This is a genomic window from Mammaliicoccus sp. JADD-157 (assembly GCF_049310805.1).
In the GTDB taxonomy this organism is placed as follows: Bacteria; Bacillota; Bacilli; order Staphylococcales; family Staphylococcaceae; genus Mammaliicoccus; species Mammaliicoccus lentus.
Window position 1 is genome coordinate 346,028 of sequence record NZ_JBMOVZ010000002.1, and the last position, 115,343, is coordinate 461,370.

Annotated in this window: 119 protein-coding genes, 10 tRNA genes and 2 riboswitches (1 of these 131 cut by a window edge); of the genes, 28 read left to right on the top strand and 101 right to left on the bottom strand. The window is 33.0% G+C overall.

The features are described from left to right. A protein-coding gene (locus ACO6VN_RS08190) for a transcriptional regulator, SarA/Rot family (protein ID WP_017000064.1) crosses the window boundary here: on the bottom strand, positions 1-4 show its beginning. 404 nt of this gene lie to the left of the window's left edge; 4 of the gene's 408 nt are visible here — the first part of the coding sequence; its start codon is at positions 2-4; its stop codon lies off the left edge, out of view. Positions 5-85: 81 nt separating this feature from the next. Further along, positions 86-901, bottom strand: coding sequence for an alpha/beta fold hydrolase (locus tag ACO6VN_RS08195; protein WP_064205230.1), 816 nt, complete (start codon positions 899-901; stop codon positions 86-88). An 84-nt stretch (positions 902-985) separates the two neighbouring features. On the opposite strand from ACO6VN_RS08195, the gene ACO6VN_RS08200 reads away from it, so the two are divergent. Beyond that, complete coding sequence (locus ACO6VN_RS08200; RefSeq protein ID WP_064205229.1) at positions 986-1,495, top strand: gamma carbonic anhydrase family protein; 510 nt, start codon at positions 986-988, stop codon at positions 1,493-1,495. Positions 1,496-1,764: 269 nt separating this feature from the next. Here the strand turns inward: ACO6VN_RS08200 and ACO6VN_RS08205 are convergent, their stop codons facing one another. After that, entirely contained in the window at positions 1,765-2,100 is a 336-nt protein-coding gene (locus ACO6VN_RS08205; protein ID WP_064205370.1) for a hypothetical protein, read from the bottom strand. Between the two features lie 480 nt (positions 2,101-2,580). Between ACO6VN_RS08205 and ACO6VN_RS08210 the strand changes: the two genes are divergently transcribed. Then, a complete protein-coding gene (locus tag ACO6VN_RS08210) occupies positions 2,581-3,588 on the top strand; it encodes a proline dehydrogenase family protein (protein ID WP_064205369.1) in 1,008 nt (335 codons plus the stop codon). A gap of 97 nt (positions 3,589-3,685) precedes the next feature. Here ACO6VN_RS08210 and ribE read toward each other — a convergent pair whose 3' ends face one another. From ribE to ACO6VN_RS08235, 5 genes are all read right to left on the bottom strand, one after another. Further along, positions 3,686-4,156 carry a 6,7-dimethyl-8-ribityllumazine synthase gene (gene ribE / locus ACO6VN_RS08215; RefSeq protein ID WP_017000835.1) on the bottom strand — a complete coding sequence of 157 codons (471 nt, stop codon included), beginning with the start codon at positions 4,154-4,156 and terminating at the stop codon, positions 3,686-3,688. Positions 4,157-4,176: 20 nt separating this feature from the next. Next, the gene (locus ACO6VN_RS08220; protein ID WP_017000836.1) at positions 4,177-5,349 is read right to left on the bottom strand and encodes a bifunctional 3,4-dihydroxy-2-butanone-4-phosphate synthase/GTP cyclohydrolase II; all 1,173 of its coding nucleotides are present in this window, start codon (positions 5,347-5,349) and stop codon (positions 4,177-4,179) included. Between the two features lie 10 nt (positions 5,350-5,359). Continuing rightward, positions 5,360-5,992 (bottom strand): riboflavin synthase, encoded by a 633-nt coding sequence (locus tag ACO6VN_RS08225; RefSeq protein WP_017000837.1) that lies wholly within the window; start codon positions 5,990-5,992, stop codon positions 5,360-5,362. Between the two features lie 7 nt (positions 5,993-5,999). Further along, positions 6,000-7,043 (bottom strand): bifunctional diaminohydroxyphosphoribosylaminopyrimidine deaminase/5-amino-6-(5-phosphoribosylamino)uracil reductase RibD, encoded by a 1,044-nt coding sequence (ribD, locus tag ACO6VN_RS08230; RefSeq protein ID WP_017000838.1) that lies wholly within the window; start codon positions 7,041-7,043, stop codon positions 6,000-6,002. A 149-nt stretch (positions 7,044-7,192) separates the two neighbouring features. Further along, positions 7,193-7,325: riboswitch (FMN riboswitch) on the bottom strand. Positions 7,326-7,414: 89 nt separating this feature from the next. Further along, complete coding sequence (locus ACO6VN_RS08235; RefSeq protein ID WP_422404458.1) at positions 7,415-8,947, bottom strand: FAD/NAD(P)-binding protein; 1,533 nt, start codon at positions 8,945-8,947, stop codon at positions 7,415-7,417. 384 nt (positions 8,948-9,331) lie between these two features. Between ACO6VN_RS08235 and ACO6VN_RS08240 the strand changes: the two genes are divergently transcribed. From ACO6VN_RS08240 to ACO6VN_RS08260, 5 genes are all read left to right on the top strand, one after another. Beyond that, positions 9,332-10,480, top strand: a complete 1,149-nt coding sequence (locus ACO6VN_RS08240; protein WP_017000840.1) for a betaine/proline/choline family ABC transporter ATP-binding protein — start codon at positions 9,332-9,334, stop codon at positions 10,478-10,480. 13 nt (positions 10,481-10,493) lie between these two features. After that, the gene (locus ACO6VN_RS08245) at positions 10,494-11,129 is read left to right on the top strand and encodes an ABC transporter permease (RefSeq protein ID WP_017000841.1); all 636 of its coding nucleotides are present in this window, start codon (positions 10,494-10,496) and stop codon (positions 11,127-11,129) included. Between the two features lie 15 nt (positions 11,130-11,144). Continuing rightward, positions 11,145-12,095 carry an osmoprotectant ABC transporter substrate-binding protein gene (locus ACO6VN_RS08250; RefSeq protein ID WP_017000842.1) on the top strand — a complete coding sequence of 317 codons (951 nt, stop codon included), beginning with the start codon at positions 11,145-11,147 and terminating at the stop codon, positions 12,093-12,095. Between the two features lies 1 nt (position 12,096). Continuing rightward, positions 12,097-12,786 carry an ABC transporter permease gene (locus tag ACO6VN_RS08255; protein WP_017000843.1) on the top strand — a complete coding sequence of 230 codons (690 nt, stop codon included), beginning with the start codon at positions 12,097-12,099 and terminating at the stop codon, positions 12,784-12,786. A 165-nt stretch (positions 12,787-12,951) separates the two neighbouring features. Beyond that, complete coding sequence (locus ACO6VN_RS08260; RefSeq protein ID WP_064205365.1) at positions 12,952-13,782, top strand: DUF6612 family protein; 831 nt, start codon at positions 12,952-12,954, stop codon at positions 13,780-13,782. A gap of 256 nt (positions 13,783-14,038) precedes the next feature. Here ACO6VN_RS08260 and ACO6VN_RS08265 read toward each other — a convergent pair whose 3' ends face one another. Both ACO6VN_RS08265 and ACO6VN_RS08270 read right to left on the bottom strand, forming a co-directional pair. Next, the gene (locus ACO6VN_RS08265) at positions 14,039-14,971 is read right to left on the bottom strand and encodes an N-acetylglucosaminidase (protein ID WP_017000845.1); all 933 of its coding nucleotides are present in this window, start codon (positions 14,969-14,971) and stop codon (positions 14,039-14,041) included. A gap of 184 nt (positions 14,972-15,155) precedes the next feature. Then, positions 15,156-15,377, bottom strand: coding sequence for a hypothetical protein (locus ACO6VN_RS08270; protein ID WP_017000846.1), 222 nt, complete (start codon positions 15,375-15,377; stop codon positions 15,156-15,158). A gap of 289 nt (positions 15,378-15,666) precedes the next feature. On the opposite strand from ACO6VN_RS08270, the gene ACO6VN_RS08275 reads away from it, so the two are divergent. Then, complete coding sequence (locus ACO6VN_RS08275; RefSeq protein ID WP_017000847.1) at positions 15,667-16,143, top strand: sigma-70 family RNA polymerase sigma factor; 477 nt, start codon at positions 15,667-15,669, stop codon at positions 16,141-16,143. Between the two features lie 92 nt (positions 16,144-16,235). After that, positions 16,236-16,664 (top strand): competence protein ComK, encoded by a 429-nt coding sequence (locus ACO6VN_RS08280; protein WP_422404459.1) that lies wholly within the window; start codon positions 16,236-16,238, stop codon positions 16,662-16,664. 70 nt (positions 16,665-16,734) lie between these two features. Here the strand turns inward: ACO6VN_RS08280 and ACO6VN_RS08285 are convergent, their stop codons facing one another. From ACO6VN_RS08285 to ACO6VN_RS08300, 4 genes are all read right to left on the bottom strand, one after another. Further along, positions 16,735-17,559 (bottom strand): DUF5996 family protein, encoded by an 825-nt coding sequence (locus ACO6VN_RS08285; RefSeq protein WP_017000849.1) that lies wholly within the window; start codon positions 17,557-17,559, stop codon positions 16,735-16,737. A 21-nt stretch (positions 17,560-17,580) separates the two neighbouring features. Further along, positions 17,581-18,030, bottom strand: coding sequence for a hypothetical protein (locus ACO6VN_RS08290; RefSeq protein WP_017000850.1), 450 nt, complete (start codon positions 18,028-18,030; stop codon positions 17,581-17,583). Positions 18,031-18,130: 100 nt separating this feature from the next. Beyond that, positions 18,131-18,772 (bottom strand): HAD family hydrolase, encoded by a 642-nt coding sequence (locus tag ACO6VN_RS08295; RefSeq protein WP_216683586.1) that lies wholly within the window; start codon positions 18,770-18,772, stop codon positions 18,131-18,133. A gap of 56 nt (positions 18,773-18,828) precedes the next feature. Beyond that, positions 18,829-19,218: a hypothetical protein gene (locus ACO6VN_RS08300; protein WP_017000852.1), complete on the bottom strand. Its 390-nt coding sequence runs from the start codon at positions 19,216-19,218 to the stop codon at positions 18,829-18,831. A 210-nt stretch (positions 19,219-19,428) separates the two neighbouring features. Here ACO6VN_RS08300 and ACO6VN_RS08305 point away from each other — a divergent pair, with 210 nt between their 5' ends. Then, the gene (locus ACO6VN_RS08305; protein ID WP_422404460.1) at positions 19,429-20,775 is read left to right on the top strand and encodes a PepSY-associated TM helix domain-containing protein; all 1,347 of its coding nucleotides are present in this window, start codon (positions 19,429-19,431) and stop codon (positions 20,773-20,775) included. 118 nt (positions 20,776-20,893) lie between these two features. Here the strand turns inward: ACO6VN_RS08305 and ACO6VN_RS08310 are convergent, their stop codons facing one another. The 4 genes from ACO6VN_RS08310 to ACO6VN_RS08325 form a co-directional block, all read right to left on the bottom strand. Further along, positions 20,894-21,055, bottom strand: a complete 162-nt coding sequence (locus ACO6VN_RS08310; RefSeq protein ID WP_017001124.1) for a hypothetical protein — start codon at positions 21,053-21,055, stop codon at positions 20,894-20,896. Positions 21,056-21,161: 106 nt separating this feature from the next. Further along, on the bottom strand, positions 21,162-21,716 hold the full coding sequence (locus ACO6VN_RS08315; protein WP_194201392.1) for a sugar O-acetyltransferase: 555 nt from the start codon (positions 21,714-21,716) through the stop codon (positions 21,162-21,164). A gap of 462 nt (positions 21,717-22,178) precedes the next feature. Beyond that, positions 22,179-23,036 (bottom strand): cation diffusion facilitator family transporter, encoded by an 858-nt coding sequence (locus ACO6VN_RS08320; RefSeq protein ID WP_017001143.1) that lies wholly within the window; start codon positions 23,034-23,036, stop codon positions 22,179-22,181. Between the two features lie 201 nt (positions 23,037-23,237). Beyond that, on the bottom strand, positions 23,238-23,948 hold the full coding sequence (locus ACO6VN_RS08325; protein WP_194201393.1) for a transaldolase: 711 nt from the start codon (positions 23,946-23,948) through the stop codon (positions 23,238-23,240). 202 nt (positions 23,949-24,150) lie between these two features. Here ACO6VN_RS08325 and ACO6VN_RS08330 point away from each other — a divergent pair, with 202 nt between their 5' ends. The 4 genes from ACO6VN_RS08330 to crcB (ACO6VN_RS08345) all read left to right on the top strand — a co-directional run bounded on the left by ACO6VN_RS08330 (position 24,151) and on the right by crcB (ACO6VN_RS08345) (position 26,237). Further along, entirely contained in the window at positions 24,151-24,999 is an 849-nt protein-coding gene (locus ACO6VN_RS08330) for a hypothetical protein (protein ID WP_422404461.1), read from the top strand. A gap of 46 nt (positions 25,000-25,045) precedes the next feature. Continuing rightward, positions 25,046-25,348 carry a hypothetical protein gene (locus tag ACO6VN_RS08335; RefSeq protein WP_017001140.1) on the top strand — a complete coding sequence of 101 codons (303 nt, stop codon included), beginning with the start codon at positions 25,046-25,048 and terminating at the stop codon, positions 25,346-25,348. Positions 25,349-25,527: 179 nt separating this feature from the next. Continuing rightward, positions 25,528-25,893, top strand: coding sequence for a fluoride efflux transporter CrcB (crcB, locus tag ACO6VN_RS08340; protein WP_422404462.1), 366 nt, complete (start codon positions 25,528-25,530; stop codon positions 25,891-25,893). Further along, positions 25,890-26,237, top strand: coding sequence for a fluoride efflux transporter CrcB (gene crcB / locus ACO6VN_RS08345; protein WP_422404463.1), 348 nt, complete (start codon positions 25,890-25,892; stop codon positions 26,235-26,237). The genes crcB (ACO6VN_RS08340) and crcB (ACO6VN_RS08345) overlap by 4 nt, the downstream gene beginning before the upstream one ends. Before the next feature lie 137 nt (positions 26,238-26,374). Here crcB (ACO6VN_RS08345) and ACO6VN_RS08350 read toward each other — a convergent pair whose 3' ends face one another. From ACO6VN_RS08350 to metK, 4 genes are all read right to left on the bottom strand, one after another. Beyond that, complete coding sequence (locus tag ACO6VN_RS08350) at positions 26,375-27,217, bottom strand: aldo/keto reductase (RefSeq protein WP_422404464.1); 843 nt, start codon at positions 27,215-27,217, stop codon at positions 26,375-26,377. Between the two features lie 23 nt (positions 27,218-27,240). Then, on the bottom strand, positions 27,241-28,623 hold the full coding sequence (locus ACO6VN_RS08355) for an NAD-dependent succinate-semialdehyde dehydrogenase (RefSeq protein ID WP_422404465.1): 1,383 nt from the start codon (positions 28,621-28,623) through the stop codon (positions 27,241-27,243). 68 nt (positions 28,624-28,691) lie between these two features. Next, positions 28,692-29,603, bottom strand: a complete 912-nt coding sequence (locus ACO6VN_RS08360; protein ID WP_422404466.1) for a nuclease-related domain-containing protein — start codon at positions 29,601-29,603, stop codon at positions 28,692-28,694. A gap of 265 nt (positions 29,604-29,868) precedes the next feature. After that, positions 29,869-31,065, bottom strand: a complete 1,197-nt coding sequence (gene metK, locus ACO6VN_RS08365) for a methionine adenosyltransferase (RefSeq protein WP_064205308.1) — start codon at positions 31,063-31,065, stop codon at positions 29,869-29,871. 105 nt (positions 31,066-31,170) lie between these two features. Continuing rightward, a riboswitch (SAM riboswitch) is annotated at positions 31,171-31,283 on the bottom strand. Positions 31,284-31,465: 182 nt separating this feature from the next. Here metK and pckA point away from each other — a divergent pair. Next, complete coding sequence (pckA, locus tag ACO6VN_RS08370) at positions 31,466-33,067, top strand: phosphoenolpyruvate carboxykinase (ATP) (protein ID WP_422404467.1); 1,602 nt, start codon at positions 31,466-31,468, stop codon at positions 33,065-33,067. Between the two features lie 41 nt (positions 33,068-33,108). Here the strand turns inward: pckA and ACO6VN_RS08375 are convergent, their stop codons facing one another. Both ACO6VN_RS08375 and ytkD read right to left on the bottom strand, forming a co-directional pair. Further along, the gene (locus tag ACO6VN_RS08375; protein ID WP_422404468.1) at positions 33,109-33,879 is read right to left on the bottom strand and encodes an alpha/beta hydrolase family protein; all 771 of its coding nucleotides are present in this window, start codon (positions 33,877-33,879) and stop codon (positions 33,109-33,111) included. Continuing rightward, the gene (gene ytkD, locus ACO6VN_RS08380) at positions 33,863-34,327 is read right to left on the bottom strand and encodes an RNA deprotection pyrophosphohydrolase (RefSeq protein WP_017001130.1); all 465 of its coding nucleotides are present in this window, start codon (positions 34,325-34,327) and stop codon (positions 33,863-33,865) included. Before ytkD ends, ACO6VN_RS08375 begins: the two co-directional genes overlap by 17 nt. Positions 34,328-34,393: 66 nt before the next feature. Between ytkD and ACO6VN_RS08385 the strand changes: the two genes are divergently transcribed. Beyond that, positions 34,394-35,179: a hypothetical protein gene (locus tag ACO6VN_RS08385; protein WP_422404469.1), complete on the top strand. Its 786-nt coding sequence runs from the start codon at positions 34,394-34,396 to the stop codon at positions 35,177-35,179. 10 nt (positions 35,180-35,189) lie between these two features. Beyond that, entirely contained in the window at positions 35,190-35,420 is a 231-nt protein-coding gene (gene yidD / locus ACO6VN_RS08390) for a membrane protein insertion efficiency factor YidD (RefSeq protein WP_422404470.1), read from the top strand. Between the two features lie 60 nt (positions 35,421-35,480). Here yidD and menC read toward each other — a convergent pair whose 3' ends face one another. The 20 genes from menC to hemE all read right to left on the bottom strand — a co-directional run bounded on the left by menC (position 35,481) and on the right by hemE (position 48,976). Beyond that, positions 35,481-36,494 carry an o-succinylbenzoate synthase gene (gene menC, locus ACO6VN_RS08395; RefSeq protein WP_422404471.1) on the bottom strand — a complete coding sequence of 338 codons (1,014 nt, stop codon included), beginning with the start codon at positions 36,492-36,494 and terminating at the stop codon, positions 35,481-35,483. Continuing rightward, a complete protein-coding gene (gene menE, locus ACO6VN_RS08400) occupies positions 36,481-37,884 on the bottom strand; it encodes an o-succinylbenzoate--CoA ligase (protein WP_422404472.1) in 1,404 nt (467 codons plus the stop codon). Before menE ends, menC begins: the two co-directional genes overlap by 14 nt. 201 nt (positions 37,885-38,085) lie before the next feature. Continuing rightward, positions 38,086-39,252 carry an MFS transporter gene (locus ACO6VN_RS08405; RefSeq protein WP_422404473.1) on the bottom strand — a complete coding sequence of 389 codons (1,167 nt, stop codon included), beginning with the start codon at positions 39,250-39,252 and terminating at the stop codon, positions 38,086-38,088. A 138-nt stretch (positions 39,253-39,390) separates the two neighbouring features. Then, a complete protein-coding gene (locus ACO6VN_RS08410) occupies positions 39,391-40,293 on the bottom strand; it encodes a DegV family protein (RefSeq protein WP_422404474.1) in 903 nt (300 codons plus the stop codon). Between the two features lie 644 nt (positions 40,294-40,937). Then, positions 40,938-41,852, bottom strand: coding sequence for an ABC transporter substrate-binding protein (locus ACO6VN_RS08415; RefSeq protein ID WP_422404475.1), 915 nt, complete (start codon positions 41,850-41,852; stop codon positions 40,938-40,940). A gap of 171 nt (positions 41,853-42,023) precedes the next feature. Beyond that, entirely contained in the window at positions 42,024-42,431 is a 408-nt protein-coding gene (locus ACO6VN_RS08420; RefSeq protein WP_422404476.1) for a VOC family protein, read from the bottom strand. After that, positions 42,428-42,916: a MarR family winged helix-turn-helix transcriptional regulator gene (locus ACO6VN_RS08425; protein ID WP_017001054.1), complete on the bottom strand. Its 489-nt coding sequence runs from the start codon at positions 42,914-42,916 to the stop codon at positions 42,428-42,430. Before ACO6VN_RS08425 ends, ACO6VN_RS08420 begins: the two co-directional genes overlap by 4 nt. Before the next feature lie 276 nt (positions 42,917-43,192). Beyond that, positions 43,193-43,933 (bottom strand): trypsin-like serine peptidase, encoded by a 741-nt coding sequence (locus ACO6VN_RS08430; protein WP_194201406.1) that lies wholly within the window; start codon positions 43,931-43,933, stop codon positions 43,193-43,195. A 500-nt stretch (positions 43,934-44,433) separates the two neighbouring features. Beyond that, positions 44,434-44,522 (bottom strand) — tRNA-Ser (locus tag ACO6VN_RS08435). 40 nt (positions 44,523-44,562) lie between these two features. Then, a tRNA-Glu gene (locus tag ACO6VN_RS08440) sits at positions 44,563-44,634 on the bottom strand. Positions 44,635-44,637: 3 nt separating this feature from the next. Beyond that, positions 44,638-44,712 (bottom strand) — tRNA-Asn (locus ACO6VN_RS08445). Between the two features lie 10 nt (positions 44,713-44,722). After that, positions 44,723-44,793: transfer RNA gene (locus ACO6VN_RS08450), tRNA-Gly, on the bottom strand. 16 nt (positions 44,794-44,809) lie between these two features. After that, positions 44,810-44,885, bottom strand: a tRNA-His gene (locus ACO6VN_RS08455). Between the two features lie 18 nt (positions 44,886-44,903). Continuing rightward, positions 44,904-44,976, bottom strand: a tRNA-Phe gene (locus ACO6VN_RS08460). An 11-nt stretch (positions 44,977-44,987) separates the two neighbouring features. Beyond that, a tRNA-Asp gene (locus ACO6VN_RS08465) sits at positions 44,988-45,063 on the bottom strand. 18 nt (positions 45,064-45,081) lie between these two features. After that, a tRNA-Met gene (locus ACO6VN_RS08470) sits at positions 45,082-45,155 on the bottom strand. Between the two features lie 87 nt (positions 45,156-45,242). After that, positions 45,243-45,317 (bottom strand) — tRNA-Glu (locus tag ACO6VN_RS08475). A gap of 220 nt (positions 45,318-45,537) precedes the next feature. Next, positions 45,538-46,932, bottom strand: coding sequence for a protoporphyrinogen oxidase (gene hemY, locus ACO6VN_RS08480; protein ID WP_194201407.1), 1,395 nt, complete (start codon positions 46,930-46,932; stop codon positions 45,538-45,540). 32 nt (positions 46,933-46,964) lie between these two features. Next, on the bottom strand, positions 46,965-47,885 hold the full coding sequence (hemH, locus tag ACO6VN_RS08485; RefSeq protein ID WP_017001051.1) for a ferrochelatase: 921 nt from the start codon (positions 47,883-47,885) through the stop codon (positions 46,965-46,967). Positions 47,886-47,926: 41 nt separating this feature from the next. Further along, positions 47,927-48,976: a uroporphyrinogen decarboxylase gene (gene hemE, locus ACO6VN_RS08490; RefSeq protein WP_422404477.1), complete on the bottom strand. Its 1,050-nt coding sequence runs from the start codon at positions 48,974-48,976 to the stop codon at positions 47,927-47,929. A gap of 164 nt (positions 48,977-49,140) precedes the next feature. Here hemE and ACO6VN_RS08495 point away from each other — a divergent pair, with 164 nt between their 5' ends. Beyond that, complete coding sequence (locus ACO6VN_RS08495) at positions 49,141-49,647, top strand: antibiotic biosynthesis monooxygenase family protein (RefSeq protein WP_017001049.1); 507 nt, start codon at positions 49,141-49,143, stop codon at positions 49,645-49,647. 128 nt (positions 49,648-49,775) lie between these two features. Here ACO6VN_RS08495 and ecsB read toward each other — a convergent pair whose 3' ends face one another. Together ecsB and ACO6VN_RS08505 are read right to left on the bottom strand one after the other, a co-directional pair. Next, the gene (gene ecsB, locus ACO6VN_RS08500) at positions 49,776-50,996 is read right to left on the bottom strand and encodes an ABC transporter permease EcsB (protein WP_064205123.1); all 1,221 of its coding nucleotides are present in this window, start codon (positions 50,994-50,996) and stop codon (positions 49,776-49,778) included. Further along, the gene (locus tag ACO6VN_RS08505; protein WP_017001047.1) at positions 50,989-51,726 is read right to left on the bottom strand and encodes an ABC transporter ATP-binding protein; all 738 of its coding nucleotides are present in this window, start codon (positions 51,724-51,726) and stop codon (positions 50,989-50,991) included. The genes ecsB and ACO6VN_RS08505 overlap by 8 nt, the downstream gene beginning before the upstream one ends. Before the next feature lie 129 nt (positions 51,727-51,855). On the opposite strand from ACO6VN_RS08505, the gene ACO6VN_RS08510 reads away from it, so the two are divergent. The 5 genes from ACO6VN_RS08510 (at position 51,856) to ACO6VN_RS08530 (ending at position 55,003) form a co-directional block, all read left to right on the top strand. Continuing rightward, entirely contained in the window at positions 51,856-52,278 is a 423-nt protein-coding gene (locus ACO6VN_RS08510; protein ID WP_017001046.1) for an HIT family protein, read from the top strand. A gap of 65 nt (positions 52,279-52,343) precedes the next feature. Next, entirely contained in the window at positions 52,344-52,721 is a 378-nt protein-coding gene (locus ACO6VN_RS08515) for a YtxH domain-containing protein (protein ID WP_017001045.1), read from the top strand. A gap of 95 nt (positions 52,722-52,816) precedes the next feature. Continuing rightward, entirely contained in the window at positions 52,817-53,362 is a 546-nt protein-coding gene (locus ACO6VN_RS08520; RefSeq protein WP_017001044.1) for an HTH-type transcriptional regulator Hpr, read from the top strand. Positions 53,363-53,398: 36 nt separating this feature from the next. Then, positions 53,399-53,962: a DUF3267 domain-containing protein gene (locus ACO6VN_RS08525; protein WP_017001043.1), complete on the top strand. Its 564-nt coding sequence runs from the start codon at positions 53,399-53,401 to the stop codon at positions 53,960-53,962. 72 nt (positions 53,963-54,034) lie between these two features. After that, on the top strand, positions 54,035-55,003 hold the full coding sequence (locus ACO6VN_RS08530; RefSeq protein WP_017001042.1) for a peptidylprolyl isomerase: 969 nt from the start codon (positions 54,035-54,037) through the stop codon (positions 55,001-55,003). A gap of 336 nt (positions 55,004-55,339) precedes the next feature. Here the strand turns inward: ACO6VN_RS08530 and yhaM are convergent, their stop codons facing one another. The 9 genes from yhaM to ACO6VN_RS08575 form a co-directional block, all read right to left on the bottom strand. After that, positions 55,340-56,281, bottom strand: coding sequence for a 3'-5' exoribonuclease YhaM (gene yhaM / locus ACO6VN_RS08535; protein ID WP_016999941.1), 942 nt, complete (start codon positions 56,279-56,281; stop codon positions 55,340-55,342). Beyond that, complete coding sequence (locus ACO6VN_RS08540; protein WP_016999942.1) at positions 56,281-59,211, bottom strand: ATP-binding protein; 2,931 nt, start codon at positions 59,209-59,211, stop codon at positions 56,281-56,283. The genes yhaM and ACO6VN_RS08540 overlap by 1 nt, the downstream gene beginning before the upstream one ends. A gap of 4 nt (positions 59,212-59,215) precedes the next feature. Then, complete coding sequence (locus tag ACO6VN_RS08545) at positions 59,216-60,400, bottom strand: metallophosphoesterase family protein (protein ID WP_016999943.1); 1,185 nt, start codon at positions 60,398-60,400, stop codon at positions 59,216-59,218. A 218-nt stretch (positions 60,401-60,618) separates the two neighbouring features. Then, the gene (locus tag ACO6VN_RS08550; protein WP_016999944.1) at positions 60,619-60,993 is read right to left on the bottom strand and encodes a YlbF family regulator; all 375 of its coding nucleotides are present in this window, start codon (positions 60,991-60,993) and stop codon (positions 60,619-60,621) included. A 74-nt stretch (positions 60,994-61,067) separates the two neighbouring features. Continuing rightward, entirely contained in the window at positions 61,068-62,198 is a 1,131-nt protein-coding gene (locus tag ACO6VN_RS08555; protein ID WP_422404478.1) for a DUF445 domain-containing protein, read from the bottom strand. A gap of 64 nt (positions 62,199-62,262) precedes the next feature. After that, a complete protein-coding gene (gene xdrA, locus ACO6VN_RS08560) occupies positions 62,263-62,721 on the bottom strand; it encodes an XRE family transcriptional regulator XdrA (RefSeq protein ID WP_016999946.1) in 459 nt (152 codons plus the stop codon). Positions 62,722-62,883: 162 nt separating this feature from the next. Further along, complete coding sequence (locus ACO6VN_RS08565) at positions 62,884-64,161, bottom strand: dicarboxylate/amino acid:cation symporter (RefSeq protein WP_064211358.1); 1,278 nt, start codon at positions 64,159-64,161, stop codon at positions 62,884-62,886. Between the two features lie 155 nt (positions 64,162-64,316). Next, positions 64,317-64,946: a response regulator gene (locus ACO6VN_RS08570; RefSeq protein ID WP_016999947.1), complete on the bottom strand. Its 630-nt coding sequence runs from the start codon at positions 64,944-64,946 to the stop codon at positions 64,317-64,319. A gap of 21 nt (positions 64,947-64,967) precedes the next feature. Beyond that, positions 64,968-66,077 (bottom strand): GAF domain-containing sensor histidine kinase, encoded by a 1,110-nt coding sequence (locus ACO6VN_RS08575; protein ID WP_016999948.1) that lies wholly within the window; start codon positions 66,075-66,077, stop codon positions 64,968-64,970. A 183-nt stretch (positions 66,078-66,260) separates the two neighbouring features. Here ACO6VN_RS08575 and ACO6VN_RS08580 point away from each other — a divergent pair, with 183 nt between their 5' ends. Further along, a complete protein-coding gene (locus ACO6VN_RS08580; protein WP_016999949.1) occupies positions 66,261-67,082 on the top strand; it encodes an RluA family pseudouridine synthase in 822 nt (273 codons plus the stop codon). Between the two features lie 217 nt (positions 67,083-67,299). Here the strand turns inward: ACO6VN_RS08580 and ACO6VN_RS08585 are convergent, their stop codons facing one another. The 6 genes from ACO6VN_RS08585 to nagA all read right to left on the bottom strand — a co-directional run bounded on the left by ACO6VN_RS08585 (position 67,300) and on the right by nagA (position 74,743). Next, entirely contained in the window at positions 67,300-69,465 is a 2,166-nt protein-coding gene (locus ACO6VN_RS08585) for an RNA degradosome polyphosphate kinase (RefSeq protein WP_016999963.1), read from the bottom strand. Between the two features lie 69 nt (positions 69,466-69,534). Next, positions 69,535-71,061 (bottom strand): Ppx/GppA family phosphatase, encoded by a 1,527-nt coding sequence (locus ACO6VN_RS08590; protein WP_103269529.1) that lies wholly within the window; start codon positions 71,059-71,061, stop codon positions 69,535-69,537. An 83-nt stretch (positions 71,062-71,144) separates the two neighbouring features. Further along, positions 71,145-72,533 (bottom strand): class II fumarate hydratase, encoded by a 1,389-nt coding sequence (fumC, locus tag ACO6VN_RS08595; RefSeq protein ID WP_194201409.1) that lies wholly within the window; start codon positions 72,531-72,533, stop codon positions 71,145-71,147. A gap of 260 nt (positions 72,534-72,793) precedes the next feature. Next, positions 72,794-72,931, bottom strand: a complete 138-nt coding sequence (locus ACO6VN_RS08600; protein WP_016999961.1) for an SAS053 family DNA gyrase inhibitor — start codon at positions 72,929-72,931, stop codon at positions 72,794-72,796. Between the two features lie 13 nt (positions 72,932-72,944). Continuing rightward, on the bottom strand, positions 72,945-73,544 hold the full coding sequence (locus tag ACO6VN_RS08605; RefSeq protein WP_016999960.1) for a 6-phosphogluconolactonase: 600 nt from the start codon (positions 73,542-73,544) through the stop codon (positions 72,945-72,947). A gap of 44 nt (positions 73,545-73,588) precedes the next feature. Then, a complete protein-coding gene (nagA, locus tag ACO6VN_RS08610) occupies positions 73,589-74,743 on the bottom strand; it encodes an N-acetylglucosamine-6-phosphate deacetylase (RefSeq protein ID WP_016999959.1) in 1,155 nt (384 codons plus the stop codon). A gap of 87 nt (positions 74,744-74,830) precedes the next feature. On the opposite strand from nagA, the gene ACO6VN_RS08615 reads away from it, so the two are divergent. Next, complete coding sequence (locus ACO6VN_RS08615) at positions 74,831-74,971, top strand: hypothetical protein (RefSeq protein WP_016999958.1); 141 nt, start codon at positions 74,831-74,833, stop codon at positions 74,969-74,971. A 26-nt stretch (positions 74,972-74,997) separates the two neighbouring features. Here the strand turns inward: ACO6VN_RS08615 and trmL are convergent, their stop codons facing one another. The 10 genes from trmL to ACO6VN_RS08665 all read right to left on the bottom strand — a co-directional run bounded on the left by trmL (position 74,998) and on the right by ACO6VN_RS08665 (position 84,639). Further along, positions 74,998-75,471, bottom strand: coding sequence for a tRNA (uridine(34)/cytosine(34)/5-carboxymethylaminomethyluridine(34)-2'-O)-methyltransferase TrmL (trmL, locus tag ACO6VN_RS08620; protein WP_016999957.1), 474 nt, complete (start codon positions 75,469-75,471; stop codon positions 74,998-75,000). 3 nt (positions 75,472-75,474) lie between these two features. Beyond that, positions 75,475-76,602 carry a tRNA epoxyqueuosine(34) reductase QueG gene (gene queG, locus ACO6VN_RS08625; RefSeq protein ID WP_016999956.1) on the bottom strand — a complete coding sequence of 376 codons (1,128 nt, stop codon included), beginning with the start codon at positions 76,600-76,602 and terminating at the stop codon, positions 75,475-75,477. 163 nt (positions 76,603-76,765) lie between these two features. Beyond that, on the bottom strand, positions 76,766-77,527 hold the full coding sequence (argB, locus tag ACO6VN_RS08630) for an acetylglutamate kinase (protein ID WP_016999955.1): 762 nt from the start codon (positions 77,525-77,527) through the stop codon (positions 76,766-76,768). Between the two features lie 15 nt (positions 77,528-77,542). Next, positions 77,543-78,781, bottom strand: a complete 1,239-nt coding sequence (argJ, locus tag ACO6VN_RS08635; RefSeq protein WP_064205110.1) for a bifunctional glutamate N-acetyltransferase/amino-acid acetyltransferase ArgJ — start codon at positions 78,779-78,781, stop codon at positions 77,543-77,545. A gap of 14 nt (positions 78,782-78,795) precedes the next feature. After that, positions 78,796-79,827: an N-acetyl-gamma-glutamyl-phosphate reductase gene (gene argC / locus ACO6VN_RS08640; protein ID WP_422404479.1), complete on the bottom strand. Its 1,032-nt coding sequence runs from the start codon at positions 79,825-79,827 to the stop codon at positions 78,796-78,798. 26 nt (positions 79,828-79,853) lie between these two features. Beyond that, a complete protein-coding gene (locus tag ACO6VN_RS08645; protein ID WP_194201413.1) occupies positions 79,854-80,579 on the bottom strand; it encodes an ATP-binding cassette domain-containing protein in 726 nt (241 codons plus the stop codon). After that, positions 80,572-82,035: an ABC transporter permease subunit gene (locus ACO6VN_RS08650; protein WP_016999952.1), complete on the bottom strand. Its 1,464-nt coding sequence runs from the start codon at positions 82,033-82,035 to the stop codon at positions 80,572-80,574. Before ACO6VN_RS08650 ends, ACO6VN_RS08645 begins: the two co-directional genes overlap by 8 nt. A gap of 114 nt (positions 82,036-82,149) precedes the next feature. Next, entirely contained in the window at positions 82,150-83,136 is a 987-nt protein-coding gene (locus ACO6VN_RS08655) for a D-2-hydroxyacid dehydrogenase (protein ID WP_228086205.1), read from the bottom strand. A 223-nt stretch (positions 83,137-83,359) separates the two neighbouring features. Beyond that, complete coding sequence (locus tag ACO6VN_RS08660; protein WP_064211366.1) at positions 83,360-84,412, bottom strand: PTS transporter subunit IIC; 1,053 nt, start codon at positions 84,410-84,412, stop codon at positions 83,360-83,362. Between the two features lie 142 nt (positions 84,413-84,554). Continuing rightward, positions 84,555-84,639 (bottom strand) — tRNA-Leu (locus ACO6VN_RS08665). A 226-nt stretch (positions 84,640-84,865) separates the two neighbouring features. Here ACO6VN_RS08665 and ACO6VN_RS08670 point away from each other — a divergent pair. Continuing rightward, complete coding sequence (locus tag ACO6VN_RS08670) at positions 84,866-85,234, top strand: hypothetical protein (protein ID WP_422404480.1); 369 nt, start codon at positions 84,866-84,868, stop codon at positions 85,232-85,234. A gap of 158 nt (positions 85,235-85,392) precedes the next feature. Here ACO6VN_RS08670 and ACO6VN_RS08675 read toward each other — a convergent pair whose 3' ends face one another. The 24 genes from ACO6VN_RS08675 to ACO6VN_RS08790 all read right to left on the bottom strand — a co-directional run bounded on the left by ACO6VN_RS08675 (position 85,393) and on the right by ACO6VN_RS08790 (position 108,043). Next, positions 85,393-86,775: an SH3 domain-containing protein gene (locus ACO6VN_RS08675; protein WP_422404481.1), complete on the bottom strand. Its 1,383-nt coding sequence runs from the start codon at positions 86,773-86,775 to the stop codon at positions 85,393-85,395. Positions 86,776-86,792: 17 nt separating this feature from the next. Further along, positions 86,793-87,113 carry a phage holin gene (locus tag ACO6VN_RS08680; protein ID WP_422404482.1) on the bottom strand — a complete coding sequence of 107 codons (321 nt, stop codon included), beginning with the start codon at positions 87,111-87,113 and terminating at the stop codon, positions 86,793-86,795. A gap of 16 nt (positions 87,114-87,129) precedes the next feature. Then, positions 87,130-87,561 (bottom strand): hypothetical protein, encoded by a 432-nt coding sequence (locus ACO6VN_RS08685; protein WP_422404483.1) that lies wholly within the window; start codon positions 87,559-87,561, stop codon positions 87,130-87,132. Positions 87,562-87,582: 21 nt separating this feature from the next. Then, entirely contained in the window at positions 87,583-87,828 is a 246-nt protein-coding gene (locus ACO6VN_RS08690) for a hypothetical protein (protein ID WP_422404484.1), read from the bottom strand. A gap of 38 nt (positions 87,829-87,866) precedes the next feature. After that, positions 87,867-88,034 (bottom strand): hypothetical protein, encoded by a 168-nt coding sequence (locus ACO6VN_RS08695; protein WP_422404485.1) that lies wholly within the window; start codon positions 88,032-88,034, stop codon positions 87,867-87,869. Then, entirely contained in the window at positions 88,021-90,510 is a 2,490-nt protein-coding gene (locus tag ACO6VN_RS08700; RefSeq protein ID WP_422404486.1) for a phage tail protein, read from the bottom strand. The genes ACO6VN_RS08695 and ACO6VN_RS08700 overlap by 14 nt, the downstream gene beginning before the upstream one ends. Before the next feature lie 41 nt (positions 90,511-90,551). After that, positions 90,552-92,018, bottom strand: a complete 1,467-nt coding sequence (locus ACO6VN_RS08705; protein WP_422404487.1) for a hypothetical protein — start codon at positions 92,016-92,018, stop codon at positions 90,552-90,554. Between the two features lie 8 nt (positions 92,019-92,026). Next, entirely contained in the window at positions 92,027-92,929 is a 903-nt protein-coding gene (locus tag ACO6VN_RS08710) for a phage tail domain-containing protein (RefSeq protein ID WP_422404488.1), read from the bottom strand. 14 nt (positions 92,930-92,943) lie between these two features. Further along, a complete protein-coding gene (locus ACO6VN_RS08715) occupies positions 92,944-97,950 on the bottom strand; it encodes a phage tail tape measure protein (RefSeq protein WP_422404489.1) in 5,007 nt (1,668 codons plus the stop codon). A gap of 26 nt (positions 97,951-97,976) precedes the next feature. Continuing rightward, on the bottom strand, positions 97,977-98,339 hold the full coding sequence (locus ACO6VN_RS08720) for a hypothetical protein (protein ID WP_422404490.1): 363 nt from the start codon (positions 98,337-98,339) through the stop codon (positions 97,977-97,979). A 20-nt stretch (positions 98,340-98,359) separates the two neighbouring features. Continuing rightward, entirely contained in the window at positions 98,360-98,734 is a 375-nt protein-coding gene (locus ACO6VN_RS08725) for a tail assembly chaperone (protein WP_422404491.1), read from the bottom strand. Positions 98,735-98,836: 102 nt separating this feature from the next. Next, complete coding sequence (locus ACO6VN_RS08730) at positions 98,837-99,355, bottom strand: phage major tail protein, TP901-1 family (protein ID WP_422404492.1); 519 nt, start codon at positions 99,353-99,355, stop codon at positions 98,837-98,839. A gap of 48 nt (positions 99,356-99,403) precedes the next feature. Then, on the bottom strand, positions 99,404-99,847 hold the full coding sequence (locus ACO6VN_RS08735; RefSeq protein WP_422404493.1) for a hypothetical protein: 444 nt from the start codon (positions 99,845-99,847) through the stop codon (positions 99,404-99,406). Next, positions 99,838-100,203, bottom strand: a complete 366-nt coding sequence (locus ACO6VN_RS08740) for a hypothetical protein (protein ID WP_422404494.1) — start codon at positions 100,201-100,203, stop codon at positions 99,838-99,840. Before ACO6VN_RS08740 ends, ACO6VN_RS08735 begins: the two co-directional genes overlap by 10 nt. Continuing rightward, positions 100,204-100,602: a hypothetical protein gene (locus ACO6VN_RS08745; protein ID WP_422404495.1), complete on the bottom strand. Its 399-nt coding sequence runs from the start codon at positions 100,600-100,602 to the stop codon at positions 100,204-100,206. Continuing rightward, positions 100,592-101,395: a hypothetical protein gene (locus ACO6VN_RS08750; protein WP_422404496.1), complete on the bottom strand. Its 804-nt coding sequence runs from the start codon at positions 101,393-101,395 to the stop codon at positions 100,592-100,594. The genes ACO6VN_RS08745 and ACO6VN_RS08750 overlap by 11 nt, the downstream gene beginning before the upstream one ends. After that, positions 101,388-101,747, bottom strand: a complete 360-nt coding sequence (locus tag ACO6VN_RS08755) for a hypothetical protein (RefSeq protein ID WP_422404497.1) — start codon at positions 101,745-101,747, stop codon at positions 101,388-101,390. The genes ACO6VN_RS08750 and ACO6VN_RS08755 overlap by 8 nt, the downstream gene beginning before the upstream one ends. A 21-nt stretch (positions 101,748-101,768) precedes the next feature. Then, on the bottom strand, positions 101,769-101,978 hold the full coding sequence (locus ACO6VN_RS08760) for a hypothetical protein (protein WP_422404498.1): 210 nt from the start codon (positions 101,976-101,978) through the stop codon (positions 101,769-101,771). A 2-nt stretch (positions 101,979-101,980) separates the two neighbouring features. Further along, complete coding sequence (locus ACO6VN_RS08765) at positions 101,981-103,003, bottom strand: major capsid protein (RefSeq protein WP_422404499.1); 1,023 nt, start codon at positions 103,001-103,003, stop codon at positions 101,981-101,983. Positions 103,004-103,048: 45 nt separating this feature from the next. Further along, on the bottom strand, positions 103,049-103,456 hold the full coding sequence (locus ACO6VN_RS08770; RefSeq protein WP_422404500.1) for a hypothetical protein: 408 nt from the start codon (positions 103,454-103,456) through the stop codon (positions 103,049-103,051). A gap of 22 nt (positions 103,457-103,478) precedes the next feature. Beyond that, the gene (locus tag ACO6VN_RS08775; protein WP_422404501.1) at positions 103,479-104,075 is read right to left on the bottom strand and encodes a hypothetical protein; all 597 of its coding nucleotides are present in this window, start codon (positions 104,073-104,075) and stop codon (positions 103,479-103,481) included. 90 nt (positions 104,076-104,165) lie between these two features. Then, entirely contained in the window at positions 104,166-105,752 is a 1,587-nt protein-coding gene (locus tag ACO6VN_RS08780; RefSeq protein WP_422404502.1) for a phage portal protein, read from the bottom strand. Between the two features lie 15 nt (positions 105,753-105,767). Further along, complete coding sequence (terL, locus tag ACO6VN_RS08785) at positions 105,768-107,570, bottom strand: phage terminase large subunit (RefSeq protein ID WP_422404503.1); 1,803 nt, start codon at positions 107,568-107,570, stop codon at positions 105,768-105,770. Next, on the bottom strand, positions 107,570-108,043 hold the full coding sequence (locus ACO6VN_RS08790; protein ID WP_422404504.1) for a phBC6A51 family helix-turn-helix protein: 474 nt from the start codon (positions 108,041-108,043) through the stop codon (positions 107,570-107,572). The genes terL and ACO6VN_RS08790 overlap by 1 nt, the downstream gene beginning before the upstream one ends. 1,276 nt (positions 108,044-109,319) lie before the next feature. Here ACO6VN_RS08790 and ACO6VN_RS08795 point away from each other — a divergent pair. Next, positions 109,320-110,066 carry a hypothetical protein gene (locus tag ACO6VN_RS08795; protein WP_422404505.1) on the top strand — a complete coding sequence of 249 codons (747 nt, stop codon included), beginning with the start codon at positions 109,320-109,322 and terminating at the stop codon, positions 110,064-110,066. Next, complete coding sequence (locus ACO6VN_RS08800) at positions 110,044-110,622, top strand: hypothetical protein (RefSeq protein WP_422404506.1); 579 nt, start codon at positions 110,044-110,046, stop codon at positions 110,620-110,622. The genes ACO6VN_RS08795 and ACO6VN_RS08800 overlap by 23 nt, the downstream gene beginning before the upstream one ends. A 1,702-nt stretch (positions 110,623-112,324) precedes the next feature. Here ACO6VN_RS08800 and ACO6VN_RS08805 read toward each other — a convergent pair. From ACO6VN_RS08805 to ACO6VN_RS08830, 6 genes are all read right to left on the bottom strand, one after another. Then, on the bottom strand, positions 112,325-112,768 hold the full coding sequence (locus ACO6VN_RS08805; RefSeq protein ID WP_422404507.1) for a hypothetical protein: 444 nt from the start codon (positions 112,766-112,768) through the stop codon (positions 112,325-112,327). A gap of 16 nt (positions 112,769-112,784) precedes the next feature. Next, positions 112,785-113,117: a hypothetical protein gene (locus ACO6VN_RS08810; RefSeq protein ID WP_422404508.1), complete on the bottom strand. Its 333-nt coding sequence runs from the start codon at positions 113,115-113,117 to the stop codon at positions 112,785-112,787. A gap of 23 nt (positions 113,118-113,140) precedes the next feature. Then, positions 113,141-113,461 (bottom strand): hypothetical protein, encoded by a 321-nt coding sequence (locus ACO6VN_RS08815; RefSeq protein ID WP_422404509.1) that lies wholly within the window; start codon positions 113,459-113,461, stop codon positions 113,141-113,143. Next, positions 113,458-113,610 carry a hypothetical protein gene (locus tag ACO6VN_RS08820; RefSeq protein ID WP_422404510.1) on the bottom strand — a complete coding sequence of 51 codons (153 nt, stop codon included), beginning with the start codon at positions 113,608-113,610 and terminating at the stop codon, positions 113,458-113,460. Before ACO6VN_RS08820 ends, ACO6VN_RS08815 begins: the two co-directional genes overlap by 4 nt. A 129-nt stretch (positions 113,611-113,739) precedes the next feature. Then, a complete protein-coding gene (locus ACO6VN_RS08825; protein WP_422404511.1) occupies positions 113,740-114,387 on the bottom strand; it encodes an antirestriction protein ArdA in 648 nt (215 codons plus the stop codon). Positions 114,388-114,568: 181 nt separating this feature from the next. Then, positions 114,569-114,775 carry a helix-turn-helix domain-containing protein gene (locus ACO6VN_RS08830; RefSeq protein WP_422404512.1) on the bottom strand — a complete coding sequence of 69 codons (207 nt, stop codon included), beginning with the start codon at positions 114,773-114,775 and terminating at the stop codon, positions 114,569-114,571. Positions 114,776-115,343 lie beyond the last annotated feature (568 nt).

The window sequence follows — 115,343 nt, forward strand, 5'->3', positions numbered from 1 at the left end:
CCATAAGCTCTCCTCCAGTGTGTCATATAAATATAATATACCCACAATGATAGGTTTAAATCTTATTATGTATGATTATTATTTCTTATTCTTCATCTTCTATAAGTAAGCCTACGTAATGAATTCGGTTATTCATAAATGATATCAAGTATCTCATGACATTTTCTCGTTCAGGCTCATTGTGTATTTCATGATTTAAACCATGCCAAGATTTATAATAAAGCTCATTTGTATTAATGTGTCTTGCTACTGATTTAATAGAATCTAAGTCAGCAATTTTATCTTCTGTACCTGCCATCAATAGTAATGGAATAGATGATATATGTTGAAGATTTTCCATTGTCGTCTTCATCGTTTCTAAAATTGTCTTATACCAATGATAGCTAACTTTATTAAGCATTAAAGCATCGTTATTTGTATCATCGATTACTTCTTTATTTCTAGTTAAACTTTCAATAGTAATTCCAGCGTCAAATTTTGCATCTTTTGCAACTGTACCGAAGCTAGAAGCTAAAAAGTTTCTTCTTGTCGAAATATTTTGTTGAAAAGCTACTAATGGAGAAATAAGTAAAACACCTTCAACTTTTAAGTCTACTTTCTCTAATAAATTTAAAAGAATCAATCCACCTAATCCAACGCCTAAAGTGAAAACAGGTAAATGGTATTCCTCCGCTATTGATAACCATTCTAAAACTTGCTCATGATATTCTTCAAAATCATCTATGTGCCCTCTATGTACTCTTGAAGTTTGTCCTTGACCTCTTAAGTCACCCATAATAACGTGGTAACCTTCTCTACGTAGCTTTGTAATAACGAACGCGTAACGTCCAGTATGTTCAAGCATATTATGTACGATTACTACAATACCTTTAGCTTCTTTTTCAGTTTCCCATTTCCACATAATATATTACTCCTTTTACCTAAATAGCTACTTTTTTGTTAAACTTAGTATAACAAATTTTTTTAAAAGAATGGAGAATCTTGAATGATAAAATCTTTTAACAACAAAACACCTCAAATTGATTCTAGTAGTTATATTGCAGAAAATGCCACAATTATCGGGGATGTTGAAATAGGTAAAGAAAGTTCAGTTTGGTTCAATGCTGTTATTAGAGGTGATGTAGCACCTACAAAAATAGGCAATGGTGTTAATATTCAAGATTTAAGTTGTCTACACCAAAGTCCTGATCAACCATTAATAATAGAAGATAATGTTACAGTTGGACATAAAGCTACATTGCACTCTAGCATTATTCGCAAAAATGCACTGATAGGAATGGATTCTACTATATTGGATGGAGCTGAAATTGGAGAATATGCATTCATTGGCGCAGGTTCACTAGTACCACCTGGTAAGAAAATACCTCCGCGCACATTGGCATTTGGTAGACCAGCAAAAGTAATAAGAGAATTAACAGACGAAGACTATGAAGAACTAGACAGAATTAATCAATCATATATTGAAAAAGGAAAATTATATAAAGATAACCAATAATTTTTAACATTACACTGATAAAAAATGAAGACGATAAATTGAAGTTGTTGCTTGCGTTGCACGTGAACCGCGCCTTGCAACATTCACAATAAAAAAAAAGAGGCTGGGACATAAATACATGTCTCAGCCTCTTTTATTATAATGGCAGTAGCTGACTGGATTGAAAATGCGCTTATATCAAGCTTTTTCCAATCCTAGTCATCCTTGCCGGGGTGGGACTACGAAATCTATTTATTAAAATGAGATTTCTGTACCACTCCCTTTTTAATTTAAGCAATTTTAAATTTACTGTGCATATACGGTAACTTAACAACGATATAAGAAATTATAATTTCATAGAACATTGAGAAGAATTTTTGGAAGAAGAACAATACATTTTGAGATAGGATTATTCCAAGCCCCTGTCCACTAAATTGATATGTTACTAATAAAAAGTTATCTATTAAATTTAATACAATAACTGTTACAAATACTGTCCACGATTTCTTTGTTATCATAGCTATTAAAATTGCAATAACACTTATTAAAATAGGTTCAAATACGAATAACTGTAAAAAGCTATCTAACGGTTTCCCAAATATATAAAACGCCATATCCCTAAACATAACGATTACTCCTTTGTTAACAATTCTATTCTCATACATTGTAACACGTGACATGGCTATGTTTTATTAAGTTATTCTAAAGATTTAAACCATATCTTAACATTAAATTAATAATTGTATAAATTGAATCTTAACATTAACTTCGCAACAACTTCATAATCGAATGTTATATTGAAAATGTAAACAACGTCATGATTTAAAGGAGCATTAACCTATGCGTTTCTTTAAAAAATTCTTGTTATCTGTTCTAATACTTACGTTTCTCCCTCATGCCATTAGCATAGCATCTGAACCAATTTCTCCTACAATGGATCAAATTAAAGAATAACACCCTTTTCTAGGTTGTTATTTATGTTATTTTTATGTCTTTTTCTTTTATTAGTGTAAAAATATATTTTATTGGTATGAAAACGCTTAACTAAATTATATTATACATGATAGAATAAAAGAAAGAAGATATTTGATTAAGGAGGACTTGCTATGCCTGTCGTTAAAGATTTTTTTATTGCATTATCTAACAATAAGTTTATGAATGAATCAGCTAAGAGAATGGGTCCTGCACTTGGTGCGAAAAAGGTTGTAGCGGGAGTTGATATTGATTCAACAATCGATACAGTAGAGAAATTAAATGAAAGAGGAATTTCTTGTACGTTAGATAATTTAGGTGAGTTTGTAACTTCACGCCATGAAGCTTTAGAAGCACAACAAAATATCGTCGAAATAATGCGACGATGTTATAACGCTAATATTCAAGCACATGTTTCAATTAAGTTAACACAATTAGGGATTAATATTGATAAAGATTTTACTTATCAAAATACTCGGGAAATTTTATTAAAAGCTCAAGAATTTGATAATTCATTTGTTAACATAGATGCTGAAAAATTTGAAGACTTAGTTGGCATTACTGAAATACTTGATAAATTGAAAAATGAATTCAATAATGTCGGCACAGTAATTCAAGCATACTTACACGACGCAATGAATATTATGGATAAGTATCAAGATTTAAGGCTTCGCTTAGTAAAGGGTGCTTATAAAGAAGGCCCTCACATCGCTTATCAAACTAAAGAAGAAATAGATAGAAATTATATAAAGTTAATTGAACACAGACTGTTAACGGCTAATGCTTTTACATCTATTGCTACACATGATCACAACATTATTAATCATGTTAAACAATTTGTAAAAAACCATAATATCGATAAAAATTCATTTGAATTCCAAATGCTATACGGTTTCAGAACTGACTATGCATATGAATTAGCTGACGAAGGATACAACTTTACTATGTATGTACCATTCGGGGAAGATTGGTTCGGTTATTTCATGCGCCGTTTAGCAGAGAGACCTCAAAATATTAATCTAATGCTATTAGATATATTCAGTGCAAAAAACAAAAAGACATTTATCACGGGAGCGGCAGGAGTTGCAGCTGCATCATTGTTAACAATTGGTAGTATTGCATTGTTTAAGAAAAACAAATAAAACAATAATCATTACACGGTTTTAATTATATTTAATAGAAAAACTCCTAATACATCGGTTTATAACCAACATGTTAGGAGTTTTTTTATGAACTATTTTATATTGTTTTTTCTATATTTTTTAATAAGTTAGCCATTTCAATAGCTGCTAGAGCTGCATCTCCACCTTTATTACCAGCTTTTGTACCTGCTCTTTCTATTGCTTGTTCTATTGTTTCCGTAGTTATAACACCAAAGATAACAGGTATATCTGTTGTATCACTTACTTTAGATACGCCTTTTGCTACTTCATTACATACGTAATCATAATGTGTTGTTGCGCCTCTAATTACACAGCCTAATGTAATGACAGCATCATAATTCCCTGAGTTAGCTAATTTTTTAGCTACTAATGGAATTTCAAAAGCACCCGGAACATAAGCTACATGTACATTTTCTTCTTCGACATTATGTCTAATTAAAGTATCTTTTGCACCGTCTAATAGTCTTCCTGTAATAAAATCATTAAATCTACCTACTACAATTGCTATTTTTAATTCTGATCCATTCATTTTACCTTCAAATTTCATTTAAATTCTCTCCATTTCAATTATAATAAATGACCCATTTTTTCTTTTTTTGTATCAATATAAGATTGATTATTAACGTTAGGATTCATCACTACTGGTATTCGTTCTGTTATTGTAATACCTAAGTCGTTTAGCTGTTGAAACTTATCTGGATTATTGCTAATCAGTTTAATACGATTTATATTAAAATATTTCAATATATGAATAGCTTCTGTATAATCTCTTAAATCCGCTTCAAACCCTAAAGCTTTATTAGCTGTGATTGTATCGTAACCTTGTTCAATTAATTCATATGCCTTTAATTTATTAATTAAACCAATACCTCTACCTTCTTGTGGTAAATATAAAATAATACCACCATGCTCTTTGATGTATTTCATCGCATACTCAAGTTGTTCACCACAATCACATCTCGCACTGTGAAAAATATCTCCAGTTAAACAAGCTGAATGAATACGAACGTTCGTATCATTTTTTATGTCACCTGAAGTAATCGCTAAATATTCTTTGTCGTCCAATTGTGATGAAAAACCATACATATCAAATTCTCCAAAAGATGTTGGCAATTTGATTTTCGATTCAAATTGTACGATTTGATCATGTTTTTTTCTATATTTTACTAAGTCTTCTATCGTTATCATTTTCAAATCATGTTCTAATTTAAATGTATATAGTTCTTCACGGTTAGACATAGTTCCATCATCATTCATTATTTCACAAATTGCACCAGCTGGTTTTGCGTCAGTTAATTTTGCTAAATCTATACAAGCTTCCGTATGCCCTATTCTTTCAAGCACACCATTGTCTTTCGCAATTAACGGAAAAACATGTCCTGGTTTAACAAAAGCATCGCCGGAACTTTCACTGATTAACGCTTTAATTGTATCCGTTCTTTCAAATGCACTAATACCAGTAGTTGTAGATATGTGATCAACACTTACAGTAAAAGCTGTTTTGAATTTATCATTAGTACTTGTCATAAGGTGTAAATCAAGTTGAGTTGCAATCTGTTGACTAATAGGCGCACAAATTAATCCTCTAGCAAATTTAGCCATAAAATTAATTGTATCAACAGTTAAATATTCTGATACTGCTATTAAGTCGCCTTCATTTTCTCTATCTTCATCATCCACTACAATAACAGGTTTGCCTAACTTCAAATCTTCTAATGCCGCTTCAATACTATCAAACATAGTTAGCCTCCTAAAATCCAAAATTCAGTAATTTTTCTTGTGATAATTGACTGTTATTTTGATTCGTTATTTTTTGAACATATTTAAACAATAAATCCGTTTCTATGTGTACAGAATCACCTTGTTTTTTATTTACAAAAATCGTACGTAATCTTGTTTCAGGTATGAGATGAATTTCAAATGAATTTTGATTTAACTTGAATATCGTTAAACTTACTCCATCTACAGTTATCGAACCTTTATCAATCATTTGATTTAATAATGATTCATCTACATTAATTTCGATTAACCATTCATCATTTCTTTTAGTGATGCGCTTTATAATACCTTTGCCATCAACATGTCCACTAACGAAATGTCCTCCGAATCTTCCATTCGCTAACATTGCACGTTCCAGATTCACTTGATCATTTACCGTAAGATTTTCTAAATATGTCACAGAAATTGTGCCTGTAATTACTTCAACTTTAAATAATGAATCATTTCGTTCTGTAACAGTTAAACAAACACCATTGACACTTACTGAATCTCCTAGTGACAAATCATCACATATTTCTGGAGCTTGTATTGATAATGACTTTACACCACTTTTTGTGCTCACATTTTTAATCGTACCTACTGTTTCAATTATTCCTGTAAACATACACTCACTACTTTCTTAAAATTAATTTAAGATCTTCGTCAATGATTTCTGTTGATATAAATTTAAACTGTTTAATTTTGGATAAAGGATAAACATCATTTGTTTGATAAAATTGATATTTGCCTTGACCACCAATTACTTTCGGGGCTTGATAAATAATTAATTGGTCAGCTAAATCTTGTTCTATAAATTGACTAACAAGTGTTGGTCCTGCTTCTACTAAAACACTCGCGTAACCTAATTTATATAGAAGTTGAAGCATGTTTTCTAAATTTGATAAATCACTTTTATATAACTCAATATTTTGTGTGTCTTTAATTTCAAAATTTGGGTGGTTTGTTACTACTATTGCAGGATTATCTCGATCTTTGAAAATTTGTAAATCTTCATCGAAAGAAGACTGTTGGGATAAAACAATGCGTTTTGGCTCTTTGAAGTTTGGTTTTCGTGATGTTAGTAGCGGGTTATCTTCTCTCACTGTGCCGCCACCCGTAATAATTGCATCATTTTCACTTCTTAAATGAAGTACATCTTCTTTCACTGCTTTACATGTAATCCATTTACTTTCCTTAAAATCAGTAGCAACTTTCCCATCTAGACTAGTTGATATTTTTAATGTTACAAAAGGTGTCTTCTTCTTTTGTTGAATAAAAAATTCTTTATATAATTCCTCCGCTCTACTTGAAGGCGAATGTATTACTTCTACTCCTGCCTCTTCAAGCATATCGTGTCCACTTTTACTCAGTGATCCATCTTTCACAGCATATTCTACTCTAGAAATACCACTTTCTATTATTGCTTTAGAACACGGCGGTGTTAAACCATAGTGTGAACACGGTTCAAGAGAAACATATATTGTTGCACCTTCTGCTTCTTTACCAGCCATATTAAGTGCTTGAATTTCGGCGTGTGCTTCACCTTTTTTTAAATGAGCACCAAAACCGATAATTCTATTATCTTTTACGATAACAGCACCAACAGAGGGATTCGTACTAGTTTGTCCTTTTAATTGTTCAGCTAATTGAATAGCAAATTCTAAATATTGATTCATTTATATACCTCCTAAAAATGAAAAAAAGACACCGAAAATTAACATTTCGGTGTCTTGGGAGTAAAAAATGTATCAAGAAATAAGCCTTTAATAGATTAAAGACAAAAACATTTTTGTATAACGAAATAAGCGTATTGTATACGCTTCGTCTATTCTTTCTCCCATCCAGACTATACTGTCGGCTTCAGATTTTCACTGAATCAGCCACAAATGCTAAGCAAATGCAGGTCGCGGGCTTGATTTACCGCCGGTTGGGAATTTCACCCTGCCCCGAAAGAATATTATTAAATTATAATCATCAGTAATCACTGATGACCATATTCTATACTAAAATAGTATGGTTTACAAATATATTACTAAATTTAATATATTTATTTATTTTTCTTCTTTTTCGACTTTTTCTTTTTATTATTATTTTTTAAGTTTCTTTCTTCTAGTTCAATATATAAATCATTAACGGCTCTAACTGTTTCATCCACTAATAATGAAACGCCATTAACATCAAAATTTACACCACTTGTAATTTGTCCTATTGCTTTTAAATTTGGCATTGTTCCATATTTAGGGCTAATTATTTCATTAGAATATGGCACTACTAAAATACCACCAAAAGGATGAGGCGCAATGATTTGTTTATTTTCTAAACCTTTTATAAAATGCTCATCCTCATTTAATTCAGATAAATGCATTTTAGGACCTGTTGCATTAATAACATAGTGATAACTATCTTCATTTTCACTATTTTTATATTTTAGTCTAAATTTCCCATAATATTTACGAACGTTTTCTAATCCTTCTTTTACAACTACATCTCCACTTTCTATCCATTCAATTAATTGTTTAGCTGAAGATTGTGGCATGGGGTTAGCGTTTCTTTTAAAATGCTGACCGTATTTAGATAAAAATGTTTCTTTATCTTTTATAGTCATTGCGTTCCATAGTGGAATCATATTATGTTTTACTTCTTCAACAAAGGATTGGAAGTGCCCAACTTCGTCTTCATGCTTTAAATCATATTTTATATTGATTACATTATCTTTTTTAAATCGATGTAACATTTTCTTTAAATCAATATTTTGATATGCACACTCTTTTTTAAACAATTCTTCTATTTCAAATAATGGTGCTATTCCTTTATGAATTTTTTTGATTTTTTCTACTTCTTCAACACAAATATACTTTAATTTAATATGATGATTAATACCACGAACTGTAGGAAACTGAGCATGTCTAGAAGTCACTACAATCGGAAATTGTTTATGGTTTTCCATAACATATCGAATAACATCAACTGAACTTAATCCAGTACCAATAATAGCAATATCGTCATTTTCTTTAACGCCTCTCAAAGATTGTACAGTTGGATAAGGTGATTCTATATATCCTTTCACACCTTTTAATTTATAAGGATCTTTGTAAGGTAAAGTTCCAATCGTCATAAAAACATAATCATATTTTTGACATACCGCTTCATTATCTTCTATATAACAAATATCTATTTTATATTGTCCTCGCTCATCTTTAATTTCTTCAACATAGCAACTATCAACTTTGTATTTGTGAACGAAGATATTATCATATTTGTTTAAAATATTATGTAAAATAGATTTCATATAATGACCAAAAACTAATCTTGGTAAATACTTTGCTTTTCCATAATTAAAAATGTCATTGTTTTTATACCATTTTTTAAAATCTTTTTCGTCATCTGGATCTAATGACATTTGATTAGCCGGAAGATTAATAAGTAAACGATCGCTATCATTTTGAAATGGCTTCCCCATCCCCATGTCTTCTGAACTATCAAAAATATCCACGGTGATGTTTTTAAAATTTTTATGTTTAGTCAATTGGTTTAAAGTGCTTACGCCAGCAGTTCCCATACCTATAATTGCTACTTTCAAATTTTTCTCCTCCAAAATAACACAGTTTATAATACTTTAATTTTACCATTAGTATTTAAAATAAATGTATGATTTCTCTATTCTTTATATTATATTATTACCTCATTTCAAATTTCTAACCGTAATATGCCTTAAACACTATTGTCCATGCACTATATGCAAGATTTTAGCATACGATTTCTTGTCACTTTTTTATTCTTTACATATATGACAATATTCTTACTTTAATATTTTTCGCGATTTTACGCTTTTTATAAATTTTCTTATTTTTTGTAATATTCGCTTTTCAAAAACCTTAGCACATGTAAATTTTATAAATATGCAAATAATATGCTATAATGATAAACGTTGTTATTTTACATATTAAAATAAAGGAGAAGTGTTATGTTATCAATACAAGACTTAACTAAAGTTTATCGTGGCGGTAAAAAAGCTGTAGATAGTATCAGTATGGAAATTGAATCTGGTGAATTTATAGCATTTATTGGTACGAGTGGTAGCGGTAAAACTACTGCTTTAAGAATGATTAATCGCATGATTGAACCCACTGGTGGAACAATCACTTTAAACGGGAAAGATTTAAGCAAGATGAATGCAGTAAGTTTAAGAAGAAGTGTAGGATATGTCATTCAACAAATTGGTTTAATGCCACATATGACAATTCGCGAAAATATTGTTCTAGTTCCTAAATTATTAAAATGGAATAAAGAAGAAAAAGAAAAGAAAGCAAAAGAGCTTATTAATTTAGTTGATTTACCTGAAAGCTATTTAGATTTATATCCCTCTCAATTATCTGGAGGACAACAACAACGTATAGGTGTCGTTAGAGCACTAGCAGCAGATCAAGACATTATCCTTATGGATGAGCCGTTTGGTGCCTTGGACCCTATTACGAGAGATACACTCCAAGATCTTGTCAAAACGCTACAACATAAACTAGGAAAAACAATTATCTTCGTAACACACGATATGGATGAAGCTATTAAGTTAGCAGATAGAATTTGTATCATGTCTGAAGGAGAAATTGTTCAATTTGATACACCTAATAACATTCTTAAACACCCAGCTAATGATTTCGTTAGTGAATTTATCGGTCAAAATAGATTGATACAAGATAGACCTAACTTAAAAGTTGTAGATGACGCTATGATTAGTGCTATTACAATTACTTCTGAAAAAACAATAGACGAAGCTGTAACATTAATGCGTGATAGACGTGTCGATGTTCTATTTGTTACGAATCTCAAAGGTAAATTAGTAGGTTGTATTGACATTGAAGACTTAAATGAAGGCTATCGAAAAGGTAGCGATATTATCGATATGATGGACCGAAATGTTTACACTGTTAAAACAGGTACGATGCTTCAAGATTCAGTGCGTACAATACTTAAGAGAAACGTTAGATTAATTCCTGTTGTCGATAACCAAAACTTAATCAAAGGTGTTATAACAAGAGCTAGCCTTGTTGATATAGTTTATGATTCAATTTGGGGATTAAATGAAGAAGAAGCAAAAACAAGTGATATTAAATAAGGAGTGAACAATTGTGATAGAATTTCTTCAAGTTAATGGACAAGAGCTATTTCAAAAAACAATAGAACACTTCTATATCTCTTTCGTTGCGCTTTTACTAGCAATGGTTGTTTCAATACCTTTAGGCATCGTGTTAACACGAACGAAAAAACTTGCCAAAATAGTATTGTCAATAGCTAGTGTTCTACAAACCGTACCATCTTTAGCGGTATTAGCAATTATGATACCTTTCTTAGGGGTCGGTAAATTACCTGCAATTATTGCATTATTTATTTATATTTTATTACCTATTCTAAACAATACGTACATAGGCATTAATAATGTTGATAAAAATGTTAAAGGTGCCGGCATTAGTATGGGAATGACTAAATTCCAAGAAATGTATATGGTTGAACTCCCTCTAGCCATTTCTGTAATCATGAGTGGTATACGCTTATCTAGTGTATATGCTATCAGTTGGGCAACTTTAGCAAGTTTCATAGGAGCAGGTGGTTTAGGTGACTTTATCTTTAACGGGTTAAACCTATATCAACCAGACCTAATAATCGGTGGTGCAATTGCGGTTACAGCAATCGCGCTAATTATGGATTTTGTACTTTCTAAATTCGAAGAATGGGTTACACCTAAAGGGTTAAAAGTTTCAAGATAAGGAGGAAACATAAACATGAAAAAATATTTTAAATTGTTTATTCCGATAGTTACGCTAACAGTAATTTTATCCGGATGTTCCCTACCTTTTCTTGGAGGAACTGGTGATAAAAACTCTGTAAAAATCGGAATGCAAAACACAAGTGAATCACAAATAATAGGTCATATAGATAGACTAATGATTGAACATGAAGCAAAAAAAGATAATGTTAACGAAAATAATATTCAAATGATTAATAATTTAGGTTCTTCAACTGTTACATTCAACGCAATGAATACAGGTGACGCTAATATATCCAGTGCACGTTACACAGGTACAGATTTAACTGGCGCTTTAAACATGGATCCTATTACAGATCCTGATAAAGCTTTGAAAGTTGTAAGAAAAGCTTTCGATGAAGATTATAATCAAAAATGGTACGGTTCATATGGATTCGAAAATACTTATGCCATGATGGTTACAAAAGAAACAGCTGAGAAATATAACCTTAAAAAGGTATCAGATATGAAAAATGTTGCAGATAAATTAGAGGCAGGCGTAGACTCTTCTTGGATGAAACGACCTGGTGATGGTTATCCTGCTTTCAAAGAAAAATATGGTTTTGACTTCAAACGTACAAGACCTATGCAAATCGGTTTAGTATATGATGCATTAAATACTGGAAAAATGGATGTAGTCCTTGGATATACAACTGATGGTAGAATCGCAAGTTATGACTTAGTTGTATTAGAAGACGACTTACGTTTCTTCCCTCCATATGATGCAAGTCCTCTAGTTACTGAAGAATTAATTAAAGAAAAACCTTATGTAGATAGAGCGATGAAAAAACTTGAAGGAAAAATTTCAACTGAACAAATGCAAAAATTAAACTACGAAGCTGATAATAACTTAAAAGAACCAGCTGTAGTTGCTGAAGAATTCCTTAAGAAACATAATTATTTTGACGACGAAAAGGACGGTGAGTAAATTGACTAATGGAAATGTATTAACACAATTAATTGAATACTATAAGTATAATGGTGGTTATATTTTTCAACTATTCTTAGACCATTTACTCATTTCTGTTTATGGCGTATTATTTGCGGTTATAGTAGGTGTACCATTAGGTATTATTATTGCAAGATATTCTAAATTATCAGGTTTCATCATAACTTTAGCAAATATCATACAAACCGTACCTGCTTTAGCACTATTAGCTATTTTAATGCTAGTTATGGGATTGGGTTCAAATACAGTTGTTATGACTGTCTTCCTATATGCCCTACTCCCTATCATCAAAAATACTTATACTGGTATTAAAAACGTAGATAGCGGAATCAAAGACGCAGGTAAAGGTATGGGAATGACTTCTAAACAAGTATTAACGATGGTCGAACTACCATTATCACTTTCCGTAATGATTGGTGGTATAAGAATTGCGTTTGTAATCGCAATAGGTGTTACAGCTATAGGATCATTCATCGGCTCTTCATCCCTTGGTGATATAATCATTAGAGGTACAAATGCTACAGACGGTACATCACTTATCCTAGCTGGTGCAATTCCAACAGCTTTACTAGCAGTACTAAGTGATATTGTGTTAGGGTATATAGAAAGAAAATTAGATCCTACTAAACGTAAGCAAAAGGAACCTCAACCACAAACACTTTCGGAGTGATAAAATGAAATTTATATTAAAAATACTCGTTGCATTTCTTGCAATATTAATACTTTCACCCAAGAAAAAACTTAAATAAATGTAATAAAATGGACATAAATATAATAATTTTTGCAATTAAATTATATTTAATGTTACCATGTTTAAAACAAGGGAGGAAGCCAAATGAAATTCAGAGTATTAGGCAGTTTATTTTTATCTTCATCTCTATTATTAGCAGCTTGTGGAAATAGCGGTGATGATGATTCAGGAAAGAAAACTGAAAAAAAAGAAGAAACTAAAAGTGCTAGTCAAGTAATATCTGATTTACAAGACAATGCTAAAGACGTTAAAAGTTATCATACAGATAATGCGATTGCAATGAAACCTAAAGACGGTGAATCACAAAAAGTCAAAGTCGGCATGGATGTTGACGAAAAAGAAACAGCAAAACTAGTAACAAATCAAGCCGGTCAAGAAATGACGATTTACGTACAAGGTAAAAAAATGGTAGCTAAAGCGAACGATCAATGGATAGATTTATCATCTCAAGTAGATAACATGGATATAGACAGTTCATTAGATCAATTAAACTATGAAAAATACGTTAAATCATTAGATGGATTCAAAGATGCTAAAGCTAAAAAAGTCGATGATGGATATGAATTAAAATATAACATCAAAAATAAAGAAGACTTCAAAAAATTAGCTAGCTCATCAGGTAATAAAGACCAACTTGAACAATTTGAAGATCAAATTGATGACGTTTCTGGTGATGCAGTTCTTAAAGTAAATAAAGATAATGAAATTGAATCATATATTTTAGATTCTAAACTTAAAAAAGACAAAGATACAGCAAACATCAAGACAAAAGTTACTTATGATAAAATCAATGATATAGATGAAATTAAAATTCCAGACGAAGCAAAAGATGCTAAGAAAATAGAAGACTTACAAAAAGAGCAATCTTCTGATCAGAAATCTTCTGAAAGTTCAAATTCAGAAGAAGCATCATAATATAACGATAGAAAGTCCGAGGCATATATAATATGTCTCGGACTTTTTTAATTATATTAGCAGTATATAATTGGACTAACAATACGCTTATATCAAGTGTTTCGATATTAGGCATCTGTTGCTATCTAGACATACTCTTATCGGATTAAGCATGATATTTTAGCTCACATGGACACTATCTTCTACTAAAATTGATTTATCATATAAAAAACAGCCAATCCTTTTCCTGGATTGGCTGTTTTTATAGAGTTAGATTTTATTTTCTAACCTCTTCTTGTTCTAATTTTTTATCTAATTCTTTTATAGAAAGTGATTTATCAGTATCTTTATATTTATAAACAATATAGTACTTACCTTCTGTTTTTAAATCTGAATAGAATTCTGCAATAATACGTGCGTTACTTTGTGCCCATTTAATATCCGTTGCATATTGATGTACACCTGGCTTCTCAGGATTCCATCTCATACTATATAAAGTATTTTGCTCTGGATTTGATAAATAGTGATCATGAATAAACTTAGCACCGCCTGATATTGCTTTATGTGGGGTATCCCAACCTTTTTTCTTAGCATATCTAGCTCCAGTACCTATTGGATCTTCATCTAATGCGCCTACACCATAGAAATTGTAGTATTTCTTACCATCAGATTCTTCTTTAGAATTTGTCACTTTTCCTTTATCCGTTAATAATACACCATTAGCTAGTTTACTCTTATTATTACCTGTTTCTAAAATAGCATGACTAATTAAGTACACCTCATTAACATGTTCTTGTTTAGCAGCATCTAAAAATTGATTTGAGTATTTCTCAAGTGCTCCTCTTTCTCTTAGCATGTGGTGGAATCTTTTTTCATCAATACCTTGATACTCTGATAAATTTAAAAACTGATAAACTTGTTTTTTATCATTTAGTATCTTTTCAACATCCATTACATCATGTATTTCACTTCTTGACGCATTCTTCCAATTGCCTGACTCTGTTGCTACCTGCATTTTCGTATCATTTTTATATTGTTTTTCAACGGCTTTACTTAAAGTTAGTGGTACCTCTACATTTTCTTCTTGTTTATCTACTTCGTAAAACTTTAAATGATTTGAAATTAAATAATAGAACAGGCCAACAATTATTGCTAAAACTAATAATAATACGACTATATTTTTAATTGTTTCTAGCCTGGCATTCTTCATCGTTTCACCTCTAAATTTGTAAACTTATAACCGATATCATTTTGATTAACTATTTTTAAAAAGTTTACCTCTTATATTTTAAAGGATTACAACGGAATATTCAAAATTTAAATTATTAAGTTTTAATTACTATTATATTTCAATTCAAATAAAAAAAGCAGACATACTTTAAAAGCATGTTTGCTTATTTATAAGGTGTATAGTCCATGAAAATAAATGACATTGCAGCTGATCTATTTTTATAGTTGTAATGACTTAGATTGATTGTTCCTTCTTCTTCGCCATTTCTATAATTCATAAATCGGTTTACATTGTTAATCATTACAAAATCAGCATTATCTCTAATATTATTTAGTTCATTATTTCTCGCAAAAAAATGTTCTAAATTTAAGTGTTCATAATCCATAAGATGAACCTCCTAGTCTTTGCCCCAATAAAACATATGTCCATATATATCCAAATATACACGTTATTATGGCAATTGTAAATCATTTAAACGTATAATTTTTAATGTACTTTTTTATGTTTTATTTCGGCTATATTTTTATATTTTTTACGTAAATTTACGTTTTATTTTGTTTAATCTATATTAGACCTTTATATATGTTGTTTTCAAATTAAACGCTTGTTCCTAAATTATATATAATTAGTACATCCGGAAATACTAGTGTGCATGCCCACAAAAAGAGGCAATCATGTTAGACAAGCAATTCAATTTGAATTATAAAAAATACGAAAAGATGATACATCACCTTTTGCATCAACACCAAATTAAATATCATTACGATGATTACTTTCAACTTATGGTTATAAAACTATGGGATTTATTAAAATCCTATGATGAATCGAAATCTACAAATCAGGAAAAATACATTTATTTAAAGTTAAAGTATTATTTAATCGATTGTCTAAGGAAAAATATTAAAGAAATAAACCGCTTTTTGCCTACGTCTGATTATACACTACTTGATCAATCGTACAGTGATTTTTATCAATATGAATTATATAGCTTATTGGAGATTTTAAATGAAGAGGAGTTGACTTGGCTCAATTTAACATTACAAGGTTTTTCTACAAACGAAATAGGCCTATATATGAATAAGAGTCCTTCATCAATTAAAAGATATAGAAAATCAACTAGAGAAAAATTGAAATCGGAATTCTTATTTTAGATTTTAACAATGAGCTATACACTGTCAGCATTTATATATAAAATATTAAATGTTAGGAGGTGTAGTTACTGAAGACATTAATTTGTGCAGACATGACCTTTTTAAAGCGTTCAGAAAATCCTATATATAAATACCAAATAGAATATATACAGCATCCAATCCAATACACTAACCTTTCTGTTAAAACACTTATAGACGATGCTTTAAAAATTGAAGGTGCTAATATGCGCACTCGCGAACAATATGCTAAATATATTTTGAAAGTTTATAAACTTATTCCTCTCATGATTTATGCTACACAAGACTTTGTTCTATTCCCTACTACATCAAAATCTCACTTCGATTATATGTTAATCAATGCTAAACAAATACAATATATTGAACCACTGTCATATAATACAGAAATAAAATTTAAGAATAATAATACTATCAATATAGATCAAGATTATCATCTGATCAGTAAAAAGTTTGGTGAATCCTTAAGACTCATACACTACCAAAAATATCATTTAAGGATTTAAAAAAGAGTGGGCATATGAAATCTTATAATAAAATTAGACTCATTACCCACTCTCTTTAAAATGCATTTTATTATTTTGTTAATTTACTACTTACACCAGAAAGTAAAGCTTGATAAGCACTATTAAAGAAAGTTAGTAAAACTTCATCTCTTCTCATAATGCTTTCTAAGTCTTCCTCATAAATTAAAAAGCTACCATCTTTACCATTGTATTCAGCATAAGAAGGTTCAACTTGTTTTAAATTTATTTTATCTTTTTTAAATGGGTTAATCTTGAGAACATAGTATGGCGACTCTCTATACTTATCTCCAAAATAATAACATAATGAAACTGTATATTCATCATTACCTTCAACATAAAAAATAGAAGTAACGTCAAATTTATCCCAGAATAAACCTGTTTTTACATCTTTAATATTTCTTGAATGTAGAAATTGATAATGATCGTATTGTGCTTGTTGCATCAAGCGAAGTGCATGATAAGCTATTTTAGGATTAAAAGTACGTTCTTTATCATCCTTATCTAATGTTGTTTCATAAGGAATGTTATAAGGTTTAGTATTAATTTTAATTGTTATATCATGTTCTTCTAATATTTCGAAAATAAATTCATAATATTCCTGAATTGTTTGTCCTGTTTTTATTAGTAATGAGTGCTCTTCTTTGTCTACTTTCACAACCAATGTTTGATCCAATAAATCTAAAGTTATTTCAAATTCATGGCCATTACTTTGTAATACACCTGTTGATAAACCCACTTGATTAACTGTCAGCATGACATGTTTATATAATGGCTCTGGTTCTTTTGTTTCTATACAACACTTACCCATTATTTGTGCTATATATCTTATAGTTGCTCGTGTTTCACGCCACTCGTCAAAATATAATAAACTCATTCATGACACCCCCTACATATGCTACGATAAATCTTTGAGCCATTTGGCTATTAGTATTCTTTTTGTGAAGTAAGCATTTACCCACTTTATGCCTTTATAACCAATGAAAAGTAATACGACACCTAGAATGATGTATAGTAGCTGAAATAATAGCGCCTCACTTAAAGGTTTTGTGAAGTATAAAGTGAATGTACCTAATATTAACAATGCTGCCGTAATGAGAATACCTACCATGAGGACATTACCAAATAATAGCCCTCCTAACGTCATAGCTTTATCTATTGAACTTGGTGGTTTAGCTTTATCTATAATTTCTTTCTCAAGAAAATTAGAAACAAAATGACTAGGTTTACCATGTTGCTCTAATAGATTTTCATTGCTATTAAGCATCTCTGTAGCAACTTCTTTTTCTTTATTGTTTATAAACCACAATTTTTTATAAACAACCGATTTATATTGTTCGTTATTCATGCAACACCTCTAAATGTCATTAGTAAATTTATTATAACATTAATCAATATACGTTGGGATTAAATTAATCTTAGATTTAAACTATTAATTAAAAACTATTTTATGCTCGTTCAATATAACGTTCTATAATTTCTTCAGCCTTTACATTCTTATCTAAAATATTTATATGACTAAAGTCCAAGTCTTTTGTAATATCATGTGTTATAACAATAACATCCATTCCAGCATCAACAGCTGCTTGAGCTCCATTAGGTGTATCCTCAATTGCTAAGCACTTATCAGGTTCTACGTTTAATTCATGAGCTGCCTGAATATATAATTCCGGATTAGGTTTTACAAATGCTACATCTTCTCTTCCTTTTATAACATTTATATTTTTATTCAACTCTAAACGTTCAACGTTATGTATTATATCTTTTTTGTAACTACTAGTAGCAATACCCATCTTCAAATTAGTTTCCACACTATAATCGTATAATTTTTTAACTTCTGGTTTTAGTGGTAAATTGTATGTGCCTTTATAATGATCTTCAAACATTTCTTTTAATGCGGTTTCTGAACCTAGTGCATTAAATATTCTTTCATCTAATTCTTTTGATACTGATCCGATTGAGGCTTTATATTCATCTAAAGATATAGGTGGATTTTTATAATTTTCAATATGCTTATTTAGTGTATTAAATAAATGAATCTCTGTATCTATAATTGTACCGTCAAAATCGAAAATAATTGCTTCGTACATATTTAACACTCCATTCTAAAAAAATAAAAGTCACGAAATCGTGACTTATTTGCATTTTATAAACCTTCTGATTTTAGAGTTAACTCTAAACGATCGATAATATTCTCCAATTGTATAATACTTAACCCTTTTTCTTTAGCAATTGCTTCTTGATTAGATGCTAAATATTGGACAATAAGTTGTAAAGGGACAATTGCTCCACACTTTTTATTATCCTCATTAATAATAAATACCCCGTCTGATTTACTTAAATTTAAATCTTGTTGTTCTTCTGAACTAAGATCGCCTTGAAAGTAAACTTCACCATGCTCAAAATTTTGATATTTTCTTTCTTCTAAACTTATAACGGCTTCGTGTATACTTTCTTGATTTAAGCCTTTATAAAATTTATTTATTATATTTTTTCGACTTTTTTTGTCATTGATTAAAGTTACATTTGTAAGCACAGTAATTCACCTCATCTCATTTATTCAATTTTAACATTTTATTCTGAATTTTTAGAGTGTTTTAATATTACATTTTGGATACATTTATTACACGGCTTTTTCTAAATTCACTAAAGTTTCATAATTTTCCACTTTTTCATATTGTATTTATTTTCTTGAAGTTATACCTTTAACTAGGCGAGAATAAATAAAGGAATTGGGGATGTTATTGTGAAACAAGTTTATAACCCATTAAGACGTTTACATTTTTACGCAGCGTTTTTTATTACACCTTTACTTCTAACTTTATCTTTAACAGGCATTGGTTATTTATTTTTTACTAATGTAGAGAATCATATATATGAGGATGAATTTTTCTCAAATAGCGAAACAAGAGGTCATCAATCATTAGATGGTGCAGTTAAAGAAATACAAGAAGTTTATAAAGGATACGAAATTAAAAAAATAAGTATTATGGATGAACCATACAATAACCGTGTCACAATCGGTAATGATAAAGGAGACTCTAGATACATATTTTTAGATGAACATAATCAAAGAGTGGCTAATCAAAATGCTAAATTCACTTATTCAAATGTACTTAGAGAATTACACAGCTCTTTATTTGTTGGTGGTACAATCGTAAATTATTTAGTTGAATTAGCAGCATGTTGGACAATCTTTATGATACTATCTGGTGTTTATTTAACTTTCAAATCAAAAGCATTAAAGAATCCTAAAAAGAAAAACGCATTCTTATTTAATAGACGACTACATGCAATAGTTGGATTAATCATAGCTATACCTATTTTTATAGTCGTCTTAACAGGCTTACCTTGGTCGGCGTTTATGGGAAAACAAATTAATCAGTTTGCTGAGGACCATCCAAAGTTAGGGTATACAGCATTAAAATCTAACCCTCCAAAATCTGAGGATAACGAATTACCTTGGGCAACTAGAACTAAAGAAAAACCCAAATCGGAAAAGGATGCACATGCAGAGCATCATGGTAATTCAACAAGTATGATTGGTACAAATGGTCAACAAAGCTTAGAGAATATTATAACTCAAAGTAAACAAGATGGCATTAAAGAACCCTTCTCAGTAGTATATCCAGGAGATAAAGATGGGGTCTTCACTGTTTCTAAAAGCAGTAACAGTGGTGTAACTGGTCTAGACGTCCCACCTAAAGAAGAAACTACAGCTTATTATGATCAATATTCTAGCAAACAATTAGGTAAAGTTGACTATCAAGATTATGGAATTGTAGGAAAATGGTTTAGTTATGGTATTCCGCTTCACGAAGGTCATCTGTTCGGTACAGCAAATAAAGTAATGAATTTACTAGTTTGCATCACATTCATAGGCGGCATAGTATTAGGTTTTATCACTTGGATGAAACGACGAAAAACTGGTACCTTTGGCGCTCCTCCAATTGTTAAAGGAAAGTGGTCACTTGGATTAATAATACCACTAGTGTTGTTAGGCATAATAATGCCGTTGTTTGGAGCTTCATTAGTGATTGTAGCAATAGTTGAATTTATATTATGGAAAAAAACTCAAAAAACCGTTACCTAAATATATCTAATAAAAAATAAGCATATTACTTTCAAACTGAGATAATCAGTTAAGTGATATGCTTATTTATTTTGAGTTAGAATCTATGTCCCGAACTCAATCTTTATAATAAATATTATTAATGGCTTTCATCATAATCATTACAAACCGCTTCTAATAAATATCTTAATTCATCATCATCCATATCATCTGGTACTCTCACTTTTATTAAATGGTTTTGATTTGTTATGACATGAAAGTAATGATGATCATTTTCATAGCCTTTTCCTAATATTTGCATGCATAACATCCCCTTTTGTTTTTTTTGAACGCTATGACCATAATATACCATATTGATATGATTATTATTATGAATTAGTTTTAATTTATAGTAAATAACACAAGAATCAATCTATACTTTTGATTATCTTAGCTGGATTTCCTCCGACTACTTTATTAGAAGGAACGTTTTTAATCACTACTGCTCCAGAGGCAATTACTACATTATCACCGATAGTGACTCCAGGATTAACAACAACACTACCACCAATCCAAACATTATCCCCAATTACTATGGGTTTAGCAAATTCTAATCCGGAATTTCTTTCACCTGGATCAATTGGGTGTGTGGCTGTGTATAATCCTACATTAGGGCCAAACATACAATTATCACCGATATGTATTGTAGAAACATCTAACATTGTACAGTTGTAGTTAGAATAAAAGTTTTCTCCTATAAAAATATTATATCCATAATCAACATTAAATAGTGGATTAATTTCAAAGTTTTCTTTATAACCACCTAATAATCTTTGTAGTACTTTTTTTCTTTTGTCTTTTTCTTTAATCGGTAATTGGTTAAACTCATATGTTAATTCGCGTGCTTTTTTTCTATCTTCTACTAATTCATTGTCACTCGGTAAATATAAATCTCCTCTTATCATTTTCTCTTTTTCAGACATATTATCGTTCCTTTCTATTAATGAAACATCATTTTACCTTATACATTTAATATAAACAAATAGAGAGTAAGACTAGGATTGAAAAAATATTTCAATCCAATCAACAATTGCCAATATAACTAAAGATCTAGGGGTATAAATCCAAATAACAACCTTCTTATTGGATTTTCTACCATATTAATCCAACTACATACCTTCTTATTGGATTTTCTATCTCATTAATCCAAATAAATACCCTCTTATTGGATTTTCTATCTCATTAATCTAAATACATCCCTTCTTATAAGGTCTAACCCAAAAGTTGAACCAAAAATAAAGCACTTTTGTATATCTTCACGAGAAAAGTCTAAAATGAAATATGTTTTAAGGGTTGATAATAGCAACAAATATAAAAAAATAGGAAATTTAAGAATCAGCAAAAAGAGTCTGAGACATAATTATGTCCCAGACTCGATAAGTTTTTTATAAATTAGGTTCAGGATGAACATAAGACGAATATACCCCTGATTTTTGTAATTCTTTTTCAACTAAGTCACATATATCGTGAGCTTCGTCTAAAGAAAGTTTTTTATCTACAACAATTGTAACATCTAAAAACACACTATTTCCGTGGTATCGGCCTTTAATCGATGGAACATCTATTACACCAGGTATTTTAGATATATCCTCACTATAATTGTTTAAATCTTTTTCGTGAAATCCGTCACTAAGTGTAAATATAGATTCTTTAAATATTGAAAAACCAGTAAACACAATAATCACACCTAAAATAACTGCTAAGACAATATCCACTATAGGGAATCCAATTTGTGTGAATATTAGACCTATACCAGTACCAATACTGACTAGTGCATCGGATAAGTTATCTTTAGATGCAGATTTTAAAGATGTACTCTTTGTTTTCTTTGATAAAGAATCATTAAATTTATATACGAGAAGCATGACAATACCACTGATGAAACTGACCCATATTGTTAAAGTGCTAGGTTGACCATACTCTCCAGTGAAAAGTATAGGTATATTAGATGATATAACTTGAATACCTACGAACATGATTATAAATGAAACGATTAAAGTTGTAATATTCTCAGTCTTCATATGTCCATACGGATGATTCTTATCTGCTGGCTTTATAGATATTTTTAATCCTACTAATACAGCCACTGAAACGAAAATATCCGTTAAGTTATTTAAACTATCTGCTCTTAAAGCAGAAGAATGATAACTGGTACCTACTATATATTTTATAATTGAAAGAATGATATACATAACAATACTAATATATGCACCCTTTTGAGCTAGTCTTAAGTTGTTTGCCATATTGTCCACTCCATTTTTATCATTGAAATATGATTATATAACAAAACAACAGACAAGTTAATGAATTAGCTATCGTAAAATAATATTAATTTAGTGGGTTAATTCTAGTTTAGGTCTACCTATAATTTAATATTTATTTCAGTAAAAAGGAGCTTGGTATATTATGTACCAAACTCCTTTTTTATAACTTCACAATATTAATTATAAAATGCTCAAACCACTTGCTTTAATATCTTTAGCGAAACCTTTAACTGTATCTACTGATAATTCATTTACATCTCTTCCAATGTTAGGAACCTTAGCCACTACATCTTTTGGACATGTAATAATATCAACATCAATTTCATCTGCTTGAACGACATTAAATAATTCTCTACAGCTTGCCCATAACAATTTCACGCCTTCTTTGCTATGACAAACTTTTTCTGCTTCTTTCATTAAAGGAAGTGGATCTACACCAGTATCAGCAATACGTCCTGCAAATACAGATACGTATGTTTCAACTCCCGGTTTAATCACTTCAACAATTTCTTTTACTTGTTCTATTGTATATACTGCCGTAACGTTTACTTTCACGTCATTCTCTGACAGTTTTTTAATAAGTGAAATCATAGATTCACCTTTAGTATTAACGACAGGAATTTTTACGAATACATTTTCACCGTATTGTTTTAAAATTTCTGCTTCTTTTTCCATAGTTTCTATATCATCCGCAAATACTTCAAATGAAATTGAAGCGTCTGGGATTGCTTTAACTGCTTCTTCAGCAAATGTTTTATAGTCAGTAACGCCTGCTTTTTTCATTAAACTAGGATTTGTAGTAAAACCATCTACTTCATTATTTTGGTATGCTTGCTTCATTTCTTCGATGTCTGCACCATCAGCAAATACTTGTACTTTCAGATTACTCATGCTATTCATTCCTTTCAATTTATGTAACATTATCGTACCACAATTTGCAATCGCTTACTAAATTATTTGATTTATATAACATTTGTTAAGCTTCCTTAAATGTAATTTCAATAGTTTTATGTCATAATATACATAAATATAAGTTTAATTATAAATATGATTTATATATTTAAAATATGGATTAACTAGGTGGTGAGTTACGATGATTGACAAGCATGAAATAATTAAACACTTCAAGCTATATTCAACGGGCTCCTTTCTAGGAGACGAAGCCATCATAAATAATAGAAAGAAAAGTTTAGTCGAACGCTATTACATCTTTTCTTATTATTTAGAAATTAACGATTTTAAAATTTTAATCAATACTGGTTTTTCAGAACGCGTTAAGCCTAGCACCGATTTAAAAACTTTAAAACTTTTTCATAGACAAGATTATAAAGTTTTTGAAACGTTGCCAAGCCAACTTATGAAAGACCATATTCATCCTGATCAAATTGATTATTGTATTATTACAAATTTCGCTAGTCACCACATTGGATATTTAAATGCTTTTAAAAACGCTACGATTATCACTTCTCATGAAGCTTATCATGATTTCATAACACAACAAGTTTCAAACAATAGCCTACAATTGAGTTTCCATGTTATGCCTGATGACTTTAAAGATCGTATAGAATTTATAGAAAATTTTTCGAAAGTTGATGATTCTGTTCTTGGTAAAGGATTTAAAATTTTAAATAATGATTCACTAATCAGTTATTATTTACCTGGAGCAATGCCTGGTCAATTTGGCTTAATGATGAAATTTCAAGATTTAAATATATTTATGTGTAGTGACGCTGCATGGTGTCGTTCAAATTTAGACAAAAATGAACTTCCTACAAAACGACTACTTAAACAATCATATAATGGCGAGCGTTTTATAGAAACCCATATGAAATTAATTGATTTTAAGCATAGCAGTAATAAAAAGTTATTTATTCTTCCAAGTCACTGTAAAAAGATGGATGATTTTGAAGAAGTATTAAAGTTATTAGATGCATTGAATTAACATTTATGATAACATAAGCGATTATATGGAAATTTTGGAGGCCATCATGGATAAAGCTAAACGCTATTTTTATATATCAGTTGTACTCATGATTATTAGTTTATTTTTAAGTGCACAGAATCCTCTCATAGAATCATGGTTTGGATCTCTAGTATCACTTGTATTAATCAGCAGTATTTTAAACGGCATTCTATTACTTATTGCTGTTATTACAACTGATAAGTCAATTAAATATCAAACTGAAAAACATAAAACTATTGCGAAAATCAGTAAATTTTTACCAATTTTATTATTTGTTGTTATTATTTACCACATTGTCGTTATAGTGAAATTCTTTGGTATAATTTAAGGTAGGATATTATCAATGTCTCAACCTCTGTCATGATATTGACAGTAACTGACTGGAATAAAAAATGCACTTATATCAAGCTTTTTTACTCCTAGTCACCCTTGCCGGGGCGGTACTGCGAAATCTTTTTTAAAAAATAAGATTTCTGTCCCGCCCCTTTTTATTTTGGAGGTTTTTATATGATTTATGTCGTAATATTTATAGGTGGTGCAATTGGAGGTGGATTACGCTATCTTTCAAGTTTTATTATTTCAAGTAATACCTTCCCCTTCTCGACTTTATCAGTAAATCTAATTGGTGCTCTTCTTATGGGTATTTGCTCTACTTATTTTATAAAATATTTAAAAAAACACCCTTATATACAGAAAATGATAACAACTGGTTTCTTAGGTGCACTTACTACGTATTCTAGTCTAAGTTTAGAAACAATACACTTGTTAAAAAGCGGACAATTTATATTAGCTTTTACTTATGTAACTATAAGTATTATCTTAGGATTTATATTTGTTGCTCTCGGATATAAGAAAGGGACAGAGGAAAAATGATATTAATTTTAATAATGATAAGCTCTGGTGTAGGAGCAGTACTTAGACATGTGACAAATCAAATTATCAGTAAATTTTTCACGCAAAGTTTCCCTTTTGCTACATTAATCGTTAATGTTGTTGGGAGCTTTATTATAGGGCTTTGTGCACAATATATAGCAGAAAGTTCACATATTTATTCGATATTAGCTATCGGTTTTTGTGGAGGTTACACAACTTTTTCAACACATATACTTGAAGTATATGAACGTTACTTATTAAAATCATATAAACAAATGATATTATATATAGTATTAACGGTTATATTATCATTAACTGCTTGTTATATAGGCTATATCATTTAACAAATTTCAATGTTTTTTAAAGTACTAACACCTATACTTAGGCATGCATACCCTTAAAAATTCGAAAAAATTCTCCCAATCCAAAATTTTAAAATCTAATGGCTTAGGAGAATTTATTTATATTTTACTTATTTACCTTATTTACCAGTAAATTTCTCTGGGTCAGGTCCAATTCTTTCGTCTTTATTTAAATTATTTAATCGTGACAATTGATCTTCATTTAATTCAAAATCAAAAACATTTAAATTCTCTTCAATTCTTGATGGTGTTACTGATTTTGGTATCACAACTATATCTTCATCAATATTCCATCTAATGATAACTTGAGCTGGTGTTTTACCTATTTCTTCTGCTATCTCTTTAACTGTTTCATCTTCTAAAATTTGTCCATTCATTAATGGAGACCATGATTGAGCTACAATTTTTTGCGCTTTTAAGTATGTTCTTAAGTCTTTTTGAGTTAGATATGGGTGGCATTCAATTTGATTAATCACTGGTTTAATAGATGCTTCTTGTAACAAACTTTCTAAATGTGAAACATTAAAATTACTCACACCTATGTTTTTAATTTTGCCATCGTTATATAAAGCTTCCATTGCTTTCCACGTTTCAGCAATTAATTCTTTATCGTCTCCAGGCCAATGAATCAGATATAAATCTACATAGTCTAGCCCAAGTCTTTGTATTGAAGCTTCATATGCATTTTGGACATTTTCCATACCGTAATCCGTCATCCATAGTTTAGTAGTTATAAATAAATCTTCTCTATTTAAGCCTGCTGATTCTAAACCTTCTTTAATACCTTGGCCTACTTTTTCTTCATTTTTGTAAGTTTGTGCTGTATCTATATGACGGTAACCACTTTCTATAGCATGTTTAACCGCTTCTCTACATTCATCATTGTTTTCAACTCTAAACGTTCCTAATCCTAGTGCTGGTATTGTATTACCATTGTAAAATTCTACTTGTTTCTGTGTCATGTTATTTCCTCCTGGTTTTATCTTTATAATAGTATTGAAGCTACTTTTGTTTCTAGATATGGCTCAATACCTTCTGAACCGCCTTCTCGACCAAAACCACTTTCTTTCATACCACCGAACGGGATATGTGCAGCACTTGGACCTCCATCATTCCAACCAATCACACCATAATTTAAGTTTTCATATAATTCTATGCCAGTTGCATAATTTTCTGTAAAGAAATATGCTGCTAAACCAAATGGTGTATCATTCGCTTTCTTGATTGCTTCTTCTAATGAATTATATGTTTGAATTGGTATAACTGGTCCAAATGTTTCTTCAAACATAATTTTCATATCATCAGTAACTTCAGATAGAATAGTTGGCTCTACAAAATAACCACCATCTTTATAACTATCTCCTCCAGTTACTACACGAGCACCTTTACTAGTTGCATCATCAATATGTGATTTTATTTTCTCAAATCCATCACTATTGATTACAGGACCAATGTCAGTAGATTCATTTTGTCCGTTACCTACTTTCAATTTGTTCACTTCAGATTTTAATGAAGATTCAAATTTATCTTTAATAGATTCATGTACATATATTCTGTTAGCACATACGCAAGTTTGACCAGCATTTCTAAACTTAGATGCTATTGTACCTTGTACGGCTTTTTCTATATCAGCATCTGCATGAACAATTAAAGGTGCGTGCCCTCCTAATTCTAACGTAACTTTTTTAAGAGTTGAACTAGATTGCTCCATTAATTGTTTACCTACTGGTGTAGAACCTGTGTAAGTGATTTTAGAAATTAATTCATGGCTTGTAAAGATTTTACCAACGTCTTTACCCGAACCATTAACATATTGTATAACATCTTTATCAAAACCTGCTTCATGAGCTAAATCTACAAATTTCATTGTTGTTAAAGGTGTATCTTGTGCAGGTTTACAAATAAATGTACATCCTGCTGCTAGAGCTGGCGCTGCTTTTCTTGTCATCATTGCTGCCGGGAAATTCCATGGTGTAATACTTGCTACAACACCCACCGGTGCTCTAGTTACGATTAATCTTTTATTATCTACATGCTCTGGTATTGCTCTGCCATAAGTTCTTTTAGCTTCTTCAGCAAACCATAAAATATAATCTGTAGCATACTTTACTTCACCTTTTGATTCTTTTAATGGTTTACCACTTTCTTTAGTCATAATTAACGCAATTTCTTCTTCTTGTTCTAAAATGAGCTCACGCCATTTATATAGAAGTGCACTTCTTTCGTGAGTTGTTGTTTTTTTAAATTTTTGAAAAGCATGATGAGCATTTTCAATCATTTCGTTAATCTCTTCTTCACTATTATTGTTCAAAGTTTCAATAATTTCTTCCGTAGCAGGATTTCTAACATCAAATTGTTTCTCACTCATTTTCACAACCACCTTTTCATATTATTTATAAAAAAAGAAAACGCTACTATTATTGTAGCGTTTTCTGCTTAAGGATTAAACTTTTCTAACTCGTCCATTATTCTTTCTAGATCTTCAACACTGTATTGGAATCTTCCATGGAATACAAATTTATTGAAGAAATGTTGTAATTGTTGTTCACCAACAAGCACTTTAATATTTGGATCTTGTGAGTAATTACTAATTGTGGCTTCATCCACTTCATCAGGATGGAAATAGATGATTGGTGTTGGCGTATATTTAAGTTCGAGTTGTCTTTGTAATTCTTCAGATGTTTCGTCCACTTCTTTAACTTTATCAGTATAATCATGAAATGCAGCTGATTTTTTACTAGCTTGTTTTTCAAGGAGTAAAGTTTGTTCTTTTTTAGGATTTAAATCCAATGTTTCAAACACTTGCCCAAGTATAGGGAACTCACTAAATTGCTGTTCAGTTATACCATGATATATATGGCCGTTTACCAAATTAGAGTCAATAACATAAATACCAGTTCTCGTTAAAACAATATGATCGATTTGATGTACCTTACCTAAAGGATCTTTAGGTAAAAAGATATTTGCCATTATATGCATATCTTCAGGTCTTATTCTTCGTTCATTAACAAGTTGATCACGGAGATCTAATAAATGTCTATCAGTTATATATTCTCCTTCATTTTTCGAAAATATTTTTAATGAGTCAATTTCTCTTTCTTTTTGAGAAATTTCAACTTGATGCTCTTCTTTTTGTTTAGATAGAACCTTTTTGTTTTCTACTCGTTCATGGTCCAATTTTTCTTTATGTTCAGATTTAAGTGACTCATTTTGCTTCTTATGTTGTTCCTGAACTTTAGCCAAAGAATTCTTTCTTTGTTTTAATGAAACAAAGAACAATATGATAAATATTATCGCAATAACGACAGCTGCGATTAATCCATAATGAATCGGTTCTAATTGACTCATATTTGCTGATCGCTCCCTTTCTTATGTATTACATCTATTATAGTAAATATTATAAATAAATTCAGTATATATCTTCAATATTCTTCTCTAATTTAAGCATTATTTTTTGATTTTTTAAATACATCGTACATTTCTATAGTTAATACACACTTTATAAGTAAATTAAAATTCTCAGATATCTAAGAATATATATAAAAAGAATCTCACCACTAGATCATATAACTAATGATGAGACTCTTTTTTGATACTGATTTTACTTTTAGGTTTATTTATTTACTAAATCTTTTAATAATTCTACTTTATCTAATTGTTCCCATGGTAATTCTACATCAGTTCTACCAAAATGACCGTATGCTGCAGTCTTTTTATATATTGGTTGTCTTAAGTTTAGCATTTGAATAATACCCGCTGGTCTTAAATCAAATAATTCTCTTATTTTTTCTACTAGTACATTTTCTTCAACTTTACCAGTACCAGCAGTGTCAACTGCAATTGAAACAGGTTGTGCTACTCCAATTGCGTATGCAAGTTGAACTTCACATTTATCAGCTAAGCCGCTAGCTACGATATTTTTAGCTACATAACGAGCCGCATAAGCACCAGATCTATCAACTTTAGTTGGATCTTTACCACTGAAGCAACCTCCACCGTGTCTAGCATAACCACCATATGTATCAACGATGATTTTTCTACCTGTTAAACCTGCGTCTCCTTGTGGCCCACCAATAACAAATCTTCCAGTAGGATTAATAAAGAATTTTGTTTGATCATCTAATAATTCCTTAGGAACGATTGGATATATAACATGATCTTTAATATCTTGTTGAATTTTTTCTAATTCTATTTTTTCATGATGTTGTGAAGAAACAACAATAGTATCTACTCTTAATGGTTTATCATTTTCGTCGTATTCTATTGTTACTTGTGTCTTTCCATCTGGACGTAAATATTCTAAAGTGCCATCTTTACGTACATCAGTTAGCCTTTTTGACAATTGATGAGCTAAATATACTGGTAACGGCATATATGTTTCAGTTTCATTTGTAGCATAACCAAACATTAAGCCTTGGTCTCCAGCACCGATAGACTCAATTTCACTATCGGTTAAATCGTCTCTATCTTCTAAAGCACAATCAACACCTTGAGCAATATCAGGTGATTGTTCATCGATAGCTGTTAATATTGCCATTGTTTGGAAATCATAACCATACTTCGCTCTAGTATACCCTATATCTTTTACAGTCTCTCTTACTACTTTCGGAATATCTACGTATGTTGAAGTTGATATTTCTCCTGAAATTAAAGCCATACCTGTAGTTACAGTTGTTTCACAAGCGACTCTCGCTTTTGGATCACCTTTTAGTAATTCATCTAAAATTGCATCAGATATTTGGTCGGCAATTTTATCAGGATGTCCTTCTGTTACTGATTCGGATGTGAAGAGTCTTCTGTTTTTTGACATAAAAAATCTCCTTTAGATTATGTTGTACGGTCTCTTCCTCAGTGCAAATAAAAAGTGCCTTCTCTCTATAAAACAATAGAGAGAAGGCACACTCGTGTCCATTCGCTCTTATCGTTCAGACAATATTGGTCTGCAAACGGTTTGGCACCTTCCTTTCATTTAGAAAGAGGTTGCTGGGTTTCATTGGGTCCATGTCCCTCCACCACTCAGGATAAGAGAATCCGTCAGAAATGATAATACTAAAGTTTTAGAATTATGTCAATGAAACACGAAATAAATATTTTGTCATAAACTTTTAACAATAAATTCGTTTATTAGTATAGACTATTTATCTAAATGTGTTATACTAATTCCATGAAAATGCTTACAAAATAATTTCTAGACATGGGGGTCGTCATTTATGGCAATACAGTCAATTACAGAATCAATCGAATTAACTAATCTTCTTAGCAAAGAAACAACTTTAAAACAACTTTCTAGATCTGAATTGTACAAACACATTTTAGAATCAGGTGAAGGTGTGTTAACTGAATCCGGAGCTATTAGAATGGAAACTGGTAAATACACAGGTCGCTCACCTAAAGACAAATTTATTGTTAAAGAAGAGGACACGGAACAAGATATAGACTGGGGTTCTATAAACCAACCTATTTCTGAACACATTTTTTTAAATTTATATGATCAAGTTATTGACTATTTAAACCAAAAATCACAACTTTATGTCTTCAACGGATATGCGGGTGCCGATGAATCTACTCGTTTAGATTTACGTGTTATAAACGAACTACCTTGGCATAATTTATTTGCACAAAATATGTTTATCCGCCCTGAAACAAAAGAAGAGGCTTTAAATATCAATCCTAATTTCACAATAATAAGTGCCCCTGGTTTCAAAGCAGACCCTGAAAAAGATGGAACAAACTCTGAAACATTTATTATTACTTCTTTTAAACATCGTGTAATTTTAATTGGCGGAACAGAATATGCTGGAGAAATGAAAAAAGGTATTTTTTCAGTTATGAATTACCTTCTTCCTAAAAAAGGTATCATGAGCATGCACTGTTCTGCAAATGTTGGATACAATAATGACGTTGCTTTATTCTTTGGTCTATCTGGAACAGGAAAAACAACTTTATCAGCTGACCCAAACAGAAAATTAATTGGTGATGATGAACATGGTTGGAACGAAAATGGCGTATTTAATATTGAAGGTGGCTGTTATGCTAAAACTGTAAGTTTAAGCCAAGAAAAAGAACCTCAAATATATGATGCTATTCGTTACGGTACAGTCTTAGAGAATGTTGGTGTGCAAAAAGATGGTAGGGTTGATTATGACGACACAACATTAACTGAAAACACACGAGCTGCATATCCAATTGACTTCATTGATAATATCGTACAACCGTCAATTGCAGGTCATCCAAATACTATTATTTTCTTAACAGCTGACGCATTTGGTGTGTTACCACCTATTTCAAAACTTGATAAATCTCAAGCTATGTATCATTTCTTAAGTGGTTTCACTTCTAAATTAGCTGGTACAGAAAGAGGCGTAACGAGCCCTCAACCAGTGTTCTCAACATGCTTCGGTTCACCGTTCTTACCATTACATGCAACAGAATATGCTGAGTTACTCGGTAAATTAATTGATGAACATGGCGTAGACGTTTACTTAGTAAATACAGGATGGACTGGCGGAGAATATGGTGTTGGTTCTAGAATGGAATTAACATATACTCGTTCTATGATAAGACGTGCAATAAGCGGAGAAATTAAAAACTCCGAATTTATTCAAGATGAAATATTCGGTTTGAATATTCCTAAACATGTAGCTGGCGTACCTTCAGAAATTTTATATCCCCGTAATACTTGGGTATCTCAAGAAGCGTATGATGAAAAAGCTAAACAACTTGCAAAGGACTTTAAAGAGAATTTCTCTAAATTCGGTGAAGCCTCTGAACACATTCAAGAAGAAGGCGGATTTAATTATAATCGAATTTAATCTTATATTAGAACAAAAAACTGAGCCCATTTATTTATGGCTCAGTTTTTTTGTTCGCATAAATTCATCCAATTTTGTAGTTCGATTAAAGTTTCTTTTTCTGTTTGAGGTCTAAAAACGTGACCTTCCCCTTGTTTATAAATCGTTTTGTGAAAGACGGTTTCTTTTATTAAATGTTGTTCTAAGTGGTAAGCCATGTCTATTCCTACTTGAGCATCCTCATCTCCATGAATAATTAATATAGGAGGGCTGTCTTCACGAATCATTTTAAGCGCATCACGCCTTTCATAAGCTTCCGGTTGCTTCTTAGGGTGACCTACCATACGACGCAGCATTCCTCTCAAATCAACACGTTCTTTATACATCATAAGCATATCTGTTACCCCGCCCCATATAATATAACTAGATGCTTTTACTTTTTGATACGTAAGCAGACCTTGTATTCCACCTCTTGAAAAACCTATCATATGAATAGGTGCTTCTGGATATTTTGATTTTAAAATATTAATGCCGGTAATAACATCATTTAAATCATCACCACAAAACTCATCTCTTCCTTCGCTACCGTTACTTCCTCGATAATATGGTGCAAAAACAAGTGCATTTGGATTTTTAAATTGAGCCATTCTACCTGGTCGAACTCTACCTACTTGACCCTTACCGCCTCTTAAATAAACAACAATGCGTTTCACTTTGGCATAGGGAGTCATGAGCAAGCCTTTCACTTTTAAGTCATCTACTGAATAAGTAACTTCTTCAGTGTAATGATTGTTAAAAAATATAGGCATTCTTTTTCTATTTAAGAAATCCAAGTTCATACACCCTTTCTAAACATGTTAATATTGCTTTATCTTTAAGTAAAAAACTTTTATCTTCTTCGTTGACTTCATTTATATTATCTACAATTATAGGACCATACGTCTCTAAATAATCATTTTTTTCGAATATTTCTTCAACATTAACAATATATACATCTTTATCAAATGGAATTTTATCATGGACGATATATGAGGCAATAAACATAGCACACTTAGCTTTAGCGCCCGTTTCTTCGTATAATTCTCGAATAACTGCTTCTTTATTCGTTTCATTTTTTTCAACTTTTCCACCAGGTAACTCTATACCTCTTATTTTATGGTGTGTTAGAACAATTTGATTGTTATATATAGGTATCGCTAATACATGCTTTGCATGTTGGGCTTCTATTTGTTCTTTAAATTGTAGATCAACAAACAATCCATTTGGATCTTTATAACGCATGATACACGACCTCTTTCATTGATTATGATAAACTGTATATATATTTTATTAGAAAGGTAGAAACTATTGAAAAAGTTAATTTTTACAACCCTTGTCATGACAATTACTCTTATTCTAGCAAGTTGTAGTCAACAAGGTCAAAATAATTATAAAGATAGCTCAGATGCTATTGAATCTTTTCAGAAAAATATTAAGAAAATTGATACACATTCAATTCATTCTAAAAATGTAACGACGGTTGATTATCAAGGTAAAAAGATAAAATTGAATCAAGAATCGCACGGTCGTACTAATCACCACGATAAGCTAGCTTTTAATATCGAACAAGAAAGTAATAGTAAAGCATTTAAAACGATGAACAAAAGTATATATGTTGACTCAAACAAACTCAAATCTTCACCTAAATCTAATTACTTAAATTATCACACACAAAATGCAGAAGTTGATTATTATCAAAAACTTGGTCAAGATTGGTTTGATTTAACAACATTTAACCAAAGTTTACTAAAACCTATTGAAGATGATATCAGTTTAGAAGATAGAACATTGTCTTACGAAGGTACAGGTAAAGTTATGAAATACTTATATGATTTTGGTTATAGCCAATCACCTTTAATTGACCAAAATTCATTAAGTAATATAAGTGATTTAAAAATTAAAAAAGGTAACTTTAAATTATCATTCCAAAAGAATAAAAGCTTGCCTAAACAGCTTACATTTGACATAGAAGCTACTGGAAAAATTAAAAATGAGAATATTAAAATCCACATGAAACAAACGACAGATTTCTATAAATTTAACAGCACAGATGTGAAGCCATATAAAAATTTAACAAACAATCAATATAAATAGGAGCTTAGCAATGAAAAAATTATTTATTAAGCTAATTCGATTATATCAAAGATATATTTCTCCTCTTACGCCTCCAACATGTCGCTTTCATCCGACATGTTCTAATTACGCAATAGAAGCTATTTCCGAATACGGCGTTCTCAAAGGAACTTGGCTGGCTATTAAAAGAATACTAAAGTGCCATCCATTTCACCCAGGCGGTTTTGATCCAGTACCACCTAAAAAAGACCATGAACATTAATATTTATATATTATAACTCCAGTCAGCTACTGTAAAATACTAATTAAGTCTGAGACCTCTCTATATCTCAGACTTAATTTTTTTTAATTTATTATATTTAACAAATGGCGGTGAGTATAACAAGCTTTGATTTGTTAACTTTGAAGATGTATAGACAAAGTCATCTTCAAAATAATAATCACTTGGTGTTATATCACTTGGTAAATCACTATATTGTGCCAAATATGCTGTAAAATAACTACTTAATCCAAACTCATACATACCGCCTATAACAACTTTCAATTGGTTATCTTTACAATAATGTATAATTTCTAAAGCTTTGTCTATTCCACCTACTCTTGATGGTTTAATAACAACACCATCAATTACGTTTGATTCTCTAAAATTTTGTATCGTTTCTAAACTTGTAGCAGACTCATCAATAAAAACAGGTATTTCTAATTTATTAGTTACTTCTTTGTATTGTTCAAGTTCTTTAAATGGTTGTTCTATATAAATAAAATTTTCATCATAAAAACTATTTAGCACTTTTATAATATCTGTATTTAAAATACCATTCGCATCGATTGCCCTTTTAACTTCAGGATAATTCATCTTTAAATATTTCATATCCTCTTTTATATTATCATTCCATTTTACTTTGATGCGCGATGGCAATCGACCGTTGTAGCTTTTAAAATATTCTTGAAGGTTCCCACTAATTGTTGCACCATAATCTACTTCTATCTCTTGTAACTCATGAAATTTTTGAAAGAATATCATAGACATGACGCTTCTTGCATTGGGATAGTCGTTTAAAGACTCTAATGATAAACTAGCTTTATCATAACTATCAAGTTGGTTGTATTTATTATTTTCATACCATATGGTTAAAATATTTTGAACAGATTGTATCGTCTCGTAATGGTACCAATAAGTAGAAAAAGCATTACATTCACCGTAAAAAGTATTTCCTTCATAATCTTTCCATTCAACTACTAATACTTCCCTACTATCAAGTTCAATTAAAGGCGTTTTAATGGGAATCTTAAATTCAGCAGTAAACGTATAAAAGTTCATTTCATTTCCTAACATAATCTACCCACGCCTTTACTTTATGTCTAGATAACTTGCCCGTCGAAGTTCTTGGAATTTCTTTAATTTTATAAAAATGTTTAGGATGTTTATACTTGGCTAAATGATTATTTAACAAGTTGATCAATTCCACATCTTTAATTTGTTTAGATGATTCATATACAAGTGCAGGAACTTGCCCCCATTTTTCATCTTCTACCGGAACGGCTACACAATTAATGATGTCTATATGGTTTAACACAACATGTTCAATTTCAAATGGATATATATTTTCGCCACCACTTATGATTAAATCTTTTCTCCGATCATAAATAAAAATAAATCCTTCGTCATTAATAGAACCAATATCCCCCGTTTTAAAATATCCATTTATAAAATCTTCTTCAGGATTATTAGATGTTAAATAACCATTCATTACATTTTCACCCAATACAGCTACTTCCCCGTGGCCTTGCTCATTACTATTTATAATTTTCAACTTAACATTTGAAGGTACTTTTCCTACAGTTTCTGGTTCCTCTTTCAACATATCAGGACTTGCTGTAACGAATTGAGAACACGTTTCTGTCATACCAAATGAGTTATATATAGGTAACGATCTACTTAAAGACTCTTTAATAAGTGAAGGAGATAATTTTGCCCCTCCTAATAATATTTTTTCTAAATTATATGGTTGATCTAGATTTGATTCCATTAACCATTGCAAAGTTTGAGGTACGAGTGATATATGAGTTATATTATTGTTTTTTATAAGATCCATTACACGATTTATCTCAAATTTCGGCTCAATGATAACTTTAAAACCAAAGATTAAACTTCTAATCAATACACTTAGCCCCGATATATGATAAATAGGTAACACTGAAAGCCACCGAGTTGATTCATCAAAACCTAAGCTTTCTTTACAACCAAGTGCACTATAATAATGATTGTTAAATGTTTGAGGAACAGCTTTAGCAGGTCCTGTTGTGCCAGAAGTGAACATAATTGTAGCAATTTTATTTATATTAAATGGCTTAATTTCATATACTTCGTTTCGTCCTTCAATATCATTTATATTAATTACTTTTTGATTTATTTTTAAGTCTTGATAACTTAATACTGTATGAACATCTATGCAGTTTAATTGGTTTTCAATTTCTTTAGTAGTTAATTTCGTATTAATCATTACAAGCTCAACATTTTCCAACCATGCACCTATAATAAGTGCAGCATGATGGATATCATTTTTAATATATAAAGCTACTCTTTCAAGATTTAACTCATTCAAAAATTGCGCATATTTTTTCGCATCTTTTAATAATTCTTTATAAGTTAAAATGTTTTCTCCTTGCTGAACCGCTATTTTATGAGGTGTTTTAATTACACGTTCCTCAATCCAATGTCTCATTTGTTATTTGACCTCCTTACATCAATATATATTATACCTATAAATTAGTGGTAACACATAAAAAAAGCTTAAATATGTATGGATAAAAACATGAATGTTGCAAGAGAAGCCCCACGTGCAACATAGTACCCCTGTCAGCTACTGCCAATACAAAAAGAGAGTCTGGGACAATTATTTATGTCCTAGACTCCCAATAAAAAATTATGCAGTTTTTAAAGCTCTTTTTTTAGATAATGCTTGCTCTAATATTAAGAATATTAAACCAATAATTGTTAGGAACGGCGCAACTAATGCTAAATTTTCTGTTCCTAATTGGCTCACAACTACACCACCAATAGCTGCACCTAATGCATTCCCGATATTAAACGCTGATTGGTTTAACGTACTTGCTAGCATTGGAGCATCTTGAGAGACAATTGTACTCTTAAATTGTAATGACGGACTCATACTAAATCCAATCAAACCAAATACAAATATTCCTACTACCATTAGCACGCTATAGTTTTGAATGTAATACATTAATAATATATAGATAGGAAATATAACGAATATAATTTGTAAGGCTTTGTTTAAGTTCCAATCTGCCAGTCTTCCACCAATAATATTACCTAATGTAACTCCTACACCAAAGATAATTAAAACAAATGATATCCAACGTTCTTCAATATTAGAAACGTTAATCAATATTTGTGAAATGTAAGTGAAGTAAGCAAATACACTACTAAATCCAAATAGTGTCACACCTAAAGTTAGCCATAATTTTAAATCTTTTAAGACATTCAATTCATTCTTAATCGAAATTGGTTGCGTTTCTTCTTGATTTGGAACATATTTGATAATCCCTATAAGTGTAAATAATCCTAAAACACTTATAACAACAAATGTCATTTTCCAGCCTAATAATTGACCAATAAATGTCCCGAATGGTACACCGATAATATTACTTAATGTTAATCCCATAAACATTAAAGCCATAGCACTTGCTCTTTTATGAGGTGCTACCATATTTGCTGCGAATAATGATCCTATCCCAAAGAATGACCCATGAGCTAAAGCAGCTATAACCCTACTAATCATAAGTGAACTATAGTTAGGGGCAAAACTACCAATACCATTACCTATTATAAATATAGCCATTAATAAAATAAGCAAGTTCTTTCTAGGTAATTTATAAGTTGCTAGTACAATAATTGGTCCACCAATTGCTACACTCAAAGCATACCCTGTAATAAGTTGACCCGCATCAGATACAGAAACATTTAAGTCTCTCGCAATGTTTGGTAAAAGTCCCATAATTACAAACTCTGTCATACCAATTGCAAAAGCTCCTAAACTTAATATCCAAATCGCTAAAGGATATTTTTTCATTTATAGTCACTCCTTAATCATATTATTTTAATCAGATTTATCTATGATAGTACTTTTACAAAATTAAAACAAGAGCATATTTAATATTTCTCAAAATAAAAAAGTTGAGAAAATATTCTCAACTTTTAAAATATTTATTTACTTGTTTGTATTAATCCATCCAATTGCTATTGTTTCATATCCCGTGTGTACACTTGCCACTGGTACAAGAGGTTCAACTGATACTTGAATATTTCTATTCAATGTAAGAATACGCTCTTTCCAAATATGTGCTTCTTTTTCGTTACCAGCATGCAATACACCAATTCTTTCCACACCTTTAGCGATTGCTTCATCAATATGACGCACTAAATAAGCTTCTATCTTCTTCATACCTCTAGATTTAACTTCTAATTCGATTTTCCCATGTTCAAGTTTTAATAAAAGTTTAATATTTAATAAACTACTTAATAAATATTTACTATTTGTTACGCGACCACTATTCTTTAACTGCTGTAAATTTCTAGGCAATAAATATAGTTCGCTTGAGTCTTTATAAGATTCTAATTGATTAACAATTTCATCAAATGAACACCCGTCTTCAGCAAGTTTTCTACCCTGTTCTAATAAATCTTTCTGTGGAAAACTTCCCGTGCCGCTATCGATTACATGTATTTCCATCGGGAATGTCTGTGCAGTAGATAACGAAGAATTATAAGTACCAGATAAAGCGCTAGAAGGATGTATTGCTATAACATGTGTATAACCTTCTTCTTGAATGTGTTGGTATGTTTCAATAAAATCTTGTGGCGTTGGTTGAGCAGTTTTTGCACCATTCCCATTTTCTTTTAACATTTCAAAAAATACATTTGAACTTTCAAATTCCGTATCTTTATATGGTTTTCCATCGATAATTGTTGATAAAGAAACAACAAACACATCTTTGCTATCAACATTATCATCAATATAAGTTGTAGTATCTATTAACCAAGCTAATTTCATACTTCCTCCAAAAAACGCATCACTATCATGCTGTTTATTTAAGTTAATGGTAAATTCCACTATCTCATCTTCATTTTTACCACAAAACCTATAAATTAACAATTAAAAATGTATACCATAAATTTTTATGATTATACAATAAAATACATTTTATAATATCAATATATCTTTTATAATTATGTTAATCGAATAACACCTATTTTTACAATTTCATTAAAAATTATTAATTATATTAATATATAAAGAGAGAGGGGCATAATTCTTTTTTTAAAGATTTCGTAGTCCTACTCCGACATGAATGACTAGAATTATAAAAAGCTTTGTATAAGCACATTTTCAATCCAGTCAGCTACTGGCAATATAACAAACGAGCCTGAGTCATAAATGTCCTAAAAACCCTAAAATACTATTGTTAGTTGGATTAATGTCGTGGTAAATCCAATAAAGGTGCGTGTACTTGGATTATTGTGGTCGTAAATCCAACTACAATATCACCTCTTGCTTTTTGATCAATCTCATCCAAAAAACGAGCTAAGGTTTTATGTCCATAGCTCTTTTTCTTATATTTATTTCTATTAAGGCAAGCATGCACGAACAAAATCGAAGATTATATAAAAATAACATCTCATTTCTAACTGAATAAATCAGTGAAATGAGATGTTATTTATTTTGAGTTAGGATTTATATCCCAGACTTTTTATTCATTATTTATTTAAAAGTTCTTTCTTAAAGAAATCAGATTGTGTTTCTAAAGAAATAGGATCTGAATACAAGAATTCATTAATTGAGTAATAAATGACATGGTCATTTTTAATTGCGTCAGTATTTTTCCAAACGTTACTCTTAGTAAATGCATTATTAGGAGCTTTGCCATCTTGAGTCGGCACTAATAGGTAATCGCCAGTGTACTTTTGGAAATCTTCTTGTGAAACTTCCATGTATCTTTCCTTAGGAATATCTTTCTTAGCATCTGAATCTTGTTTCAAGCCATAACCATTATATATGACATCACTACCTCTACCAAATCCAGGTCCGAACAAATACATAAGTTTAGGTTGGATATCCATAATCGTATAAGTATTATCCTCCCCTAGTTTCTCTTTAACTTCCTTACCATCATCTTTCATTTTCTTATCTAAATCTTTAATCTGTTGTTTTGCATCATCTTCTTTACCAACTAACTTGCCAATATCTTCATGCATATCTTTATAAGTTAAATCCTTAACTCTAAACGATACAGTTGGTGCTATTTTTTTCAATTTATTTATATTTTTATTCTCAGCATATGCAATAATTAAATCAGGCTTCAATTTAGCAACAGCTTCAGGATCTTCAGGATCTACCTTTTTAATATCATCTTGCTTTAAGAACTTTGAATCAGGATAAACATTAGTAATTGCTATAGGTTCAACACCTAATTTTTTAAAATTACCATAACTAGCAGTTAAATCTACAATTCTTTTAGGTTTATTAGGAACCTTAATTTTATTACCATCTTGGTCAGTATATGTAACTTCCTTACTATCACTACTATCTTTGGAATCTTTACTATCATTATTGCCACACGCAGCTAACAAGAATACTAAACATGCCATAAATAAAAATAAATATCTTTTCAATTTTTACACTCCTTTATTGAGAATCTTTATCAATTATACTATTAATTTAGGATTCTACAATATAAAATTGTAAAAAAGATATATTATTCATATTTTGATAAACTAAATAATTTATAAAAGTAAAAAAAGAAACCCTAGTGTACAGGGTTTTAAATATTAAAATAAAGTATATTATTTATCTTTGTTTGAAAAATCATCAAAATATGGATGTACTACTGTTTTTGTTTTTTCTTCTGCTTGAGTGTATATTTCAATTGTAAATTCTCCTGGTGACTTAAAGTAAAATGTATATGAACCATGTGCTAAAGCTGGTTCCCACACTTCAAAACCGTCTTCTTTAAGTGTCTCATATATTTTGTCTACACTTTCTTCATCTTCCTGTGGAAAGCCTATATGGAACGTATCTGGATAACTTGGATTTTCATCTTTTATTAAATTGAATAACAAACCATCATCGTCATTTAATGCTGTAAACATATTTCCAGCGGTAGCAATACATTTTAAACCAAAATATTTTTCTAAAAATTCCTTTGTCGTCACAACATCTTTAACTGCTATATTTATATGATTAAGTTTCATTTTTTTACCTCTTTCTCTTCTTTTGAATTCTGAATTTGAGTTTCTAATAACTCTGTAAATCCTCCTAAAAAACTTTTAATTGTTTCTAATTCTTGTTCATTATAGTTAGAGCTTAATCCTAGCAAATTCTTATTTAAATCTGAAAAAACCTCTTGAACTTCAACTTTTTGTTCATATTGTGGAACGATAATAACTTTACGACGATCTTCAGGATGCCTTTCTCTTCTCACGTAGCCTACTTTTTCTAATCTATCTACTAATGAAGTAACACTTCCAGTTGTTAATCCTACTTTATTAGCCAAATCACCTGCTGTGATAGGCCCAGTCTCTCGTAATAAATCTATCGAAGTAAAGTCATGACTGTAAACTTTCAATAATTCAGAAACACGTTGTTGATATAATACAATGCGCGTTCCTAAACCTCTCACAAGAGAAACTAATTCTTCATCAGAATGATTTATTTCATCTTTATTATTTTCTTTCAAAAGTATACCTCCTTTTACCTTGATAATCAAGATACTTTGTTATCTAACTAACTTAACACGTGTGATTTTATATTGCAATGACTTTTCTTTACACACCACTTTCTAAAATTATTTAAAAAGTAAAAAAGACCTTACCTAGCGTTAACTAAGTAAGGTCTTTAAGTATAAAATATCTTAAAAGATAGTTATTAATAAATATTGAATATAAAAAAGAAACCATCCCCTAAAATGGATTAACTATAGTAATTATAGTTCAGTATATAACAATACGTTGCATTAATTCATATTTGCTTTAATCCAATTATATATTTCATCGTTTATAGATATGTATGTAGTTTTTCCTTCTCTTGGTCCACTTAAAACGCCTAATGTGTGTCCTTTTTTATTAAGTAGTGGACCTCCTGACTGTCCTGGAAAGACTTCTATATCTGTCTCAATTAAGTATTCTGAAGACCCTATTATTTTACCTACATTTCCCCATTGACTTACACCTTCTTCTTCTTCTTTGAATCCTGGATATCCCACAGAAGAAACTTGTGTGCCTACTTTTCTATTAGAATCTTTCGTCTCCATAGACACAGGAGGAACAACATCCCCTATATGTTGATTATTTTTATTGGGTTTAACTTTTAGTATCGCAATATCATAACTCCAGCGAGTATTTTGATCTAACCAACCTTCATGTATGATGATATCTTTTGATTCAAACACACCATTTGGTTTTTCATCTTTATTTTGGCCAGGAGTTATTTTTACTTTAGTAGCCTTACCAGCTATGTCATGTTTATAGAGACAGTGAGACGCTGTTAAAACTGTATCTTTAGAAATAACAGTCCCTGTACAACCCGTATGTTTAACTTTCTCTATTTCTCCTTTATAGTTTCCAAATTCTATATTTAATTTTGTTACAGATTGATTGACTGGTGTTACTAAATTAAGTTCTGCTTTTGCCTGTGCAGACATAAAGCCTGAAGCAAGTAGTATAATTATAGTGCTCAAAAATAATATCTTTTTCATTTTTGCTCCTTCTATCTTTTGATGTTCTATTTTGATATGCAAATATTATTATATACTGACTTTTATCATACTAAATTTTCAATAAATATTACATATATTTCAATTTAAAATTCTAATAAATTTTAAAATATACAAAAAACACCACAATGTTACCTTATTAACATTGCAGTGTCTTAAAAATATTGTAAATATATAGTTTATAGAAAAGAACTCCATTAACTTTTTTTAATAAAGTATAAAAAACGTAATAAAACAGTTCATATTATTAAATAAATCTATTCCAGTTAAATTCATCAGTAAAAAATTAAGAGGTTCTAATATTTCAATCCCCTCGATATTCACTATCATTTATTTCATGAACAAAAAAAGAGCAAGGTCAACGTGTCAGAGAATTATTCTCTTGACACTTTTTTGACACTTGCTCTTTATAAATTTCCTTCAAATAATGAAGAAAGCTAGTAATATCAACGTCTTGGAGTTGTTGATAATTAAGGTACAAACGGAGAGTGAGGGATTCGAACCCTCGAGACGCTTGTGACGCCTACACACTTTCCAGGCGTGCTCCTTCGGCCAACTCGGACAACTCTCCACATAAAAAAATCAGAAGCGATATTTCACCTCTGATTATATGACCCCTACGGGACTCGAACCCGTGTTACCGCCGTGAAAGGGCGGTGTCTTAACCGCTTGACCAAGGGGCCTTATGGCTCCACAGGTAGGATTCGAACCTACGACCGATCGGTTAACAGCCGATAGCTCTACCACTGAGCTACTGTGGAATAATAATGAAGCGGGTGATCGGAATCGAACCGACATCATCAGCTTGGAAGGCTGAGGTTTTACCACTAAACTACACCCGCGTAGTAAAAATTTATATGGGGCGACTGATGGGAATCGAACCCACGAATGTCGGAACCACAATCCGATGCGTTAACCACTTCGCCACAATCGCCATACTTGTAAAAAAGTATGGCTCAGGACGGAATCGAACCGCCGACACAAGGATTTTCAGTCCTTTGCTCTACCGACTGAGCTACTGAGCCAAATTTATAAATGGCGGTCCCGACGGGAATCGAACCCGCGATCTCCTGCGTGACAGGCAGGCATGTTAACCGCTACACCACGGGACCATCATTGAAAAAAAGTAATTGCGGGAGGCGGATTTGAACCACCGACCTTCGGGTTATGAGCCCGACGAGCTACCGAACTGCTCCATCCCGCTTTAATATTAAATAAATCGGCTACCCTTTTAATATAACACAATTATTAATACTATGTCAAGAAAATATTAAAATTATTTTATTTAAAATGGTGACCCCTACGGGACTCGAACCCGTGTTACCGCCGTGAAAGGGCGGTGTCTTAACCGCTTGACCAAGGGGCCTCTCCATGAGAACTACTTTATTATATATAGAAATATAGAAAAGGTCAATGCTATTTCTTTACTTTATTTAATAAAAAACAAGTACTTTTAACATCTTCGATACAATTTTCACTAAAGGGAAAAATAGACTTGATTTTTAAAGATTTTTTAAAGATAAAGCTAAAAATTATAATGTGAATTACATAAAAATATAGCCTTATCTTTAAATATAAATCCTTAATTAATTAAAATAATTTATCATTTTATCACTTGCATTTTTCGCCATTTGAACACAATCTGGTAAACCTACCGCATCAAATGATGCTCCTGTAAGAATTAAATTGTTATAATTATCTTCAATATGTTTTTGTATATGACGAATACGATCAATATGCCCTACTTCATATTGCGGCATACTATTAGGTAATTTCGTTACAATGAAGAATTCAGGTTCACCTTTAATCGTCATAATTTTATTTAAATCATTTAGTGCTACTTGTTTAAGTTGTTCTTCATCTTTATGATGAATAATATTTGACCCAGGCTTACCTACATAAGCTCTTAGTAATACTTTGCCTTCAGGCGTCGTATGTGGCCATTTTTTATTAGTCCATGTGCATGCAGTTATAGCAGTATCGCTCGTTCTAGCTATTACAAAACCAGTACCATCTTTATCATTAAGTACTTGTTCTTTATCAAAAGCCATCACAACTGTAGCAACACTTGTAGAAGGCATATAATTGAAATAATCTAATTCTATATCATCTTGGAACCACTTCACAAAATGTTGGTGTGGCGTTGTTACAATGACACCATCATAATGATGATTTTTACCATTAACTGTGACAACTGTTTTTTTGCCTTTTTGTTTAACATTTTGAACTTCTGAATTTAAATTTATTTTTACATTTCTATCTTCAAGGTTATCTTTTAATGTATTAACGAAAGATTCCAAACCATGTTTGAATTGTTTGAACTGCCCTTTAGGTTTTACAGTAACATTTTGATTCGCTTTATTTTTTGCTTTTTGTGCAATCATACCTTTGATGAGACTACCTTCTTGTTCTTCTTGCTCTTTAAAATGTGGGAAAGTAGTTTTCAAACTTAATTTATCAATGTCTGCGCCGTAAATTCCAGACATTAACGGTTCAATTAAATTTTCAAGTACTTCATTTCCTAGTCGGTGTCTAAAAAAGTGACCTATTGATATATCAGTATGCATTGGTTTAACTGGCAAGAAATAATCTAACCCAGCTCTAGCTTTAGCGAGTGGAGATATTAATTGGGTTTTTAAAAATGGTTTTATTTCTGTAGGAATACCCATAATAGAACCACCTGGTATAGGATATAGCTTGTTATGACTGTATATATAAGATTGACCTGTTTTGTTTGTTACTAAATCATCAGCAATCCCTATTTCTTCTGCTAGTTCTGTCATAATAGTTTTTCTACCGAGATATGATTCTGGTCCTAATTCTATTGTATATCCATCTTTACGGTAAGTTTTAATTTTACCGCCAACTCTATCTGATTGTTCATAAACATCTATTTTTAAATCTGAATCTTCTTTTCTTAAATAATGGGCAGCAGATAACCCAGTTATCCCTGCCCCAATTATTGCAATTCGTTTTGACATATTTCACACTTCTTTCTTCTTCGAGAATCGAATTAGAATTTTTTATTTATTGCGGAAACCATAGCCTCAATGAATTTTGGATCGATATTCGGCATAGGCGGTCTATGATAATTTACGCCTAATTCATCACATACTACTTTACATTCATAGTCATTATCATATAAAACTTCTAAATGTTCACATACAAATCCTACTGGAGTATATATAAAGTGCTTATAACCTTTTTCATTATATAAATCACGTGTTAAATCTTGAACATCTGGTCCTAACCAAGGTTCACCTGTCTGTCCTTCAGATTGCCAACCTACTGAAACATGTTTAATATCTGATTCTTCAGCTAAAATACGAGCTGTTTCTTCTAGTTGATCTGGATAAGGATCATTAGCTTTTTTAATTTTTTCCGGTAAACTATGAGCTGAAACGATAAGTACAGTTTCATCATGACTTTCTTTAGGAATCATTTGTAACGTATCGTTAATCATTGTAGTCCAATATTCAATAAATGCTGGTTCATTATAAAATTGTTCAACATGATGTAGTTTAATACCATATTTATCCGCTTCTTCTTGAGCACGTTTATTATAGCTACCTACTGAGAAGTTTGAATAATGTGGAGCCAATACGATTGTAACAGCCTCATCAATTCCATCTTTATTCATTTGTTCAACTGCATCTTCAATGAAAGGATTGATATGTTTTAGGCCGATATAAAGTTGGAATTCTACATCTTTATAATTTTCATTTAAAGCTCCTTGTAGACTTTCAGCTTGCTTTTTAGTTGTACCTGCTAAAGGTGAAATACCACCAATTGCTTTGTAACGGCTTTTCAAATCTTCAATTTGTTCATCTGAAGGTTTGCGCCCACGTCTAATATGTGTGTAATAAGGCACGATATCACTTTCTTCATAAGGTGTACCGTATGCCATAACTAATAATCCTATTTTTTTACTCATTTTCCTTACTCCCTCTATTAAATTAAAGCTATTTAATGTGATTACTGTTTTGATTTATATTCTGCTGAATAATCATGTACAAATTTTGCTACGCGTTGTAATGTAGATGGTTGAACTTCTGGAAATACACCATGACCTAAATTAAAGATATAGTTATCATTCATTAAGCCTTGATTTAATATTTGTTTTAATTTATCTTCTATTATTTCCCATGGAGCCATTAATACAGCTGGGTCTAAATTACCTTGTAGCGCTTTTGTTATACCTTTTGCTCTTGCTTCTTTAATTTGTAAACGCCAATCTAAACCAATTACATCTACAGGTAATTGATTCCACTCTTCAATTAAATGACTAGCTCCTACTCCAAATGTTGTAACCGGTACATTTTTCTCTTTAATTGCGCTGAAAATTTTATTCATAGATGGTCGAATAAAGTAATGATAGTCTTCAGCATTTAAAGCCCCTACCCATGAATCAAACACTTGAATCATCTTACAACCTGCATCTATTTGTGCATGTGTATAGCGTATAGACATATCTGCTAACATATCCATCAATTTAAACCATGCTTCAGGTTGCTGATACATAAACGCTTTTGTTTTATTATAATTTTTTGAAGGTCCACCTTCAATCATATAGCTCGCTAAAGTGAAAGGCGCACCTGTAAATCCTATTAAAGGAACATTTAATTGTTCTTGAGTTAATATCTTGATAGTGTCTAAGACATATTTAACATCTTCTTCAGGATTAATTTCTCCTAATTTGTTTATGTCTGAAATGTCCTTAATAGGATTATGAATAACTGGACCTATTCCAGCCTTGATTTCTACATCTACACCAATACCAGTTAATGGTGTCATTATATCCTTATATAAAATTGCTGCGTCCGTATTGTATTGATCAACAGGCAATTTTGTAACATAAGCACATAACTCAGGTTGATGTGTAATTTCAAATAAAGAATATTTTTCTTTAATCTTTCTATATTCAGGTTGAGATCTCCCTGCTTGTCTCATAAACCATACTGGTGTATGCGTTGTTTTTTCTCCTCTTGTTGCCTTTAAAATTGTATCGTTAAACGGTACACTCATTTATTTCACCTCATTATAATCATTACAATCTATTCTAACATATTCTGTTATAAACACATCATTGTGTGAAAAAAGTCATAAATTATACAAAACATTCAGATATATGTTTTATTTTACCGCTTACATGTTTATAATTTAATTAAAGAGATAGGGGGTAAAAAATTATGAACTTTTATATAACAACAGGAACATATCATTTTCTTCAAAACATAATGAAGAAACATCCAAACGAAAATATTCATCATTATACTAGACAAGATACTACAGTTCTTATTCACGAAACAAATGGTGAATCTGTATTTGCACAACCAAGAGAATATAGTGTTATCGAATCTCGAGGTGAGTTTTATGACCATGAGTTCATAGCAGCAAGCTACATTCCTGTTTCAGAAGAAATGAGACATCGATTTGAAAATCATTATACTAATATCGATAGTGAGTTCGATAGATTTGAAGGTTTTGAATCCTTTAGATTATTACGTCCTAAAAAAGGTGATACTTACATGATTCTTTTAGGTTACGATTCTAATGAATCTTATGAAGACTTTACGAAGTCAGCATTTTTCGCTGAATATTTCTCAAGAGAAGCAACACGAAAATTCTCTGGTGCAGAACAATATTCAACTGCTAACTATACGAAATATTGGTATAGACCTGAAGATGACGAATAAAAATAATAAGAGTCTGTGACATAATCAATGTCACAGACTCTTTTGTTATATTGGCGGTAACTGACTAGATTGAAAATGCACTTATATCAAACTTTTTTCAATCCTAGTCATTCTGTTCCGTTCCTTTTTTAATCTCTTAATAGTTCTTGATGTTTTTTTATTTTTTTAATAGAGGAATCGATAGTTAGCCAACCTACAATGAAGAATATTATAAAGAAATATGATGTCGTAACAAATTTCACTATATAAATAATTGATAATATAGCACCTAGTACCCACATCATAGATATTAAAAATTGATGATAACCTTTAATGACTTTATCTTCATTTACTGGCCATACTTGTGGCCATAGTCCATACGCTTGTTGTTTATAAAACTGCGATAATTGTAAAATGAGTAAGTACATAATAAGTGCGCCTAATATTGCCGAAATAATAGCCTGATCAATCCACCATATAAGTATTAGTCCTATAATAAGAAATCTCAATACAATAAAGAATGCATCTTTCCCTCTCGCAAAACTTCTTATAAATAGAAATTTGTACATATAATTTTCATTGAACTTCTTAGAAGATGGTATTCTTAAGAATAAATCTAAATACTTTCTTCGAACTGTTCTTTCATTTAATACTTTCACATCTGTGAACATATTTACAAGCTTATAATAATTCATCTTATGATTATACTCAATTGCTATTAATGTTTCCCATTGATAGAAAGTTCCTCTATTAATACTCTCCATTAAAATGACTAATGAAATTAGTACTAATATTGTCGTAATTCCTGAAAATAGCCCTACTTTTAACGTTATAAAATAACCACTGGCATAAACAATGAATAATAATATGTTTGCACCCCATACTTCAAGACCATACTTTAACCAAAACCATTTAATAATGAGCCCCATTAAAGGATAAATAAAACTTAATACTATAACTGTAATGTATAAATAAAATTTACTCCCTAATAATTCATAAAATAATGGAAACCCTACAATTAATACGATTATAGGTAGAAACAATCTATTGATATAACTATATATTATTGCTTTTTTGATATAAATACTTAAATGTTTTTCAAATGGTAATAAATATAACTTATCCGCTTCTCTGAAAAGTGTTCTAAGTGGAAATATAGAAACAACTGCTAAAATTACGCTTAATATCAACCTATAATTTATATTTTGTGGTATATCTTGTAGCCAATTACTATAACCTAAAGCAAACGCACCAAGCATAATTGTTAAAAATATAAGAAAGTGACCGTTAAATATAAATTTATTATAATTTAACTTCTCAATTAACTCTTCTTTTTGTCTTGTATTAAATAAACTTTTAGCATCATACATATGTCTCACCTTGTGTTAAATGAATATAAATATCATCCAAAGTAGCATTTGTAAGTCCTGTCTTTTCCCTTAATTCATCTAAGTTTCCCATCGCGATGAGTTTACCTTTATGCAATATAATAAAACGATCACAATATCTTTCAGCAGTTGCTAATATGTGAGTAGACATTAACACTGATGCACCTTGATTTCGTCTTTCAACAATAAGATCTAACATAGTTTGAATACCTAGAGGGTCCAGTCCTAAAAATGGTTCGTCGATAATATATTGTGCTGGTTCAACTAAAAATGCACATACAATCATGACCTTTTGTTTCATACCCTTAGAAAAATGTATTGGGAATACTTTCAATTCATTTTCTAGTCTTAATCTTTTTAATAACGGCATCGCTCTATCTAGTGCTGTTTTCTTATCAATTCCATATGCCATAGCAGTCATATAAATATGTTCTTCTAATGTTAATTCATCATATAATACTGGACTTTCCGGTATATATGTAAGATTTCTTCTATATGATTCTATATCAGATTTTATATCAATATTATTAACAGACATCTCACCTTGTTGTGGTGTCAATAATCCTAATAAGTGTTTAATAGTAGTACTTTTCCCTGCTCCATTTAAACCGATAAGCCCTACTACTTCATTAGCTTTACATTCGAATGAGATATCATGGATGACAGCTTTCTTGCCATAGCCGCCTGTTAAATTATTCACTTTAATTGCCATGTGAACGCACCTCCAAAATACATTGTAGCATGTTCTTATTGTTTCGTTCATCAAATATTATCTTAATCTAATGAGAAGAAACTTTGAGCATGATATAATAAACATAATATTTACATAGGAGATGATAACATGTCAGAAACAATATTCAGCAAAATAATCGACGGAGAAATTCCTTCATTTAAAATTTATGAAAATGAACACGTGTATGCATTTTTAGATATTTCACAAGTTACTAAAGGTCATACGTTATTAATTCCGAAAAAAGCTTCACCAAATATTTATGAAACAGATGCAGAAACGATGAAACATATTTCTGAGGCGTTACCAATTGTTGCTAATGCCATTAAAAAAGCATTTAATCCTGATGGCTTGAACATTATTCAAAATAACGGTGAGTTTGCTTCACAATCTGTATATCATATACACTTCCACCTTATTCCAAGATATAAAGATGATATCGATGGATTTGGCTACATTTGGGAAACAAATGAAGATAAATTAGACGATGCTAAAAAAGAAGAAATTGCAAAAGCTATCCAATCACAATTTTAATAATTGTGCTTATCTCTTCTTTAAATGGGTAAATAAATAACTAAGAGTACTAAGGAGGAAAAATTATGAAATTTACAAGATTCGCTTTAGGTGTAGGTGTTGGACTTGCAACTGGTTTTGCAACAGCAATACTTAACACTGATCGCTCAGGTGATGCTTTACGCACAGATTTAAAATCAACTGCTGATGGATCAAAAGTTCAAATAAATGAAATTAAAGATAACGTAGCAGAAATTAAAGAATATGTTTTAAAAACTAAAGATGAAAGTCAAATAGCTATTCAATCATTAAGTGAAGAAATAAAAACGATGATTAGTCAATTTAAGGCTGATATCGACCCGAATATTGATCGCATTCAAAAAAATATTGAAAATATAAGTAATCGTGGTAATGAAATTCAAAAAGAAATTCAAAATACGAAACTACCATTTCTAAAAAAATAGAAAACATGTTAAAATTATTATATTATTAAAGTGTTACATCTTAGCATGATACATAAGTATCATGCTTTTATTTTACAAATAAAGGGGAGATTGTTATGACGAATGAACGGGATATGATAGAGAAAATGTTATTCACTCATAAAGTTTCACAATTATCGAAAGCTTTATGGAAAACAATCGAAAAGGATTGGCAACAATGGATAAAACCTTTTGATTTAAACATCAATGAACATCATATTTTAATTATTATAAGAAGCTTAGATGAAGCAACTATTTCAGAAGTTAGTAAATACGGTGTTATGCACGTTTCTACAGTATTTAATTTTGCTAAAAACTTAGAAAAACGTGGCTATTTAACAATGCCTAAAAGCCAACACGATAAAAGAACTACTTATTTAGAGTTAACTGATAAAGGATTGTCAGTATTACGTAAAACTTATTTTAGTTATTCAAATGACACAAACAGACTATATGATATAGCTACCGATTATGAGAAAGTTATGTTCAATATGCCAGAATTTACCGATGTTAAATATATCGTTGGTCAAATTTATGGTAGTGATTTTATTAAACATATTGAAGATAACCACGAACAACTTAAAAAATATCTACTTGACGAACAATCAGAAGATGATGCATAATATCAAGATAATTATATCTGAGAAGGTGACATACTTATGTTTCTATGTTCTAAATCCATCAATATACAATCTCGGTATGGATTACAGAGAATTGTATTAATTAGTACTTTAGTTTCATTTTTAACATTTATCGTCACTTACGAAATATTCATGTATTTACAAATTCAACCATTAAAGGACGATAAGTTTATTTTATTCTTATTCGTCCTTTGCTTAATTTATCCAATTCATAAATTTTTGCACCTGATTGTACTCATTTATTATCGTAAGTCATTTAAGATGAATAAAACGACTAAAGCAAAACGTGGTCTACCATTATATAATATACGTGTAGATCAACCAGTAAATAAGATTGTATTTTGTTGTGCACTTATATGCCCTATTGTAACCATAACTGCACTTTCTATTTTTCTAATCAATATCATCCCTCAATATGGACATTATATTTTATTTATTATGTCAGTTAATATAGGTATATCTATTATAGATTTACTTTATTTAAAAATTATATTGTTTACTAAAAAAGGGACTTATATAGAAGAAAGAAAGAATGGCATCGAGTTGTTAACAAAACGTTCACTAAATACAGAACATTTATAGGATATTTTTTGTAATCAATTTCCTAAATGTGCTATATTTATCATTGTATTCTTACAAAAGGAGTTCTAATTTATGAAATCAATTAAAAAATTAGTGTTACCCGTAACACTTTCAGCATCAGTTTTAACATTAGGTGCCTGTGGTAATGGTTCAGATAATTCAGGAGAAACTTTAATCGAAACAAAAGCTGGCGATGTATCATCTCAAGACGTATTAGATAAAATGGGTAGCGATGAAGTCGCTCAAAATGCTTTTCAAATTGTTCTTAACAAAGTCTTAAAAGATAAATACGAGGACAAAGTTGACACTAAAAAATTAGATAAACAAGTTGATAAGCAAATTGAACAATATGGTGGCAAGAAGAAATTCGAAGAAGCATTGCAACAAGAGAAACCTGGTGCAACTTTAAAAGACTTCAAGGAATCACAAAAAACTTCTAAATATCAAGAAGAATTTATTAACGATTCTATAAAAGTTTCTGATAAAGAAATTGAAGAAAATGCTAAAAAAGGTTCTCATATATTAATAAAAGTTAAATCTGAAGATTCTAAAGATGGCTTAAGTGATAAAGAAGCTAAGAAAAAAGCAGACGATTTACTTAAAAAAATCAAAGATAACCCAGATGACTTCGATAAAATAGCTAAAGAAGAAACACAAGACGAAGGTACAAAAGATAAAAATGGTTCATTAGGATTTGTACTTAAAGGTCAAATGGATGAAGCATTTGAAAAATCATTATTTAAACTTAAAGACGGAGAAATTTCTGATGTCGTGAAATCTCAATATGGTTACCATATAATTAGAGCTGACAAAGGCGAAGCTAGTAAAAAACAAAAAGAAAGCCTAAAAGAACAATACCGTCAAATGAAAATTCAAAAAGAACCAAAACTTATCATTAATGCATACAAGAAATTATTAGATGAGTACAAAGTAGACTACAAAGATAAAGATATTAAAAAATCAATCGAAGATAATATCTTAAATGCTAAAGCTCTACAACAGCAACAAATGCAAGCTGCACAACAACAAACGGCTCAATAAATAAAACTACTAAATCCGGCTGGGACATAAATACATGTCTCAGCCTTTTTTATTATAATGAGATTTTTATCCCACTCCCATTTTTTATATGAAGTGTCCGCTTTATGTTGCACGTGGACCTTCTCTTGCAATATTCCACGTGCTTTACCTCATAAAAAAGAGTCTGAGACATAAATAATTGTCTCAGACTCTTTTTTTGTATTGGCAGTAGCTGACTGGTATGAAAATGCGCTTATAACAATCTTTTTTCATACCTAGTCATCCTTGCCGGGGGTGGGACTACGAAATCTTTTTAATAAAATGAGATTTCTGTCCCACTCCCTATTTCTCGTTATATTAATCTAAAGTTTCAGGTTTATAGAACTGTCTATTTTCTAATGCAAAAATACGTTCTGTAAATTGTCCTTTTTCTACTTTTTTAAGATGTTTTTCAAACATCATCATTCTCGCATCTAAATTATCAATGAAGTGAAGAACTTCTGCTTCTTTGACCATTGGCAGTTTAGGCGATCCATATTCTAATTTACCATGATGGCTTAAGACAAGATGTCTAAGTAACATAACTTCTTCGCCTTCTATATTATGTTCCTTTGCAACTTGAGATATTTCATCACTAATAATTGAAATATGTCCTAATAAATTACCTTCCACTGTATAAGTTGTAGCTACTGGCCCTGAAAGTTCTTTAACTTTTCCTAAATCATGCAAAATAATGCCACTGTATAATAAACTACGATTTAAAATAGGATATATATCACATAAGGCTTTTGCCTGTCTCAACATCGTTACAACATGATAACTTAGTCCAGATACAAAGTTATGATGGTGTGAGCTCGCTGCTGGGAAAGTGAAGTAATCTTTTTGGTATTTTTTTAGTAAAATACGTGTGATTCTTTGTAATTTAGCATTTTCAATATCTAATACATATGTCATGATTTCATCTGACATTTCTTCAATTGTTAGAGGTGCTGCTTCTAGAAAGTTTTCTAATTTTACATTATCTTCTTCAGTAGCTACTCTAAACTTATTTACTTTCATTTGTTTACGTCCACGGTAATCTATAACATCACCTTTAACGCGAATAACTGTTTCTGGAACAAGTAGTTTTATGTCTTCATTAGTGACAGTCCACACTTTTGCTTCGATATCTCCGCTTTTATCTTTTAAATAAAGTGTCATATATGGCTTACCTTGTGCTGTTACGCCTTGAGTTGCACGATGTATTAAGAAGTAATGATCAACCGAATCTCCTGGCTTTAGTGTTTCTATCGTTCTCATTAATTCTTGCCTCCTTCTATTTTTGTCAGAGTTATTGTTTGTTTTTGTGGAACAGAATTATCTTTATTACATGTAAAGTATAACACTTGTATATCTTTAGACATTGACATTAAATATTTAATCATTATTTCTTTACGTTGTTTATCAAAATGAACAAATGCATCGTCAACAATAATTGGAAACGGATAATATTTGTGTAACGACTTAATTAAGCTAAATCTTAAAGCAATATACAATAACTCTTTAGTTGATTGGCTTAATTCAGTTGGATGGAATATTTGACCATTCTCATGCCTTACACTCACCGTTTGTTCATCATATATAACTTGATTATATCTACCTTCTGTTAATGTTTTTAAGATATCCGTGGCATCTTTCACTACAAATGGTAAACGTTTATCTTTAATTTGTTTAATATGAGCTTCAACTAAGCTTTGTAAATAACTTAAAGCTGCCCAATCTTTTGCTGTTTCGTTCACTTTTTCTTTTAATAAATGATATTCATGTCTTAAATTAGATAATGTTTCATCTGTTTCCATCTGGTTAATTTTTGCGGTTAAATCACTAATTTCAGCTTGTACTGATAAATATTTATCATTATATTCATCGACTTGATGTTCTAATTGAGTTCTTTCATTTTCTAAATCTGTTTTCGTCATATAACTAAGTTGCGTATTTTTGTCGTAATCATAGTTTTGATTACTTAAATAGTTTGTTAATTGAGAAAATCTATTTAAATTCTCATGGTACGTTACATACTCTTTATGATGACGATAATAAGATTCTTCATCTTGTACATTAATATAATCGAACAGAGTCTGTATAACATTATTATTTTCTTCTAATCTTTCGTTTAAAGCGTTAATTTCATTTGTGAGTAAAGCTTGTTGTTCGATATTTCTCGCTTTAATATTAGATTCTTTTTGTTGTTCGTCTAGAGTTTGTTTGACGTCATGGAATAAAGAGATTTCTTGATAATGAATACCAGCATGACTGACAATACTATCAGCTTCTCTGTAAAATGCATTTATTGTTTCTTCTTTTTCATTTCTTATTTTAGATAGCCTATCTATTTCGATTCTGTTTTGTTTAATTTTCTTAATTGTATTTAGAGCATCATTTAATAACTGAGAAGATAATTGATTTGAAACGTGTAGACTTGATTTTGTTTCCTCAATCGCTCGTTCTTTTTTCGCTATGATATCTTCCACTTTTTCTAATTCTTTAGTTAGTTCTGCTTGCTTTGTAGCAAGTATTTCTTGTGATTGATAATAACGATCTAATTCTTGTCTTATTTTTGTTTGTTCTTCTAAATTAAAGTCCAAACTATAAAACTGTTTAAGCTGAGACACCTTCTCCTCAAGTTCATCAATTTCTCTTGAAAATGCTTCATCATGATCTAACTCTTTTGTTTTAATGAAAAATGATAGTACAAGAAGTAATAAACCAACAACGGCAAATATACCACAAAATACAAATTGAGATATAACAAATGCATATATTGCTATCGCAACAAACAGAATTCCACCAATTACTGAGCCTAAACGATATTGTTTTGTTCTTTTCTCATTTTCTTCTTTTTGCTTTTTAAAACTGTCTTCCATCTTTTGATAGAGTGAACGTTTTTCCCCGAGCTCTAAAGCCTTTTGATTATATACTTTCTTTTGTTCATAATTTTCATCTGAAACTAAGTCATTGTGTAATCTTTCGATGCTATGATTATAACGCTCTTGTTCAATATCTTGTTGGTTCATCGCACGTTTAATTTGTTCACGTTCAGCGATATTTTCATCTTTAATTCTATTTAATTCAGCAATATGTGTTTTCATTGCTTCAGATGTGTCTACAGATAAATATTCTTCATCCCAGCCAATATCTTGACGTAGTAACGTATTATCACGTTCTGTATCTTCAATTTGTTTATTTAACTGCTTTAATTCTTGATGTCTTTCTTTAATATCAGTTTCTCTTTGACGAATGCTATTTAATGCCTTTTCATCACGTTCTGACATCACTTTGACTTGATTTAATGTATGATTTACTTGTGTAAGTTTTTCATTTCGTAAAGTTAAATCTCGCTTAATACTTTCTTTAGCTCTAATAGCGGATTCATAACGCTCTATCCCCTGCTCAGGGAATGTATATGGTTCGATGTTTAATTTTGTTTCTAAATCTTTCCATTCAGCTACATCTTTATGTAAAGATATTTCTTTTTCTTTACTAGATAAACGATTTGTAAGATTACCTAAATTATCTTTTAGTTGGTTTAACCTTCTAGATACTTTATCTTTTTCATCTTGTAACCGTTCATATTCCGCCATTTTCTTTTCTTCGTTTTTAATTTTTATTTCTATATCATTTAACTGTTCAAGTTGAACGTTTAAAATTGGGTTTTTCCCATTTTTCTTATATAATGCATCTTTTTCTAACTGCATTAAATTACTCATACCAGTAAATTCTGTAGAACCTAAAGCACCAGCCTGTAATAAATACATTTGCAATTGATCTTCAGTTAAATTTTTATGAATGTCTTGTAATCCTAAAACATTAAATGAAAAAATACCTTGATATGTTTTTTTATTAATGAAATTTAGTTTTTGTTTAAGCCATTCTTCATCTTTAACTTTACCGTTTGGGAGATAAACTTTAACGTCTCCAGTAACACGACCTTTAACGCGTTCAACTTCTACACTTTGACCATCAAAATCTAGTTCTAATTTACCGCCGTATTGATTGCCTAATCGTGGCTCTAGTCTCGGTTCATTTTCTTTCTTTGTTGGAAACCCAAATAGAATAGAATGAATAAATGCTTGTATAGTGGATTTACCGGCTTCATTCTCTCCATAAATCTGCATAAAACTTTGGTCAAATTTAATTTTACGAGACATGAGTTGGCCATAGCCATAAATTTCTAATGATTTTAATTTCATCGCTTTAACCTCTCATTCTTCTTTTTAAAATTTCTTCGCCACGTTCAATGAGTGCTTCTTTATCAATATCACTAAACGGTTCTAGGAAACGATTTGCTTTAGGATTCATATATAAATCGCTCAATGCATCTTCTAATATTTGGTCATCTTCTAAAATATCATCATTAAATTCGTTAGCTAACATCACTTCAGAATCTTGTTCATAAAATACATTTAATTCTTCAATAAAAATAAAATTAGTTTGATTTTCTTCATACTCTTGAATCAATTGAATAACTTGATTAATTTCTTCTTGCTTAAGTACTTCATCATGCTTTACATATACGTCTAATTGGTAGAAGGCTTTCCCTTCAGTTCGCACACTATCTTTGAACTTTTGAATCGCTTCGTACAATGCATGTTTACCTTTAGCTTTTGTTTCAATTATAGCTTTTTCAAAACGTATATATTGTGTCGGTTTAAATCTGGCTTCTAACTTCGCCTCATCACCTTCTACTAATAAATAGCCTTTTTCGCCTTTTTCTTTAAAATGACGTGCTTGAATATTACCTGGATAGTGAATTTGAGATAGTTCACTAATCATTTGGCGCTCGTGTATATGTCCTAAAGCCCAGTAATGATAAAGTTTACTGTTTAAGTCTTCCACATTAAATTCAGTATATCTGTTTTTGACATTCGAAGCTTGAGAATAAGTTCCATGTAGTAATCCAATATGTATACCTTTATTGCCAGTTGATTCAGGGTATTCATCAACTTTATTTTCATAACTTGCATCTTTTTGATAACTAAATCCATGTAAATAAACGACTTGACCATTTTTTGTGATAAGTTGATATGTTGAAACTTTATCACTAAATACCGTAACGTTTTCTGGCCAAACAGTATGAACTGAATCTGATAATGGGTCGTGATTACCATGGATAATATATACAAATATTTGTTCTTGTTCTAGCTTTTTAAATTGTTCTCTCAAGTAAACTTCCGCACGTAAAGTTCTGTTATCTTGATCAAATAAATCACCTGAAATAATAACAAAGTCAACTTGTTCTTTTATTGCATCATCAATAATATTAGTAAAACTATTATAACCACTCTGTTTAACATCGTTTAAAATAGAAGGGCTTAAATAATGTCTAGATTTAAATGGACTATCAAGATGTAAATCTGCACAATGTATAAATTTAATCATTTAACTAACCTCTTTCACTATTAGTTCATTTTCTTAATTATTTTATTCAAGCACAATTCAATAGAATAATCAGATTAATAAGTAGTCTTTTAATGTATTAATTTTACCATATTCAAGGCATATACGATACATGACAAAGGTAATAAACAACGGTTTAAACCTAAAAAAAGTCTTGTTAGATACGACTACGTACCTAACAAGACTTTTGAAATTAAGAATTATTGTTGACCTTCTTGATTATCTTCAAGACTACCATAAATATCTTCTAATGGTTTCATGATAACACGGTTTAAATCTTGAATAAGTTGACTCATAGCTTGTTCAGCTTGCATTAATTCAGAAATTGTTTCGTTTTGCTCAATTTCTTGTGCTGACTTTTGAGCTCTAGCGATATCTACTTCTGAGATTTCTTCGCCTTGCATTTGTTTGTTTTGTAAATCTAGTTGAACTTCACGGAATTCATCGAATAATTTTTTAGTTTCTGGGTCAGCATTTACTTTTTCGTATTGCTCTTTAATTTTGTTATATTCGTTGCTTTCACGTAAAGTTTGTTCTAGTTCATTCGCTTTGTCATAAATATTTACTTCTGCCATAATAAATTCGCTCCTATAATTAAAAAGTGTATTAGAATATCAATTCCAATAATACTGTATCACACTTCGAAAGCTTATACAAAAATAGCGATTATACCTTGGAACAAGCCTATTATGCCACCTAATACAAATCCTAGTAATGTGATTAATTTCAACTCTTTGTTTGAAATTTCTATTACTAACTTTTCAAGATATGACAATTCGAAGCGATCAATTTGTTCTTTAATCAATTCTGCTAATTTCATTCTTTCTAGAATTAAACTAATATTATCTCCAACTTTTTGAATCATATAGTCAATAAATCTTTCTGTACCTTTACCTTCCATATATTCAAATAAACTTGGTACAAGTTCAAATAATGGTGTGTTTAAATATTTATGCACATTAACAGATTCAGTTATTTCATCAGCGATAAGAACTTTTGCTTTATCTTTCCTTCCAAGTGTAACAACTTCATCTAATGATTTTGACATCCACTTTTCATATTGTGTTTGTACTTGTAAATCAATCATATTATGAATTTTTTCTTGCTTAATTACATTTCTCAGTTCTTTTCGAACCTTATATACAATGTCTTCAGTAGTCATAAACATTTGAATCATGCCCACCATTTTTCCTTTTTGTTCGAAAAATTCTTCTACCATTGTATATATATCATTTTTGCCTTTATCAGATGCTAAATAAATATCAATTTTCGATAATATCTCAGGTGTAACACGATTCACTTGTCGACTTAAATCCTCATATATTTCTTCAGGGATTAAACTATGAATTGCATCTTTTTGATGAATTTCATAATATTTATCCACTTTTTGTTCTATTGTATTTTTTAAAGTTTCATTTAATTTTTCTTCCAATGGATAATCAATTCTATTTATAAAATCTTGTGGTGTGTAGTTTTTTTCTTTTAATGTTTTAAATTGAACTTTAATTGTATCTTCAAGAACACTTTTAGTATTAGGGTTAACAAGTTTTTCTTTAAATACTTCCGGAGTCAATAAATGGTTTGTTACCATCTGACCTACTTTTTCCGATAATTCATTTCTTCTTTTTGGAATAAGTCCTGGAGTAAATGGTAGTTTATAACCAAAAATTTTCTTTTCATGGTATGGATGAAATAACATTTTAATAGCGACAAAGTTAGTAAAGCCACCAATAATTGAACCTATTATCACCATTCCTATTATTGTTAATATAGTTGTCATATCTGTTCTCCTTTAAAAAAAGCTACTTCTTTAGAATAATCTAAGAAGTAGCTTTTCACAAATATTAAACAAATAATGATTGAGTTTTACGTAAGAAATATGTTTCTGCTTCACGTTTCTTCGCAGTACCAAATATTGGTTGACGTTCGTCATTTAAAACTCTATACAAATCTGTTTTTTTATTAGATTGTAAAATGTAGCCTGATTTTGCATCAATAGTAGTCCAATAAATATCACTCGTATTATCATGGTTTGGATATGCACAATGATGACGAGAAATAATTTGAATTACCTCTAGAGGGTCACAACCAAATGTTGTGTTTAAAACGTCTGAATCTCTGAATAATGCACAGATAGATACACAAGTTGTCCAGTTTGGTAATACACGTTCTTTTTCTATTTGTACTAAAGTTTTTTTAGATAATCCTACTGTATTCGCCATTGTATCTTGAGTGTAACCTGCCTCAATACGAACCATTTTAAATTTTGTTTGAATTATCGTTGTAAAAGTTTGTTTATCCATCAATAACTACCTTTCTATTTAAATTCTATTATTAATTTATTATATTATGTTGCAAAAATACACGATTTTTTCGAGCACAAGTATCATCATAATACATTTTGCATAAAAATAAAAGAGATAAATTGATTTTTTATCAATTTATCTCTTTAATACGTTGAAATGTTAATTTTTCGCCAATTTTGACTTTTCTCTCTCAGAAAGAATTAATGCACATGCTGCATCACCTGTAATATTTACTGATGTACGTGTCATGTCTAATAATCTATCTATACCGATAATCATACCGATTGCGGCTGGGTTTATACCGATTGATGTTAAAATCATAGCTAACATCACTAATCCCACCCCAGGTACACCAGCTGTACCAATAGATGCTATAACAGCTATTATAACTACAGTAACCATTTGCATTACTGTCAAGTCTATTCCAGATACTTGAGCAATGAATATTGTAGCTACACCTTGCATTATGGCTGTCCCATCCATGTTGATTGTTGCACCAAGTGGTTGAACAAATGAACTAACTTCCTTTCTAACTCCCATATCTTTTGTACATTCTAGAGAGATAGGCAACGTTGCATTTGAACTAGATGAACTAAATCCTACAGCAATTGCTGGTAAGAACTTTTTAAAGAACCATAAAGGATTTTTTCCTGCTAAGAATTTGACTGCTCCACCATAAACAACAAAGAAATGGATGAATAAAGCCAACAATACAATGACGAAGTACATACCTAGTTGCTTGATAGCTCCAAAACCGGCATTCGTGAATGCCGTTGCAACTAGACCAAATGTACCTATTGGAGCAAATACATTCATAATCATTGTAACGATATACATGAGTATATCATTGGTCTGTTCGAGAAAAGTCCTGACGACTTCAATTTTATTACCTAATGCTATCATTCCTATACCAATGAAAATCGCAAATGTGATAATTGGTAACATATCTTGTTCAACCATAGACTGCATTGGATTTTTAGGGAATAAATTAATGAGCGTTTGATCGAATGTTTGATTTTCTGGTGCTTCAGCATCCCCAGATTTAGCTTTCTGTTCAGCTCCATATTTCTTAACTTCGTCACTATTTAATAAGTCTCCTTGGCCAGCACCTGGTTTAAATACAAGTGCTAAAGCCATTGCGATAATTATTGCAATAGCTGTTGTTGTTAAGAAAAAGATAACGGTCTTTAAACCAATACCACCAAGCAGCTTAGGATCACCGACACCTACAACACCTAATACGATAGAAACAAACACTACTGGAACTACTAACATGAATATTAGATTCAGAAATATTTGCCCTAGTACATTAAATACATACTGATTAGTATTTTGAACAAAACTATTACCTTCGAAAATATTAAATATAGATCCCACTGCTATACCTAATATTAACGCTATAACAATCTTTAAAGTTAAATTCTTTTTTACTTTCATATTTATACTACCCCCAATTGTTAGCGTAAAATAATTTCTCCATGTCATTATTATATAGTAAGCGCTTTCTTTTTGTAAGACTTATTTAAAATTTTATACAAAAAAATGAGTTAATATCAAAATTTTGATATTAACTCATTGAAATAATCAAGTATTTAATTGATTAATTGGTGTTCCATAGCGTAAACAGCAGCTTGAGTTCTATCTGAAACTTTAAGCTTATTTAATATATGGCTAACATGGGTTTTTATCGTTTTTTCAGATACAAAAAGTGTTTCTGCTATTTCTTTATTAGTTTTCCCTTTTACCATCTCTTTTAGTACTTCTATTTCCCTCTTTGATAATTTATTAGCTCTGTGTGGTTTTTGTTCACTTTCAGAGATAACAGATTGAACTTTAGGGTGAATTTTTCGTTCACCTTTTAATACGTCTCTTATTGTTTGTATCAGTGCTTCTGGTTCTACATCTTTTATTTCATATCCATCCGCTCCTTTATCAAGCGCGGATATGACATGTTCTTCATCAAGAAAGCTCGTTAAAACTAATACTTTTACGTTTGGATATTTTTTCTTTAGAATACCAGTTATTTCAATACCGTTCATCTCAGGCATTACTAAATCTAGCAATATGATATCTGGTTGTTCATTTTCTTCTAAATAATCTAACAATAATTTTCCAGTTGGAAAATCTGCTACGATATTAAAATCTTTTACTGTATCAATCAAAAATCTTAATCCTTGTCTTACTATATGGTGGTCATCCACTAATATTACTTGATAATTCATTTTTACAACCCCTAATCACATTTAAAGTGGTATTGTTAATTCTATTTTGGTACCTTTATTTGTACTAGAACTGACTTCTATATGTCCTTTCATAACTTGTGCACGCTGTTTCATATTTCTTAAACCATTAGAAACTGTTTTTTCTGTTTTACTACTTTCAAATCCTATGCCTTCATCTATAATAACCACTTTAAATTGTAATTTGTTTTGTTCCATATAAATGTTGGCATGATGTGTTCCAGAGTGTTTCTTAATATTATTTAATGATTCTTGAATAATGCGATAAACATTCTCTTCTATTGTATTCGGTAAGTCAATTAAACCTTCAACTTCAAATTCAGATTCAACGTGAATAAATTGACTGTATTGTTTAATTGCAGAAATAAGACCGTTTTCTAGACCAACAGGTTTTAATTGCCAAATTAAAGCCCTCATTTCATTTACCGCACTTTGACTTGTTTCTTCAATTGTTTGGAATGCTTTTTTAGCCTCTTCGTGATCTGTGATACCTTTAGCAGCATGAGCTGTAATCTTTAAAGAAAATAACATTTGATTTACTGAGTCATGTAAGTCTCTCGCTAATCTGTTTCTTTCATTTATTCTTGCAGCTTCTTTTTCTTGATCTGTTAATATAATCCTTTTGATTGCTGAACCTATTTGAAAAGCTACTGATTCTAATAATTCTAAGTCTTCTTCAGAATATCTTTTTGTTTCTGGCGTAGCAATGTTTAATAAGCCAAATTGTTCATTTCCTGATCTTAAAGGCACTGTAGCGTGATGAGTAATACCATCTGTTTTATCATGATGTTCTCTAGTTGCCTTAACAATTCTAGAACAATTAATAATATTAGAGGCTTTTGTTAATTTTTTATTATGATAAGCTGTGACACACCAACACGTACCTTCAGTCATATATTGACAATCATTATGTGTTAAAGCAGGCGGTAATGCTTCTTCTGCAACTAATTCATGACGTCCTTCTTCATCAATGAAAAAAATCCACCCTGTATGAAAATTACTTCCATTCACTAATTTTTTAAGAGCACCATGCATCATACTATACATTTCTGTTTCTTCATTTAAAAACTCTGCAATTTCTTTCAATAAACTTGTACGTGTCGGTTTCTCCATTTACATCACCTTTATCATCATTGGTTATACACCTATTATACATACCATCTCTTTATCATTTAAATGTTTAAATTAAGCGGTAAAGATACTTCTTATGTAATTTTCTTGTTATACTAATTATAACTTAAATTTAGTTATAACATCATTTTTCCGATTTTAAGCTAAATATTCTTGGAGGATATCATGAAAATAATAATACCATCGAAATACGAAGGACAAACAATAGAAGAAATGTTTAAATCTTTGCAATTACCTAAGAAAGAATTACATTTATTGAGAATGTCTAAAGAAATAACACTTAATAACGAACCAAGCACGTTGCGTAGTCATGTGTCAAAAGGAGATAAACTTCATATTCCTGTCTTAAATGAAACAAGTCAGTATGTATCAAGCTATCGTCTTGCTGAAGTTAAATATGAAGATGAATATTTTGCAATCGTTGTAAAACCTAAAGGCGTTAAAACTCATCCTAACGATTTACAAGAAGCAAATACTTTAATGAACCATGCTATTTATACTATAGATTCTGATTATGTAGAGCCCGTGCACAGATTAGATCAGGAAACAGTTGGGTTATTACTAGTAGCAAAACATCCTATTGCTAAAAAAATATTGGATCGTATGCTAGAAGATAGACAAATTACGCGTACTTATAAAGCACAAGTAGATAGTTTATTGCCTTTGAAACCACAAACAATCGATATGCCTATCGGTAAAGATAAGTTTCACCCTAATAAACGTCGTGTATCACCTACTGGTCAGCGCGCTGTAACACATATTCTTGAAAGTCATATGCTTGATGAGCACACAGCAGAAGTCGAACTAAAATTAGACACAGGTAGAACACACCAGATCCGTGTACACTTAGCAGAGATTGGTCATCCAGTAGTTGGAGATCCACTTTATAACAATAGTAAACTGAGACAATTGAAACTGCACAGTTACAAAATTGAATTTGAACATCCATTTAAAGATGAATTCGTTTCAGTTACGCTTGAAGATTAAAATATAAAATGAATTAGGGAGTGGGACAGAAATCTCATTTTATTAAAAAGATTTCGTAGTCCCACCCCGACAAGGATGACTAGGTATGAAAAAAGCTTGATATAAGCGCATTTTCATACCAGTCAGCTACTGCCAATACAAAAAGAGAGTCTGGGACAATTATTTTATGTCCCAGACTCTAATTATATGTTTTCAAGGATACATTACTTATAATTATTTATCTTTTAAACCTTCGTTTGAATTTATTAAATAAATTAGATTTTTTACTTCTTATTGGTTTTCCTATTTTAATTTCACTTTGCTGTAATTGTTTAGCCTTAAGAATTGCTTCTTCCATCAATATTTGTTGAGAACTAGCTTGTTTGTTTCCAGCATCATTGTAATGATACTTTCCATTTGAATCTTGGATCCTTCCCTTCAGTCCATCATCAAGTTGTAAATTCAAATAGTCTTTTAATCTTTTAACGATGCTTTCATCTAAAATTGGAAATAAAATTTCAACTCGTTTTATCATATTTCTTGTCATCATATCTGCTGATGATAAGTACATTTTTTCTTCACCGTTATGATAAAAATAATATATTCTAGAATGTTCTAGATATCTCCCCACAATGCTAATTACTTCTATATTTTCACTTACACCTTGTATACCTGGCTTTAAACAACAGATACCACGAATTATCAGTTTAATTTTCACGCCATTTTGAGAAGCTTCAAATAATTTCTTTATGACCTTTTTATCTGTTAAAGAATTCATCTTAGCAATAATAAGTCCATTACCATGTTCTTTATGAGCTTCAATTTCTTGATCTATGTGATCAACAAATACATCTCTTATTTCAAATGGCGCTACAATCAGCTCATTATAATTTGGCTTTAATGAATAACCACTTAAATAATTAAAGAAATTAATCGCATCTTCTCCTATATCTGGATTAGTAGTAATGATGCCCATGTCTGTATATAATTTTGCAGTTTTATCATTATAGTTACCTGTTCCTAAATGTACAAACGGCATAACTTTACCGTTAACACGCTTTATCACGAGAGTAATTTTACTATGTGTCTTTAAAAATGTCATTCCATAAATAACATTACAACCTGCATCTTCTAGCATTTTAGCCCACTGCACATTATTTTCTTCGTCAAACCTTGCTTTTAATTCTACTAATACAGTAACCTGTTTACCATTTTCCGCAGCATTTTTCAACGCTTGAATAATAGGTGAATCACTACTTACACGGTAAAGTGTTTGTTTAATGGCAAGTGTATCAGGGTCTTCAGAAGCTTCTTTAATAAACTCTACAATTGGTTTAAATGATTCGTATGGGTGATGGAAGAATATATCTTTTTCTAATGCTAACTCATATATATTATTTTTATTTAAAGACGCAGGAATTTGAGGCGTATGTGGTTTGAATAATTCATTCGGTAACAAATCCTCCAATTGACTAACTAACGAAAATAAAACAGTTAAATCTACAGGCCCATTTACCCTGTATATATCATGATTATCTATTTCAAACTCATTCATGAGAAATATACTTTTTACTTCAGAATCAATATGTCTACTGTCAATTTCTAATCGGACAGCCACACCACTTTTTCTTTCTTTTAAAAATCTTTCAATTTCAATAAGTAAATCTTCAGCACCATCTTCATGTATCGTTAAATCTGCATTTCTTGTAACTCTAAAAGTATAAGTATTAATGACTTCATAACCATTGAATAATTGTTCGATGAATAAAGAAATCACATCTTCAAGAAATACAATATATTTTTTACCTTCGTGTTCAAGTTTAATAATTCTGTCCAATAGAACTGGAACGGGTACAATTGCTGATCTGATTTCTCCATCATCTAGTTTTATATCCACAAATAAATTAAGCATTTTATTATTTAATTTGGGTAATGGTCTATATGCATCAATGCCTAATGGTGATAAAGTTGGCAGTATTTCTGAGTTGAATTGAGCGTGTAATTGTTTAATTAGAATTTCTGGTAACCTTTCTGGTTGAGTAATATAAATATTATAAGTTTTTAATTTTTCTTTTAATTCATTAAATCTTTTATATTGCAAATCGACATTGATTCTATTTTTTTCTTCAATACAAATAAGTTGTTCTTTAGGTGTTAATTGCGCTTTGTTCTCAGGTTCATTAAAGTTCATTTTAATTTGGTCTTTTAACCCGGCCACTCTTACCATAAAGAACTCATCTAAATTAGAACTGTGAATTGCTATAAATTTTAATTGTTCAAGTAATGGATTATTAGAATCAAATGCTTCTTCAAGAACACGGTAATTAAAGTCTAACCAACTAAGTTCTCTGTTATTATAGTATTTTGAATTATCTAGATTATATTGTTTAGCTTGTTCTCCCATAATTACCACACCCTTTACAAATTTGCATCGTTTAAAAAGTTAGTACTGTTCTATTAAAACGTATAAACATTAATCTTGAGTAAATTTTATATTAAGTTTTTTTGGTAATAATTTTTCTATATGTTTCTTCTGTCTTTCAGATTGATATTGCTCCGCTATTGGATCTGTTACATATTGTACTTCTAGTACATATTCATCTTTAGATTCTGTCAATGTTAATGAATCAACACAGTCTGTATTTGATACATTAAGTGCATGAGCAAATTTAATTAAACCGCCTAGCTTCTGTATTTGATCTATCTCATTAGTTTTGAACCAATTAGTTTCTTTTGCATAAAATTTTAATAAAGTTTTATTTTTAAAACTTGCTAATAAAGCTAATTTCACTCTCTCTTTATGTGACAATCCATTGATACTACTATTTGCGATTATATAATATGTGTGTTGAGAACTGGAATCTGCATCAATAAATGAACCTAAATAGTATAAATAAGCAGCATCTTTAAATAATGATTTATCACTTTCAGAAATAGTAATATCGTTTATTTCCATTACTTTATTTAGTAGAGTTTCTGCAAGTTTTACCCGTTGTCGTCCATTAGAAGGATTAATATTGTACTCATTTGCTAAATATTTAAGTGCATCAGTGGCCACATTATCTTTATTAAAAGCTTTGGAAAAATCTTCTTTTAATATGGTCATAACAAGTCCTTCTCTTAAACCTTTTCTAGAGAAACTAAATTCTGTTGCATCTACAACCTCGAATAATGTATTAAATACAATTGAACTTGGCATAATAATATCTACTCTATCTCTACTTAATCCATCTAAATCTTTCAAATCGTTTTTGTCTGATTTTTTCAATACATCAAACACTTCTTCTAAACCTTTTTTATTCATGTCATAACCATGAACACCTGCTATCGGATAATTGTGTAAAGATTGATGAATTCTCGCATTATTTCGTGCAGAACCACCGATACCTATAATTGGTAATTCTTTATTTTTAATCCATTTTTCTGATTCAAATTGATCTTTAACATATTTTTCACATTTTTTTATAGCGTTCTTATCGTTATGATTTTTTCCTTCAAAGAACATTTTTTGTAGCGTTACAACTCCAAATGGGAAACTTACTGCATTCATTAGTTTTTTATTTTCAAAATGTGTAATTTCTGTTGAACCACCACCGATATCTACGGTGATTCCATTTTGAATATTAAGCGTATGAGTAGCTGCAAAGAAACCATAAAATGCTTCATCTTCATCAGGAATGACTTCTATATCTAAACCTGTTTTAGTTTTTACTTTTTCTTTAATTTCATTTAAATTATTCGATTGTCTAACAGCTGCAGTGGCTGCAGGCACTAATTCATCTACATTGAACTTCATAGCAACTTTTTTGAAACTATATAATGTTTCACTTAATATTTCGATACCTTCTTCAGTCATAACTTTATCTTCTGTTAAATATTGACTTAATCTAGCTGGGGTTTTAATGTTTTGTAATTCATTTAATCCTGTTTCATCTGAACATTCAAATATAACGAGTCTAATAGTATTTGAACCGATGTCAATTAAACCTATTCTCTTCATATATACCTCCGAGTGTATCTTTTGATATGCAAAAAGGTGCCTATAGCACCTTTTTGACTTCTTTATATTTCTAATAGCTGCTATTATTCTTTAGAGCTTATCATGTCTTCTGGTTTGATCCATTCATCAAATTGTTCTTCTGTTAATAGACCAGACTGTACTGCAGATTCTTTCAATGTTAAACCATTTTTATGAGCGTTTTTAGCTATTGAAGCTGCATTTTCATATCCAATATGTGGATTTAAAGCAGTAACTAACATTAATGATTGATTTAAATATTTATCAATATTTTCATCAATAGGCTCAATACCTATTGCACAGTTATCATTGAATGTTTCCATACCATCTGCTAATAAATAAATTGATTGTAATGTATTGTATAATATTACAGGTTTGAATACGTTTAATTCAAAATTACCTTGTGATGCTGCTATTCCAACCGTAGTATCGTTACCCATTACCTGAACTGATACCATTGTTAGCATTTCACATTGCGTTGGGTTTACTTTACCCGGCATAATTGAAGATCCAGGTTCGTTTTCAGGAATTGAAATTTCCGCTAGACCTGCTCTAGGACCTGAAGATAACCATCTTACATCATTCGCTATCTTCATTAAATCACTAGCTAATGCTTTAAGTGCACCATGTACATAAACAACTTCATCATGAGCTGTTAAAGCATGGAATTTATTTTCAGAAGAAACAAATGGATAACCTAATTGTTCAGCAATTTGTTTCGCAACTTTATCTCCAAATTCAGGATGAGCATTTATACCAGTACCTACTGCTGTACCGCCTATTGCTAAGTTAAGTAGCTGACCTTTAGATTCATTTAATAAAGATTCACATTTATCCAACATGTATCTCCAACCGCTTACTTCTTGTCCTAAAGTTAATGGTGTCGCATCTTGAAGATGCGTTCTACCTATTTTAATAATGTCTTTGAAAGAAGTTTCTTTCTCTTTAAATGTATCTCTTAACTTACTTAATGCAGGTAATAATTTTGATTCTATTTCATGATATAATGACACATGCATCGCAGTTGGATATGTATCATTCGAACTTTGAGACATGTTGACGTGATCATTTGGATGTACACTTTCCTCTGAACCTTTTTCTTCTAAATAGTTGTTTGCAACGTAACTAACAACTTCGTTAACGTTCATATTACTTTGTGTACCACTACCTGTTTGCCATACAACTAATGGAAAATGTTCATCTAAGTTACCTTTTAAAATTTCATCAGTAGCATATACGATAGCATCTTTCTTATCATCTGATAGCTTACCTAGTTCATGATTAGCAATAGCTGCCGCTCTTTTCAAATGAGCGAATCCGTATATTACTTCAATTGGCATTTGTTCCTTACCAACTGGGAAATTTTGTTTACTTCTTTGTGTTTGCGCTTTCCAAAACTTGTCACTCGGTACTTTTATTTCACCAAAAGTATCATGTTCAATTCTGTAATCCATTTACATTACTCCCCTTTATTACATGTTTAAATCAATTTAACTTCACCTTTATTATAGCCTATAAATATAATGAATAAAACTGTTAGTAGTCTGATAATTCAAATTTGTAAACAATATACAATCGTAAAAGTGCATAATTCAATTTTTTACAAATAAAGATTTTGATATTTGATATTTTTTAAATAAAAAAAGAATTTACGCACTAAGTTCTCATGCATAAATCCTTTTTTGAAAATGTTTGAAGATATATCAACACTAAATTATTTTTCTTCTTCTTTTTCTTCGTCATTTTGTTCAGAGATTTGTTCCATCTCTTTACCTAGTTCTTTGACGTCTTCTAAATCTTGAACCATTTCATTTTCTTCTTCATTTTCATTATGATCAATGTGTTTATCCAAATTGTTCACCTTCTTACGAAAATTGAATTGAGAAGTAAGATCTTACATCTTCAGGTAGACCTTGCGCCGCTTCATTATCTAGTACAACAGTAACCATTCTATGTTGTTTTAATTTTGCTGAATCAACAGAACCATTAGCAGGTTCTTCATATAATTGTTTTACTGCTTTAGCTTTTTCTTTACCCGTAACAAGTAATACGACTTCGCGAGCAGGATGTATCGAAGAATCATAATCTAAACCGATTCTACTATCGTCAGTTAATGTTAAAACATTTAACATTAATTTATTTTTCTTCTTATCAGTATTTACTTTATCTTTAATCACTGATTCAACATCGCCACCAACATCAGTTTTTATGACTTGCTTACTAGGAACACCTAATTCAGTGTAATAGTCTTCTTTACCGTCAAAATCTAAAACATGAATTTGACTAAAATTAACTGGACTCTTTTTTACATTATCGAATAACTCATCAAAAAATGTTGTGTTTTCGTCATTTAGATGTACGCCTACTACTGATGTACTGTCACCATTAAATTGTTTACGTACAATATCAGCGGCATAACGTGCAGCTATACTTTTTGTTTCGAATACTTTAAAATTTAAAGCCATTTTCTCCACTCCTCATTTCAACTTATCTATTATCATGTCAATAATCATTGTTCATTATCTATAATATACCCTTTTTTAATCGTTGTTAAAACATTTATTTCTGAATCAACTATAACAAGGTCTGCTTGTTTACCTTTTTTGATTGAACCTAGCCTATCTTCTACGTTTAATCGTATAGCTTGATTTAAACTAGTTGTTCTCCAAGCTTCTTCTAACGGGATATTTGCGTAGTTCATCAAATTTTTCAATCCTTTATTCATGAGTAAAATACTTCCAGCTAATGAACCATTTTCTAATCGCGCCTCATGATCTTTCACGTGAACATTTTGTCCACCTAAATCATATTCTCCATCTTTCATACCTTTTGCTCTCATTGCATCAGTAATCACGCAGAAATTTTTGTTGCCTTTCGATAAATAAGCTAATTTAACGGACGCTGGATGTGAATGTACACCGTCTACAATAACTTCTGTCGTTAACCTTTCATCTGTCAATGCAGCTCCAAAAACGCCCGGCTCTCTGTGAGTAAATGTAGTTTGAGCATTATATAAATGAGTAATATGCTGTAAGCCATTATCAACTGCTTCTTCTATACCATCATAATCCGTAATCGTATGACCAGCAGAAAAAATCACTTTATCATTAAGTGCCTGTATTGTTTCTTTAGCACCTTCTACTTCCGGAGCTATTGTTATAATTTTTATTTTATCTTTAGCTACTGATTGAAATGCTTCAAACTTTGCAACTGAAGGTCTTGCTACATATTTAGGATTTTGCGCACCAACTTTATGCTCAGAAATAAATGGACCTTCTAAATGTACTCCTAATATTTCTGCGCGTTTATCATCTAAAGGCTTATACTCTGCTACATTTTGTAACGCTTTATTAATTGCTTCTGATGATTGTGTCATTGTAGTCGCTAAGAAACTTGTTGTTCCTTCTGATAAAAGATTTTCAGATAGTATATTCAATGTTTCCGGTGTTGCATCCATTGCATCCTGACCATATCCCCCGTGTATATGTATGTCAATAAAGCCTGGAATAATATGTTGACCATTTACATCAACAACTTCTAAATTGCCGCTATATGAACCTTCTTGTATATCTTGTATATATCCATCCTGTATTTCAATATAACCATTTTCTATTTTTCCTTGTTCAGTATAAATTACTGCATTATCTAAAATATAATGTCCCATTTTAAAGTCTCCTTAAAAATTATATTTAAATATTCACCTAATTCGTATATAATAAAGATAACATAACATTACTGGGGGGCTAATTAAATGAATACATTACTAATCTGCATGGTTGGTGTAGCGTTTCTTACTTCAATGTTAACAGCTGGTCGTGATTCTAAAGACTATGGACTTAAAGAAGAAGATTTAAACAAAGAGCTTGAATCTTTAAAACAAAATAATCAATAACTGAGACCCCTACGGCCTCAGTTTTTTTATTTTAAATTTGGATAATCTTGTTGTCTTAATGCTTCATAAATTAATATAGCTGCTGTATTAGATAGATTTAAAGCTCTTACATTATCATTCATAGGTATTCTTAAAGCTGTTTCTTTATACTTTTCTTTAACCCAATCAGGTAAACCACTTGTTTCTCTACCAAACACAAAGTAATGATCTTCATCAGTATTGCTGTAATCAAAATCAGTATGCGGCTGTGTACCGAATTTAGTTAATAAATAATAGTGACCACCTTCTGTTTTTTCAAAAAACTCTTCAATGCTATCGTAATAAGTGATGTTAACGAATTTCCAATAATCTAATCCTGCTCTTCTCAACATCTTATCGTCAGTGCTAAATCCTAATGGTTTAATTAAATGTAAATGTGTGTCTGTAGCAGCACAACTACGTGCAATGTTTCCTGTATTAGCTGGTATTTCTGGTTGATATAAAACTACGTGGTTCGTCATAATTTATTGTCTCCTCATTTCTAATCCTTTAATCATTTCTTCTTGTACTTCTTCAATTTCATGTTCATAATGCGACATGATAAAGGTTCTTGCCTCTTCCCCTTGAATTTGGCCAATCGCCCAATAAGCAGTAGCTCTAATCATTGGTCTAGGGTCTGTTAAAGCAACATCTTTCAATTCAGGTATAGCACTTTCCTCGTTAAAATGTGCCAATGCAACAATCGCATTTCTTTGAATAGGCTTTTTACCTCTCCATGCACCAGCTAAATGTCCATAAGTATTTTTAAATTCTTTATTAGACATCTTTAATAACGGTACTAATCTCGGCTTCAAAATTTCAGGTTCTAGCACGATATCATCATGTTGAGTGTTTATACCTCTATTTCTTGGGCACACTTGTTGGCATGTATCGCAGCCATAAAGACGATTTCCTATCTTATATCGATACTCGTCTTTTAAGTATCCTTTAGTCTGTGTTAAGAAGCTTATACATTTTTGACTGTTTAATTGACCATTACCTACTAGTGCACCTGTAGGACATCTGTCTACACATATATTACAATCTCCGCAACTATCTATCACTGGATCATCGGGTTTAAACGGAATGCTCACAAGCATTTCTCCTAAATAAGTCCAAGTCCCTAAATCCTCATTAATTATGAAACCATTTTTACCTGCAAAACCAAGTCCCGCTCTTTCAGCAACAGCTCTGTCAGATAATACACCTGTATCTACCATTGATTGGATTTCAACATCTGGTACTTTTTCTTTTAAAAATTCTCCAAGTTTATCTAATCGATTTCTCATAATTGTATGATAGTCTTGTCCCCAAGAAGCTCTCGCAAACATACCTCTTCTATCACCGCGCACACTTTTTGGAGCGCCTTTTAATTTGTTAGGATAACCTACTGCGATAGCGATAATCGAGCGTGCTGAAGGCAGTGATAATTTTGGTTCTGTTCTTAAAGCTATATCACTTTCTTCAAACCCAGAAGCATAACCTTTGTTATGGTAATCTGCTAGTTTCTTTTTTAACTCATCAAAAGGATCTGCAGTTGTAAACCCAATGCTATCTATTCCTATTGAATGCGCATAATCTATCACTTCTTGTTTTAATTGATCTAAATTCAAATTTACTCACCTCACTATCAAACATGCCTATATATTTTAACATATTTAATTCTTAAAAATTGCATATCTTTTAATGAAACAAAATTAAAAATAAGTCCGAGACAAATATTTGTGTCTTGGACTTATTTTAGCATTTATTTTTAATTTTTTTGTAGTAAATAACTTAAGAAATAATTGTAGTACCGATTGAATTTGAATTAGAACTATTTATTAAAGCGTGTTTAACTGTGCCTGGAATAATTTTAACACTACTACATCCATCTTTAATAGCCGATACAGCACCACTCACCTTTGGTATCATGCCTCCATATATTTCAGTGGTTTCAATATAAGTATTAATTTCTTGTATGCTTAATTCAGATTTAACTTCATCCTCTATTAATACACCAGGAATATCACTTACTAAAAATAAATCTGCATTCATTTCGCTCGCTATTTTATATGCTAAACTATCTGCATTAATATTATATTTTTGACCATTTTCATGATTAATACCAATTGGTGCTATTACAGGTATAGCTAACTTACATATATCTGCTAAAACTGGTTTGTTTACTGAGAGACATTCTGCAACGTATCCATACTTTTCATTTATAGGTTCAATCTCAAATAAGTTAAGATCTATTCCGTTTAATCCGATAGCTAATGTTTCTTTACGGTTCACTTGATGTACAATTTTTGGATTGACTTCACCTATCAATGTATTTACAGTTTGAAGCAAAGTTTGTTCATCAGTAACACGTAAACCATCTAAAAACTTACTTTCAACCCCTAATCTATTGAGCTGTTTTTTAATAAATGGTCCTCCACCATGAACAATAATAGGTGTATAATTATCTTTTCTTAAAGCATGTATATCTTCTATAATCGTATCGCAAAGGTCACTTAATATGCTACCGCCTATTTTAATTACTGCATACTTCATTTTAAAAACTCCTTATTAGGTGCTATATAAAGCATTAATACGCACATATTCGTATGATAAATCACAACCAAATGCTGTAGATTTAAATAAGCCGTTACCAACTTTAGCTTTAATAACAATAGTGTCCTGTTCCATATTTGCTTTAAGGTCTAATGCATCGAATGGAACTGGCATACCTTGTTTCACAATCAAATGATCACAAAGCCACACGTCCACATTATTTGGAGAAATTGTATTGTCTGCATATCCAATTGCTGTTACAAATCTTCCGAAATTAGGGTCGCCACCATGAATAGCTGTTTTAACTAAACTAGAGCCAACGATTGTTTTGGCTATAGCATTATTTTTTTCTTTTGAAATTGCACCTTCAACTTCAACTTTTATTAGTTTTGTAGCACCTTCACCATCTTGGGCGATGCTTTTTGCAAGATGCTCACAAACATAGCGAACCGCTTCAACAAATTTATGCCATTCAGGATGTTCTTTTGTTAACTGTTGTTTACCTACCATTCCATTAGCTAGAAGTAACACCATATCGTTTGTACTCGTGTCACCATCTACAGTAATCATGTTAAAGGTATCATCTACTGTAGGCTTTAATATGTCCTCTAAATCCTCAGCTTGTACGTTAGCATCTGTCGTCATAAACCCTAACATTGTCGCCATATTAGGATTTATCATCCCTGAACCTTTACTAGATCCACCTACAGTTATAACTTCACCATCTATAGTTACTTGAACAGCGATATGCTTCGTTTCCTTATCAGTTGTTAAAATAGATTCATTAAAATCTTTAGAACAAGTTGCACCTTCAATATCTATATGTTCAACGCCATATTTAATTTTATCCATAGGTAAAAATTCTCCGATTAAACCTGTAGATGCAACAGCTATTTCATGTTCTGGAAGTTGAAGTTTTTCAGAAATCCATTTTTTTGTTTGTATTGCATCCCTTAAACCACGTTCACCTGTACAAGCGTTAGCTATTGCTGAGTTAATAACCACTGCTGATAATTGTTTTGAAACATTTAAACTTGCTTGTGTAACTTGTAAAGGCGCAGCTTTAAACGCATTTTGAGTATATACTGCTGCGCATTGAGCAGGATTTGATGAATATAACCAACCAAAATCTTTCTTTGCTCGACGTAATCCAACATGTATTCCACCTGCTGTGTAACCATTAGGAGATGCGACATCCCCGTCTTGCAAAATCGTTATTTCAGAGTCTATAACTTGCTTAGTTTCTTCAATCATCAAATTCCTCCACTCTATGGGTATATTGGTAATAAATCTAAACCTTCCATCTCATCTAAGTTATATAGCTTATTTAAATTTTGAATTGCTTGTCCACTAGCACCTTTTACAAGGTTATCAATTACTGAAACAATAATAGCTTTATTTCGTTTTTCATCTACATAAATTCCTATATCACAATAGTTACTCCCAAGAACTTCTTTAGTTTTTGGAAAATCTCCTAAATCTCTAATCCTTACAAAAGGCTTATCTTTATACATATCTTTGTATAAAGCATGTAGACTTTCTTCTGTGTAATCTTTTGTTAAATCAATATAAATGGTTGATAATATACCTCTTGTCATTGGCACAAGGTGTGGTGTGAAAATAACATTGACTTCGGTATTAGAAAGATTCGTGAGATATTGTTCTATCTCTGGTATATGTTTATGTCCACCTAATTTATAGGCTGATAAATTTTCATTCATTTCACCATAATGAACATTTTGACTTAAACTTCGTCCAGCTCCTGATACACCAGTCTTTGCATCAATAATAATAGAATCAAGTTTAATTAACTCATCAGTTATCAGCGGATGTAATGCTAATAAAATAGATGTAGGAAAACAACCGGGGTTTGCGATAATTTGGTTATTTTCATTTATCTCTGACCATTCGGGTAAACTGTAAAATGCTTGATTCAATATGGATTGTTTGGCTGGTTGTTCTCCATAAAATGATTTATATACATTTGGATCTTTTAATCTAAAATCACCTGATAAATCAATTACTTTAATGTCTCTTTCGATTAAGTCAGGGATAAAATGTTTACTAACATTTGAGGGAGTTGCAAAAAATATTAAATCACATTGTACCTCTTTTACATCTAGGCTTGAGAATTCTGCCTGAATACTGTTTTGTAAATGAGGATACGTGTTTTTTATCGCTTCTCCTGATTTAGAATGTGAAAATATATATTTAATTTCAACTTCTTTATGTTGATTTAATAATCTAATTAATTCCACTGCTCCGTATCCACTTCCGCCGACAATTCCAACTTCAATCATTACGACACCTCTTTTTTATATTTGTATTATAAAACTTTTGACAAAAATTGCTTTGTTCTATCATTTTGAGGATTATCAAATATTTGTTCGGGAGTGCCTTCTTCTTGTACTATTCCTTCGTCCATAAATATAACGTGATCACTTACATTTTTAGCAAATCCCATTTCGTGCGTCACCACTACCATTGTCATACCTTCTTTAGCCAAATCTTTCATAACACTCAATACTTCACCTACAACTTCGGGGTCTAATGCCGAAGTTGGTTCATCAAATAATATAACTTGAGGATTCATTGCAAGCGCACGTGCTATTGCAACACGTTGTTTTTGTCCGCCTGATAGTTTAGACGGGTAAACATTATATTTATCTTCTAGTCCAACTTTATTTAATAATTGGATGGCTTGGTCATCTAATTCTTTTTTGCTTCCTTTTTTTAATGTTAATGGTGTTAAAGTGACGTTTTCTATTACTTTTTTATGTGGGAATAAATTAAATCCTTGGAAAACCATCCCCATTTTTTGTCTTAATTGGTCTAATTTTGTCCCTTTAGCATTCGTTAAATCATTATTTTTAAATAATATCTGTCCTGAGGTTGGTTCTTCTAATAAGTTCAAACATCTTAAAAGCGTACTTTTACCGCTTCCTGAAGGTCCAATAATAGCAACAACTTCACCTTGTTTAATATTTAAATTAATGCCTTTTAATACTTCGTTTTTTCCAAATCTTTTGTGTAAATCGTTAACTTTAATCACTTACACTGAACCTCCTTTCAGCGAAATACATTACTCTTGATAATGTAAAGGTTAATATGAAGTATAATACCGCTGCGACTAGTAGCGGTGTAAATGGATCGAACGAAGCACCTTGTACTACTTGTGCATTAAACATCAGTTCGCTTACACCTATTACAGATACAATTGATGATTCTTTAATAACAGTTACAAATTCATTACCTAAAGCAGGTAAAATATTTTTAATAGCTTGTGGCATAATTACTTGCTTCATCGCTTGAGTTCTATTTAATCCTAATGATCTAGCTGCTTCCATTTGTCCATTATCTACAGCATTAATACCTGCTCTAATTATCTCTGCAATATAAGCACTACAATTAATGATTAATGCGATAATACCGCAAATAAGTGCTGATAAATCGAGTCCGAGTACTGCGGTTGTACCGAAGTACACTAGAAATACTTGTACAAGTAAAGGTGTACCTCTAATAAATTCTATGTACACTGAAGCGATAGACTTAAGTATTTTGCTATTACCTAATTTCATTAGTGCTAATACGCAACCAATAATGGCACCTGCTACTACACCTAAGAAAGATAATAGAATTGTAATACCGATACCATGTAAGAAATAAGAACCATACTTACTAAAGAATGAACCATCATCAAACATAGCTTCTGTTGCTTTGTCTTGATAATCCTTTATCAAATTATTATCTCTCACATCTTTTACGCTTTTGTTTACTCTATCCATTAATTCTGGCGAGTTTTTCGGTAAAGCAATCGCGGTTGTTTTATCGGCATCAGAAAATTCAACATCAGAATAAGTTAAATTAGGATTTTTCTCTAGATAAGCGTCTGCAACTGGACCTTCTATAATCATTCCGTCTATTTTTCCAGAATTAAGTGACATGATAACTTCGGGTACCCTAGTAAGAGAGCTAAGTTGTGATTCAGGCATTTCAGTTTTTGCAAGTTCTTCTTGAGTCGTTTGCTTTTGAACACCAATCATTTTACCTTTAAAATCATCGACCGTTTTTAATTTGTCTTTATCTTTTTTCTGGACAATCATCCTTTGTTTGACTTCCATATAATAATCCGAAAAATCTACTTCTTTTTTTCTTTCAGGAGTTGGTGCCATACCAGAAATAATCATATCGATTTTTCCAGTTTTTAATGCGCCGAGTAAACTATCAAATTGCATATTCACAATTTTTAATTCTATATCGTTATCTTTTGCTATTTTTTTAGCGAGCTCGATATCAATCCCGGCATATTCTCGATTACCATCCTTAGTATGTTCGAATTCATATGGTGCATAATCAGCTGATAATCCTACTCTTAATTCTCCACGTTCTTTTGCTTTCTCCCATTGATCCGTTTGTGCTGCATTAGCTTGGCTTATACTAATGTTTGGAATCATAAGTGATAAACAAATGATGGTGAAGACAATTTTTAATAATACATTTCTTTTCACAGTTCCAACCTCCTGAATTAATAATATTCATTATTATACGCATTATTGTAATTTTATGCAACAGTGTTTTTTAAAAAATAGTATGAATGTTCAAACACTCATACTTGTTTATCATTATATTTCGTTTAAACTTTTCCCTGTGTTTATTACTTCAAGTGCGCTATCAAGTGATATCTCAACCATATTCTGAACAGCTGTTTTTGTATAAAATGCTATATGGGGTGAAATTAACACATCATCACGCGACAATAAATCTTTTAATATTTCATCTTCAATAGATTTATTTGAATAATCATATGCAAAATAATCAAATTCATGTTCATATACATCTAAAGCAGCGCTATGTATTTTTCCTTCATTTAATCCTTTCAATAAGGCTTTAGTATCAACTGTAATACCTCTTGAAGTATTCACTAAATATGCACCATTTTTCATATAACTTATCGTTTCTTCATCGATCATATGCATTGTTTCATCATTAGCAGGAACATGCAGAGTTATAAGGTCCGCTTTAGATATAGCTTCTTTTAAGTCATCAAAAAATTCAACATTATCACAACTTTGGTCATAAGGATCATAACCTATAACCTTTGCACCAAATCCATTGAATAATTGAGCTGAAACTTTTCCTATTCGACCTACTCCAATAACAAGTATGGTCATACTTCTTAATTCATTAGCAATAACATTTTCATCCCATGTAAAATCTTGATTAGTAACACGTTTATGTATTTTATTAATGTTACGAACTAATTCTAATGCTCTACATACCGCAAACTCTGCTATGGCATTAGGACTATATGCTGGTATATTAGTAATTTTAATATCATGTTTAGCTGCTTCTTCTTTATTGAACATATCAAAACCTGCAGTTCGGCCAGCTATTTGCTTAATTCCTACCTTATTAAGTGCCTCATATATATCATCATCATATTTATGTAGTTGTTGAGTACTAATAGCATCAAATGCTTCTAATGAAGATACATTATCTAATGTTAAATGTTCTTCAACACATACTATTTCATGATTATTCACTTTCCCCCAGCTATAAGCAAAATTTTTCTCATCTTCTCTTATATCAAATAATTTTATTTTCATCATTTACTTCCTTTCAATATGCAATATTGTGAATAATCATTAATTGTACAAGAAAACAAAGAAACAAACAATCTATTTTTCAATATATTCTTACTATTCAGAATATAATATGTAGTTTTAGGAGCTTATTTCTTTTATACATAAATAAAAGCCAAGGACATAAATCCTTAGCTCAAAAATGGACTACGAAATCTTATTTAACAAAATGAGGTTTCTGGCCCTCTCTCTATGCTTTATTATTAAAAGCAAATATATCTTTTTGATATTTTGGTAATACTTTCAAACATAGTGTGTGTATAATGTATGCACTTATTAAAGGTATAATGAAGTATGCTAATAACAATAATAATACGTTAACTATAAACTGTCCGTCCATATATTTTATAGCATTGGCTGGTCCGACAAAACCTGTGTAGCCAAAACCTGTAGACATTGGTGTTCCTTTGATTCCAACAAAGTAAGTTAATAGTCCACAAATTAATCCATTAAACAGTAACGGTACTGCGATTATAGGATGTTTGAAATAAACTGGTATCATTAGTTTTGCTGCACCAACAATCAATACAATATTTGTGCCTCTATTATTAACTTTCCATGATCCTATTAAGAACGTCATACAAGCTGCTACAATACCCATATTACCTGCGCCAGAGCTTAAACCTTCTAATCCTACAGCAGTAGCAATAGCAACTAAGGAAATAGGTGTTACCATTAATAAAGAGTATGTAATTGCTATTAAGATACACATTAATAATGGATTTAAAGTAGAAAAATGACCAATTAAATTGCCAATACCTTTAGTTACAGTACTTACATAAGGTAAAGTTAACATGCCAATAAATCCACTCACAACAGAAACTAAAATTGGTAATATAAGCATATCTAATGAACCAAATTTTCCTTTTAATTTAATCATTAAGAAACAACTTATTACCAATACAACGATTAAATTTACTACATCCCCAATACTTGCAAATGTATATGTACCATTCTCTATTTTAACAGCACCTGATCCAATCAATCCTGCAGCTCCAATCATAACAGCATCAGTAGCTTGGAATTTAAATTGATTTGCTACAATCACTCCTATTATAAAGCTCATACCAAACTGCATTAACAGTAAAGCTTGGTTAAACATTTCTAATATAGGATGAAACTGTGCTAAGTATGTAAAAAGTACGCCAAGAATAGCATTTGGTATTAAAGCAATAACGATACCAACACCAATACCATTTAAAATATTAGAAAAAAATTCTTTTGCAGTGAAATGTTTATCCATAGTATTCCTCCAGATATAAATATGTATTAATGATATAGGACTTTATCTTTTTAAACAATCGTATTTTCACATTTATCCTAAACTTCTTAATATTATATAAAATAAAAAAGCCATAAACCTAAGTTTATGGCTTTCAATATAGTACCGGCGGTCGGGCTCGAACCGACACGTCCGCAATGGACACGGGATTTTGAGTCCCGCGTGTCTGCCAATTCCACCACGCCGGCATAACAGCAGTATGTACAACGATTTGGACCGCGTGTTAGTCGATAACTACACGTGGGACCAGTCGAATACGCGGAAAAAGCGCGTATATAAATTATATAACGTATGAGTTTATACGTCAATAAGTATTCGTTGTATATACGTAGATACTTCGTAATTTGCTAATTGTTGTACGGTATCGTATAATAAAACAAACGGACAAACGATATTCAGACGGAGGACAATTACATGAAAATTACTGTAGACTTAAACGCCGATACTATCGCAAGACTAAACGAGTACGCTGATCATAACAACCGTCCATTAGACGATGTTGTAGACGATATACTGGAAAGTTACTTAACGAAACCAGCAGCCGAACTAGAAATGATTCTTAATGATCCGGACTTACATTCGGAATATAAATCGTTCCAATCAACTTTAAATACATACATGATCGAAGAAATAAACACGTTAGAGAGTATGTCGAAAACAGAATCGGGATTACCTACCGACTATGCAATGGCGAAAGTATTCGAACGCTTAACGTCAAAGCACTTATTTAAGTCGTATTTGAACGTTGACTTATTTACAACGTTTATGAAGAATAAAATATAAAAAGAATGAGCGATAGACAATTGCGTCTACCGCTCTTTTTATGCCGATTTTCCACTTCGACATTGTATGGTGTATGAGATGCACACGGTTGAAAATCACACCGTGATTAACTATCTTGTGACGAGTTTCTTCCTATTATATATCCACGATATAATTTGTTAAGAAATAACTCCCCATAAATCGCTTTGAGTTCCATCTGCGTATATTTCTCTGACTGGCATGTATACAGTGTAACCACCGTAAGTGTCCCACGATATCCAAACGTGACCATCGTACACTTGTTTCTCGGAGTAGTTTACTGATTCATTATATCGAAGTACACCAGCTTGTGGATGTCCTGTATACGGACCATTCAAACGAGTGGCAATACCTATTTTCGATTTACATGTAAACGTTGCATGCTCTTCCATGTATTTTACCCCGTCGGCATTGACTTGCCAGCCTTTAGCCGGTTTAGCAATTTCATTCTTATTCTGTACGGCTACGTTATCCGGTTGTTTAGATGGTTTAGTGTCTTGCGTTGGTACTAAATCGTTTGCTGGTGCACCAGCTTTTAACGCCGGATTATTATAATACTTCTTAATCTCCTTGATGAAATAATCCTTTAGTTTATTAACGATTTCTTGTGGCGCAGCTCCTTGTTTCACTGGATCCCAACCGGTGTGAATCGTCATTGATCTGTGGGGACAAGCGGTCAGAACGAACTCACAATGTAACATGACCGTCGAACGATTAACCGGCAGTCCGTAATAAAGCATATCCAGTGCCGCTTTCTTAAACGTTGCTTGTTCGTTAGCCATAAAGTCCTTGTTACTAGCGGACATTGATTCGTTAACTTCGTAACCAATATAGCCGTTATTACCGTTAGCTTTAGCGACATGCCATGCGATACTGAACGTATCAATAGCTCGCCATACAGTTTTACGGTCGATGTAGTAATGAGCTATTCCGGCAGTGTATCGTTGTTCACTAGCGTTTCTTAGATTATTATAATCTTGCAACGCAGTAGCTGAACCGGCTGTATTATGAATAACGACACCTTTAACGCTACCCACACGGTTAGCCATTTTGTAGTTAATCGTTTTATTAATCGTTTTAATCTTAGTCGATACAGTGCCAGCGCCTTTAACGGCATCTGAATACGGCGGACGAATAACGCCTACTATATTGTCGTACACGTGATCTTCGACAAGTGCTGCCGGACTACCTTTATCTAAGTTAGCGTTGTACCAGTTTTGATCGACACTATTAAAGTAATCAGCGTTTGCCTCTGTTACTATTCCCGTATGTCCGTATTCATCTCCGCCCATTACGAAAATGTCTCCCGGCTGTAGAATCTGTTTCTTACCTTTAATAACTTGGAACCCTTTCGGATATTTAAAATCGATAAAGTCTATCGCATTACCCGTTGGATGAACCTTGTAATGTTTCTTTAGAAATTCGATAATGAATGTCGCACATTGAGCGCCATTATTCTGACCCGCTGTTAATCGTTTACCGATATTACTTACCGCCCAATTTACCGCCTCTTGCTTTTTCAATTAGCATCTTCCTTCCGTTATTGTTTTGGTACGTGACCGCCCGGAGTTTGTTGTTCCGAGTATTCATTCTGTGCAACTTCTTGCTCCACTTCGATTGGGATATCGCCTTTCTTTAACGCTCTTGTATAATCAGTGCCTTCTTTACCGGCAAGTGTATGCGAGTTATTCATGAAGTAACCAGCTAGACCTGTCACGATAATAAATCCAAGTGAAATAAATTCCGATAACTCTTGTTCGTCAATTGGTAACGGACTCATTCCTGCAGCCGTTAAAATTCCGTTTACTAAAGCTAATAAAAGTAATACTAATCTCGTCCATGTTCCTACGTCTTTTGGCATAGTATAAAACCTCCGTTTATTTTTCATCTTTCTTGTCTCCGTCTATATACGTCTCTAATATCTCTTGTTTCTTACGCTCTTCACTCTCGTCGATAATTGAGAATAAATCGCTAAGTACCGCTGCTAGTATTCCGACCATGAACACCGTTAACAAGTTCGGGTAAGTAGTCGCAGCGTTTGTCGTTAGTATTAACAAGAAACTGAAACTCGCGATTATAAGCGAAAGCATAACGTTAGTCTTTGTTATATAGAACGAAGTAAATATAGCTGCCCCTAAACCGAATGACACCCACATAGTCGTTGTTTGACCTCCGATAATGTGAATTTGTTTACCGTTGCTTGGCGAGAACTGTTTAACGAATAAATCCGGGTCTAACGCTAGAGTAAGTCCAATACCAATCATAAGGAATAACAATAATATTTCCGATTTCTTTGGCTTTCTTTTCATCTTTCGCACCTCCGTTCTATTTTATTTTAGTCCGTACTGTGAAAGTAAATAACCGACAACACCAGTTATTACAGCCGTTACAATAGTTTTCTTAACGGTCTTTCTCGTCTCTGATCCGGACTCTACTACCGCTAACACTTTACTTAACTCATCAGTTACCTTACGATCGCTTTTTTCAAGACGGTCCACACGCTCGTCGAGTTCGTCAAGTTGATCGTCTATGTACCCGAACATAGCGCGTAGTGCATGATTCTGTATTTCGGACAAAAAACGTTTAATCATTTTCCGACCGTCCTTTCTATTTATTATTCGCTAGGTAACGCCGTTAATTCCTCAATTTCTTCCTCAAGCTCGGCTTTTTCTCGTAGTACCTTTTCGAGTTCTACTTGAAGACCTATATTTCGATTAACTTCTTCCTGTAATCGTCTGTTTGTGAATACTACTTCTAATTCTAAATCATTATTTTTTTCCATCTTTTTGCATCCTCTCTAATTTATCGTTAAGTTGTTGTATTGCACGCAAACTCCACGCTATTAATTCGTATAAATCTACCCCTCCACTACGTACAAATTCCGGAGGAGTCTCGTAACCATCTCCTACTACAAGTCCGTGATTTATATGCCTGTCGTCTAAGTCCACATCCGTTTTAAACTTGTAGGAGTACAATTGCAGCTCATTTGCTATTACGGTCAACGCATCATAATCCCACTCTGTAATATCCTCTTTATACTCCGAATAAGAGGCATTAACGAACGATTCAGCACGTACAGGTCTGTACACCGGCTTTCCATCATTGTAAAACTCATTGGTTGTTACCCTAAGTTCAGAACTCCCTACTCCTATATACGTATTCTCATAAGGAGTGCTTGTTCTAACCGAGTTTAATATGACGTCGTTCATAATAGCATTACGTGCCTCAAAATCACGCAAAACTTCGGAGTTACCTTTACTAACTACTTTTAAAGCGTTGTCAACTCTAGCATAGACATTATCATTAATAGCTTGAATATCTCCGACCATTCTACCGTTTACTTTCATATCGTGTACTTCTAGGTTTCCAGTACCTCGTAAACCACTGCCGTCCGTTACGAATAACGTTTTACCATTAAAGGCTTTCGAGAACCTTAGCCCAACAGATGGTGTCGGATTATTCTCGGAACCGTAGTATATTATGCCGTCATTATTACCTATTACTTCGTTATCTACTACATGGTATTCGAATGTATTGTTACCCGAAACAGAAGTTCTCGGTTGAATTTTAACCCTCTGTTCTTTTGAGCGGATATATGCGCTATCGTAAGCATCTATAATAACTTTCTCTAATCCGGATCTCATCGCTACTACGCCACCCACTGACGATAGCGTTACACCTTTACGAATAGGATCGTAATCATAACTAAAGAACTCTAACGTTCCGGATGATTCATCTTGAGTACCGTCTGCATAGGTCGAAATGCCGTGTTGAGTGTAGTACAACATTCGATTATCGTCCACGTTTCTCATTTTGATATACCCTTTTTGTAGCACAATTTGAGTGTCGTAAGTTCTAGTATCTCCTTGCCATGTAGTCGTATATCTACCACGAGCGTTTAACTCATTATTTTTTATACTAATGTAAGTGTCGGTCGAAGTACCACCGTATATTGTTATATTAGCAGTGTTTATTGTACCTGATGTTATTGCGTTAGCTGTAATACCATCTGATGTCGCTATAACATCCGCAGTATTACCCCCGTCTTTTGATATAAACCACCCGGCGCTATTTAAGCCGACAACATTATTTGGATTATTCTTATCAACTGCATATATACCGTTATCTAAAGTTAACTCGGTATCTACCGACATTATTTTACGCAACATTTCTTTTGACCTTTGATCGAGTACATCGAAGTTTAATTGTAAGTTACCATCTAGTAATGCGTTTAGTTTAGTAACTGCTGACGACAAATTGCTAGAATATCTTCGACCTAATTTCTGATTACCAAATACCACGTTGATATTTCGCACATTTCCATTAGCGTATCTATCAATCTTAATCTCAACGACTCTAACTTCTTGATTAAAGTCTATTCTCTTATCGTTAAGGTACACACGGTCTCCTAATTCGGGTTGAGCATATGGATAACCTTGTGCGCGCAAGTCTTTAACGTCCGCACTAACAGATATAATAACGCTATTATCCACAACTTCTTTCATGGCTTTATCAATCGCCGCAACTGTCTTGTACGAACCTTTCGCTACCATCGGTGCATGTCTGCGTCCTAGTATCTTCGCTAATGGAGACTCATATTCACTCGTTAACTTGGCTTTCTCTAAAACATTCTGCTCGCTTTCTTCGTAATCTCCGAAACCTCTAGCATAAGTAAAAGTCGAAGTCCCGTCAGTTTCTTCCTGTATATTAGATGCGTTTAACTTGTAGCGGTACTCAAAACCAACGTCTCTTCCGATATAAGAGTCCAAGTAAAACGTGGTTCCCGAAATATAAAACTCTGCTTTAAATCTCTCAAGCAATCTTTTGAATGACTCTAACTTCGTCTCTCCGTCTCCTAGACCTTCTATTTCTATAGAGGGGAAAGACGACAATTGCACAAATGAATATCCAGTGTCAGCAAATACTCTAACGAAAGCATCTGTTGAATTTATATATCCGTCAAAGCGTTCGTAAGTTCGTAAGCTATCTAATCTGTCTAATGCTTTGTGTACCGCCCGAATATCTATATGAAAACTGCTGCCACGAGTGTTTTTCTTAGTATATACAATCGTATAAGTATCTCCGTAGAAATCAATTTCCCACATCGAGTCTATCTCGTTAATGAATACGTTGTTTATTTTATTAGGAGGTATAGTTAACTGTATCGATTGATTACCGTTAAGTTCTAATGTTTGCTCTGATTGAGCAGATACTATAAATTCTTCTCCTAGTAAATTTCTTGCGATGACGTTAGTCATATCTAGCCTCCTTTACTGTATTCGATTCTGAAATGTAATTACTACCCCGCATAGAATGATATATCCGATAGGCTGACATATTTACCGGAGGCACTCTCTACGGCTAAGTTACCCGACGTATCTAGTAATACTTTGCCAATTGAGCCGTCCGATACAAATGGTCCGAACACATGACGATTAATGGGTCTGAAACCTTCGGGCAATGTAAGTGCGTATATACCCGGACCTACTGCCCCATCCGTTATAATTCCTTGTAACTGAACCATTCCATTAGATAGCTTAATCGCTCTAGGCTTGTATGCGTCACTATAGCTACTCCAGCCATTCTTAGTAGATATATCGACTATTGAAACGTCTTTCTTCATCATACCGCCCTGCCTATTAACTTCCGGAGTTACAGCGCTTTTAGTCCACACCACGTTACCGTTAAAATGTATGTCTGCTGCCTGTGCATTTACACCTATCGTTGAGCGGTTACTACCGTGTTTGTTCGTAGCATCATTTCTTATGGACGAGCCATTCATGGACACTGCGCATGTCTTTTGTCCGTCAAAGTAGCAAGAATTAAAGCCTCCTCGTGATCCGTCCCAGACTAGCGAGTCTTTAGTTATAGTAGAATCGCTAATCTTACAAGCATGAACTGTTCCATAAGCACATCTACTAAATCGGATAAAACCTCCAGCAGTTATCGTCGATGCGTTATACGACTCTAGGCTTTCGACTTTACAGTACGAATTACAGTCGAAGAATGTTATCGATTTAACTTTTACATTAGGGTTAGTAACGCTAGGATCGACAATACCGTCCTTCCTAGATAACCATACAGCTGCTCCTGTTATTCCTTTAACGACGACTTCTTCATTATAATTACCTTCCTCAATTTTTACGAAGTGATCTTTATCGATAATCTTAGGTATATAGTCTACTGCTGCTTGAATCGTTTTAAATGGCTTTTGTATACTACCGTCTCCACCAACACTAGCGCTCGCGTCTACATATATGTTTACTGACGAAGTGTTATTACGATATACTTTCGACAATGTAGTATCGACTGACTGTACCTTATCTTCCTGTGTCGCTAAGTCGAATAGTAGTTCTCCGACATCAACTTGGTTGAGTTTCTTGATATTATCGATTACGTAGTCACTCGTAGAATTTATATCGTTAATTGCTTGACTAGACGCATCTGAAACCTTTTCAACGTAAGGTTCATAAGGATCAAGACTAATGTGGTTAAACGGTGTCCATTCTCCTTCGCTATAACCGTATACTGTCTGTTCGTCTAGCACTGTTATAAGGGACTTCTCTGCAACGTTAGTAGGTAAGTCCTCATATGTCTCGACAGGTTCAAGCATTTTTATTATATTTTCTTCTCTAACGCGATCCCATACGGCTCTTAATAATCGTACATCTGTTTTATCTATCTCATCGTATAGCTCGATAAAGTTTCCATTAAGACTGTTTAAGTTATCGGTATTCCATCTACCGCCTATTACTTCTCTAGCCATAGTCACACCTACTTATAATATTTTTTGAAGTCTACTTTAATTTCTTGATAAGTACCATTCTTAACTGTAATTCTATTTAATCCCGGTTTAAGTGATATAAACTCTCGGTTACAACTTCTTAGTTTATTGGTCTGATCTACCTTTACTTGCATACCATCAAGTGTTAACGTTCTGCTCGACACACTATCGTTATACATAAATTTATCTCCAGTACTATCGTTCTGAATCACGAAGTTACCACTAGTCACTAGACCTACTACGTCTATTTTTAGGAACATTGACTCCGGAATAACAGTGACATTACCTCCGTTCCATACATCGAACGTCAAGCTATTATGTCGGTATTTCACTAGGTCTTGGTTTAGATTATCTGCTAAACCGTACTTATTGATAGACTCTATATAACCAGTTTCATCAACCTCTAGTGTTGTGTATATAGTTTCTGCAAACGGTAGTTCAGTGGTTTCAAACTCTATTTCAATCTCTCCACCGTTAAATAGTTGTTCCGGCTCAAGTTCTCCTACCATTCTGACTAAATATTGTTTGCCGTTTACGTACTGATTATCAGTGTTAGGGAGAAATCTAGGCGTTTCTCCAAAGTCTACAAATTCATATTCAAGTCTCTTAGGTCTACGCATTTCTCGTATATAATAAGACTCTACGTCTGTTAATACTCCATATAAGTCGTCTCTTAAATGTGCGTAATGGTGCATTTCGTTATGCTTAAATTTCATCGGAACTTTAATTCTTCTTGATGTATAATCCGCTCCATAATCAACTTTCCCGAAACGCCCTTCCACTCTATCCGAATATTGTTCTATCGATATTGAGCCGACAACGAAGTCGTAAACGACTCCGAAGTCAGATAGCCTGTATACACTACCGTCCTTTTTTACAATCTCTACATCCATCGTCTAACCCTCCGTTATCTACCCATGTAATCTAATCTGTCATCTACGGCATTACCGTGATTAACTTCCGTTCTAATCCACTCTTGATCCGCATGTACATTAACATCTACACGCATACGTGTCATTGGCATATCAACTTTCATATTCGATTTAACCATATGATCCATCTTAGGACGCAATCCGTTAATATTCCGTTTAACTTCCGTCATGCTACCTAAATCGAATGGGTTCTTGCCTAACGTTTTATCGAATGTATTAATCGAATCTGATGCTAAATCTCCCGCCATTTTAATAGCGTATTTAGATTGTTCTTCTATACCGACCATATAACCGTCAGTAAAGTCTCCGCCTAATTTAATCGTTTCTTTGGCTGGAGAATTAGAGCGTTGCGCTCGTTTAATAGCTGACATTGCAGCGTTTGCTAAACTCGCAGCAGCTGATGCGGCTCTACCGACCATACTAGCTATACCATTAACGAACCCTTGACCTAAGTTCTGCCCTAGTCCGAATGTTCCACCTGTATTAGAAAGACCCGATTTACCGGCGCTAGAAACACTGTTACCGGCACTATTAGCTGGACCGCTTTGTCCGCTTAATCCACTAACGAATAATGAACCCGATTTACTACCTCCGCCACCGTCAGTAGTCGAACCTAATACTCGTTGAACGTTACTCATGATATTCGTTGCTGTACCGTTTATTGAACCCATGTTTCCGGATAATCCACTGTTGAACATTGAACCCGACTTATTACCACCGCGTCCGTCCGTTGTAGATCCGAGTGTATTTTCCGTACTACTCTTAATACTATTCGACGTTCCATTGATAGAACCTTTCATGCTTGATAGTCCCGAGTTAAACTTGTTACCCGAACCACTACCGCCTTTGCCATCTGTTGTAGCTCCTAACGTTGATTGCACGGCAGATTGTATCGAAGTAGCTACTCCGTTAATAGGAGAATGTTTCGATGCTAATCCCGATTGGAATAAGCTACCGGCTTTACTACCTCCGCCACCGTCATTTGCGCCCGTTAGAATACTTTCGGGAATAAGTTTTAACGCTGTCGAGTTCGAAGTTGCTAACCCTAATCCAGCCATAATACCACTCGAGAATTTCGAACTTACGCTACTTCCGCCGTTACCATCACTAGCGTTTGCTAATATTGATTCCGGTATTAGTTTTACGGAGTTTGACGCCTCTGTAGCTTGTCCGCCACCAGCTAGTATTCCGCTAGTGAATAAGTTAGTAGCTTTCGTTCCACCTTCGCCATCCGTAGTCATACCTAGTATTTCTTCGACAGACTCTTTCTGACTTCTAGCGCTACTACTAACGCCTTCCTTACCGGCATCTAAGCCCGATTTATATGAATCAGCAGTTTGCTTACCTTCCGGATTTAAGTCGGCTTTAGATTCCTGTTTCATCAATTCTTTTAATCCAGCCGTAAATTCTGTAACCGTTACTTTACCCGATTGAAGACCAGCAACTAACGTTTGCATAGTCTGTTGACCTTCCGGAGTTAGATCAATATCGGAGTTTTGTTTCAAGCTCGTTTCGAGTATCTCTCCGACTTCATCTACAGACACAAGTCCGCTCTGTAATCCAGCCGATAATGTTTGAACGTCTTGTTTACCCATATCAGATAAATCAACTTTCGATATTTCAAGCAATCGGTTGTTTAGGAAAGTAGCAAATTCCGACATTCCATAAGTGCCATCTTTCAATCCTTCAACGAATGACTTAGCCGTTACGTTACCTTTCGGACCCAAGTTTATCTCCGTTTTAGATTTAAGATCGACACCCATTTGGTCGGCTACTTCTCCGACTTTAACGCCTTTCATACCATCTACGAATGTTTCAAGCGTCTTACGACCTTCCGGTGTTAACGATTCTTGACCCATCTGATTTCGAACGGTGTTTATTTGAGCAACCGCTACATCTTTAACGCTTAACTCTCCCGAACGTACACCTTCGACAAACTCGTCAACTGTCTTACGTCCAACACCTGTGATGTCTACACCTTCGAAACCATCTTCGAATTTAGTTGCGAAACCTTCTCCGATTGCAGTTGCCGCCTCTAATGACGCATCTTTCATAGTGTCGAATTTATTAGGGATTGTGTCGACTGCTGCTCCGACTTCGAGATATTTCTTAGCTGCTTGTTCGGCAGCACTTGCCGATTTCTCTTCGGCTTTATTTGACGCCTCAATAGCATCCGCTAATGAAATCTGTTTATGCTTACGAAGATCACTAATACTGCCCATTGCCGCCTCTTGTCTCGTTAAATCTTTCTTAACTCCAAGTGAGCGTCGTTCTTCTTCTGTTAAGCCTTTCATTGCATCAACGCTACCATGAATACCTTTAGCATTACGTTCGTTAGCATCTAAGTTTTCTAGGATAGCCGATTTTTGCTTATCGTGTTCCTGTGTTAACTGCGCTAATAGTTGCTTACCAGCCTCTGTATCGCCCATGTTCTGTTTAATCATAGTAGAGTTTTTCTCGTAGGCTTTATCCATTTCTTTCATCGTACTTACAGTAGTTTTAGCCATGTCCGTAAGTGACGATTGAACTTTTTCTACTGGAGCGTTCGCATCTAATTTATCAAATGCCGTCTGCAACCTAGCTAAGTCCGAAACGTTATTACCGATAGAAGTTTTAAACTCTTTATCGATAGAACTAAACGCCGTACCCAAGTCGCTAAACTCTTGTGTCGTAAGTGTTCTACGTTCTTTTGATGCCGTACTAAGGATGTCAGATATAGTTGACTCTGCGTTCTTAACGATTTCACGTTTACGGTCAAAGATACGTTTCTGCTCGGCTAAGTTTTGTTCTAGCGCCGCCTTTTCAGTTTCACTTGCGCCTTTCATTAAACTACGAGTTATATCAGCGATACGTTTCTCACTGTTATTTATCTCTTGTACAGCTTTATTCGTTAAGTCTGATAGTTCGGCTAATACTTTGTTCTTCATATCGGCTGCCTCTTTAGCGGACATTTCGCCCATACCATCAAGGTTTTTAAGCATACCGTTTTTAAGCTCTAACGATTTCGCATTAGCGCCTGTAACCATACCGCCTATACTATCTAATACCTTTAATTTCATGTTTTGGTAACTTTCGGCTGCCTCACGTGTAGACGAGTCCGATATTCTCGAAATCTCATTCATACCTTTCGTGATTTCACTGCCGTTAAATACTTTACCAACATTCTTAACTGCATAGACGATAGCTCCTAATCCAGCTACAACACCAACTGTCGTTGCACCAGCTGGACCAAACGCCATAAATGCCGCACCAGCAACTCCAAGCGTACCTACTATTCCACCGATTAATAATGCTGTATCAACGAAACGTTGTCCTAGTTGCGATATGCCACCTTCGGCATTGAAGAATCCGTCTGTTAAACGTTCGATACCTTGTAGCATACCGTCTATCGAGTTCATAAATTCTCCGTTAGCTTTAGCGAAAGCTCCGCCCATATTAGCGAATATATTTCGAACTCTGTTCCATACCATCTGAACCTTACTTGCGAATGTTTCATAACGCTTGTTCGATTCTTCAAGTAACGCTGTGTTTTCAGCCCACGCTGTGTTACCGACTTCTCTAGCCGATGTAACTTGATCTACTGCTGATGATAAACGTTTCATAGTATCGATTTCTCGAATCTCTTTGATACCTAAATCGCCTAACACTTTATCGAGGTTTTCTCCCGATGCTTTCGATTTATCTAATCCTTTAAGTAACAGAATTAACGCACCATATGCGTCCTCTTCGATTTTAGCTTTAGCTTTCTCTGCGGACATACCCATGATGTTCGCCCAAGCCTCTGCTTTCTCTCCGCCACCTTGTAATGCCGAGTTCATCTTCGTCATTGTACGTGACATAGCCGAGCCACCCATTTCGGCTTTAATACCAACGGATGACATAGCAGTTGAAAGCGCCATAACCTCTGCCTCTGACATGTTCAACTGTTTACCCATACCGACTAAACGCAGTGTCATTTCCATAATTTCAGATTCAGTTGTAGCGTATTTGTTACCTAAGTCAACAAGCGTAGCACCGAACCTGTCGGCGTCTTTATCAGCTGTACCCATAACGTTAGATACTCGAGCGATACTTGTAGCTGCCTCTTCGGCTGACATGTTCGTTGACGTACCTAATCGAATCATCGTATCAGTAAACTTAGCGATACTCTCTTTCTTGATTCCTAATTGTCCGGCTGCCTCTCCGACTGCCGTAATCTCTTCGTATGTTGCTGGCATAGTAGTCGTCATCTTACGGAAAGTTTGATCTAACTTACGGTATTCTGCGTCTGACGCGTCTACTGTCTTTTTAACGCCAGCTAATCCCGATTCATATGATGCGAATGTTTTAAGCGATCCGTACATTGCTGCGCCAAATGCTGTTGCACCTGCGATACCGCCCATAGCGAATCCTCTAGCCGTTCTATTAAATCTATCGATGTCTCTAGCCGCTAAATCAACGGCTCTTTGCGCCTTTTGGTTAGCACCAGCGAAAGTACCGACGTTCGCAGTAGCTGCCGCCATATTAGTTGCACTCACGGCTCTATTTAAGCGAGAAACTTCTCCGCTTGTTTTACCTACCGATGTAGATGCGCTAGAATTGGCTCTATCGAAACTAGACATACTACTTGTTGCATGCGCTAAACTAGCTGCGTTTATAGCTCTGTTTAAACGGCTAACTTCCGTTGTAGTTCTACCGACATTGTTAGCAGCTCTACCTGTAGCGGAACTATAATCGCCTAAACCGTTAGTAGCACGAGTAATCGGCATCGCTCCTACAACTCGATTAAATGCTTGTAATCTACCGGTACTTCTATCGATAGACGATGCCGTATTAGCATTAGCTCTTTGGAAAGCCGATAAACTATTAGTAGCACCCGCCATATTAGTCGCAGCAACTGTCTTATTGAATCTCGATACAGCCGCCTCTGCTGCCGCAAAAGCTGCTACGAAACCTTTTGAATCGGCATGAAGTTTCGCCGCTACATCATACATATGCGCCATGTACTATACTCCCTTTCGTTATAAATTTATTGACCTTCGAATGATGAACCGCCCAATCTTGCGTTGAGTATATTCTCTGCGTTCTTAATTGATTCATCCCAACGTTCCATAGCCTCCGGATTACGTTGTACTTCCTTTTCTCCGGTCCAATCAGCACGATTAAAGAATTTATCGAATGTAGGGAATACTGGCGATCCGTTATTTTTAAATTGACCGGCTAAGTTCGATTGCCACGCAAGTAAGTGTAGTCGTTCCATTTCGTCTACATATCGTTTATGATAGCCACGTAATAACGCTCTATACTCGCATATCTTCATTCGCTTAATTTGTTCTATATCGTTGATATTCAGATACCTAAAACAATCAGCGATTATATCGCCGAATGTCATAGATTCTGTTTTCTCTTTCTTTACTTCTCTTCCGTTTGTGCTTGCGGATTGAGTATGTGGTTGTACAAACCCACGCGTTCTAATTCCTCGATACACAGTTCGGACAATTTCATGATGTCTCCTACTTCACGAATCTTCTCTGATACGGCTTTGCGTAATTCTTTCTGTGTATACGAACCAGTTTTAACGTCTGCTAATCCCGCATCAAACACATCAACTAGCGCTCTCAAATCGTTAGCTGCTAATCGAGGGTATACAGTCGCTACTCCAATCCCGAACTCTAATTCCGTTACGTCTCCGATTGATTGTTTCAGCGAATACTTCTCGTCTAAATGAATCGCAAACCCAATATCGAAGTCCAATTCATATTCTTTTCCTTTTAATGTGATATTCATAATATGCACCTTCCACTTTCGTTTTTTATTATCGATACACCATATATCGTTATTACAAAGATAAAGCGGAATGAACTTAATCACTCCGCTATGAAATTACTATTAACCTTCTCCACCGCTTGTTCCTCCAGCTAATTCGCCGAAGTCATTGAACGCGTATTGTACTGCTTGGAACTCATCCGGAGTTAATGAAACTTCTCCTTGTTGAGGCGTTAAGTTAATGTTGAACGTTGAAGATAATTCAGTGTAGCTATCCGTTGAAGAAGACTTGTTGAACGTACTTAAAGTACCTTGTCCGTAAGTAGCGTAGTATTTACCCGATTTTGACTCTTCCGTAATGTCTACTTCCCACACTTGCAACGTTTTACCTTTAAGGTATGATTCTTCGACTAACTTGTAAGTGTCGTTGTCACGAACTACGTAACATGTGAACTCGATGTTAGCGTTAATCTCCCCAGCGTCTTTTAATACGCCATCTTTCGTTGTTTCTTCGATTGCCTCACGCTCACTGTTGAATTGGTGTTCAGTTTGGAACGCTAATCTTAATTTATTTCCATCCGCAGTAGTGTCGTCCATTGATTGGAAAAATAGTACCGTTTTAGAACCTTTTGAAACTGCCATTTGACAAAACCTCCATATAATAATTCGGTAACTAAGTACCGTGTCCGTTTAAATTTGTTTCTTAACGTGTGTTAAGGGAATACTTATATCTATATACAAACGATGTGTATTACTCTCATCTTCGACTTGTGTGCCGTACATGATATTTGATACACCGTTTATATTCTCTACTGAAAATTTACCGATAGTTTCTAGTTTGTTATTGATAATAGGAATGTTTGCGTACATTAATATCGGCATAACCGATTTATGAACGTCTGACAACTCGGTTATATTACCTCCGTGAATACCAACGTTTAAGTATATGTCTTCGTGAATTAAATCTTTTGATTTCGTTAATTCATTAAGACTACTGTTTACGTATTCTATTTCGATAAAAGGTTTCTCGGTGGGCTTTTTGTAACCGTAGTACTTCCACACTGTTTTAATACCGGTTGTATCTTGGAAATACTTTCGTAAACTTCCTATTAATTCGAAGTATGTTAGTTCCAAGCTCTCTCCACCGCCTTTGCTAATCGAGATTCAAACGTTGATCTAGCCTCGTTTACATTTCGAGTTATATAATATCGTTTTGATTTATGTTCGAAGTTCTGACGCCATACATATGGAACATTCTCGGTATCTAGTTTTAATTCGTGGACTAGCATACCAGTACGCACGTATGAGTTCGCTAATGAATCTCGTAAAGCACCTGTAAGCACTGGCGCATCGTTAGCCATTTTAACGGCTATTTCTTGCGCTATCTTACCGATTTCTTCATCGACATTGTTAATCGCTTTATACGCTTTTGCTGTAGATATTCCTGTACGTACTCTCGACAAACCGCTAACTGATATTCGAGCTTTCATTTACTTCACTCGCTTTCCGACAAATTCCCAACGGGTAGTCATTTCGCCAATACCTTTTGGATCGGCTGCTACAACCGCATACTCTAATCCATCGTGTATAGTCCTCGTAATTAGTCTAGGATTATCTTCGGTATCAAACTCGTCGACATCAATCGAGAACCAAATGTCTCCTTCGATAACTTCTTCGGCATCTGATATACGACGCTCTGCCGCAACTCTTGACGTTCTATCAGTGACAACCGAATCAACTTCTTTAGTGACTGTCGTTGAGATAGGTTCGCCAGTAAATGGATCTTCGCCATCTTCATTCGTTATAGTTATGGTAATGACCTGCGTTCTATTCTTAATCAACTGCGCTCTAGTCTCTTTAATGTGTAGCAAATCTCGTTCAGTCAACATTGTCGGACACCTCTTCTCCTAACTCGAGTAACTCTAGCCACGATGTACATTGCGGATGAGGACTGTATATCTTCATATCTATCGACTTAAATACGCCTTGTCCTTTTCCGTACTTATCTTCATGCGCATAAGCGAAACACGTATGTTTCCTACGTCTAGGATGTCGTGGGAATGATTCGTGTAACCTAATCCACGTTAAGCCGCTTTTATCAGCTATTTCGCCTACTAACGTACGGTAACTGTTAAATGTTTCCGTCGTTACAATACGGCGTAGCTCCCACTCTTTACCTTTAAACGTTCCTTCTACTTCGTCTATAATCTCCGATATTGAATGACCTTTATTAATCGAGACTCTAATCTGTTTGTATAAGTCGTCAGTGTATCTCATTGCTTGGGAATCAATTCGATCTTGTAACGTCAATCCATCTTCGCTTGGTTTCTTTGCTATCTCCGACGCTTTCAACGTCCCTTTAGTAACGATACTTTTGAATCTACTTTTATAGAATGTAGTCGTCGCTAATAGCGCAGCCTCCATTGACGATAACGTTCCATCGAACACCATCTTCGACGTTTCTTTCTCTAGCTTTCTAAGTTCGACTAATACTCGTCGTAACTTACTTCGATTAATTGTGTTACGTTTAATGATTGATCCGTCAGCCAATGTTATATTCTCACTGCTTGAATTGTCGTTTAATATCTTTATAACAGCCGCTATCAATGACGCCACATTGTCTACTACTTGCTGTTCATGGTCGATTGAGATTTTATCAATCTGTTCTGCTATCTCACGCATCTAACCACTTCGCTCTTTTACGTAGTATTAACTGTGAACCATCCATATCTGCATCGTTGTTATATTGTGCTAATTCTTTTTGCCAACGATTGAATAAATCATTAGCGTAAGCACGGAAAGCATCAAACTGTTTTGACTTATCGACCATTTCTTCTCCGTCTTGATAACGAAATGTCTCTCTAGCCTTAGCTGCGTCATTCTTTGCTTGTACGTAATCGTGGTACATTCCCAATAAGTAAACTTGTTGTCTATCGTAGTCATTCGAAGTAATAGAAAAGCCGTTAGCGATGATATAATCGGTCGCCTCGTCTTCTGTTATCTCGAATCTCTCTGCTACCTCCGTTATATTCATGTACTAACGACTCCTTTATGTTTATTTATCTTCCGTTACTTCTTTCTTTGCTCTAGGCTTTCGCTTAGCTTGCGTAGGTTTCTTCGGAGTGTCTGCCGACTTTACCTCTTCGATTTTCTCTACGTAGCCTAAATCGTTTAGCCATACAAAGTCATGCTCTTCGACATCAATAACAGTACCGACGGGATTACCGTCGATAACTGCCTGTGTCTTGACTTTTACTTTCGCCATTATTAGCCAGCAATTACGTCGGCATGTAAGATTAATGACGGTTTATCTAACACTACGAAACCTGACTCTGCAACTTCGATAATAGAACGCTTAGGAGTTCTTTCGTCGTAAGCCTCTAACGTTGCTACCGGAGCCATTTGGTCGTCATCCGGGTTTGGACCAGTAACGAAGTTACCTACACCCTTAGAAATGAATACGACACGGTTTTCCGGGAATACGTTAATCTCTTCGTTTTCTCCCGTGTAAATATCGTTTACAGTGATAGACGTTTCATCAACCAATTTAATAGCCGGTAAACCAAAGCTACCTAATACTTCGTTCAATTGGTTTTCAGATACACGAACCGAACCTACAGGACGATCAGCCTCTGCGATGATATGAGTGTTCTTAGTTAAAGCGTTATAAACTTTACGAGTCATTAAGATAGCATCCGCTTGCTTGCCACCGTTTGACGCACGGTAAGTTTTATCCCAATCAAGTAAGTCGCCGATTACGTCACGGTCTGCTGATGACCAGTCGCTACCGCTAGTCAATGCAATCTTGTGGTCTTCCGGTACACCGTAATCTAATTCGATTTTAACGCCGTTCTTGTCGTAAGAGTTAGCTCCGAAAGCAACTGCTTTTAACTTCTCGACTTTCTTACGTAATTTCAAGTACTGTACTAAATCGTCAGCACGGTTAAGTAACTTGTTGATACGGTTATTAGCATCTGCGTCGTTACGAGCGCTTGCGATTTCGTATAACTCTTCGACAGTAATAACATCTTTCAAACCGAAGTGAGCCAACTCAACCATTTTAGACGCCGCACCATGACGGTCTATTACAGGTTTCTCTGCGCCTAAACCAATCATTGCTGCGATGTGTTGTTTACGTTGAATAATGTCATAAGCGAATTTAATGTCGTAAGTAACTTCGTTACCAACAAATTCGCTAACAAAATCTTGTACTTCGTCTTTCATTGATTCGTCTAAGAATCCTTTTAATGCCGGTTTTTGGAACTGCTTATAAGCTAAAATACTTGCCATTATATATTCCACCTTTTCGTTTATAGTCGTTTAATTTCCGTTTTATTACTTATGCGATACGTAATGAATATTCGGGTTAGCTTGCTTAAATGTTGCCGGTACTTCTACTGGCAATTTAGCCTCGTAAACTGAACCTTCGATAATTACTGCGCCTGTTACTGCGTCTGATTCGCCATCGTGGTCATGATCTTCGTTTAAGATATAGAAGTTATCGAAACCTTCCGGTAAAATAGCTCCGCCGCCTTCTTCTTCCCCAGCTGAACCTTCCGCAAATGGTTCGTACTTACCAGTCGATTGGTTACGAGCAATTAATGTTCCTACTTCGATAATACCTTTTGGAAACTTACTACCGTCTAATGTAGCGCCACCGTGTACGTATTGTACGATTTCAGACGCTAGAATATTCTTACCACTTCTGAACTGTTCTGATTGTGCTTTTAAAGTGTATGCCATTCTATAAAACTCCTTTTTATTTTTATTTTCTTATAGACTTGAATAACTCTCGTCCATAATCTTCGTCGTCTTTTGGTTCCGGTTTCTTACTATCGCCGAACCCAGCTGATGGATCTCCTTTTAAGTTTTCTTGGATTACGACAAAATCTTCGTAAACTGACTCTATACTCGCGTCAATCTCTTCGTCTGATTCGCCGTGAATGTATTTAGAGTAACGTTGTATTTGTTCAGCAGTTAAGCCTTTCGCTACCAACTTTTCGTTGATTGTTTTCTCACGCTCTAACGCTTTCTCTTTCTGCTCGTATTGTGCGATTGTTTGTTGCGCCTCTTCTAGCAAAGTTTTATACTCGCTATTCTTTTCGAGTTCTTCTTTACGCAATCTTTCTCGCTCTTCTTCGGCTAGTCTTTCGCGTTTCTCTTTCTCTTCGCGTCGCACCTTAGCAGCTAACTCGTTCAAGTCTTCTTGCGTGAATTTCTTTTCTCCACTTTCGCCGCCTTCGTTGTCTAAATCTTCTTGTTTATCAGCTGGCTTATCTCCCGGTTCATCGCCTTTATCTTCGCCACCGTCCGCAAAGAACTGTAAATCTAATCCGTAAAATAACTTTTCTTGTTTATCCATCTTTTATGTCCCCTTTTCTGTGTTTTGAAACGGACACATCTGTCCGTAAGAAACCGTTTCTTTTAGTGACTTAACGTTCGGTCAAATATGTTAAACTTGATTATCTTTTTGTTCCTTAATAACTTCGCTATCAACTTCTTGTTCTACATTACCGAGTAACTCGTCTTCTCGAGACTGTGCCTCTGCGTATGGATCATTCGCAACACTACGCTCCATTAGCTCTTCGTATATCTCTTCTTCTTTAAGCTCGGCATCCTTAACGCCTAAACGTTTCATAGCGTTTTTACGTGACTCAAGTCCCGCGTCTACTTCTTTTGTAACTAGGTCGACTAAGTTCTCTCTGTCATCCGGTAGTGGTAGAATGAATTTCATTTGAACTGTTAACTCGTCAGTATCTATTGAATTAACTGCGTTTTTGTCATAAGCGAACTTATCACGTTTAGTTCTAGCTTGTAGATACATTACTGATTTAAGGAATAACTCGGCTAAGTCTTCGTCCCAATTCAACCAATGTTCTTTCGTCTCTTGGATAATATCTTGGTACAAGACCTGTAATGCTCTATCGTTCATACCACCGAAGTTTAATTCTTGCGGTACAATCATCGGCAATCCACTTAACTCGTGTAACGCCGATTTAATTCGGTTGTACTGATCCTTATACGCCTCTTTCCATCCGAATCCATTCTCAACGCTTTCTACGTCGGCTGGATGTGACGAGTTAGCACTCGCATTAATTTTCAGTAATGCTCCCGGTGCTATTTTCAATTCAGTGTCTTTCGCCAAGTCAGCATTTTTAACTACTGTCATACTGAACATTTCGAATTTCAGTGAGTCGTTGGCATCTTCCATCATGTCGTTTAGTATTCTTGTTAATACCTTCATATCTTCTAAATCGTCGAAGTGAGACGTTTCTGTTCTTAACGCGTCTACTCTAAACATTACAATAGGAACAAAGCCGAAACCTAAGTATGTTTTATCGTTAATAACTTCGATAACTTCTAACTGTTCGTTGTATACCTTCTCGGTAAACCAACAATCGCTATAATCGTCTTCTAGCCTAAACGTTTGTCTTACGTATTCAGTCTTCTCGGGATCTTTTAACGATGCTCTAGCCACGATAATGTCGCAACCTATTAATTCGTCGAAACCATCTTGTGAGTATATCGGAAAAACTTCGGTTGCTTTATGCCATATCCAATGAAGTTTTCCTGTTCTTTGGTTAAACGATAATTTAGCCGCTATGTTACCAGCGATTAATCTATCTCGAGCTATCTGCATTTTCTTAGCGTCCATTTTATTATCTTTCCATATCTTACGTAATAAGTCTTCGGCATCTTGCGCCACTTGAACGTCTTTCTCATCATCACTTAATGGTTCAACATCGATACCATGATCGCCCGCCATCTGCCATCTTGACTTACGCTTGATAAACGCTTTAAAGTAGTTCGTCCAGTACTTTGTCGGCTTATAATCTAGTCCATTAGCATCTATCGAATCAGTAGGATATATGTACTGACCTTCTGCATCTACATCTTGCTTGCCATTGTAATAGTCGTAGTTTGCAAGTATCTTCTCTATCTGTTCTTGCGTCTGATGACTATATCCAGTTATATCGTCCTTATCTAACAATGAATCGATAATCTGTGGCGTTATCACATTATACTTAGGATGATTCATCCGCTTTACCCCTTTCTATCTCACTCTTCGTAGTCTCTGACTGTATCGTGCGTATCGTTCTACTCTAGGCTCTTCTTCTTCGCCTGTACCGCAGTAATAGTTACCCAACTGTTCAATTGATCCGCTTAATCGTTTGGTAGCGATATTGTATGCCATTTCGCAAGCGTCAATCATATCGTCGTTAGGAGCCATAGGGTACATTTCGTATTGGTCGATTATATTCGTTTGATCTTGTAAGAATCTTATTCGACCGTTATTCACATCCGGCGACATTGCCTCTATACGCAATTGCTTTCTCGTTCTTTGTTTGACCGATACTACGCGTAAATGAGCCGGGTAACCAATATCTATTAATTTCTCGGATAATGTATCTGCGAAAAACTCTTGCGCCATTTGTGTCTCCACCGCTATATTCTCGTATTGAAAATATTTAACACGGTCGATTATGGCGTTCATAAATTCTTTAGGATGTACTCTTTCGTTGTATACGTCAGCGATATAACATATGTCTGTATCGACGTTTCTAGCGAGTGTAACGATTGAACTAAAGTCGCCCTTCTCTTTACCCATCGCAAAGTCAATACCGCAGTAGTATTCAATGTTCTTTCCTTCTAAGTCATTCGGTGTATAGTAAACGAATTGCTCTCGTTTGAATATCTGTCTCTCTTCGTCAGTTGGTTCGTTTTGGTACTCTTGGTTGAATGATTTAGCTCCCATGTTCGTAAGTTGAATTACAAACCAGTAATAGTCGTAATACTCTGACCACAGTAAGCTAACACCCTTCGTCATTTGGTCTTTGTTATCTCGATAGAATTGTTCGGCTCTAGCAGTTGCTCCCGGTTCATCAGCAAGGTACATTTCTTTCCATTGCGACCACAGTTGCGTGTTTGTCGGGAAAGACTCAACGGCTCTATATCGCCTACTTTCAAAACGCTTATCCTGTCTTATCGTTCTATCAAGTAAACTGTCGTAACACAATACCGTCCCTAAGTACACGGCTATGCCATCACGAGCTAATGCCGGTAATGCTGCCTCGTTAAACCATGCTTGTGTCTTACGCATTTGATCCGGTGTAGATACGTTCTCTTGTCCTTCTAAGTCATCGAATATCATGAGCTCTGGACGACTCTTACCGTAACGCATACCACGCATTTGTCCGCCAGCACCTCGTGCCATAATCTTAACGCCGTTTAATGTAACGTATTCTTGTTTGTTATCTAATTCGTTCTTAGACGGGCTTTCATGGAGTAACATTCCGTAATCAGCAATTAACTTCTCGTTAAACTTGAACTGCCTATTGCCCCACGTTATAAACGTTCCAGCCATATCAGCCGTTTCTGAAACGATAACCATAAACTGTCTGTGCTTGTATACGGCTTGGTGTACCGGGAATATATTCGATCCGTACGCCGTCTTAGCATGTCGTCTAGGACAAGCCCATGCGATATTGTCGTTCTTTTCTCCCGATGCTACTCTCGATAACATCCCAGTTAACTCTTTATGGAAGTCCGACATATTGTCGTAATTACTACCTCCGGGAATCAAGTTCTCGTCGTTCTCCGGGTTAGCATCATCGGAGAAGTATTCGACTGAAAATCTAGCTACGTCGAACTCACAATCGTTTATTCGTTTTAGCTGTTTCAATTGTTCGTCTACTACGAAGAACCTATCGACTTGTCTTGTTGTCGCTATTCCTTGCTCGATTAAGTCCATGAGTATCGCCAATTCTTCGGTAAGAATATCGTGTAGTTGCAGCCTTTCATCACGACTTCTTAAAAAGCCTTTATCGTTTAATGCGACGTTTTGTGCTTTAACCATTATTCGTAATCCTCAATCGTTAATCGTCTTTCGGGTTTGACGTTAGGAACCTCTTCGTATTGTTTTAGCTGCTTAACTCGTTCCTGTGCGTCGCTTAAGTTGAACGTAACATTTACCGAATCTTTACTTGCTGATCCTTGATCGCCTAGTACGCCGCTAACCTTAGCAAATAAGTCGAGCATCTTAGTCGATGGATTACGTTTAGTTAAGTTCGCTATTAGTGATGCCGCAAAACTCGGCATGTGTTTGTTTAATTGACGAATGGATAATGTCGCTACATAGTCAAGGTATCTATCGTCTTGGTTCCATCTATAATATGTTGTTCTATTAACGCCAACTGCGTCAGCAATCTCTTGCGTCTTTAACAATTCGACTTCTTTGTCGTCAAGTTGATGTGCGATTAAATTATCGACATACATTTCAGCGGCTTTCTTTTGATGTTCCGATAAATCATCGAAAGTGTCCTTAGCCATGCAACTACCACCCCTCCGTAATATATTAGTCATCCGAAATCAATCGGTATGTATGCTTAGTCCGGAACATGGTCTACCTTGCTTGTAGTGTCGATAGATGATCCGGACTGCCTCGTAACGCCGGGCGAGCGTTTGTCACACGATAGGTATTCCCACCGTAATGTACTATGTATTACTCCGTTTATATATTACTTCGTTCTTTATACCGTTCTCTCTTTATTTACCGATATATAATAATTATTATATATATAACGGCGTTACACGAGTGAGCGTAAGCGAACGAGTGTGTGTGCTTTAGCACACTATATCTTCCGTTAATATATTTATCCTTAAATCCTAAACCTTTAATTTCAAACAAGTTGAAATTGCGTATCTTTTAAATAATCGATATAATCTAATTAACGATAAGTTAATCGAGTTAAATATAAACGCAATAAACTTGAAAGTGTATTACGGATATATAACGGTTAACCTCTCTATAATATAGGTTCAATAGGACGCCTTAACGGAAAAAAGAAATTAAAAAACTTTTTAAGAAATCTCCAAACCCTTGATACTAAAGGCTTCTAGCTATACCTAATTTAAAATTTAGGCGCACCTAAACTTTTCCCTGTTTCCGCCCATTTATTACCAATTACATATATTCTCCTAGATATTACCCTTATTCATAGACGAGCAGCGCCACCTTTTCGAGTAATAATACCGACCTGCGTGTCCAATTTGGCTACGTTTAACATATTCTTGTATTTGCGAATAACATTTCCGATATATAATTAATTCGATAAATTATCCCTTCTAAATTCGTCAATCAAAGTCGCCAGCAATTACGATACTCAATCCCCTAGTTTCGGCTAAATACTACGAAGTGTAAATCGTAAATTCATGCAACATTGCAACATCGATTTAACCAAAAAATTAACGGTAGTTTTAGTTCGTATAGTCATACTCACAAACTACCGTGAACAGCGTAGTATCAAGCTTTTAAACACCTTACTACACAGCTATAAAACGGTCTATTTACGGCGAAATTATGCTCCGAATAGTATGATCGATAATTACGTTTTCGTTGCGTAAAATCGTCCTAAACGTCGTATTTTGGACGCCTATTTATGAACGAACTAGAATCTCGGTTTATAAAATTTGCCGAAAAATTTACGCCGTAGGGATGTTATGACGGTATATTCCATTTTCGAGAATGTAAATCGAGAATATCTTATTACAAAACCGTCTATAATGGGCTATAATCGTAGTATTATGACGAAATGGAGTGACGAGAATGTTATTAATACCGGCGAATAACGGCTTTTGGTACGATCATGGAATCGAGATATTAGCTGCGATTGCTACTTTTGGAGCTGTGGCAGTAGCGTTGGGAACGACATTGTATACCGCAAATAAGGACCGTAAAAATAAGGAAGAATACAATACTAAAACACTTTATATGACTGATTTAAAGACGCTAGAAAACAGAGAAAGGATAAGAGAGGAGTACGTAAAATTAAAGACCAGTGCGCGTAACGTAGTTATGTATAGTGCTACGGATAATACACGATTTAAAAATGAGTTGTTTACGCCATTAGATTTACGCAAACATCCTAATGTCCAAAAGGATGCGAAAGAATTAAAAAGGAAACACTCGTACCTTAAGTACGATAAATTAAATAAGTTAAATAACCGGAATCTAGAAATACTCGAAAATATACTCTATAGCTACTACACTAACTTAGATTTTGATGGCATAAGAATAGTTGAGTCGAAAATCAATTTATCATACAAACTAAGAGATATACTGAATAAACTAGAAGTATACCCCTCCAAAGAAATCTTAAATCGAAGCCATAATTTTGACGAGGCGAGAATTAAACGGGTATACATAGCATTGGACTATTTTACTGAATTAGAAAATATTCTTCTACAACTATCTGAAAAGATAACTTCCGACAATCTTTCCAACAAATATAAACAGTATATAGAAACAGATAATAAGGAGGATAAAAACAATGAATTGGCAGACATTTTTTAGCGATATAGCACCCTCGTGGCTAACTGCACTAGGTACTATCGGAGCTGTATTCGCAGCTGTAGGACAGATGATTTGGTATAACTGGCAGAAACAACAAGAGGACAAAGACCGCAGTGCTAACGCTAGAAAGTTTATCGACTCATTATTGACAGAACACAAAGAACATTTCTGTGAATGTAGTAATTTTGCGTATACAGCAGACGAAGAAAACTTAATAAGTAACGGTAATATCCAAGACCTAATTCGTATTTTTAATCGCTACATAGATAATATGCTCCGTGAACATTGCGTGGATTATATTGAACATATGAAATTCAGTATCGGCAGTGTCGGTATACAAACAGATAGTCATACTATTGAAGAGTTATCCGTAAGACTGGAGAAAGTTAACACTGTATACTCCACATTAAAATCGTTGAGTACTTTAGAATATAAACACAATAACGGAAAAATCACTGATCATATGCTCGAGTCTCTATTCAGAAACGGATTAATAAAAATCGACACCGCTTTACATATTCTCAAACAAGATTTAACCGATAAAGATGAAGAATAATCAATTTCGCCCTAGTTACCGTTTGATTTCCGTCTATAAATTCGATATAATCGATTTAAAGTCGCCTTTAAACGATAGTTAGGGCGTTATTTTATGCAACGAATTGTATTTACGACAATTCTACAACGAATTAATGCTAAAACGAGTGTAATTCAGTTATAATTGTCGATATAAATGCATAATCGAAGTGTATTTAATCGAAATTATACAATTACGGCATTGTTACAACGAAGTAATCTACCGAAGTTAGTTACATTACGGCTAAATTTAGTTACGGAGTGTGTCTATCGGCTGTGATTTACCGTATTTTTCTACCGAGTTGTCTCATTCGTCTAATATTCGACCGTATATTGAGTACCGAGTTGTGAAAATTGGCGGAAAAATTCGTGTATCAGGCGACCCAGCTCGAGAATGACCGCCGCCCCCTTCCGCCTTGTATGCGAATGTATAAAGATACAGGGATTACTTCCGATAACATGCATTATGTAAACTAAATTACGGAATGAAATACCGTTGTTATGCGATTTATCTATTTTATCGTACCTATTCTAATATACATCGTTTATACATTGGCGTTGTTACACCGTTTGTGATACTTCGCGTCATCATCGCTTGTACATCGAATGTATATTACTTCGAAGTAGTCTAATCGTTCAGACCTTCGGTTTTTAGTTGCCGTCATCCATAGACGATTGACCTAACCAATCGCAACTGTACACGAACACATACACGATTCATCATACGCAATCATACATACACGACACACTACAACGCTACACATACGATACATACTACTTCGTTACACCTACAACGCTACACTACAACGTCACACAGCAGCACATACACACGATACATTATACTTCGTTCTAATCCATCGGCTCACATACAACGCTACACACACTATCGCTATACACCTACACCGTTATTACCTACCATCGATACACACCACACCTACACCGTCACACACTAGCGTACACATACAACGCTATTGAACCGTAAACCGATATACACCGCAAGGAACCTACACCGTGCCGATACCCTACCGCATGCCCTAGCCGTATACACCCGTCATATAGGCACGCCTATCATGTACCCGTTGTTACGTGGCGCATACTACACACCGTTACATTACACCGCTAATACATAAGCGTTATAGCTGCATACATCAATAAACGGTATTTAAACGACCGTAAACGAACGATAGCCATTATAGGTATAAAGTATCGTCTAATATAAACACGGCTTAGTAAACGGCATTTAAACGGCGTATATGCATACGTTCATATAAACACGGGATTAAATGGCGGGAGATATCCGGAGTATATAAACGGGAGTATTAGAACGGGCGTAATGCCGGAGGATTAAACGGGAGATATAAACGCGGGTATTAATCACAGATGTTAAACCGGATCCATTTATAATTTAATTCAAAATAAAAATTCGGATCCATTTTTTAAATTTTAAAATCAAAACGAATCGGATCCATTTATAAATTACGAATAGATATTCCGTTTAACTAATCATAAATATCAATCACGGTAGATAACTAAACGACAAAAAAGAACAGCGGTTTGTTATGCCGATGTTCTTTGCGTTTTAGTTTATGTATAATACGTCTAATGATAAGTTTAGAAACAACGCTATTACACAAAAGAAAACCGCCTATCAATAACGATTGGGCGGTCTGTCTATTCTGTTAAAATTATGATTTTATATTAAAATATTCCATGTTCTCTTTTATACTGAATATGTTCATCAAGTGGTAATGGTCTATATATATATCTTTATAGTTCGGATTAGGTCTGTAAAATTTAAGTATATTGTCTTTATTTATAAAATAACATTCTACGATTGCTCCATTGCTTAAAGCCATTATTTTTTCACAATCATTAGGAATTTCATCAAGTGAACAAAATGAATTATCTTGAATAAGAATATCATTTTCATAAAAAACCGTATATTCATTTTCATTAATATAATTGTAATCAATGCCCAACTTTTCACAAAAATTATTAAATTGATTTTCATTGTAAAAACTTGCAAAGTTAAAAAAACCAATTCCTGATTCAATTTCATATTTATATTTATTATGCTTTTTAAATTTTTCGGGTAATTTGTCAAAATCTTTAACCATTCTAATTTTCATTTTATATACCACCTTTTTATTTTGTGATCAATTCAATCGCATTTTTAATTTCTACATCATAGTTATTACTTAATATATCTATTTCAATTTGCGGTTCATAAAATACGCCTTTTATTTGTCCGTTTTCTTCACAAAAGAAGTTAAATATAACGTGTTCATGGTTATAATTTATTTTGTCTAATCTGTCAAAGATAGGTTGGATAAATTCATTAAACAAATCAAAATATAATTCGTGTGTTTGTTCGTTGTCATGTTCTTCAATCTCGTTATATCCACTAAAGTCTAAATAGTTTAATTTCAATTCTTTAAATTTATTGATTAAGTTTACTTGTTTAATAGTCATTTTCATTTTTATTACCGCCTTTTAGTTTTTTAGTTTATCGTTTGAATATCCGTTATAAAATCTCCGTTATATATTACCTTGTAGCTTTGACCGGCTTTGAACTCGCCGTTTGATTCGTATACTTCGTAACGCTCACTTGCTGATAAATTGCGCTTATCCTCATCGTGCCTATGAATCGTTATTTCTTTTGTGTTCTTGCCTACTCCGTAGCTGATAAATTGCGATTGCGTTTTAATCTGCAATTGGTCCGGCTTTGATAAGCCGTTAAAGTCTAACGCGTTAATATCATGCTTTGATACACCGCTAATAGTTATAGCCGCAAGGGTTGCCGATATGATTAATTTCTTCACTTCGTCACACCTCCACTATTCGTAATCGTTGTTACTTCGTCAATGTATGCCACGTTGTCTGGAGTTGCTACGTTGATATAAACCAACGCAAGGACAACCGCGACGATTACAAGCGTTATTAAAATACGTTTAAATTCCGTTTGCATCATGCTAAAACCTCCGTTTAAATTCCGTTTATTTGAAGTTAGTAACTCCGGACAACGCGCGAATAATCGCGCGCTGATACGCAATAACTAATATTCGTTGTAACGGTCGCTTTAATCGATATTTTATCTTGTTTAGATTTGAACAATAATTACTGAATAATGATCCGATCTGTTACCAACTTTGTTAGTGTCTATAACTTCAATATATTGATTTATTAGATATTCAAAACCGATTTTTTCAACGTCTAAAAAGTTTTTAACTTCTTGATCTAATTCGCTATAGCTTAAAACGTCTAACTCTTCTAGCAAATAATAACCATAACTCTCTAACGCATTACAATTTTCATTTGAATGTTCTGTAAAAATTGTGTAACTTTCTAATTCTTCTATTATTTCATCTTGTGTTAAGTTGTCATATTGTTTTAAATGTGACGCCCTATCATATAATGAATTTCTTATAAAATCTTTATCACTATCAAAAACATTATATTCATTGCCAATTGTGTTACTTACAATATCCTCAATCGTTTTACTTAATACCGCTATTTCGTTTACTTCTTCAATGTTGCTATATTCTGAAATACCTTTTAAATACTCATAATCAGTTATAAAATATTCCTCGTATTCTACACCGTCAACACCAATGTTTAATAATGCTTGCTTAAATTCTTCATTTGTACATGGTACATTTAACCATTGCCCAACCAATGCGCCCTCGTTGTATTTGCCTAGATTAGTTAAGTAAATAGCTGCCTGATAATTTTCTACATTGTTTGTCATAATAAATTCCTCCGTTTAAATTCCGTTTTTTATTTGTGATTCGTTGATACTATGCAACGTTGCCAACTTTACCGTGTACACCGTTTAAATTCCGTTTTATTATTAGTGTATAAGTAAGTCGCGTTGGTAACGGCTTGATGCAATCATAACGCATATCGTTTTAATCTGTCAACGCTTATTTTTATGATTCGTTTAAATATTTTACGCTTGCGATTCGTTCGCACGTTTCAAGGCTTAATCTGTCAATGTATCGTTCGCCGTTTTTCAAGCGCGTTAATGTACTTCTTGAGACTCCGCTTAATTGCTCCAGCTTGTAGGCGGTTAAAGTATCGTCAGATAAGACCGATTCAACGTCAGCGCGCAGCTGTTCATACGGTAGATGTTCCATCCGCGTTCCTCCTTGTTAAGTTGTGCCTTAACCTTAACGCATAACGTTTTAATCTGTCAACGTTTTTCAGCATATTTTATCGATTTATTTTGCCAACCTTTAAAAAATGGGCGCGCGTATTTTAACCGATACAATACGGATTATCAAGATAAATCTTTATACATTTTTAACACTACTGGACAACCATTGTTGATAGACAGTTTCGGTTAGTCTTGAACAGTTGACCTTTTAGCAACCCGCTTCAACCGCTGCTCCTATAACGTATTAGGCACTTGCAGCATGCACTACGCGCGTGCGTCATGCGATAACGTATTAGGCGATTGTGACATGCACTGGGTGCGCACGATCATACGCGCGATAACGTAAAAGGAACTTACGGCATGCACTATACGGGCGCGACGTGATTTCGATAATACACTATAATAAATGACCGTTAGTCCTATATAGGATTGACGGTCTTTATCGATTGTAAGACTCCGAATAAGATTCAAACGTAGTTAATCCAACGTTATAAAGTATATACAGTGCATTTATCGGAATGGATCATGACTGCATGTTACCGTTTATC

Coding starts and splice junctions, on each gene's coding strand:
- ACO6VN_RS08195 (WP_064205230.1), bottom strand. CDS start 901: ATGTGGAAATGGGAAACTGAAAAAGAAGCTAAAGGTATTGTAGTAATC.
- ACO6VN_RS08200 (WP_064205229.1), top strand. CDS start 986: ATGATAAAATCTTTTAACAACAAAACACCTCAAATTGATTCTAGTAGT.
- ACO6VN_RS08205 (WP_064205370.1), bottom strand. CDS start 2,100: ATGTTTAGGGATATGGCGTTTTATATATTTGGGAAACCGTTAGATAGC.
- ACO6VN_RS08210 (WP_064205369.1), top strand. CDS start 2,581: ATGCCTGTCGTTAAAGATTTTTTTATTGCATTATCTAACAATAAGTTT.
- ribE (WP_017000835.1), bottom strand. CDS start 4,156: ATGAAATTTGAAGGTAAAATGAATGGATCAGAATTAAAAATAGCAATT.
- ACO6VN_RS08220 (WP_017000836.1), bottom strand. CDS start 5,349: ATGTTTGATAGTATTGAAGCGGCATTAGAAGATTTGAAGTTAGGCAAA.
- ACO6VN_RS08225 (WP_017000837.1), bottom strand. CDS start 5,992: ATGTTTACAGGAATAATTGAAACAGTAGGTACGATTAAAAATGTGAGC.
- ribD (WP_017000838.1), bottom strand. CDS start 7,043: ATGAATCAATATTTAGAATTTGCTATTCAATTAGCTGAACAATTAAAA.
- ACO6VN_RS08240 (WP_017000840.1), top strand. CDS start 9,332: ATGTTATCAATACAAGACTTAACTAAAGTTTATCGTGGCGGTAAAAAA.
- ACO6VN_RS08250 (WP_017000842.1), top strand. CDS start 11,145: ATGAAAAAATATTTTAAATTGTTTATTCCGATAGTTACGCTAACAGTA.
- ACO6VN_RS08260 (WP_064205365.1), top strand. CDS start 12,952: ATGAAATTCAGAGTATTAGGCAGTTTATTTTTATCTTCATCTCTATTA.
- ACO6VN_RS08265 (WP_017000845.1), bottom strand. CDS start 14,971: ATGAAGAATGCCAGGCTAGAAACAATTAAAAATATAGTCGTATTATTA.
- ACO6VN_RS08270 (WP_017000846.1), bottom strand. CDS start 15,377: ATGGATTATGAACACTTAAATTTAGAACATTTTTTTGCGAGAAATAAT.
- ACO6VN_RS08275 (WP_017000847.1), top strand. CDS start 15,667: ATGTTAGACAAGCAATTCAATTTGAATTATAAAAAATACGAAAAGATG.
- ACO6VN_RS08280 (WP_422404459.1), top strand. CDS start 16,236: ATGACCTTTTTAAAGCGTTCAGAAAATCCTATATATAAATACCAAATA.
- ACO6VN_RS08285 (WP_017000849.1), bottom strand. CDS start 17,559: ATGAGTTTATTATATTTTGACGAGTGGCGTGAAACACGAGCAACTATA.
- ACO6VN_RS08290 (WP_017000850.1), bottom strand. CDS start 18,030: ATGAATAACGAACAATATAAATCGGTTGTTTATAAAAAATTGTGGTTT.
- ACO6VN_RS08295 (WP_216683586.1), bottom strand. CDS start 18,772: ATGTACGAAGCAATTATTTTCGATTTTGACGGTACAATTATAGATACA.
- ACO6VN_RS08310 (WP_017001124.1), bottom strand. CDS start 21,055: ATGCAAATATTAGGAAAAGGCTATGAAAATGATCATCATTACTTTCAT.
- ACO6VN_RS08315 (WP_194201392.1), bottom strand. CDS start 21,716: ATGTCTGAAAAAGAGAAAATGATAAGAGGAGATTTATATTTACCGAGT.
- ACO6VN_RS08320 (WP_017001143.1), bottom strand. CDS start 23,036: ATGGCAAACAACTTAAGACTAGCTCAAAAGGGTGCATATATTAGTATT.
- ACO6VN_RS08325 (WP_194201393.1), bottom strand. CDS start 23,948: ATGAGTAATCTGAAAGTACAAGTATTTGCTGATGGTGCAGACATCGAA.
- ACO6VN_RS08330 (WP_422404461.1), top strand. CDS start 24,151: ATGATTGACAAGCATGAAATAATTAAACACTTCAAGCTATATTCAACG.
- ACO6VN_RS08335 (WP_017001140.1), top strand. CDS start 25,046: ATGGATAAAGCTAAACGCTATTTTTATATATCAGTTGTACTCATGATT.
- crcB (WP_422404462.1), top strand. CDS start 25,528: ATGATTTATGTCGTAATATTTATAGGTGGTGCAATTGGAGGTGGATTA.
- crcB (WP_422404463.1), top strand. CDS start 25,890: ATGATATTAATTTTAATAATGATAAGCTCTGGTGTAGGAGCAGTACTT.
- ACO6VN_RS08350 (WP_422404464.1), bottom strand. CDS start 27,217: ATGACACAGAAACAAGTAGAATTTTACAATGGTAATACAATACCAGCA.
- ACO6VN_RS08355 (WP_422404465.1), bottom strand. CDS start 28,623: ATGAGTGAGAAACAATTTGATGTTAGAAATCCTGCTACGGAAGAAATT.
- ACO6VN_RS08360 (WP_422404466.1), bottom strand. CDS start 29,603: ATGAGTCAATTAGAACCGATTCATTATGGATTAATCGCAGCTGTCGTT.
- metK (WP_064205308.1), bottom strand. CDS start 31,065: ATGTCAAAAAACAGAAGACTCTTCACATCCGAATCAGTAACAGAAGGA.
- pckA (WP_422404467.1), top strand. CDS start 31,466: ATGGCAATACAGTCAATTACAGAATCAATCGAATTAACTAATCTTCTT.
- ytkD (WP_017001130.1), bottom strand. CDS start 34,327: ATGCGTTATAAAGATCCAAATGGATTGTTTGTTGATCTACAATTTAAA.
- yidD (WP_422404470.1), top strand. CDS start 35,190: ATGAAAAAATTATTTATTAAGCTAATTCGATTATATCAAAGATATATT.
- menC (WP_422404471.1), bottom strand. CDS start 36,494: ATGTTAGGAAATGAAATGAACTTTTATACGTTTACTGCTGAATTTAAG.
- menE (WP_422404472.1), bottom strand. CDS start 37,884: ATGAGACATTGGATTGAGGAACGTGTAATTAAAACACCTCATAAAATA.
- ACO6VN_RS08405 (WP_422404473.1), bottom strand. CDS start 39,252: ATGAAAAAATATCCTTTAGCGATTTGGATATTAAGTTTAGGAGCTTTT.
- ACO6VN_RS08420 (WP_422404476.1), bottom strand. CDS start 42,431: ATGAAACTTAATCATATAAATATAGCAGTTAAAGATGTTGTGACGACA.
- ACO6VN_RS08430 (WP_194201406.1), bottom strand. CDS start 43,933: ATGAAAAAGATATTATTTTTGAGCACTATAATTATACTACTTGCTTCA.
- hemY (WP_194201407.1), bottom strand. CDS start 46,932: ATGTCAAAACGAATTGCAATAATTGGGGCAGGGATAACTGGGTTATCT.
- hemH (WP_017001051.1), bottom strand. CDS start 47,885: ATGAGTAAAAAAATAGGATTATTAGTTATGGCATACGGTACACCTTAT.
- hemE (WP_422404477.1), bottom strand. CDS start 48,976: ATGAGTGTACCGTTTAACGATACAATTTTAAAGGCAACAAGAGGAGAA.
- ACO6VN_RS08495 (WP_017001049.1), top strand. CDS start 49,141: ATGAACTTTTATATAACAACAGGAACATATCATTTTCTTCAAAACATA.
- ecsB (WP_064205123.1), bottom strand. CDS start 50,996: ATGTATGATGCTAAAAGTTTATTTAATACAAGACAAAAAGAAGAGTTA.
- ACO6VN_RS08505 (WP_017001047.1), bottom strand. CDS start 51,726: ATGGCAATTAAAGTGAATAATTTAACAGGCGGCTATGGCAAGAAAGCT.
- ACO6VN_RS08510 (WP_017001046.1), top strand. CDS start 51,856: ATGTCAGAAACAATATTCAGCAAAATAATCGACGGAGAAATTCCTTCA.
- ACO6VN_RS08515 (WP_017001045.1), top strand. CDS start 52,344: ATGAAATTTACAAGATTCGCTTTAGGTGTAGGTGTTGGACTTGCAACT.
- ACO6VN_RS08520 (WP_017001044.1), top strand. CDS start 52,817: ATGACGAATGAACGGGATATGATAGAGAAAATGTTATTCACTCATAAA.
- ACO6VN_RS08525 (WP_017001043.1), top strand. CDS start 53,399: ATGTTTCTATGTTCTAAATCCATCAATATACAATCTCGGTATGGATTA.
- ACO6VN_RS08530 (WP_017001042.1), top strand. CDS start 54,035: ATGAAATCAATTAAAAAATTAGTGTTACCCGTAACACTTTCAGCATCA.
- yhaM (WP_016999941.1), bottom strand. CDS start 56,281: ATGAGAACGATAGAAACACTAAAGCCAGGAGATTCGGTTGATCATTAC.
- ACO6VN_RS08540 (WP_016999942.1), bottom strand. CDS start 59,211: ATGAAATTAAAATCATTAGAAATTTATGGCTATGGCCAACTCATGTCT.
- ACO6VN_RS08545 (WP_016999943.1), bottom strand. CDS start 60,400: ATGATTAAATTTATACATTGTGCAGATTTACATCTTGATAGTCCATTT.
- ACO6VN_RS08550 (WP_016999944.1), bottom strand. CDS start 60,993: ATGGCAGAAGTAAATATTTATGACAAAGCGAATGAACTAGAACAAACT.
- ACO6VN_RS08555 (WP_422404478.1), bottom strand. CDS start 62,198: ATGACAACTATATTAACAATAATAGGAATGGTGATAATAGGTTCAATT.
- xdrA (WP_016999946.1), bottom strand. CDS start 62,721: ATGGATAAACAAACTTTTACAACGATAATTCAAACAAAATTTAAAATG.
- ACO6VN_RS08565 (WP_064211358.1), bottom strand. CDS start 64,161: ATGAAAGTAAAAAAGAATTTAACTTTAAAGATTGTTATAGCGTTAATA.
- ACO6VN_RS08570 (WP_016999947.1), bottom strand. CDS start 64,946: ATGAATTATCAAGTAATATTAGTGGATGACCACCATATAGTAAGACAA.
- ACO6VN_RS08575 (WP_016999948.1), bottom strand. CDS start 66,077: ATGGAGAAACCGACACGTACAAGTTTATTGAAAGAAATTGCAGAGTTT.
- ACO6VN_RS08580 (WP_016999949.1), top strand. CDS start 66,261: ATGAAAATAATAATACCATCGAAATACGAAGGACAAACAATAGAAGAA.
- ACO6VN_RS08585 (WP_016999963.1), bottom strand. CDS start 69,465: ATGGGAGAACAAGCTAAACAATATAATCTAGATAATTCAAAATACTAT.
- ACO6VN_RS08590 (WP_103269529.1), bottom strand. CDS start 71,061: ATGAAGAGAATAGGTTTAATTGACATCGGTTCAAATACTATTAGACTC.
- fumC (WP_194201409.1), bottom strand. CDS start 72,533: ATGGATTACAGAATTGAACATGATACTTTTGGTGAAATAAAAGTACCG.
- ACO6VN_RS08605 (WP_016999960.1), bottom strand. CDS start 73,544: ATGGCTTTAAATTTTAAAGTATTCGAAACAAAAAGTATAGCTGCACGT.
- nagA (WP_016999959.1), bottom strand. CDS start 74,743: ATGGGACATTATATTTTAGATAATGCAGTAATTTATACTGAACAAGGA.
- ACO6VN_RS08615 (WP_016999958.1), top strand. CDS start 74,831: ATGAATACATTACTAATCTGCATGGTTGGTGTAGCGTTTCTTACTTCA.
- trmL (WP_016999957.1), bottom strand. CDS start 75,471: ATGACGAACCACGTAGTTTTATATCAACCAGAAATACCAGCTAATACA.
- argB (WP_016999955.1), bottom strand. CDS start 77,527: ATGAAGTATGCAGTAATTAAAATAGGCGGTAGCATATTAAGTGACCTT.
- argJ (WP_064205110.1), bottom strand. CDS start 78,781: ATGATTGAAGAAACTAAGCAAGTTATAGACTCTGAAATAACGATTTTG.
- argC (WP_422404479.1), bottom strand. CDS start 79,827: ATGATTGAAGTTGGAATTGTCGGCGGAAGTGGATACGGAGCAGTGGAA.
- ACO6VN_RS08655 (WP_228086205.1), bottom strand. CDS start 83,136: ATGATGAAAATAAAATTATTTGATATAAGAGAAGATGAGAAAAATTTT.
- ACO6VN_RS08660 (WP_064211366.1), bottom strand. CDS start 84,412: ATGGATAAACATTTCACTGCAAAAGAATTTTTTTCTAATATTTTAAAT.
- ACO6VN_RS08670 (WP_422404480.1), top strand. CDS start 84,866: ATGAAAATTACTGTAGACTTAAACGCCGATACTATCGCAAGACTAAAC.
- ACO6VN_RS08680 (WP_422404482.1), bottom strand. CDS start 87,113: ATGCCAAAAGACGTAGGAACATGGACGAGATTAGTATTACTTTTATTA.
- ACO6VN_RS08685 (WP_422404483.1), bottom strand. CDS start 87,561: ATGAAAAGAAAGCCAAAGAAATCGGAAATATTATTGTTATTCCTTATG.
- ACO6VN_RS08695 (WP_422404485.1), bottom strand. CDS start 88,034: ATGGAAAAAAATAATGATTTAGAATTAGAAGTAGTATTCACAAACAGA.
- ACO6VN_RS08700 (WP_422404486.1), bottom strand. CDS start 90,510: ATGACTAACGTCATCGCAAGAAATTTACTAGGAGAAGAATTTATAGTA.
- ACO6VN_RS08705 (WP_422404487.1), bottom strand. CDS start 92,018: ATGGCTAGAGAAGTAATAGGCGGTAGATGGAATACCGATAACTTAAAC.
- ACO6VN_RS08710 (WP_422404488.1), bottom strand. CDS start 92,929: ATGGATGTAGAGATTGTAAAAAAGGACGGTAGTGTATACAGGCTATCT.
- ACO6VN_RS08715 (WP_422404489.1), bottom strand. CDS start 97,950: ATGGCGCATATGTATGATGTAGCGGCGAAACTTCATGCCGATTCAAAA.
- ACO6VN_RS08720 (WP_422404490.1), bottom strand. CDS start 98,339: ATGACATTCGGCGATATAATCGCTGATTGTTTTAGGTATCTGAATATC.
- ACO6VN_RS08725 (WP_422404491.1), bottom strand. CDS start 98,734: ATGAATATCACATTAAAAGGAAAAGAATATGAATTGGACTTCGATATT.
- ACO6VN_RS08730 (WP_422404492.1), bottom strand. CDS start 99,355: ATGGCAGTTTCAAAAGGTTCTAAAACGGTACTATTTTTCCAATCAATG.
- ACO6VN_RS08740 (WP_422404494.1), bottom strand. CDS start 100,203: ATGAAAGCTCGAATATCAGTTAGCGGTTTGTCGAGAGTACGTACAGGA.
- ACO6VN_RS08745 (WP_422404495.1), bottom strand. CDS start 100,602: ATGTTGACTGAACGAGATTTGCTACACATTAAAGAGACTAGAGCGCAG.
- ACO6VN_RS08750 (WP_422404496.1), bottom strand. CDS start 101,395: ATGCGTGAGATAGCAGAACAGATTGATAAAATCTCAATCGACCATGAA.
- ACO6VN_RS08755 (WP_422404497.1), bottom strand. CDS start 101,747: ATGAATATAACGGAGGTAGCAGAGAGATTCGAGATAACAGAAGACGAG.
- ACO6VN_RS08760 (WP_422404498.1), bottom strand. CDS start 101,978: ATGGCGAAAGTAAAAGTCAAGACACAGGCAGTTATCGACGGTAATCCC.
- ACO6VN_RS08765 (WP_422404499.1), bottom strand. CDS start 103,003: ATGGCAAGTATTTTAGCTTATAAGCAGTTCCAAAAACCGGCATTAAAA.
- ACO6VN_RS08770 (WP_422404500.1), bottom strand. CDS start 103,456: ATGGCATACACTTTAAAAGCACAATCAGAACAGTTCAGAAGTGGTAAG.
- ACO6VN_RS08775 (WP_422404501.1), bottom strand. CDS start 104,075: ATGGATAAACAAGAAAAGTTATTTTACGGATTAGATTTACAGTTCTTT.
- ACO6VN_RS08780 (WP_422404502.1), bottom strand. CDS start 105,752: ATGAATCATCCTAAGTATAATGTGATAACGCCACAGATTATCGATTCA.
- terL (WP_422404503.1), bottom strand. CDS start 107,570: ATGGTTAAAGCACAAAACGTCGCATTAAACGATAAAGGCTTTTTAAGA.
- ACO6VN_RS08790 (WP_422404504.1), bottom strand. CDS start 108,043: ATGGCTAAGGACACTTTCGATGATTTATCGGAACATCAAAAGAAAGCC.
- ACO6VN_RS08795 (WP_422404505.1), top strand. CDS start 109,320: ATGTTATTAATACCGGCGAATAACGGCTTTTGGTACGATCATGGAATC.
- ACO6VN_RS08800 (WP_422404506.1), top strand. CDS start 110,044: ATGAATTGGCAGACATTTTTTAGCGATATAGCACCCTCGTGGCTAACT.
- ACO6VN_RS08805 (WP_422404507.1), bottom strand. CDS start 112,768: ATGAAAATTAGAATGGTTAAAGATTTTGACAAATTACCCGAAAAATTT.
- ACO6VN_RS08810 (WP_422404508.1), bottom strand. CDS start 113,117: ATGAAAATGACTATTAAACAAGTAAACTTAATCAATAAATTTAAAGAA.
- ACO6VN_RS08820 (WP_422404510.1), bottom strand. CDS start 113,610: ATGATGCAAACGGAATTTAAACGTATTTTAATAACGCTTGTAATCGTC.
- ACO6VN_RS08825 (WP_422404511.1), bottom strand. CDS start 114,387: ATGACAAACAATGTAGAAAATTATCAGGCAGCTATTTACTTAACTAAT.
- ACO6VN_RS08830 (WP_422404512.1), bottom strand. CDS start 114,775: ATGGAACATCTACCGTATGAACAGCTGCGCGCTGACGTTGAATCGGTC.